At 35.9% G+C, this 115,343-nt stretch carries 97 protein-coding genes and 1 other annotated feature (1 of these 98 cut by a window edge); of the genes, 11 read left to right on the plus strand and 86 right to left on the minus strand.

Features of this window, described 5'->3' with window-relative positions:
* From rpsE to CC92_RS0110170, 23 genes are all read right to left on the minus strand, one after another.
* Positions 1–235, minus strand: the 5' portion of a protein-coding gene (gene rpsE / locus CC92_RS0110060) for a 30S ribosomal protein S5 (RefSeq protein WP_029503015.1). Its footprint begins 272 nt before the window's first position; only the first 235 of its 507 coding nucleotides appear in the window; its start codon is at positions 233–235; its stop codon lies beyond the left edge, outside the window.
* 16 nt (positions 236–251) lie between these two features.
* Entirely contained in the window at positions 252–620 is a 369-nt protein-coding gene (rplR, locus tag CC92_RS0110065; RefSeq protein WP_029503014.1) for a 50S ribosomal protein L18, read from the minus strand.
* A 17-nt stretch (positions 621–637) separates the two neighbouring features.
* The gene (gene rplF, locus CC92_RS0110070; protein WP_029503013.1) at positions 638–1,180 is read right to left on the minus strand and encodes a 50S ribosomal protein L6; all 543 of its coding nucleotides are present in this window, start codon (positions 1,178–1,180) and stop codon (positions 638–640) included.
* A 251-nt stretch (positions 1,181–1,431) separates the two neighbouring features.
* Positions 1,432–1,833: a 30S ribosomal protein S8 gene (gene rpsH / locus CC92_RS0110075; protein ID WP_029503012.1), complete on the minus strand. Its 402-nt coding sequence runs from the start codon at positions 1,831–1,833 to the stop codon at positions 1,432–1,434.
* A 23-nt stretch (positions 1,834–1,856) separates the two neighbouring features.
* The gene (locus CC92_RS0110080; RefSeq protein WP_029503011.1) at positions 1,857–2,042 is read right to left on the minus strand and encodes a type Z 30S ribosomal protein S14; all 186 of its coding nucleotides are present in this window, start codon (positions 2,040–2,042) and stop codon (positions 1,857–1,859) included.
* Between the two features lie 16 nt (positions 2,043–2,058).
* Positions 2,059–2,598, minus strand: a complete 540-nt coding sequence (gene rplE, locus CC92_RS0110085; RefSeq protein ID WP_029503010.1) for a 50S ribosomal protein L5 — start codon at positions 2,596–2,598, stop codon at positions 2,059–2,061.
* A gap of 24 nt (positions 2,599–2,622) precedes the next feature.
* Entirely contained in the window at positions 2,623–2,940 is a 318-nt protein-coding gene (gene rplX, locus CC92_RS0110090) for a 50S ribosomal protein L24 (protein WP_029503009.1), read from the minus strand.
* A 14-nt stretch (positions 2,941–2,954) separates the two neighbouring features.
* Entirely contained in the window at positions 2,955–3,323 is a 369-nt protein-coding gene (gene rplN / locus CC92_RS0110095) for a 50S ribosomal protein L14 (RefSeq protein ID WP_012201652.1), read from the minus strand.
* A 60-nt stretch (positions 3,324–3,383) separates the two neighbouring features.
* Positions 3,384–3,641: a 30S ribosomal protein S17 gene (gene rpsQ / locus CC92_RS0110100; protein ID WP_029503008.1), complete on the minus strand. Its 258-nt coding sequence runs from the start codon at positions 3,639–3,641 to the stop codon at positions 3,384–3,386.
* A 65-nt stretch (positions 3,642–3,706) separates the two neighbouring features.
* A complete protein-coding gene (rpmC, locus tag CC92_RS0110105; RefSeq protein WP_029503007.1) occupies positions 3,707–3,916 on the minus strand; it encodes a 50S ribosomal protein L29 in 210 nt (69 codons plus the stop codon).
* Entirely contained in the window at positions 3,906–4,343 is a 438-nt protein-coding gene (gene rplP, locus CC92_RS0110110; protein ID WP_029503006.1) for a 50S ribosomal protein L16, read from the minus strand. Before rplP ends, rpmC begins: the two co-directional genes overlap by 11 nt.
* The gene (gene rpsC / locus CC92_RS0110115) at positions 4,343–5,002 is read right to left on the minus strand and encodes a 30S ribosomal protein S3 (protein ID WP_029503005.1); all 660 of its coding nucleotides are present in this window, start codon (positions 5,000–5,002) and stop codon (positions 4,343–4,345) included. Before rpsC ends, rplP begins: the two co-directional genes overlap by 1 nt.
* An 11-nt stretch (positions 5,003–5,013) precedes the next feature.
* Entirely contained in the window at positions 5,014–5,400 is a 387-nt protein-coding gene (gene rplV / locus CC92_RS0110120; RefSeq protein ID WP_029503004.1) for a 50S ribosomal protein L22, read from the minus strand.
* 235 nt (positions 5,401–5,635) lie between these two features.
* Positions 5,636–5,914, minus strand: coding sequence for a 30S ribosomal protein S19 (gene rpsS / locus CC92_RS0110125; protein ID WP_029503003.1), 279 nt, complete (start codon positions 5,912–5,914; stop codon positions 5,636–5,638).
* Positions 5,915–5,932: 18 nt separating this feature from the next.
* A complete protein-coding gene (gene rplB, locus CC92_RS0110130) occupies positions 5,933–6,778 on the minus strand; it encodes a 50S ribosomal protein L2 (RefSeq protein WP_029503002.1) in 846 nt (281 codons plus the stop codon).
* Between the two features lie 209 nt (positions 6,779–6,987).
* Positions 6,988–7,287, minus strand: coding sequence for a 50S ribosomal protein L23 (gene rplW / locus CC92_RS0110135; protein WP_029503001.1), 300 nt, complete (start codon positions 7,285–7,287; stop codon positions 6,988–6,990).
* Positions 7,287–7,907 carry a 50S ribosomal protein L4 gene (gene rplD, locus CC92_RS0110140; protein WP_029503000.1) on the minus strand — a complete coding sequence of 207 codons (621 nt, stop codon included), beginning with the start codon at positions 7,905–7,907 and terminating at the stop codon, positions 7,287–7,289. Before rplD ends, rplW begins: the two co-directional genes overlap by 1 nt.
* 27 nt (positions 7,908–7,934) lie before the next feature.
* Positions 7,935–8,570, minus strand: a complete 636-nt coding sequence (gene rplC, locus CC92_RS0110145; RefSeq protein WP_029502999.1) for a 50S ribosomal protein L3 — start codon at positions 8,568–8,570, stop codon at positions 7,935–7,937.
* Between the two features lie 314 nt (positions 8,571–8,884).
* A complete protein-coding gene (gene rpsJ, locus CC92_RS0110150; RefSeq protein ID WP_029502998.1) occupies positions 8,885–9,202 on the minus strand; it encodes a 30S ribosomal protein S10 in 318 nt (105 codons plus the stop codon).
* Positions 9,203–9,844: 642 nt separating this feature from the next.
* Positions 9,845–12,139, minus strand: a complete 2,295-nt coding sequence (locus tag CC92_RS0110155) for a HAMP domain-containing methyl-accepting chemotaxis protein (RefSeq protein ID WP_029502997.1) — start codon at positions 12,137–12,139, stop codon at positions 9,845–9,847.
* A 495-nt stretch (positions 12,140–12,634) separates the two neighbouring features.
* Positions 12,635–14,818, minus strand: a complete 2,184-nt coding sequence (locus tag CC92_RS0110160) for a methyl-accepting chemotaxis protein (RefSeq protein WP_029502996.1) — start codon at positions 14,816–14,818, stop codon at positions 12,635–12,637.
* Between the two features lie 466 nt (positions 14,819–15,284).
* Entirely contained in the window at positions 15,285–15,608 is a 324-nt protein-coding gene (locus CC92_RS0110165; protein WP_029502995.1) for a cupin domain-containing protein, read from the minus strand.
* 180 nt (positions 15,609–15,788) lie between these two features.
* Positions 15,789–16,667, minus strand: coding sequence for a class I SAM-dependent methyltransferase (locus tag CC92_RS0110170; protein ID WP_029502994.1), 879 nt, complete (start codon positions 16,665–16,667; stop codon positions 15,789–15,791).
* 545 nt (positions 16,668–17,212) lie between these two features.
* On the opposite strand from CC92_RS0110170, the gene CC92_RS0110175 reads away from it, so the two are divergent.
* From CC92_RS0110175 to CC92_RS0110190, 4 genes are all read left to right on the plus strand, one after another.
* On the plus strand, positions 17,213–17,890 hold the full coding sequence (locus CC92_RS0110175) for a PspA/IM30 family protein (protein WP_029502993.1): 678 nt from the start codon (positions 17,213–17,215) through the stop codon (positions 17,888–17,890).
* 82 nt (positions 17,891–17,972) lie between these two features.
* Positions 17,973–19,106: a hypothetical protein gene (locus CC92_RS0110180; protein WP_029502992.1), complete on the plus strand. Its 1,134-nt coding sequence runs from the start codon at positions 17,973–17,975 to the stop codon at positions 19,104–19,106.
* Entirely contained in the window at positions 19,103–20,170 is a 1,068-nt protein-coding gene (locus tag CC92_RS0110185; protein ID WP_029502991.1) for a TPM domain-containing protein, read from the plus strand. The genes CC92_RS0110180 and CC92_RS0110185 overlap by 4 nt, the downstream gene beginning before the upstream one ends.
* Before the next feature lie 18 nt (positions 20,171–20,188).
* Positions 20,189–21,193, plus strand: coding sequence for an SPFH domain-containing protein (locus CC92_RS0110190; RefSeq protein WP_029502990.1), 1,005 nt, complete (start codon positions 20,189–20,191; stop codon positions 21,191–21,193).
* 204 nt (positions 21,194–21,397) lie between these two features.
* On the opposite strand, the gene CC92_RS21600 is transcribed toward CC92_RS0110190, so the two are convergent.
* From CC92_RS21600 to rfbA, 7 genes are all read right to left on the minus strand, one after another.
* Positions 21,398–22,525, minus strand: a complete 1,128-nt coding sequence (locus tag CC92_RS21600) for a GGDEF domain-containing protein (protein WP_051650721.1) — start codon at positions 22,523–22,525, stop codon at positions 21,398–21,400.
* A 619-nt stretch (positions 22,526–23,144) separates the two neighbouring features.
* Positions 23,145–23,729 (minus strand): biotin transporter BioY, encoded by a 585-nt coding sequence (locus CC92_RS0110200; RefSeq protein ID WP_242841344.1) that lies wholly within the window; start codon positions 23,727–23,729, stop codon positions 23,145–23,147.
* A 295-nt stretch (positions 23,730–24,024) separates the two neighbouring features.
* Positions 24,025–24,588, minus strand: coding sequence for a dTDP-4-dehydrorhamnose 3,5-epimerase (gene rfbC, locus CC92_RS0110205; protein WP_029502987.1), 564 nt, complete (start codon positions 24,586–24,588; stop codon positions 24,025–24,027).
* Between the two features lie 105 nt (positions 24,589–24,693).
* Positions 24,694–25,539: a dTDP-4-dehydrorhamnose reductase gene (gene rfbD, locus CC92_RS0110210; RefSeq protein WP_029502986.1), complete on the minus strand. Its 846-nt coding sequence runs from the start codon at positions 25,537–25,539 to the stop codon at positions 24,694–24,696.
* Positions 25,536–26,561 (minus strand): dTDP-glucose 4,6-dehydratase, encoded by a 1,026-nt coding sequence (gene rfbB, locus CC92_RS0110215; RefSeq protein ID WP_029502985.1) that lies wholly within the window; start codon positions 26,559–26,561, stop codon positions 25,536–25,538. The genes rfbD and rfbB overlap by 4 nt, the downstream gene beginning before the upstream one ends.
* A gap of 403 nt (positions 26,562–26,964) precedes the next feature.
* Positions 26,965–27,255, minus strand: a complete 291-nt coding sequence (locus CC92_RS0110220; RefSeq protein ID WP_029502984.1) for a PqqD family peptide modification chaperone — start codon at positions 27,253–27,255, stop codon at positions 26,965–26,967.
* Positions 27,256–27,429: 174 nt separating this feature from the next.
* Positions 27,430–28,311 carry a glucose-1-phosphate thymidylyltransferase RfbA gene (rfbA, locus tag CC92_RS0110225; protein WP_029502983.1) on the minus strand — a complete coding sequence of 294 codons (882 nt, stop codon included), beginning with the start codon at positions 28,309–28,311 and terminating at the stop codon, positions 27,430–27,432.
* Positions 28,312–28,831: 520 nt separating this feature from the next.
* Between rfbA and CC92_RS0110230 the strand changes: the two genes are divergently transcribed.
* Together CC92_RS0110230 and CC92_RS0110235 are read left to right on the plus strand one after the other, a co-directional pair.
* Positions 28,832–29,521 (plus strand): response regulator transcription factor, encoded by a 690-nt coding sequence (locus CC92_RS0110230; protein ID WP_029502982.1) that lies wholly within the window; start codon positions 28,832–28,834, stop codon positions 29,519–29,521.
* 5 nt (positions 29,522–29,526) lie between these two features.
* A complete protein-coding gene (locus CC92_RS0110235; protein WP_029502981.1) occupies positions 29,527–30,354 on the plus strand; it encodes a sensor histidine kinase in 828 nt (275 codons plus the stop codon).
* A gap of 134 nt (positions 30,355–30,488) precedes the next feature.
* Here the strand turns inward: CC92_RS0110235 and CC92_RS0110240 are convergent, their stop codons facing one another.
* The 5 genes from CC92_RS0110240 to CC92_RS0110260 form a co-directional block, all read right to left on the minus strand.
* Positions 30,489–32,159: an ABC transporter ATP-binding protein gene (locus tag CC92_RS0110240; RefSeq protein WP_029502980.1), complete on the minus strand. Its 1,671-nt coding sequence runs from the start codon at positions 32,157–32,159 to the stop codon at positions 30,489–30,491.
* A complete protein-coding gene (locus CC92_RS23225; protein WP_029502979.1) occupies positions 32,159–33,064 on the minus strand; it encodes a hypothetical protein in 906 nt (301 codons plus the stop codon). Before CC92_RS23225 ends, CC92_RS0110240 begins: the two co-directional genes overlap by 1 nt.
* Before the next feature lie 151 nt (positions 33,065–33,215).
* Positions 33,216–33,395 carry a hypothetical protein gene (locus tag CC92_RS0110250; protein ID WP_029502978.1) on the minus strand — a complete coding sequence of 60 codons (180 nt, stop codon included), beginning with the start codon at positions 33,393–33,395 and terminating at the stop codon, positions 33,216–33,218.
* 81 nt (positions 33,396–33,476) lie between these two features.
* Positions 33,477–35,378, minus strand: coding sequence for an asparagine synthetase B family protein (locus CC92_RS0110255; RefSeq protein ID WP_029502977.1), 1,902 nt, complete (start codon positions 35,376–35,378; stop codon positions 33,477–33,479).
* Between the two features lie 80 nt (positions 35,379–35,458).
* Positions 35,459–35,908 (minus strand): lasso peptide biosynthesis B2 protein, encoded by a 450-nt coding sequence (locus CC92_RS0110260; RefSeq protein ID WP_029502976.1) that lies wholly within the window; start codon positions 35,906–35,908, stop codon positions 35,459–35,461.
* Between the two features lie 200 nt (positions 35,909–36,108).
* On the opposite strand from CC92_RS0110260, the gene CC92_RS0110265 reads away from it, so the two are divergent.
* The gene (locus CC92_RS0110265; protein WP_029502975.1) at positions 36,109–36,909 is read left to right on the plus strand and encodes a metallophosphoesterase; all 801 of its coding nucleotides are present in this window, start codon (positions 36,109–36,111) and stop codon (positions 36,907–36,909) included.
* A gap of 92 nt (positions 36,910–37,001) precedes the next feature.
* Positions 37,002–38,684, plus strand: a complete 1,683-nt coding sequence (locus tag CC92_RS21605) for a glycoside hydrolase family 5 protein (RefSeq protein ID WP_051650720.1) — start codon at positions 37,002–37,004, stop codon at positions 38,682–38,684.
* Between the two features lie 26 nt (positions 38,685–38,710).
* Here CC92_RS21605 and CC92_RS0110275 read toward each other — a convergent pair whose 3' ends face one another.
* From CC92_RS0110275 to CC92_RS0110410, 28 genes are all read right to left on the minus strand, one after another.
* Positions 38,711–39,532 carry a glycosyltransferase family 32 protein gene (locus tag CC92_RS0110275; RefSeq protein WP_051650719.1) on the minus strand — a complete coding sequence of 274 codons (822 nt, stop codon included), beginning with the start codon at positions 39,530–39,532 and terminating at the stop codon, positions 38,711–38,713.
* Positions 39,533–40,732, minus strand: coding sequence for a Coenzyme F420 hydrogenase/dehydrogenase, beta subunit C-terminal domain (locus CC92_RS0110280; RefSeq protein WP_051650718.1), 1,200 nt, complete (start codon positions 40,730–40,732; stop codon positions 39,533–39,535).
* A gap of 59 nt (positions 40,733–40,791) precedes the next feature.
* A complete protein-coding gene (locus CC92_RS0110285; protein WP_029502971.1) occupies positions 40,792–42,144 on the minus strand; it encodes an oligosaccharide flippase family protein in 1,353 nt (450 codons plus the stop codon).
* Between the two features lie 79 nt (positions 42,145–42,223).
* Positions 42,224–43,324 carry a polysaccharide pyruvyl transferase family protein gene (locus CC92_RS0110290; protein WP_029502970.1) on the minus strand — a complete coding sequence of 367 codons (1,101 nt, stop codon included), beginning with the start codon at positions 43,322–43,324 and terminating at the stop codon, positions 42,224–42,226.
* A 120-nt stretch (positions 43,325–43,444) separates the two neighbouring features.
* Positions 43,445–44,719 carry an O-antigen ligase family protein gene (locus CC92_RS0110295; RefSeq protein WP_029502969.1) on the minus strand — a complete coding sequence of 425 codons (1,275 nt, stop codon included), beginning with the start codon at positions 44,717–44,719 and terminating at the stop codon, positions 43,445–43,447.
* Positions 44,720–44,817: 98 nt separating this feature from the next.
* Positions 44,818–45,789: a glycosyltransferase family 2 protein gene (locus tag CC92_RS0110300; protein ID WP_029502968.1), complete on the minus strand. Its 972-nt coding sequence runs from the start codon at positions 45,787–45,789 to the stop codon at positions 44,818–44,820.
* Between the two features lie 85 nt (positions 45,790–45,874).
* Positions 45,875–46,378: a PssE/Cps14G family polysaccharide biosynthesis glycosyltransferase gene (gene pssE / locus CC92_RS0110305; RefSeq protein ID WP_029502967.1), complete on the minus strand. Its 504-nt coding sequence runs from the start codon at positions 46,376–46,378 to the stop codon at positions 45,875–45,877.
* Positions 46,378–46,827 (minus strand): PssD/Cps14F family polysaccharide biosynthesis glycosyltransferase, encoded by a 450-nt coding sequence (gene pssD, locus CC92_RS0110310; protein ID WP_029502966.1) that lies wholly within the window; start codon positions 46,825–46,827, stop codon positions 46,378–46,380. The genes pssE and pssD overlap by 1 nt, the downstream gene beginning before the upstream one ends.
* Positions 46,828–46,925: 98 nt before the next feature.
* Positions 46,926–47,618 carry a YveK family protein gene (locus tag CC92_RS0110315; RefSeq protein ID WP_029502965.1) on the minus strand — a complete coding sequence of 231 codons (693 nt, stop codon included), beginning with the start codon at positions 47,616–47,618 and terminating at the stop codon, positions 46,926–46,928.
* A gap of 17 nt (positions 47,619–47,635) precedes the next feature.
* Positions 47,636–48,565, minus strand: coding sequence for a hypothetical protein (locus CC92_RS0110320; RefSeq protein ID WP_029502964.1), 930 nt, complete (start codon positions 48,563–48,565; stop codon positions 47,636–47,638).
* 1 nt (position 48,566) lies between these two features.
* The gene (locus CC92_RS21610; RefSeq protein ID WP_081841853.1) at positions 48,567–49,289 is read right to left on the minus strand and encodes a CpsD/CapB family tyrosine-protein kinase; all 723 of its coding nucleotides are present in this window, start codon (positions 49,287–49,289) and stop codon (positions 48,567–48,569) included.
* A 45-nt stretch (positions 49,290–49,334) separates the two neighbouring features.
* Complete coding sequence (locus CC92_RS0110330) at positions 49,335–50,576, minus strand: nucleotidyltransferase family protein (RefSeq protein WP_029502962.1); 1,242 nt, start codon at positions 50,574–50,576, stop codon at positions 49,335–49,337.
* Between the two features lie 57 nt (positions 50,577–50,633).
* The gene (locus CC92_RS0110335; protein WP_029502961.1) at positions 50,634–52,019 is read right to left on the minus strand and encodes a sugar transferase; all 1,386 of its coding nucleotides are present in this window, start codon (positions 52,017–52,019) and stop codon (positions 50,634–50,636) included.
* 509 nt (positions 52,020–52,528) lie between these two features.
* Positions 52,529–53,395 carry a class II fructose-1,6-bisphosphate aldolase gene (fba, locus tag CC92_RS0110345; RefSeq protein WP_029502959.1) on the minus strand — a complete coding sequence of 289 codons (867 nt, stop codon included), beginning with the start codon at positions 53,393–53,395 and terminating at the stop codon, positions 52,529–52,531.
* A 141-nt stretch (positions 53,396–53,536) separates the two neighbouring features.
* Positions 53,537–53,740: a hypothetical protein gene (locus CC92_RS0110350; protein WP_029502958.1), complete on the minus strand. Its 204-nt coding sequence runs from the start codon at positions 53,738–53,740 to the stop codon at positions 53,537–53,539.
* 101 nt (positions 53,741–53,841) lie between these two features.
* Entirely contained in the window at positions 53,842–54,735 is an 894-nt protein-coding gene (locus tag CC92_RS0110355) for a phosphatase PAP2 family protein (RefSeq protein WP_029502957.1), read from the minus strand.
* Positions 54,736–54,979: 244 nt separating this feature from the next.
* A complete protein-coding gene (gene rpoC, locus CC92_RS0110360) occupies positions 54,980–58,747 on the minus strand; it encodes a DNA-directed RNA polymerase subunit beta' (protein ID WP_029502956.1) in 3,768 nt (1,255 codons plus the stop codon).
* 21 nt (positions 58,748–58,768) lie between these two features.
* The gene (locus CC92_RS0110365) at positions 58,769–62,605 is read right to left on the minus strand and encodes a DNA-directed RNA polymerase subunit beta (protein ID WP_029502955.1); all 3,837 of its coding nucleotides are present in this window, start codon (positions 62,603–62,605) and stop codon (positions 58,769–58,771) included.
* A 979-nt stretch (positions 62,606–63,584) separates the two neighbouring features.
* Positions 63,585–66,218, minus strand: coding sequence for a calcium-translocating P-type ATPase, PMCA-type (locus CC92_RS0110370; RefSeq protein ID WP_029502954.1), 2,634 nt, complete (start codon positions 66,216–66,218; stop codon positions 63,585–63,587).
* Positions 66,219–66,517: 299 nt separating this feature from the next.
* Positions 66,518–67,705, minus strand: a complete 1,188-nt coding sequence (locus tag CC92_RS0110375) for an MFS transporter (RefSeq protein WP_029502953.1) — start codon at positions 67,703–67,705, stop codon at positions 66,518–66,520.
* Between the two features lie 609 nt (positions 67,706–68,314).
* On the minus strand, positions 68,315–68,680 hold the full coding sequence (rplL, locus tag CC92_RS0110380; RefSeq protein WP_029502952.1) for a 50S ribosomal protein L7/L12: 366 nt from the start codon (positions 68,678–68,680) through the stop codon (positions 68,315–68,317).
* Between the two features lie 75 nt (positions 68,681–68,755).
* Positions 68,756–69,250 carry a 50S ribosomal protein L10 gene (gene rplJ / locus CC92_RS0110385; RefSeq protein WP_029502951.1) on the minus strand — a complete coding sequence of 165 codons (495 nt, stop codon included), beginning with the start codon at positions 69,248–69,250 and terminating at the stop codon, positions 68,756–68,758.
* Positions 69,251–69,282: 32 nt separating this feature from the next.
* Positions 69,283–69,427: a sequence feature (ribosomal protein L10 leader region), on the minus strand.
* Positions 69,428–69,543: 116 nt separating this feature from the next.
* A complete protein-coding gene (gene rplA / locus CC92_RS0110390; RefSeq protein ID WP_029502950.1) occupies positions 69,544–70,236 on the minus strand; it encodes a 50S ribosomal protein L1 in 693 nt (230 codons plus the stop codon).
* A 58-nt stretch (positions 70,237–70,294) separates the two neighbouring features.
* Positions 70,295–70,723 (minus strand): 50S ribosomal protein L11, encoded by a 429-nt coding sequence (gene rplK, locus CC92_RS0110395; RefSeq protein ID WP_029502949.1) that lies wholly within the window; start codon positions 70,721–70,723, stop codon positions 70,295–70,297.
* Positions 70,724–70,851: 128 nt separating this feature from the next.
* A complete protein-coding gene (gene nusG / locus CC92_RS0110400; RefSeq protein WP_029502948.1) occupies positions 70,852–71,370 on the minus strand; it encodes a transcription termination/antitermination protein NusG in 519 nt (172 codons plus the stop codon).
* 19 nt (positions 71,371–71,389) lie between these two features.
* Entirely contained in the window at positions 71,390–71,596 is a 207-nt protein-coding gene (gene secE / locus CC92_RS0110405; RefSeq protein WP_029502947.1) for a preprotein translocase subunit SecE, read from the minus strand.
* Between the two features lie 77 nt (positions 71,597–71,673).
* On the minus strand, positions 71,674–71,823 hold the full coding sequence (gene rpmG / locus CC92_RS22170) for a 50S ribosomal protein L33 (protein ID WP_081841852.1): 150 nt from the start codon (positions 71,821–71,823) through the stop codon (positions 71,674–71,676).
* Between the two features lie 413 nt (positions 71,824–72,236).
* Positions 72,237–73,790 carry an AraC family transcriptional regulator gene (locus CC92_RS0110410; protein WP_029502946.1) on the minus strand — a complete coding sequence of 518 codons (1,554 nt, stop codon included), beginning with the start codon at positions 73,788–73,790 and terminating at the stop codon, positions 72,237–72,239.
* Between the two features lie 220 nt (positions 73,791–74,010).
* Between CC92_RS0110410 and CC92_RS21615 the strand changes: the two genes are divergently transcribed.
* On the plus strand, positions 74,011–76,236 hold the full coding sequence (locus CC92_RS21615; RefSeq protein WP_051650717.1) for a S8 family serine peptidase: 2,226 nt from the start codon (positions 74,011–74,013) through the stop codon (positions 76,234–76,236).
* Between the two features lie 234 nt (positions 76,237–76,470).
* On the opposite strand, the gene pepF is transcribed toward CC92_RS21615, so the two are convergent.
* The 11 genes from pepF to CC92_RS0110470 form a co-directional block, all read right to left on the minus strand.
* Positions 76,471–78,264 (minus strand): oligoendopeptidase F, encoded by a 1,794-nt coding sequence (gene pepF / locus CC92_RS0110420; protein ID WP_029502944.1) that lies wholly within the window; start codon positions 78,262–78,264, stop codon positions 76,471–76,473.
* A 17-nt stretch (positions 78,265–78,281) separates the two neighbouring features.
* Positions 78,282–79,292, minus strand: a complete 1,011-nt coding sequence (locus CC92_RS0110425; RefSeq protein ID WP_029502943.1) for a LacI family DNA-binding transcriptional regulator — start codon at positions 79,290–79,292, stop codon at positions 78,282–78,284.
* Between the two features lie 106 nt (positions 79,293–79,398).
* Positions 79,399–79,905 (minus strand): Gx transporter family protein, encoded by a 507-nt coding sequence (locus CC92_RS0110430; protein WP_029502942.1) that lies wholly within the window; start codon positions 79,903–79,905, stop codon positions 79,399–79,401.
* Positions 79,906–80,299: 394 nt separating this feature from the next.
* Positions 80,300–81,646 carry an ABC transporter permease gene (locus CC92_RS0110435; RefSeq protein ID WP_029502941.1) on the minus strand — a complete coding sequence of 449 codons (1,347 nt, stop codon included), beginning with the start codon at positions 81,644–81,646 and terminating at the stop codon, positions 80,300–80,302.
* Positions 81,636–82,244: a hypothetical protein gene (locus tag CC92_RS21620; protein ID WP_051650716.1), complete on the minus strand. Its 609-nt coding sequence runs from the start codon at positions 82,242–82,244 to the stop codon at positions 81,636–81,638. Before CC92_RS21620 ends, CC92_RS0110435 begins: the two co-directional genes overlap by 11 nt.
* Positions 82,245–82,261: 17 nt before the next feature.
* Positions 82,262–84,751, minus strand: coding sequence for a COG1361 S-layer family protein (locus tag CC92_RS0110445; protein WP_029502939.1), 2,490 nt, complete (start codon positions 84,749–84,751; stop codon positions 82,262–82,264).
* A 238-nt stretch (positions 84,752–84,989) separates the two neighbouring features.
* Positions 84,990–85,901, minus strand: coding sequence for an ABC transporter ATP-binding protein (locus tag CC92_RS20940; RefSeq protein ID WP_029502938.1), 912 nt, complete (start codon positions 85,899–85,901; stop codon positions 84,990–84,992).
* 335 nt (positions 85,902–86,236) lie between these two features.
* The gene (locus CC92_RS0110455) at positions 86,237–86,854 is read right to left on the minus strand and encodes an AAA family ATPase (RefSeq protein WP_029502937.1); all 618 of its coding nucleotides are present in this window, start codon (positions 86,852–86,854) and stop codon (positions 86,237–86,239) included.
* A gap of 104 nt (positions 86,855–86,958) precedes the next feature.
* Positions 86,959–89,589 carry a transglutaminase-like domain-containing protein gene (locus tag CC92_RS0110460; RefSeq protein WP_029502936.1) on the minus strand — a complete coding sequence of 877 codons (2,631 nt, stop codon included), beginning with the start codon at positions 89,587–89,589 and terminating at the stop codon, positions 86,959–86,961.
* Positions 89,590–90,801, minus strand: a complete 1,212-nt coding sequence (locus CC92_RS0110465) for a DUF58 domain-containing protein (RefSeq protein WP_029502935.1) — start codon at positions 90,799–90,801, stop codon at positions 89,590–89,592.
* A 12-nt stretch (positions 90,802–90,813) separates the two neighbouring features.
* Positions 90,814–91,764 (minus strand): AAA family ATPase, encoded by a 951-nt coding sequence (locus CC92_RS0110470; protein WP_029502934.1) that lies wholly within the window; start codon positions 91,762–91,764, stop codon positions 90,814–90,816.
* A gap of 271 nt (positions 91,765–92,035) precedes the next feature.
* Here CC92_RS0110470 and CC92_RS0110475 point away from each other — a divergent pair, with 271 nt between their 5' ends.
* The gene (locus CC92_RS0110475) at positions 92,036–93,646 is read left to right on the plus strand and encodes an amidohydrolase (protein WP_029502933.1); all 1,611 of its coding nucleotides are present in this window, start codon (positions 92,036–92,038) and stop codon (positions 93,644–93,646) included.
* 79 nt (positions 93,647–93,725) lie between these two features.
* On the opposite strand, the gene CC92_RS0110480 is transcribed toward CC92_RS0110475, so the two are convergent.
* From CC92_RS0110480 to CC92_RS0110525, 10 genes are all read right to left on the minus strand, one after another.
* The gene (locus CC92_RS0110480) at positions 93,726–94,580 is read right to left on the minus strand and encodes a PfkB family carbohydrate kinase (RefSeq protein WP_034218408.1); all 855 of its coding nucleotides are present in this window, start codon (positions 94,578–94,580) and stop codon (positions 93,726–93,728) included.
* Between the two features lie 129 nt (positions 94,581–94,709).
* Entirely contained in the window at positions 94,710–97,685 is a 2,976-nt protein-coding gene (locus CC92_RS0110485; RefSeq protein ID WP_029502931.1) for a polysaccharide lyase family 8 super-sandwich domain-containing protein, read from the minus strand.
* A gap of 54 nt (positions 97,686–97,739) precedes the next feature.
* Entirely contained in the window at positions 97,740–99,749 is a 2,010-nt protein-coding gene (locus CC92_RS20945; RefSeq protein ID WP_155998351.1) for a heparinase II/III domain-containing protein, read from the minus strand.
* A 179-nt stretch (positions 99,750–99,928) separates the two neighbouring features.
* Positions 99,929–102,049 carry a methyl-accepting chemotaxis protein gene (locus tag CC92_RS0110495; RefSeq protein WP_029502929.1) on the minus strand — a complete coding sequence of 707 codons (2,121 nt, stop codon included), beginning with the start codon at positions 102,047–102,049 and terminating at the stop codon, positions 99,929–99,931.
* 52 nt (positions 102,050–102,101) lie between these two features.
* Positions 102,102–103,742 (minus strand): response regulator, encoded by a 1,641-nt coding sequence (locus CC92_RS0110500; protein ID WP_029502928.1) that lies wholly within the window; start codon positions 103,740–103,742, stop codon positions 102,102–102,104.
* A complete protein-coding gene (locus CC92_RS21625; RefSeq protein WP_051650714.1) occupies positions 103,742–105,565 on the minus strand; it encodes a sensor histidine kinase in 1,824 nt (607 codons plus the stop codon). Before CC92_RS21625 ends, CC92_RS0110500 begins: the two co-directional genes overlap by 1 nt.
* Positions 105,566–105,661: 96 nt before the next feature.
* Positions 105,662–106,507: a carbohydrate ABC transporter permease gene (locus CC92_RS0110510; RefSeq protein WP_029502926.1), complete on the minus strand. Its 846-nt coding sequence runs from the start codon at positions 106,505–106,507 to the stop codon at positions 105,662–105,664.
* Positions 106,508–106,521: 14 nt separating this feature from the next.
* Positions 106,522–107,466: a carbohydrate ABC transporter permease gene (locus CC92_RS0110515; protein WP_242841343.1), complete on the minus strand. Its 945-nt coding sequence runs from the start codon at positions 107,464–107,466 to the stop codon at positions 106,522–106,524.
* A gap of 138 nt (positions 107,467–107,604) precedes the next feature.
* Positions 107,605–109,059: an ABC transporter substrate-binding protein gene (locus CC92_RS0110520; protein WP_051650712.1), complete on the minus strand. Its 1,455-nt coding sequence runs from the start codon at positions 109,057–109,059 to the stop codon at positions 107,605–107,607.
* Positions 109,060–109,311: 252 nt separating this feature from the next.
* Complete coding sequence (locus tag CC92_RS0110525) at positions 109,312–110,433, minus strand: glycoside hydrolase family 88 protein (protein WP_029502923.1); 1,122 nt, start codon at positions 110,431–110,433, stop codon at positions 109,312–109,314.
* Between the two features lie 157 nt (positions 110,434–110,590).
* On the opposite strand from CC92_RS0110525, the gene CC92_RS0110530 reads away from it, so the two are divergent.
* Complete coding sequence (locus tag CC92_RS0110530) at positions 110,591–111,400, plus strand: helix-turn-helix transcriptional regulator (protein WP_029502922.1); 810 nt, start codon at positions 110,591–110,593, stop codon at positions 111,398–111,400.
* A gap of 152 nt (positions 111,401–111,552) precedes the next feature.
* Here the strand turns inward: CC92_RS0110530 and CC92_RS0110535 are convergent, their stop codons facing one another.
* Both CC92_RS0110535 and CC92_RS0110545 read right to left on the minus strand, forming a co-directional pair.
* Positions 111,553–113,241 (minus strand): methyl-accepting chemotaxis protein, encoded by a 1,689-nt coding sequence (locus CC92_RS0110535; RefSeq protein ID WP_029502921.1) that lies wholly within the window; start codon positions 113,239–113,241, stop codon positions 111,553–111,555.
* Positions 113,242–114,191: 950 nt separating this feature from the next.
* The gene (locus CC92_RS0110545; RefSeq protein WP_029502920.1) at positions 114,192–115,022 is read right to left on the minus strand and encodes a class I SAM-dependent methyltransferase; all 831 of its coding nucleotides are present in this window, start codon (positions 115,020–115,022) and stop codon (positions 114,192–114,194) included.
* Positions 115,023–115,343: the final 321 nt, after the last annotated feature.

Raw genomic sequence — 115,343 nt, forward strand, 5'->3', positions numbered from 1 at the left:
CGATTGGTAATGAAATCATTTTCTTAATTGCATCTTCTTTTCCTTTACGGATAGCTTCAGGAATTTCAGCTGCCTTACCTAAGCCTGCACCGATATGACCGTTCTTGTCACCAACAACGACCAAGGCTGTAAAACGGAAGTTACGTCCACCTTTAACAACCTTTGTTACACGCTTAATGTTAACTACTTTATCTTCTAACTCTAACTGAGTAGCATCAACGATTGTGCGTTTCATGTGTTCTCCTCCTTACTTAGAAATTAAGACCAGCTTCTCTAGCTGCTTCTGCTAATGCCTGAATTTTACCCTGATATATGAATCCGCCTCTATCAAAAACAACAGATGTGATACCTTTTTCAAGAGCCTTCTTTGCAATTACAGTACCTAACTTTGCTGCAGCTGCAACATCGTTTGTCTTTTCAAGCTCTGCTTTCACATCTTTTTCAAGTGTGGAAGCTGCAACTAAGGTATTTCCTACTGTATCGTCAATGATCTGAGCGTACATATGGTTGTTACTTCTAAACACAGCTAAACGTGGTCTTGTAGGAGTACCGGAGAAACGATTACGCATTCTTTTGTGTTTTTTAATACGAACTTCTGATCTATTAATTTTGCTAACCATTATTATCTCTCCTCCTTTTACTTCTTACCAGTCTTACCAACTTTACGTCTGATCACTTCATCAGCATACTTAATACCCTTGCCCTTATATGGTTCAGGTCTTCTCTTGTCTCTGATTTCAGCAGCGTATTGGCCAACTTTTTCTTTATCGATACCTTTAACGGTGATTTTGTTCTGACCTTCAAGAACAGTTTCAACACCTTCTGGATCTTTCATAACTACTGGATGTGAATATCCAAGTGTTAAAGTAAGCTCCTTACCGTTCTTTGCAGCTCTGTAACCAACACCGTTGATTTCGAGAACTTTTTCATAACCAGCTGTTACACCAGTTACCATGTTAGCGATTAATGTTCTTGTAAGACCATGTAAAGATTTCATTCTCTTTAACTCGTTTGGTCTTGTTACAACAACTGCATCGCCTTCCACTTTAATATCCATCTCTGCAGGTAGCACTCTTACAAGTGTTCCCTTAGGACCTTTTACAGTCACTTTATTATTTTCTGCAACTTCAACAGTAACACCTGCTGGAATCGCGATTGGCATTCTTCCTATACGTGACATGCCCGTACCTCCTTAAATTATAGTGAAAAGTGAAGTTCATATTCACAATTCAGACTCGTTTGACAGTCTAATCACTGTCCCCATAGAAAAGAGTATCTAATGGGATCAGGAAACCCGAAAAGACTTCTTTTCCGTGAAAGAAAATTCTAAACTTACAAACAGGCTATTTATATTATTCTGTTCTTAGATTACTCTACAAACGTTGTAACGAATCTTCTCGTTATTACGATTTTACTACATTCAAATGATAATTACCAGATGAATGCTAAAACTTCTCCGCCTACGTTAGCATTTCTTGCTTCTTTATCAGTAAGCACACCTTTGTTAGTGGAGATAATTGCTACACCTAAACCACCAAGTACTCTTGGAAGTTCAGTGCTGTTAGCATAAACACGAAGTCCTGGCTTAGAAATTCTCTTAAGACCAGTTATAACCTTCTCATTCTTGTCTTTACCGTACTTTAATGTGATGTGGATTGTCTTGAAGCTTCCAACTTCTTCAATCTCAAAGCTCTTGATGTAACCTTCCTTTAAGAGGATTTCAGCAATAGCAATTTTCATCTTAGAAGCAGGTACATCTACTGTATCATGTTTCGCAGTATTTGCATTACGGATTCTTGTAAGCATATCTGCAATTGGATCGCTCATTGTCATTTAAATTTGCCTCCTTTCTTAAACTACCAGCTTGCTTTTTTAACACCTGGTATCTGTCCCTTGTATGCTAACTCACGGAAGCAAATTCTGCAGATTCCGTATTTTCTTAAGTAAGCATGAGGACGGCCACAGATTCTACAACGATTGTATTCTCTTGTTGAGAATTTCTGTGTCTTCTGCTGCTTTATTTTCATTGACGTTTTAGCCATGGAATTCCCTCCTTAACTATTTGCTAAATGGCATACCGAATAATGTTAGTAGTTCACGAGCTTCTTCATCGGTCTTGGCAGTTGTTACGAAAATAACATCCATACCACGAACCTTGTCTACCTTATCGTATTCGATTTCAGGGAAGATTAACTGCTCTTTTACACCTAGTGCATAATTACCTCTACCATCGAATGCATTTGGATTAACTCCTCTAAAGTCACGAACTCGAGGGAGTGCTAAGTTAATAAGACGATCTGCAAATTCATACATCTTTTCGCCTCTTAAAGTAACTTTACATCCAATAGCCACGCCTTCTCTAAGCTTAAAGTTAGCAACTGACTTTCTTGCTTTTGTTATAACAGCTTTTTGACCAGCGATGATCTCCATATCTTTGATTGCTGTTTCAAGAGCCTTCGCATTGTCTTTCGCTTCACCAACACCCATGTTGATTACGATTTTATCAAGCTTTGGAATCTGCATCTCGTTCTTATAACCGAACTTCTTCTGCATACCAGCCATAATTTCATTCTTGTAAATTTCTTTTAAACGAGTCAACTGAAATGACCTCCTCTCTTAGAATTAGTCAATAATATCTCCTGTTGCTTTAGCAACACGTACCTTCTTCTGGCCATTCTTACCATCAACGGTAGTAAAGCCGATTCTGGTTGTTTTACCTTTGTGTACGTACATTACGTTAGATGCATCGATAGGTGCTTCCTGATGGATGATTCCACCCTTTGGATTAGCCTGAGATGCCTTGCTATGCTTTGTAATTGTATTTACACCTTCAACTAAAACTTTGCCATTGGAAACGGAAATTACTTTTCCTTCTTTTCCCTTGTCTTTACCAGCGATAACCTTAACGCTATCGCCCTTTTTAATCTTTGTAGTTGCCATGCGTCGACACCTCCCTATAATACTTCTGGTGCTAATGAAACGATTTTCATGAATTGTTTTTCTCTCAATTCTCTAGCTACTGGTCCAAAGATACGAGTTCCCTTAGGGTTCTTGTCGTCTTTGATGATTACGGCAGCGTTCTCGTCGAATCTGATATAGGAACCATCCTTACGGCGAGCTCCCTTTACAGTACGAACAACAACAGCCTTAACAACATCACCTTTCTTAACAACTCCGCCTGGTGTTGCATCTTTAACGGAAGCAACGATGATGTCACCGATATTCGCATATCTTCTGGTTGAACCGCCCATAACACGGATGCATAATAATTCTTTTGCACCGCTATTGTCGGCAACCTTAAGTCTGGATTCTGATTGTATCATGTCCGATACTCCTTTCTCAATATAAGAGTAACAATTTTACAAGTCGATCTTGTAAACGAATTATTTTGCCTTCTCAATAACTTCAACAAGTCTCCATCTCTTATCTTTAGATAATGGTCTTGTCTCCATAACTTTAACTCTATCACCAATCTGGCATTCGTTGTTCTCATCATGAGCCTTTAACTTATAAGTTCTCTTTACGATTTTTCCATAAAGAGGATGCTTTACGTTATCTACTACTGCAACAACGATTGTCTTATCCATCTTATCACTTACTACCTTACCGGTACGTGTTTTTCTTAGATTTCTTTCTACCACAGCAATACTCCTTTCTATAACCCTTACCTAATTTCTAGTTAAGGTTTATTCGTCACTGTCTATAATTAGTTAGCAGCCTTTGCTTTCTGTGAGATCACAGTTTGAATTCTAGCGATGTTCTTTCTAACATCCTTAATTCTGCTTGTGTTATCTAACTGATTTGTTGCGTTCTGGAATCTTAAGTTGAAAAGTTCCTTCTTAGCAGCTACTAATGTCTCGCTAAGCTCTGCAGTTGACTTAGCCTGTAATTCTTCTACATACTTATTAGTTTTCACTGCCCGCACCTCCTTCTAAATCTGCGCGAGAAACGATCTTGCACTTAACCGGTAATTTGTGAGTAGCAAGACGAAGAGCTTCTCTTGCAGTTTCTTCTGCTACGCCAGCGATTTCGAACATTACACGACCTGGCTTAACTACAGCTACCCAATACTCTAAAGAACCTTTACCGGAACCCATACGAGTTTCTGCTGGTTTTGTTGTTACAGGTTTATCAGGGAATATTTTAATCCAAACTTTACCACCACGTTTGATGTAACGTGTCATCGCGATACGGGCAGCTTCAATTTGGTTAGACTTAATCCATGCTGGTTCCATTGCTACGATACCATATTCACCGTGGGAGATAGTGTTACCTCTCATAGCCTTTCCTGTCATACTGCCACGGAATTGCTTACGGCGCTTTACTCTCTTTGGCATTAACATTATTTATCGCTCCCTTCCTTTTTGTTTCCCTTTGTTGGAAGAACTTCACCGTGGTAGATCCAAGCTTTAACGCCTAATTTACCAAAAGTTGTATCTGCTTCTGCGAAACCGTAATCGATGTCTGCACGAAGTGTCTGTAGTGGAATTGTACCATCACTATAGAACTCAGTACGAGCCATATCTGCTCCGCCAAGACGACCGGAAACTGCTGTCTTAATACCCTTTGCACCAGACTTCATTGTTCTGGACATTGTTGACTTCATTGCTCTTCTGAAAGAAATACGGTTCTCAAGCTGAGCTGCGATGTTTTCTGCTACTAACTGAGCATTAACATCTGGCTTTTTGATTTCCTTGATTTCAAGGTTTAACTTCTTTGTTGTATACTTCGCAAGTTCAACCTTTAATTTCTCGATTTCAGCACCTGCTTTACCAATTACTACACCTGGCTTCGCTGTGTGGATAATCACCTTTAATTTATCGGAAGCGCGCTCAATTTCGATCTTAGCAACGCCTGCGCTGTATAACTTTTTCTTCAAGTAGGTTCTGATGTTGTAATCTTCTACTAAGTTATCTGCAAAATCTGCTTCCGCATACCATCTTGAGTCCCAGTCATTGATAACTCCGACTCTTAAGCCATGAGGATTAACTTTTTGTCCCATGATTGCCCTCCTTATCTTTCATTAAGCACGATTGTGATGTGGCTTAATCTCTTTAAGATTCTGTAAGCTCTACCCTGTGCTCTTGGTTTGATTCTCTTCATTGTTGGTGCACTACCTGCATAGCACTCCTCAATGTAAAGTTTGGATACGTCCATACCATTGTTATTCTCAGCATTTGCGATCGCTGATTTTAATAATTTCTCTATTAAAGTTGAAGCATATCTTGGGTTGTATGCTAAAATACCAAGTGCTGTCTGTACATCCTTGCCTCTGATTGCATCAAGAACGAAACATGCTTTTTGAACGGAAACTCTAGCGTAAGATAACTTTGCGCTTGGTCTTGTGTCCTTATTCGCATTTCTTTCTCTCTTAATCTGGGATCTATGTCCTTTTGCCATGGATGATACCTCCTTTCAAATTTTAACGGCTCTCCGTTACTTCTCTTCCTGCAGAAGTGTTACTTTGACACTCTGCTTCTACTTATTCCAGTGATTCACAAAAAGTTAGGGGGAAGACATCTTCTTGACCCTACACTCTTCGTTCTTCACTTTTCTATACCTACAAAGTCTGTAAGATAATCGCCATTGCGAATAACTTACCAGAAACTATCTTCTAGGAATTAATTTCTAGAAATTACTTTCTTGACTTCTTCTCATCCTTACCATGTCCACGGAAAGTTCTTGTTGCAACAAACTCACCAAGTTTGTGTCCAACCATATCCTCAGTAACATATACTGGAACATGTCTTCTTCCATCATGAACAGCGATTGTATGAGAAACCATCTGTGGGAAGATTGTGGAACGACGTGACCAAGTCTTGATAACAGTTTTGTTACCAGCCTTATTCATGTCATCTACCTTCTTAAGTAAATGGTCATCTGCAAATGGTCCCTTCTTTAATGAACGTGCCATATAGGTTCAACCTCCTTTTTACTTCGATAATGCCTTACCGTCTCTTCTTCTCATGATCAACTTGTTAGACTGCTTATTCTTCTTACGAGTCTTAAGACCAAGTGCTGGTTTACCCCAAGGAGTAACAGGGCCCGGACGACCGATACCTGTCTTACCTTCACCACCACCATGTGGATGGTCGTTAGGGTTCATTACAGAACCACGTACGGTAGGTCTAATACCCATATGACGCACACGTCCAGCTTTACCGATAGTTACTAACTCATGATCAATATTACCAACCTGACCGATTGTTGCACGACAGCCAATTGGTACCATTCTCATTTCGCCGGATGGTAATCTAAGAGTTGCATACTTACCTTCCTTAGCCATTAACTGAGCAGAGTTACCTGCAGAACGAACTAACTGTCCACCCTTACCAGGATATAACTCAATGTTGTGAATCTGAGAACCTACTGGAATATTTGCAAGTGGTAAGCAGTTACCAACCTTGATTTCAGCAGTTGCTCCATTCATAACTGTCTGGCCAACCTGTAAGCCGTTTGGTGCTAAGATATATGCTTTCTCACCGTCTGCATAGCAGATAAGTGCGATATTTGCTGTTCTGTTTGGATCGTATTCGATTGTCTTAACAACAGCTGGAATACCATCTTTCTTTCTCTTAAAGTCGATGATTCTGTACTTTCTTCTAGAACCACCACCCTGGTGTCTTACTGTAATCTTTCCTTGATTGTTACGACCAGCATTCTTTTTTAAAGAAACCACTAAGGATTTCTCAGGTGTAGAGGTTGTAATCTCTGCAAAATCGGAGCCGGTCATATGTCTTCTGGAAGGTGTATATGGGTTATAGGTTTTAATTCCCATGGTACTATCTCCTTTCGTTTCGCTCCATACGCAATAGTTATTTTCAACAAGCAACGACTTCTTGTTGAAGTTATCAGCAGTATTTTCACTGCTATAGGTTGCAAAAACATTCCAAATACAATGCCTTTGCTTATCTGCGCTTGTCTTCACGTGGCAACTTAAGCAATTTGCTTTCGCTATTTTACAACTTTATGCTGCCTGCTGTATTCCTACAGACCTGTGAAGATTTCAATTTCAGCACTGTCAGCTGTTAACTGAACAATTGCCTTCTTAGTCTTAGAAGTTTTACCAACTGTGTTTCCACGTCTACGGTTCTTACCTTCTAAATTCATTGTGTTTACGCTTGCTACCTTAGTGCCGGCAAACATTTTCTCTACAGCCTCTTTAATCTGAGTCTTTGTAGCTTCTGGATGAACGGAGAAGGAATACTTCTTTTCGCTCATAGAATTCATGCTCTTCTCAGTTACGATTGGCTTGAGTATAACATCATAATATTTTAAATTTGCCATTATGCGTACACCTCCTCAATCTGTGCCACTGCATCCTTGGTAATTACTAAGGTATCATACTTTACAATGTCATATACATTGATAGCGTTTGATGTTGCTGTTCTTACCGTTGGAATGTTTCTTGCAGAAAGGATTACGTTATCATCCTTCTTATCAAGAACTACTAATGCTTTGTTAACTTTTAAGTTTTCAAGGACAGCCTTGAACTTCTTTGTCTTAATCTCATCCATTGTCATGGAATCTAATACGATTAACTTCTGAGCTTCAACTCTGGATGTTAATGCAGATTTGATAGCTAAAGCTTTCTCTTTTCTATTCATCTTGAAAGAGTAATCTCTTGGCTTTGGAGCAAATACAACACCGCCGCCTTTCCACTGTGGAGATCTTGTTGAACCCTGTCTTGCATGGCCAGTTCCCTTCTGTCTCCAAGGCTTTCTTCCGCCACCGCTCACTTCTGCGCGAGTTTTTGCGCTCTGTGTGCCCTGACGCTTGTTAGCAAGCTGGCTAACTACAGCCATGTGCATTAAATGCTCATTTACTTCTACTCCAAAGATAGCATCGTTAAGTTCTAATGAACCAACTTCTTTACCTTCTATATTATAAACCTTTACATTTGCCATTCTAGTGTTCCTCCTTTCTTAAAGCTTCTACTTACTGCGTTTTACTGTTTCCTTTAACATTATCATAGCTTTCTTTGGTCCTGGAACAGCACCTTTAACTAAGATAAGGTTATTGTCAACATCAACTTTAACTACTTCAAGGTTCTGTACAGTTACCTTTACGTTACCCATATGACCAGGCATGTGCTTGCCTTTGAATACACGACCAGGTGTTGTAGCAGCACCGTTAGAACCAGCATGTCTGTGGTACTTGGAACCGTGAGCCATAGGTCCTCTGGATAATCCGTGACGCTTGATAGCACCCTGGAATCCTTTACCTTTGGAAGTACCTGTTGCATCAATCTTATCTCCTGCGGAGAAGATGTCAGCTTTGATTTCCTGACCTACAGTGTAGTCTGCAGCGTTTTCGAATTTGAACTCTTTAAGAAATCTCTTATTTGCAACACCTGCTTTTGCAAAGTGTCCCTTTCGTGGCTTGTTAACAAGTGTTTCTCTGATGTCACCAAAGCCAACCTGTACTGCTGTGTATCCATCGTTCTCTACAGTTTTAATCTGAGTAACGGCACATGGACCAGCCTGCAATACTGTAACTGGAGTTAATACTCCGTTTTCATTGAAGATCTGAGTCATACCAATCTTCGTAGCTAATATTGCTTTCTTCATAACTTTTTACCTCCTGTTAATCTACAGCGGATTATGCTGCTTGCATAATCATCCTAGATGGTCTTATACCGGAAGTTTCCTAATATATAAACCCTAAGGATTATTACCTGAATAATTGTTTGAAGCACAACTTATGTTGCCACTTCTTAACATTAAGAATTTGCTAAGTGAATTATTATTTTGCTTTTATCGAGATGAAACTTCTCATCTATTAGCGAATTATTATTTCGCTTTCATCGAGATGAAACTTCTCATCCATCGGCGAATATTATTTCGCTTTCATCGAGATGAAACTTCTCATCCATCGGCGAATATTATTTCGCTTTCATCTTAATGTCAATGTACACACCTGCTGGCATCTCTAATCTTGATAATGCATCAACAGTCTTCTGTGTAGGAGCAATGATATCGATTAATCTCTTATGTGTTCTCTGCTCGAACTGTTCTCTAGAATCCTTGTACTTGTGTACCGCTCTAAGAATTGTAACAACTTCCTTCTTAGTAGGCAATGGAACTGGTCCACTCACCTTTGATCCTGTCTTCTTAACGGTCTCGATAATTTTTCCTGCAGATGCATCGATTAAATGATGATCATACGCCTTGAGAGTAATTCTCATAACTTGACTTGCCATAAAAAAAGCCGCCTCCTTTTCGCACTTCATTTCAGTACGACAAGTGGTGACTGTACACTCACCCGTGTGTTTCATACTTGTCGGAAATATATAACCTAAGACACAACCCGTCCTAGGTGTCAATAAAAATTGCTTCATCCCGAAAAGCCTTCGTTTCAACACGGTTTATCTGCCCGTAGCAGAATTATATTCTTGTACAGTGACTTGTCGCCAGTTTCATAACATGACATTCGCTCCACGGAAAACCTGCATCTTTTGACACAGCAACCTCACGTTTCTACGCTATCAACGTCACAACAGTAGTTATTATATAATAGAACAAAAATATTTGCAAGTATTTTTTTATTTTTTTATTTACCACTAAATATTTGCATATTTTTATGAGAATTATACTTTAACTTTCTTATATATAATAGGAAAGAATTATTTATCTTTTCCTCATATTATAACTATTTACAAACTGAGATACCTTAGTAATAATGTGCAATTAATTAATATTCATTCATCGCTATTTTAGAAACTAAATCATTTATACTCTGTCATACAAAACGTTATTGATTAATATCAAAAAATGAAAGGATGATTCCTAATTAAATTAGAAATCATCCCTCCAGCTAATTACCTCTAACCAGACTCCCGTCCTTATATAGTAAATTTACGCATCGCGCCTTTTAATTCTTCTGTACGCTGCTCTAATTCTTTGGTACCTTCCATAAGAGCTTTGGATAAATCTAACTGCATCTGCGCAGTATTGTTTACAATAGAAGAGGAAGCTGCGGTTTCCTCATAAACAGCAGAAATACTTTCAATGGAGTCTAAAGTCTTTTGTCTGTCTTCATTCATATTTTCAACATTCTCAATAACTTCCTTTAGATTCGTTAACAATCGATCAACACATTCACTCATGCTATGGAATGCTTCTCTGGTTGTCTCGACTGTGCTCACCTGAGAGGTAACTTCAGTTTCAGCTTTTTGTGCTGTCTGTACTGTTGCTTCTGTTTTTGTCTTAATATCAACAACTACCTTTTGAATCTCTTGAGCAGCATTTACAGAACCTTCTGCTAATTTACGAATTTCTTCGGCAACTACTGCAAATCCTCTTCCTGCATCACCAGCTCTTGCAGCTTCAATCGAAGCATTTAAAGATAAAAGATTTGTTTGACTTGCAATATCATTGATTATGCCAATAAATTGTTCAATTGAGGCAGACTGTTTTTGAAGAGCTTTTATGTCAGTCATAACCTGTTGAGTTATTTCATTTGTTGTCTGAGATTGTTCTGTTAGTAAAGTCATTGTTTCAATACCACTTTGTATCATTACTTGTGTCTGATCAGCAAGGGTTTGAATCTCATTAACATTACTATTTACAATGCCCATCTTGTTAGATAGTTCATCCATCTGATTACAACATAACTGTGCTTCTTCTGCCTGTTGTGTTATTCCGATATCTATCTCGTTGATTGCACTGGTGATGTGCTCACTAGAATCAGTCATATCCTTTGAAGTTGCTGAAAGACTCTCAGTGGCTTCAGTAACTAAATTTGTAACCTCAACTACTTTATGAATAAGATCTCTTGTGTTATTTACCATTCCCTTAACATTACCCGCTAGCATACCAAACTCATTACTTGTGTGGATATCCATGTCAATGGTTAAATCACCCTCAGATACTTTAATTAACTTTTTTGAAATACGACGAATACTCTTACCTATGATAACAGAAATCAATCCACCTACGAATACAGCAACAACAATAGCAATAACAACGATTCCGACTGTAACCGTTTTAATTTCAATAGCACTCTTCATAACAGATGCTTCCGGTACAAGTGCACAAATAGAAAAGCCCTTGGTACTACTCTTTGCCATCATAAAGAGATAATTCTCATCGCCAACTTTTACATAGGTGTTGTAACTTCCTTCCTTGGAATCCATGCCTTCTTTATAATAATCTGTTGTACTAAATGTTATGGCATCGCTTATCGTTGATATTTCTCTACCATCATCCATAACAAAGGAGATGTAACTACCATCTGCTAACACAATTTCCTGCAGGAGTTGAACTACTTTTTTCTTACTTAAGTCTATTACAATATAGCCATTTTTTGATTTAAACTGTCTAATAAAAGAACACGCATAATTGTTATGGGATGTCTTTAATTGCTCATCAATTGTAGCATGACTACCAATCCATGAAGTCTGAGATTTGCTTCCTGCTAGCACCGAAGCATCTGTTTCCGTCACAGTATCACTAAATCCTACCACACCCCTAGTCTTTGTTGATAACACTTTCGCATGATCTTTTGGTATGATATGTACATCTTGAATAAAATCATTTGCCACTTGAGCCGCTGTTAACTGTGCATAAATAGCTTGTGTTAATTCATATATCTTTATTTGTTCTTCATTTTTACTGCTAAACATATAATCTGAAACATTCTCATTTTGAGACTGTACGAACGCTTCGGATTCTAGAGTGCCCATTCCAACATCAATATAGTTTACTGCCATATTTATCGTATTCGTTGCTGAATCTTCAAAGCTAGTAATTAACCCATTCGATGCTTTAACATAAGATATGATACCCACTAGTATAACAAAGAGAATCGGTACAGTAAAACCGATGATCATTTGAGTTCTGATACTAGAAAAAAACTTAAAAATTTTACCGTTTCTTACCTTGGTAGGAACAATATCCAAATCATTTTCCATACCTTCTTCTAATAACATCTTAAGCTGCTTTTTCTTTTGTTTTTGATTCTTTTTAATTTCGTCTTTACGATCTTCCCCATCGTTTTTACGTTTTAATACTTCTTTTAATTTCTGTTTTTTCTTTGCTTCTTGTTTCATTTGTTCCACCATAGCCTCATCAAACTCAACATTTCCTTTTCTTGTTTTTCTGAGATTACCAAATAACTTTTTTTTCTTTACTTCCACTGTTATTCGCACCCCCGTTGCTTTTGTCTATATTATCGAAACTAAGGATTATTCGACAATAAAATTTCAAATGTTTTATAATTATACCACATACTACCAATATATACAATATTCTTAATGACTTATATTTAAAAACTTCACAATTTGCGTGCATGTTTTCTATACATACAGCAAATAAACCGTAAATTACATTATTCAATACAGTTTTTTTGCTATTTGCTATTTAAAAAGCAATTTTTTTACACGTACAATAACGATTCCATTGATTCCAGCAAAAGAAAGCAAGCTTTCATCCCATTAAAAACATCACAATCCAACAACTACTCATAATACAACATTCACAATCAACAACACTCAACAAACAAGAAAAAGCACGCTTTGCGAACTTTTCCTTGTCATGAATTAAAAATAGCTTTCCATAAAAACAATCAGTTTTTACAGAAAGCTATTCTTGTCATTCTTATTCGATGAAAGCATACAATCATCAAAATAATCTTATAGTTTGAATAAATTAATTGCTCCTTTTAACTCTTGTGTTTGTTGCGAAAGCTCACCAGTCGCATCAAATAATCCCTTCGACATACGAAGTTGCTGTTTTACCGTATCATTCACAAGTGAGGTTGAAGCTGCTGTTTCTTCATATACCGCAGAGATACTTTCAATAGCCTCCAAGGTCTTTAGACGGTCTTCATTCATATTGTCGACATTAACAACGACAGTATTTAAGTTCATTAATAATTGTTCCACGCAATCATTCATATTATTAAATGCTTCCATCGTAGTATTAACAGTCTTTACTTGCTCTGTAACTTCTACTTCTGCTTCCTTTGCTGTTATTACTGTACTCTCAGTCTTTTTCTTTATTTCAACCACGACTTTTTGAATTTCATTGGCTGCGCTCACGGAACCTTCGGCTAGTTTTCTAATTTCCTCCGCTACAACTGCAAAACCCCTACCAGCATCTCCTGCCCTAGCCGCTTCAATCGAAGCATTTAAAGAAAGCAAATTAGTTTGACTTGCTATTTCATTGATAATACCAATAAATTGTTCGATGGATAAAGATTCTTTTTGTAATCCTTTTACTTCCTCCATTACTCGTTTCGTCTTTTGATTCGTAGTCTCCGATTGATTTGACAGTTGATGCATGGAGTCCATACCTGCACCAATCATTCCTTTTGTTCGATCTGCTAAGGACTCAATTTCAGTAACATTTTTATTTACAACTTCCATCTTATGAGAAAGTTCATCCATCTGGTTATAGCATAACTGTGCTTCCTCCGCTTGTTGTCCCATGCCAGTATCTATTTCTGATACTGCATTCGCAATATGCTCACTGGATTCCGTCATTTCATAAGAGGTTTTCTTTAGTTGATTCGTAGAGTCTGATACATTCCCTGTAATATCAACCACCTTTGTAATTAAATTTCTCGTGTTTGATACCATCTCTTCTGCACTTCTAGCCAAAGTACCAAATTCATTCGAAGATTTTATATTCATATCTATTGATAAATCTCCCTTTGAAACCAGCTGCAGTTTATTCACTATTTTTTTAATATTATTTCCAATCACTACTGAGATATAACCACCTACTAAGAATGCAAGTATGGCCGCTACCGCTACCATAGGTGTAGTTATATTTTTAATGCTATTTGCGCCACTCATGACGGATGCCTTCGGAACTAATGCACATATCGAAAAGCTTCTATTAGAGCTACTGGACATCAGATACAGATAATCTTCTCCCTGATACGATATGTAGTCACTATACAGACCGTCTTCTTTATTTAAACCCTCCTGATAGTAATTTTGTGCAGAAATTAACATCTCTTCTTCCTTCGATGTAATTTCCCTACCATCGCTTAAAATAAATGAAACTCTACTACCTTCTGCTAATTCTAGTCCAGCTATTGTCTCCACAACCTTATCCATGCTAAGATCAAGCACAATATAACCTTTCTTCGAGCTCATCATTCGAAAATAGGAGCAAGCATAAGAAGAGTTATCAAACGAAAGCTTTGTATCTAATGTTTCATGACTTCCTACCCAACCGGCGGAATAAGTTTTATATTTTGTTATGTTCGCTGCATCGGTTGAATCAAGTTCTTCTGAAAAACCATTCACTCCCCGAATTTTAGTTGAGAGAACTTTACTTACCTCTCTTGGAACGATATGTATATTTTGAATAAATCCATTTCCTTGTCTAGCTGCTCCTAATTTCGGACTGATACTATTTGTCATCTCTAATACTCTAATTGGATCATCTGCTTCTGTGCCTAAAACATAATCAGAAACATCAGCGTCCTGTGATAAAACAAAAGCCTGTGTCTCTACTGAAGTCATCGCCATCTCCAAGTATTTTGCGGTCATTTGGATTGTTTGTAAAGCAGATGTTTCAAAACTGTTTGTTAGACTATATGCTGATTTAGTATAAGAAACTATACCGATCACAATTAAGAAAAGAATCGGTATCATAAACCCAATTACTAACTGCGTCCTTATCCTTCGAAAAAAGGCAAGAAACCCCGTAGTCTTTATTTGCCTATTTCCTTTTGATACCTTAGGCGATTTCATTTTCTTCTCTTTTCCTTTTTTTCTTTCGCTCTTTTTTACTTTTTCCTTTTTTACTTTTTCTTTTTTTGGCGCTAATTCATTCACTACTCCTTTTTCTCTTTTCCGCATCTTCTTGATCCCCCTATAGTCATCATTCTAGGTAACAGTAGCAATGGTCCAATTTATGTATTGTATTTAGGAAAATTATATCATTTTAGTTAATATTATGCAATATTGTGTGCTTGTTTCCTAAGTGTTTAGTAATATTTTCGTATTTTTCTATGTTTTCCTAGAATTAATTAAGCAAATATAGCATATTTTTATAATTTATCATTGTTTTTTATACATGTTGTACTTAACTTGTTTTTTTGAGAGGTAACGTTATAAACATCGTTCCATTCATTCAGCATATTGTCTCGTCAATTATTTTTCATCCTTTAATGGCTACAATTTATTTAAAAAAGCAAACAAAATATCCCTAGTTACAATTAACTTACTTCTAGGATTATTTCATTTGCCTTTAATAATTAATGAATTCTATATATCTCTGTATGCTACCTATTTTAAAATGTCAACTATTTTATTGCTATACTTATTATTTTAAAAAATCTTCTCTCATTGGGTTAAATACATCAACTAAAATGCCTTCTTCTAACGCAGTTACTCCATGAACAGCGTCACTAGGCATATAAACACTATCTCCTTGCTTTACAACTTTTGTTTCACCATCAATTGTAAATTCAAAACTTCCTTTTGCAATATATGTGATTTGAAGATGTTTATGGGAATGGAAATTACCCTTTGCACCTTTTTCAAATGTTATTTCACACATCATTAACTCATTAGAATAACTTAATATTTTTCTTGTTACTCCTGGCTCACAATTTGTTGCTTCGATTTCATTGTTAAATGTAAACATATCTCTCATCCTTTCGTATTCCCGTTTTATTTTGGGAAAGATTATCTTTTAGTATATCATTTCTCTTTTTATACTTACCACTAATATTTTGTGATTTCTCATAAAATTACTTCATTTTAAACAATATCATTTGTTATCCATATCTTCACATATTTATTGTATATGATAAAAAAGATTTTTTTAAGCTTCTTCCCATCGACCTGAAGCACCACATGGTAAGACCAAACCTGAAGAGGTTACTGGCAGACCAATCTCTTCTGCATTAACCCTACCACCATATTTTTTTTGCAACTCGATACCTAACATATATGCTAATACCGCTGGTTGAAGACCTGTTGTATAGGAATTAATCAAGTAAAACAATGGTTTCTCTGTCAAAACTTCTGTGCAGAGTTTTACAAATGGATGAACACTTTCTTCAATCTTCCATATCTCACCCTTTGGCCCTCTTCCATAAGAAGGAGGATCCATAATGATTGCATCATAATGATTCCCTCTGCGTATTTCTCTCTCCACAAACTTAACGCAATCGTCTACAATATATCTTATTGGAGCATCTTCTAATCCTGAGGATGCCGCATTTTCTTTCGCCCAGGTTACCATACCTTTGGATGCATCCACATGAGTAACATGTGCACCTGCTTTCGCTGCTGCTAAAGTTGCACCACCGGTATAAGCAAATAGATTTAATACTTTAATCTCTCGATTCGGATTTTTTTCCTTTGCTTTTCTTATTTTATCACTAAACCAGTCCCAGTTTGTTGCCTGCTCAGGAAATAATCCAGTATGTTTAAAACTAAACGGTTGTAAGTTAAAGGTCAACTCCTTATACTGAATCTGCCATTGTTTAGGCAGATCAATAAACTCCCACTCACCACCACCTTTACTACTTCTATGATAGTGTGCATTTTTATTTTTCCAACCACGTTGTTCTTTTTTCGTATCCCAAATTACTTGGGGATCGGGACGTACTAATATATACTTACCCCAGCGCTCCAACTTTTCACCGCCAGAGGCATCCATTACCTCATAATCTTTCCATCCGTCTGCAATCCACATAAATTCCTCCAACTCTAGGTATTTCCTATACGAATCATTTTTTCTATTAATAATAGTCTATAGAATACTTAATAATCAGCGTTGCCAATATCGTAATATCCTAATCATTATAGGTAAAACAAACATCCATTCTATACTGCATCTACATACAGATATATTACTGTCATAAAAAAGCACGCATATAATTTCTTATAAGCCACACAATTTCTAATAAGCTATACTATCTCTTATATCGTAAGATAATTAGGACTTAGAAATTCTTTTATAACATATAGATTATATAGTACTTTCCTATAAGGCGCAAGTTAAACAAGATTTTTTTGCCTTAATCAAATTTTAAATCTTCTGAACTTATTATAAGTATTCTTGCCTTATTTTAACTTGACGTTTTTTGGTAAAAATACTAAACTAATAATTAGCATGAGAAAGAGTACTACGCTTACTTTCCATCATTTTGCAAGAGAGCTGTAATAAGGTCTCACTTGTCATGGCAAGCATCCCACTTGTCATGAAGAAAATTATCATTATAAGTGGAGGTACATACTATGGGGATTTTAACACGTTTTAAGGATATCATGTCCGCAAACATTAACGCACTTTTAGACAAAGCAGAGAATCCTGAGAAAATGATAGATCAATGTCTACGCAATTTAAATGAGGATTTAGGTAAGGTAAAATCTGAAACCGCTGCTATTATGGCAGAAGAATCCAGAGCAAAAAGATCATTGGATGACTGTAATGAAGACATTGCAAAGATGCAAGCTTATGCAATCAAAGCTCTAGAATCAAACAACGAAGCGGACGCTAGAAAGTTCTTAGAACAAAAAGCTTCTTTAACAAATAAGTCAGCTGGATTACAACAGGCATATGACCTTGCTCACGCTAATGCAACTAACATGAAAACTATGCATGATAAGTTAGTAAGAGACATTAATGAGCTTGAGTCTCGCAAAGACATGATCAAAGGAAAGCTTGCCGTTGCTAAAACTCAGGAACGTATCAATAAGATGGGTTCTTCCGTGGAAAGTGCAAATAACTCCATGGCTAGCTTTGCAAAATACGAAGAGCTTGCAAATAAAAAATTGGATGAAGCAAATGCTATGGCAGAATTAAATAACTCCTCACCAGAGAATACCATGAAAGATTTAGCTGCAAAGTACGATTCCACTAATCCTGACATCGAGAACGAATTGGCAGCTTTAAAGCAGAGCCTAGGAAAATAATTCTAAGTAATTGCTGCCACAAAGACGCTTATCTGTGCCTTTGTGGCACTTTTTATGAAAGTATAGAAAGTGAGAACTGCTCATGGTGATTCAATATAAATGTCCTAGCTGTGGCGCTGATTTAACCTATGAAACAACGTCAAAAAAACTTCATTGCGCTAGTTGTGGAAGTTACTATTCTATAGATTCTATGCCTCCTCCCGATATTCCTCTTGGCGATTCAGAAGATGCCCCTAAGGTATCACCTTTCAATCCTCAGGATATTTTTGAGGAAGCTTCCTTTGGATATGATAAGCAGGAATCTGCATGGCAACATAAAAATTTTAGTAACAGTAAGGTCTCCGAATATCATTGTAAAAACTGCGGTGCGGTTGTTATTACTGATAAAGATACGATTGCGACTTCCTGTAGTTTTTGCGGAGCTGCTGTAGTTCTAAGCGATCGTGTAGAAGGTCAATTAGAGCCATCAAGAATCATACCTTTTAAAATAAACCGAGAGCAGGCAACAAAAGCATTTCAGAAATGGTGTAAAAAAGGTTTACTTACTCCAACAGAATTCAAACACGCTGACCGTGTAAAAAATATTACTGGTATTTACGTTCCTTTTTGGCTATACGACTTAAATGGGGTAGGGGATATTGATGCAACCTGTACGAAGGTAAGAACCTATACCCGTGGTGACTATATTTATACTGAGACTCAGTACTATCATGTCTATCGTAAGGTGAGTCTTAATTACTCCAATGTACCAACCGATGCTTCTGAAAAGATGAATGATAACTTAATGGATCGCTTGGAACCTTATCAAAGCCACGAGCTGACTACCTTCGAAATGCCCTATCTTGCCGGGTATCTTGCTGAAAAATATAACTTCAGTGCCGAGCAACTCTTCCCGCGTGTCCGAGATAAAGTAGGTGTTTTTGTAGACAATTATCTAAGAAATACGATTCATGGATACACTAGTGTCATAACAAATCGGAAAGATATTAATGTTTATAAAAAAAATACTTACTATACTCTACTACCCGTTTGGATGGTTTGTTATGACTTTAAGGATTCAGAACACATCTTTGCTATGAATGGGCAAACAGGAAAGATTGTTGGAAAACCTCCGCTTTCCAAAGCAAAAATGTTCGCATGGTTTACTGGCATAACTTCCATATCATTTCTGTTAATAAAACTACTTGTCGTTTTGAACGGAGGGCCATGGTTATGATAGTGAAAAGAAAGAATTTAGAAAACATACCATTTCAAAGAAATCTACGCTCTCCTAGAAACTTAATAGTTTTTAGTAATATCATTGCCATTCGCCTTATGCTTATGATAAGCTGTATTTATATTACTTCATCTATCTTAAGCAATTCTAATCTTATAATTGTTGCGAACGCTTCGGAACATACTGCACACCTTGAAGACAATGCGAATTTATTATCTGAAAGTGAGGAATCTAAGCTTCAGACGAAACTTGCAGCATATGCGGTAAAGTCAGATCTTGATTTAGTTATCTTAACAACGGATGATCTTGACACGAAGGTAGAAGATGATGACGATGCCATAATGAAATATGTAACAAGATATCTTGAAGACTATATAGATGAGCACTGCGATAATGGTACTTTTTCCGAAGATGTGGCCATCTTATATTTTGACTCAACCTATCGTTTCCTAAATATCCAAGGATACGGGAGTGCTGAAACTTTATTAAGTGATTACCGAATAGAAAATATCTTAGATGAAATCTCTAGTTATTTTCGTGAGGACGATTATTATAATGCATTTTTAAATTTCGGAATACAAGCGAAGTATTATGCTACATTACCCGATACGAATTCCAGTAACGGTAATAGCAGTAGTAATAGTGGTCAGAATAATACCTTACCAAATGGAAGTTACGGGAATGATTATTATCATGGTTCTGGTACTTCATCACAAAATAGCTCTGATTATGCGCAGAAGCAGTTTGTCGAAAATGTTGTCTATCATACAGGATTTCAGCTACTAGCAGCTGCAATTATCGGAGTAATAGCCGTGGCAATCATGGCATCACGTTCTGGCGGTGCCGTAACCACGAATAACCGTACCTACCTTAATGAAGGTAATTCCGGAATCACTGCCAGAAGAGACGATTACATCAGAACTAGTGTAACAAAAGTAAAACGTCCAGAACCTAACACCAATCACAATACAGGCGCAAATAGCAATCGGAGTTTTCGAAGTAGCGGTGGCGGTGGTATTAGTAGAGGCGGACGGTCTCACAGTGGCGGTGGACGCAGAGTATAACGAGAAAGGTGGATTCTTATGGGATTTTTTACAAGTCAATTATCTAATGTCGTAGAATGGAAAGAATTCCGCGATGATATGATTTTTTACAAATGGCACAACGATGAAATCAAGCGAGGTAGCCGCCTCATAATTCGTCCAGGCCAGGATGCAATTTTCTTATTCAATGGAGCGATTGAAGGTATCTTTAAAGATGATGGAGAATATGATATCGAATCCGATATTATTCCTTTCCTCTCCACTCTAAAAGGGTTTAAGTTCGGTTTTAATAGCGGCATGCGTGCAGAAGTCTTATTTATCAATACAAAAGAATTTTCGGTACGTTGGGGTACCTCAAATGCTATCAATATTCCTGCACCTCAATATAGCTTGCCTGGAGGACTTCCAATACGCTCTCATGGTACCTATACCTTTAAGGTAAAGGATTATGTGAAGTTAATCGATAATATAGCTGGAGTGAAAGATTCCTTCTTAGTAGAAGATGTAAAACTCCGTATCACTTCTGTACTCGACCAGTTATTAATGAAGTGGATTGTCCAGGAAGGGAAAGATATCTTTAATCTTTCCATAAATTCTTTAAACATTGCGAACGGTATTAAGCAGGATCTTGATATGCAGTTGTTTGATACTGGAATTAGCATTAGTTCCTTCCAGATTATGAGCTTTACCTACCCAGAAGAAGTTCAGGCTATGATTAATAAAAATGCCTCTCACAGTATGGTTGGCGATATGAGTCGTTATCAACAGATCAATTTCTCAGACGGACTTTCTTCTGGTAATATAAAAAGTGGTGGATTTGCTTCCGATATGGCAGGAATGATGATGGGTATGAAGTTTGCAAACCAGATGGTTCAAAATATGGATCAAGGGACGATGAATGCCGATTCACAGCAAAAAACCTATACTTATACAACAAGTAATGAAACTGGCACCACAGCTAACAAACCAAACTTCTGTCCTAACTGCGGACAGAAAACTGGGAATAGTAATTTCTGTCCGAATTGTGGTCAAAAATTAGTATAATACATTCAGAAACACCTGCAAAATAGAGTGACTTATATTTTTATCTTTATAAAGAGAGTAAGAGGGGATAAATCAAAGTATCTTAGGTAAGAAAACTTACTTAAGTTACACTGATTTATCCCCTTTTATAAAACCCATGAAATATCTCATCTTACCAAAGTATAAAGGATGGTATCTTACATAGATAGTATAGATGTCCTTTTTTTACTCCGCCATCTGATTTCTTTTTCCACATACCTGTTCTTTATATACAACCACATTTCGGCCACTTTTTTTGGCAGTATATAATGATTTATCTGCTGTTTTGTATAAATCTGACATACATTGCATCGTGGTTGGTACAACAGAAGATACTCCAATACTCACTGTAACAACAGGGGTACCTAGCATAGGGCTATGTTTTATATTAAGACTCTCTATATTGGTTCGTATTTTTTCTGCAAAAGCAATTAATTCTGATTCTTTCACATCATAGACTAGAATTATAAACTCTTCTCCACCGATTCGTGCAGTAAGATCACTGCTTCTTCTAGCCGTTTTCTTAATCTCTGCGGCAACCATCTTTAAACACTTATCCCCTTGTGGATGTCCGAAGCTATCGTTGTATCGTTTAAAATTATCCACATCGACGATCATAAGACCTATTCTGCAACCAATTCTAATACAGTAAGGCAACAAAATCCCCAGATTGCGATCTAATCCTCTACGATTCAATAAACCAGTAAGCGGGTCTTCTTCTGCATTTTTAGCCATAGACTGAAGTTTTTGCTGTATCTTTAGCATTTTTCTTTGTTGCAGATATAGAAATCGTGAAAATCCAAGTAATGCGCCACTATATAGTATCATACTTATCTTATTCGTAAGGGATAAGTCAAGTTGAAGGAATACTAGGCAGATAAAAAGGAATTGTGCAGCTAGAAAACATAAAAATTCCCGAATATTTAATAGTGGAACCAATGAGGCAACAGATATCAAAATGCAATATATTCCTATGTTTTTATTTTCAAACATTGAGATATAACTGGAAGCATAGATAAACAATAAAGAAAACACCCAGAAACTTCGATAAATCAGAGGTGCTATCACATAATCTTTCTTTCTCTTACTATAATATCCCAGCACAAGAAAAACAATCGTTATTACCTCAAAAGTTATTAAAAAGCTAAGATATGTTTTTTGAACTTCATTATACTCTCCTAAATTCCATAAAAACAAAGCCATGATCGGTAATAAAAAACCAAGAATGGTCAATAAAACTACAACTCGTTTTAGATTCTCACGCACGAGCCGAATTTTTAATTTTTCTGCATTTGATAACATAAAATTTCCCATATCCCGTCCCCTATACGTACGTAAACATCCGTTTTTTAACCTTCACGTATCTTTTTTTGAATGTATGCGATCATAAACAGAGTTCTATTGCATGGTATTTAAAAACAGATTACCGTTTATCCTTAACTAGACCAAGAATCAAGTAGGCTACCACAAAAAAATGTAATCATACATCCTGATTATGATACAGTAAGAAATCTTATATTTCTACATTAATCACGTGCCTTGTACGCTTTAATACAAGCATACTAACCTAACTTTGATTATAACATACTAAAATTGTAAAATCCAACCCTTTTTTTCTATGAGTAACTTGAACTTGAATCACTTATACACTTTAAAAGCATGAAAACAAGAAAAAGCACGCTTCGCGAACTTTTCCTTGTCATGAATAAAAAACGCCAAAATCAGCCTATAACTCTATAGTTACTAATCTCGACGTAATGTATCTATAAATCTTTTCTAAATTTATATTCAACCCTTCTTAGGCTTCACTACCTAAGTGACTTCTTTCTATCGTTTTTACTGTCTTTTCTTTTATCTTTTCTTCTATCTTATCTTCAATCTTTTCTTCTGTCTTTTCTTCTGTCTGATCTTTTTTCTTTTCTACTATAGTTTCTTAATTCATCGTTGCATCTAGATACACTTTTATCTGCTTCCTTACTGGTAAAGCGATTACTGTACAGGCAACCATTTTAATAATATCTCCAGGTATAAATGGAATAACTCCTGCCATTAATGCTTCCCATACTGAAAGATCAAGCTGGATCCCAATCCATATTGTTCCTATAAGATAGCAACCTATTGTACCAATCACCATTCCGAAAAATACGACTACAGGATTCTTTCCCCATTTTTTTGCAAAGATACCCGTGAAAAAAGCTATAGCAAAGTAACCAATGAGGTAACCACCTGTTGGACCCGCTAACACACCAAATCCAGCCATTCCCTCCGCAAAAACTGGTATTCCAACCAAACCAAGTAACAGATACAAGAGAACACATATTACTCCCTTATAAGGGCCTAGAATAACTGCACATAGATAAACAGCGAAGGTACCTAAGGAGATTGGAACTGTAGATAGTGGAATAGAAAAAGGAGCCAAAATACATAGAATCGCAGTCATAAGTGCAATCATTGTGATTGACATAGTTTTTGTACTTTTCATAGTCTTTGTACTTTTCATAGTCTTTGTACTTTTCATAGTTTACCTCTGTACTTTTTTGTCCATTATATTCCATACCTTTTGATATGTCAACCTAATTTATTTTTTAGTTTACATTATGCATAAACTTTTGCTTGCATTGCACTTTGGGTTTTCATCTTAATACCACATTATTTTATGCAAACCAATAAAATGTCTTATTGCTCCTTTGGGTTATTTTTGCTGCACTTCACTTATCTTTTAAATATAAATATTATGAAGATGCAAAATCCTTGAACCTAATGATAGAATCATAAAAATGCTGAGATTTAAAATCCCAGCATTTTTACTATTTTTAAACATCCTTAAGTTTTTTCATTTCTGCTAAAGTACCCCATTCTTGATCCCTTTGTGCAATAATTAAATCTGTTCCTTCTATCATTGGCCACTCAATTCCAATCTCAGGATCATCCCATCGTATTCCACCTTCATCACCCGGATGATAAAAATCAGTACACTTATAGGCAAATACAGCAGTATCAGATAACACTAAAAATCCATGTGCAAATCCTTCTGGAACAAAAAATTGTTTTTGATTCTCTTCACTAAGCTCCACACCGAACCATTTTCCAAAAGTCTTAGATCCCTTTCGTAAATCTACAGCCACATCAAAAACCTTGCCGCTTAATACACGAACCAACTTGGCCTGGGGATGATTAATCTGAAAATGCAATCCTCTCAGGACACCTTTGCTTGACATGGATTGGTTATCCTGCACAAAATCCGCTTTAATGCCTGCTGCCTCATATGCTTCTTTATGATAAGTCTCAATAAAATATCCACGGTTATCTTTAAATATCGTAGGTTCAATCACAACTAACCCATCAATACCGCATTCAGTAACTGTTATTTTTCCCATTCTATAATTCTCCATCTATGGTAAATCTATTGACGTTTAAATCAAACTATATACATTCTTTTATTCTCTGATTCACGACAATAAAAAGTTCGCTATGCGTACTTTTTATTGTTTTAATTCTTCCAAATAACGTGCTAACGCATCTTGCCAGCTAGGTAATCGTTCGAATCCCTCTTCTGTTAATTTTTGTTTACTAAGCCTACAATTCTTCGGTCGTTTTGCTTTGGACGGGAACTGTTCGGATGTTAAGGGATGAACTACTACGTTTCTACCCGACATACGAAAGATTTCCATTGCAAAATCATACCAACTGCAAAATCCCTCATTCGTAACATGATAAATCCCGTACTTATCGGTTTTTACTATCTCCGCCAGACATTTCGCCAAATCTACAGTGTAAGTTGGTGAGCCAATCTGATCAGCGACAACAGACAGTGACTCTCTTTCTTGACTAAGGCGTAACATGGTCTTAACAAAGTTATTTCCATTCTTACCAAATACCCAGGTAACTCTTACAATAAAATAGTGATTCAGCTCTCGAAGAACTGCTTGTTCCCCTTCATATTTCGTCTGTCCATACCAGTTGATAGGGTCAACCTTATCCTTCACTTCGTAAGGCTTATCGCCCTCCCCTGGAAAAACGTAATCTGTACTAATGTAAATCATTTTAGCTTGAATCTCTGCACAAACTTTTGCTAGGTAGGAGGTAGCAAGAGTGTTCACATTTAATGCCTTATCTTTTTCCTCTTCCGCTAGATCTACTGCGGTATAGGCTGCACAGTGAATCACTGCCTCCGGCTTTATCTCTCTTATCGTTTTCGTTACCTGATCTTCTTCGGTTAAGTCAAGAGTTTCTCTGGTTAAGCCAATTACTTCGTCCCCTTGCTTTCTTAATTCCTTAACCACATCATACCCTAGTTGTCCATTCACACCAGTTACAACTACTCTCATATTAGGCGGTCTCCATACATCTCATTAAAATAAGAGCGGTATTCACCATTTATAATGCGTTCCCACCAGTCTTTATTCGCCAGATACCAATCAATGGTTTGCTTTAGACCGGTTTCAAAACGAAACTCTGGTTTCCATCCCAGTTCTTCTTCTATTTTTCTTGGATCAATTGCATAACGGAGATCATGCCCAGGACGATCGGTTACATATTCTATTAAGCTTTCTGGTTTACCAAGTGTTTGCAGAATTGCTTTTACTACTTCGAGGTTAGTTTTCTCATTGTGTCCACCAATATTATATACTTCCCCAGGTTTTCCATTGCGAATAATTAAGTTTATAGCAGAGCAGTGGTCTTTGACATGAAGCCAGTCCCTAACATTACTACCATTTCCGTAAACTGGTAATTTCTCATTATTTAAAGCACGAATAATCATAAGAGGGATTAGTTTCTCTGGAAAATGGTATGGCCCATAGTTATTCGAGCAACGAGATATCGTTACTGGGAGTCCATACGTACGATAATAAGAAAGAACAAATAAATCTGCACTTGCCTTGCTAGAAGAGTATGGGCTTGAAGTGTGAAGTGGTGTCTCTTCCGTGAAAAATAAATCGGTACGATCAATCGGAAGATCCCCATAAACCTCGTCAGTCGATACTTGATGAAATCTCTTTACCTGAAACTTCTTTGACGCGTCTAATAACACTAAGGTACCTAACACATTAGTTTTTACAAATACCTCGGGATCTAGAATAGATCGATCCACATGGCTTTCCGCAGCAAAATTAATCACAACATCAAAAGATTCTTTTTCAAACAATTCCATGATAAATGCTCTATCTGAAATATCTCCCTTAATAAAGCGATAATTCGTTTTATCCTCTACTGGCTTTAAACTCTCCAGATTTCCAGCGTAGGTTAAAGCATCTAAATTAACAATCGTGTCCTCTGGATAATTGTTTACCATATACTGTACAAAGTTGCTGCCTATAAAACCAGCACCTCCGGTAACTAATAATTTCATAGTGGTATACCTTCGTCCTTTCCTTTTACTATAACTTTAATATCTTCGTTTTAGGCTAATTTATTATTACTTTTACATCTTCGTTTTAGGCTTATTTAAAATAATTTTTATTTCTTCGTTCTCGGCTAATTTATTATTACTTTTATTTCTTTGCTTAGGCTAAATTACTATAACTTTTATTTTTTCATTTTAGGTTAACATAATAACTATAGTTATTATACCTCCATCCATTTTGCAATACAAGCAATTAGCAAAAAAGAGACTACTACAAAATATAAATACAAAAAAAAGAGGGCAGTAATAGAATATCCTTAACAAAGCATTATGCTTCTTCATGAAAATTCCGCTTCTTCCCTCTTTCAAAATTAGTAGTTATCGTTATATGTTTCTACTTTTCTAGGTCCTATATTAATTCCTCGGTCCTTTTGATAAATTTATACTCTTGTAATTTATCCATGAAGCTATGAACAGAATCTCTGCAAATAGCCTCCTCCACATCATAACTTTTTATTAGGCTTTGTACCATATCTTCCTCTAAAACAGAGGAAGAATCACAGAGCATATCCCATATTTCATTCGCTATTCCTTTTAGTAGAAAATACCTTCCTGTTTCAAAATCAATCATAACCTTCTCCCCAGCTAAGTCCGTTACTTCTAACTTACGAAGAAGGCTTATTCTTGTATTGTTCTTCATACGCTCCCCCTATATATTTAAAAATCTTTTTTCTTTCTATTGCAGTAAAATCCACTGTAATTACATTTATTTTACCATTTTTTGTAATTCCATTCAATGATAGAAGCACTATAATTTACCGCAAAAAAAAACAAAAAGTATTCTTATTAGAAGGAGATTTGTCAATATTTAGTCCTATTTATCTAAATATTTTCCATCCATTATATCTTTTAAATAAGCTCCATATTGATTATTTCTAAACTGATGGTAGATACTCTCTAGCTTATCTTTATCAATCCAGCCCATCAGATATCCGATTTCCTCAAGACATCCAATTTTCCGGTGTTGATGGGTTTCAACCGTTTTTACAAAATTGGTCGCCTCTACTAACGATTCATGGGTTCCTGTATCAAGCCAAGTATATCCTTGTCCTAATAGTGAGACTTCCAACTCCTCATTCTCTAAATAAATTCGGTTCAAATCCGTGATTTCAAGTTCCCCTCGTTTCGAAGGCTTCAATTGCTTTGTATACTCAACCACTCTATTATCATAAAAATAAAGACCTGTAACACAATAATTTGATTTTGGATTTTCAGGCTTTTCTTCAATTGAAATTGCCTTTCCTTTTGAATCAAATTCAACAATACCAAAACGTTCAGGATCATCTACATAATACCCGAACACAGTTGCCCCCACTTCTTTAGAGGCTGCTTTCCTCAATCGCATATCTAATCCATACCCATGAAAGATGTTGTCCCCAAGTATCATTGCCACATTATCTTTTCCGATAAACTCCTCACCAATTAAAAACGCTTGAGCTAATCCATCTGGGCTATTCTGTACCGCATAAGATAACTCAATTCCAAATTGACTTCCGTCTCCGAGTAGTTCCTTAAATCTTGGTGTATCTTCTGGTGTCGATATAATTAATATGTCTCGAATACCAGCTGACATTAAAACAGACAACGGATAATATACCATTGGTTTATCATAAACAGGTAATAATTGCTTTGATGTAACTCGAGTTAAAGGATAAAGCCTTGTACCACTACCACCAGCTAACACGATTCCCTTCATAATTTCCTCCATCATAACTTTTATTCTAGCTCTTTAGCGCCTCTTCTTACCTATACTGTAAGAACTTAGTTTTCAACCAATTGCCTCATGCAATTCAAGCTACTTAGCCTACTACTAACTTTATAGATTTATTATAAAACATCTTATAATAAATACCATATCAAGTCAATCAAGTTTCTTTCACAGGTACTCTACACCAGCTTTATCATTGTCTTATATTTTATTCTATATCATTATCTTAAAAATTACTTTTTCTTATACTATAAAAGGACATATCTATTTGCTTTCAATCCAAATTCTGTTCCAGAATCTAAAATAGAATTGATTACTTTAAAAATCAATTGTTAATTATTTACATTTTATGATAAAATGGTCATGAATGCATATCTTCGGTTTGTTTTTCTCTGCATTCTTATCAATATGGTACTTTATTCGGAGGTAGTGTGAAAAAATAGATTTTTCACACACGAATTTGTGCTGTCGCCCAAATTCGCAAGATTTTAACAGAATGGAGGGTTTTATGTCCAAGCTTTTATTTGTTGATGACGATACAGAATTATTAAGTACAAACAAAAAATTTTTTACAAAAGAGGGCTATGAGGTATTAACTGCTGCCAATGCAAAATCCTGCATCCAGCTTGTAACTCTTTATAAGCCAGACTGTATCATACTAGATATTATGATGCCTAAAATTAATGGTTTCACGACTTTTCAATATCTAAAGAAAATTTGCTCTACACCGATTATCTTTCTATCTGCTAAAGATGAAGAAGAGGATAAGATAAAAGGCTTGCTTTTGGGTGCAGATGATTATATAAGTAAGCCCTATAGTCTTCGAGAATTATCTGCTCGAATAAAAGTACAAATACGCCGTACTCTAAGACAGCCAATGAAGGAGGCTACGATATCATATCCTCCATTGACCCTAAATCTTCTTACCCATAAAGCTTATTTTTATGATGAGGAAATTCTTCTCTCAAACAGAGAGTATGAACTGCTCTATCTCCTTGTCTCTAAACCCAATCTGGTTATCACATACGAGCAGATAGCAAACGCCATGTGGGGTAACTACACTAGTGATGACAGACGCGCAATTATGGTAACAGCCAGTAGGCTTAGAAAAAAATTTGAGACCTATGATGGTATGCCAGAATTTATTGAAACTGTTTGGTCAAAGGGTTATTTATTTCGTACTAGAAACGGAGGTTAGAATCATTGACAAGTCAGAAAAAACTTACCTTCCAAACTCCAGATGTTACGGTTGAAGAATTAACAAATGCCTTATATCGTTCAAATCTTGCATTGGATCGAACAAATAAAGAACTCCTACGTCTTCAGAAAGAACAATCTGATTTATTTACAAACCTTACACATGATTTACGCTCCCCTATATCAGCAATTCGGGTAGCAATTGAATATATGTTATCAGACTCCTCGCTTACCTTAGCGGAAATTAGAGACTCCCTTGGAATGTTACTAACAAGAACCGAATTTTTAGAACAACTTATCCACGATATTCTCCTTCTTTCCACAGTCGAATCTATGGGGCATCCTCTGCATCTGGAATGCATTGATATTGGCATCTTTTTGGAGGAGCTATTTTATAATTATCGGGAAGATTCGAACTATGCAAACCGTAAGTTAATCTTGGAGGTACCTTCCAATTTTCCTTATCAAGTAATGATTGATACTAAATTGTTACATCGAGTTTTTGACAACTTATTTTCCAATGCACTGAAATTTTCTACTTCAGGAGCAAGCATCACCCTAATAGCAAGCATTAGTGAATCCTATGTTATTATTACTGTGAAGGATACCGGTATTGGCATATCCAAAGAGCATCTCCCCCATATCTTTGATCGTTCCTTTATGGTCTCTGATTCAAGAACACCAACAGCCACCACAGGATATGGTTTGGGTCTTTCCATTGTGAAAGCCATTGTTTCAAGGCTTGGTGGAACAATATCGTGCAACAGTACCCTACATGTTGGAAGTAGCTTTTCCTTAACACTTCCAGTCTTTATGAACACAGAGAAAGCTTAACTAAAACATAATAACTTCTTATTAAAGTACGGAAACCTTGATAATGGATTATATTCCATATACGATTTATTTTTTTATACTATGGTGTAAGAATAAAGGATGTGAATAAATTAATTCACATCCTTTATTCTTACCTATCCAATTGGAATTTCCATAAGTTCTTTATCCTTAATGCAAACTTCTCTGTCACAATATGGTAAGATAGAACGCCGATGCGTGATAATAAGGCAGGTTGGTCTAGGAGACAATTGTTTAATTCCTTCTAGCACGTGAAGTTCTGTATCGGAATCCAAAGAAGAGGTCGCTTCATCTAAGATAAGAAGTGGTGCTTTACGTACAAGTGCTCTTGCAATTGCAATCCTTTGTGCTTGTCCCTCAGATAAACCATGACCGTGTTCTCCAATGATGGTATCCAACCCGTCAGGGAGCTCAGAGACAAACTCCTTCGCAGCAGATAAGATTAATGCATATTCTATTTCTTCATCCGTAGCTTCAAGCCTCCCCATGCGAATGTTTTCTCTTATTTTCCCGCTAAATAATGTATTTCCTTGCGGTACATAGGAGATATAATTTCTAACCCCTGCATTTGAAGTTTCCACCTCTCCATTTTGATGAAAAAATGAAATTTCTCCAGACTTTTCCTTCATAAAACTCATAATTAGACGTACCAAGGTAGTTTTGCCAATTCCAGATTCTCCAATCACCGCTACAAACTCACCAGGTGAAATATCCAAAGTTATATTGTGCAAAACCTCATCCTCAGAATAACCAAAAGAAACATTCTTTAATCGAAGGCTAATCTCTTGTGGTATTAGACGTGCCTTATGTTTTTCTTCAAGTGGAATTGATTGAAGTTCCATTATCCTCCCTGTAGAAGCAATGACAGAAACTATTTTAGGTATATTTTGTGCTAGTCCTATAATAGGCGCTTGAATTCGGTTCACTAAGGTAAGAAACACAGACATAGTACCATAAGTGATTACCGTTTTGGATAACTGTAATGCACCAAATGCGAATGCGGCCACATAACCTATCTGAAAAGTTAGTGACATTACGGTAGAACTTAATACACTAAGCCTGTTTTTCTTTTTGATCCAGTAAAGTCTTTCGTTTCTTAACTCCGTTAATCGTTCGGATGCAAAGTCTTCGTTTGCAAATGATTTTACAATTAACAGATTGCTAAGGCTCTCCTGGAGATAGGAGCGGTAAGCAGATTCCGTTTCTTGAACTTTAATCTGCAATCTCTTTAACCGTCTGCCAAGCCATAAGCTTGTCAATGCTGCAACTGGTGCCAACATGGCGGCAAATAAAGCTAATCTTGGCTCATAGAAAAACAAGGTAAGGAACGTCAATAAAAGTTCTAAAAATAAGCGTACCATCGTTGGTAGGACAAATACCATACCATCTGCTATATTACCACTATCACTGGTTAACCTCGTCATCAAATCTCCAGTATGATATTTTTTCACATCCATCCAATGGGAGTGGATGATTTTATCATAGACTTGCTTTCGAATCCCAAAGGAATACTTTTCATTCACTAACACAGAAACCATACCATTCACAGCATAAAGTGCTTGGGTTATAAATACTACTCCGATATACAACATAATAGCGAATAGTATACTTTCTCCTGAAGTTGCAGAATCGATAATATATTTACTTACTACTGCAAGCCCAACTGTTAAAAAGGTATTGCTAAAATCAACTCCCATTAACAACAGAAGTTTCGGCAGATAATCCTTGGTATAGAAAAATAACCATTTAATATACTGCATATTCCCATACTTTGTCTTCGTTTGCATTATACCACCTCATTTTCGATGAACTTAACAATATCTTGCTCTGTACTTAATCCACATGGTCTCTCTATTTCATAGATAGGTATCATATTAGCAAATTCCAAACACTTTTTAAAAAACAAAGGAGATAATCCCAACACTTTGTAAATATCCGTCAAATATAGATTATTTATAATAATTGCCAACTTCTTATGCCCCACTACTTCTTTTATCGTAAGTCTATCTGTATCTGATAGAGATATGTAAAATAAACCTCCAATCGGATGTTCCTTTTCTGCAAATATATCTCGCCTTGATATCGCATACTTTTGTCGTTCTTCGTTTAATATCGTTAGAGTATTGGTATCATAATTTTCTCGTGTCACGGTATCAACACAAAGCTTTTGCTGTGGATAAGCAGGTGCTGCTACCAATTGTTTGGTTCCATGGATAGCTACCGTATCATCTGCCAGGAAAAGGTGTCCCCTTTTCACCAGTTCATGAATTATTGTCGATTTGCCTGCACCGCTGTTTCCACATACAAGAACAGCTTTATTATGAATAACAACGGCACCAGAATGTATTGCAATAATTTCCCTTTGAATCAAAACTATTCCAAGAGCAGATCCAAGTAACATTGCTTTTGTTAACTCGTAATCAGCATCTTGTTGTAGTTCTAAAGTGATTCTTTCCCCTTTCTCAACTAAAATATCCCCTACTCCATCATAAGAAAACCACACATATCCTTGCTTTGAAATGGTATTCTTATTTCCTTCTTGCTTGTCTACTTTTATGTACTCAGGCATCGAGCCAAACCTAATAATGACATCTTGCGAAACTTCTTCACTCTTACGACAATTAGCCTCTAGAAAAGGAATCTCTGACTCAACTGTTAGCCCATAGATACTATAATAATAAACCTGTCCCATATATCCTCCCATATCATGTTTCAAATCCATTTTTTATGCGCTTAATTCTATTATAGAAAAGAGAAAGCACGTTACGCGAATTCTTCCTTGTCATGAATAAAAAATGGCTATGGAGTTTTATCACCATAACCAATTTTTTATATACAATCGTTTAATTAACACCAACAGATGGCTCTCCACTATTTCCTGAAGATGGTCCCCAAGTAGTTATATGATACTTGCCATCAGAAGATACATATTCGCCATCTTTTTCCCATCCACCTCTTGGACTGTACTGGGTCTTGTTAATTTCTAATTCGATAACTTCTGGGTTAGCCCATACCTTTTTCATAAACATGCCTCCATTCTTTTTGACATCCCATAACGGGTGACAATTGGATTATAAATTCTTCTGCTGGCATATTCAACAATTCTAACAGTTTTGTAAGAAACGAAGCATTAACCCGGTATATAATAGTTTGGTTACTTCAGAACTTTGATTTTCCTCAAGAGATTTTAACAGAATCGATATATCTTTTTCATAAAGAGAGGTATCAATATAATGCTTTACCTCCTCATTTAATATAAGTTTTATTTCTTCGTATATCGATTTTCTCACACGGTCTATCTTAAAAATAAAATCTGCACTTTGAACCCCTTTTTTTCGCAAAGTCTCACTAAGAATCTTAGAAGGAATCTTATCCTTCATATATTCCCTAATCAGCCTTCTCTCCACACCATGGTATACAAATTGATCTTCTGGAAGGTTATAACAAAACTGAATCATCTCTCTGCTTCTTGTTGGGTCCTTAATCAAAACCCCCGTAGCAAGAGATAGTTTCGTTTCTATCTCACCTATTTGTGAAAGAGCACGTTTTAAATACATATCTTCCTTTACTTCCTTCATCGTAGGGGTATGTAGATTAGCATTAATCTTGGCTTTTTTAAATCTTTTCTTCGTGTGATAACATTTCGCTAGTGTCTTATTTTCATAAGTGTGTCCATCATAAGCTCTTCTTTCCACGCTTTCCTTCGAAAAGATAGGGAATAACAAGGTTACTGTGTTTTTAAACATTCGGCGCTTTGATAACTTGTGGCGTTTCGATAGTTCATTTAATTCTTTACATAAGGACAATATCTTTCCTCTACGTAATAAACTTTTAAAGTAAATATCAAAATTACCAAAAGATACTGTGGCATTACCATATTGGCCGTTCAATAAAATCTTGCATCCTTTCTTTGATGCACGTATCATACATTCATAAATCCAATCAATATTTTGAAGTGCTTTATATGGCATCTCTAAGATATTCATCAGTTCTTTAGCATTATCCCATGAGTTCTGCCCCTGTAAATCACAAAAATTGCTATCAATATTTCCTATTTCTTTTACGAATTTCTCCACAAGCTCTCGTTCATTTGTTAAATAAACACTCTCACGCTGTGTAAGGAATCCCTCCTCTGGAATCGATGTATAGGAGTGTAATACTTTCCCTTTCTCCCTTAGATACTCAGAAGCAATACATGCAACTGAAGTAGAGTCTAAGCCCCCACTCAACAGAATAGAAACTTCTCCTCGCGTTTGAATGGATTCTTTGATGATTGTTTCATACAGGTCTATAAAATCTTGCTTGTACTCACCACTCTCCTTCTTTCTTTTATTCTTACTTGGAGACCAGTAGTAGCTTCTAGTTATCTTTCCATCTAAAAATGTTAGTAGCTCTCCAGGTTCCAGCTTATAAATCCCCTGATAAGGTGTTTCTCTGCATTCTGATGTCATTGCTAAATTATCGATTGCAAGAAAATCTGTAATCCATCGTTTGTTATATTCAAATGGTAATCCTACTGCATTTAAGATTCCTTGAAATAGGGTAGAGAAATAAAATTTTTCTCCATCAAAGTGGTAATAAAGACATCTTGCACTGGTTGGATCAACTGCACATAGTAGCTCCTTGCTTATCGTATTATAGATACAGAAAGAAAAAGATCCATTTAATCTAGATATAAAATTTTTCTTATCCCTCTTATAGATTTCAAGTACGATCTCAGTATCAAATATGGTTTTGCTAAGATTAAGTTCTTTTATTAATTCTTCGCAATTATCAAGATATACATCACCAGCAATCATCAGATGAGTATCCACCTCATAAATTGGAAGCAAAACTTCCTCATCTCTTCTAATATATGACATGCCACAACCCATCATAATATTTAAATCACTTACCGTATGTACCTCATCAAATACACAATTGTGAAATGCTTTTTTCATGCTTTCTGAGGTCTCTTCTACTATCTTATTCCCCTTATCATCTAAGACTCCCCATATTGCTGACATAGATAGCCTCCAATCAATTGTAATTTATTTCCATTTTATAACAAGAAACAATCCTTGTCCATCCCTTTTTAACACTTCTATCACATCTCATATTGCGTACCATAAGTTGCTACTTTTGCATATCCTTCTCCATCTCCTCCCGATAAATAAAAAGAACCACAGCGAATCCATGCATGAGCCCTTAGTTCCTCCTCTTGCTTCATGACACCAAGGTAGAGAGTTGTTGGTATTTTGTGACGGCTGAGAATCCTTCGAATTGTTAATGCTCGTACTAAACATTTACTCTCCCAAGGAGTTTTGCTACTTACTCGATTTACCACTTGAGCAACATTTCGTACATAACTACTCTGCATGATATCTTCTTTAAAATCTGTCTCCAATCCAGCTATTCCAAAAAAACGTTCCAACTTTTTCATAGGTATTAATAAAATACACAATCGATACATTCCACAATAGTATAGTGCTTGGATGGTAAGACATTTATGATGATTGTATTTTAAAAAATATTGTAACCTTTTAAACACTTTCATTTGGCACTCCCTTTCACTTTTCTATTCCATAAGGTTTCAAAATACGTTTCCTTAGTCTTGGATGTTCCAGATTCCCACACCGTTATGGCTATTTTTCAGAAGAATTCAGAAGAATTATTCTATGCCTTCATTGTATTTTGATACCTCTTATGATATAATATAATATATTTACATATTTTTACAGTATTAAAGGAGAAACTATGAAAAAAAAATTTATAATTATTCTCTTTATGATACTGCTACTGTTTTATACATTGCGTGGCTTTATAGGAAACTTAAAAATTACTTACTATCAGTACTATAAGAATACTCTACCAGAGGATTTGAACCATTTTCGTATTGTTCAGCTGTCCGACTTTCATTTAAAAGAATTTGGAAAACAACAGAGTAAACTAATTTCTATGATAGCGCAATGTGAACCAAATCTCATTGTTCTGACAGGAGATATGATCAATAAGGATGCTACCCACTTTGAAGAACTTAAATTTTTATTGGAAGGAATTCATAAGCTTGCACCGATCTATGCGGTAACTGGAAATCATGAAGAAGAATCACCATACAAAAATAAATTGCGGAATCTATATCTTGAATACGATGTCATGATGTTAGAAAATACTACAAAAACGATAACCTTTGGTAATGCAACACTCTATCTGCATGGCTTTCACTATTCTTGGAACTTAACAAAACCGAAACGTATCGAGAAGAAGGCCAATGAATTTCATCTCTTATTATTTCATGATGCACAAAGAATTGAAGTTTTAAGTAATTTTAATTATGATATGATTCTCTGTGGACATACTCATGGAGGGATTGTACGCCTCCCATTCCTTGGAGGAATCATTGGAAATCACGGAGATATATTACCAAAATACGATTATGGAGAATACCAAATTGGAAACACAGTTAGTATCGTAAGCAGTGGTTTGGGGAATTCCAATGTTCCACGCTTTTATAATCCACCAGAAATTGTTTGTATTGAACTTAATAAAACAAAATGATACCATTAAAATCCCACACCACTTCTTAAAGTTATGTATTATCAAATTTAATTTTCTTTTATTAAAGTTACTACAAAAGGAGTGGATATCCTATGAAAGAAAAAAAAGAACAATCTATTATTATAATCCTTTCCTGCATATTAGTACTTCTCCTTGTGACCTACCTCATACCACAAAAAGAAGGTAGCAAAGATCAAGAAATCACCCCTGTACCAGATGAGCAGAAGAAAACTCTGATTGAAGATGAGACTTCTTTTAACTACTCAATCATGAAAGACATCAATGCAGCCGATTTAGTCCGTGCGATGAAGGTTGGTTGGAATCTTGGAAACACTTTTGATTCTTATAGTATCGAAGGTTATCCAGAGGAAATCAAAGCCAAATATCATTACCAACTAATTTCTACATACTCCTCCTCTCCATATACTAACTGGAATTCCTCTGATAAGGTAACATTTGATTCGAATGGTTATGCCGAGCTGACATGGGACCTCTCTAAGATTATATCTTCCGATTCCACACAATATGGTTCCATTGGATTACAGATATTCAATTTTCGTATAGGACCTACGGGGGAAAGCCGACTTATTATAGAGATTAAAGATGCTATCCTTACATTTTCAGACGGAACTTCAATTACCCTTGAAGAGTTCCTTGGTACTCATGAATTAATGATGAATCTTGGTGTTGCAAAATTCTATCCAGAAATTTTTGCCCTTTCTAACTTTTCGACAGCTACACTAAAGACGGCAGTCCTTTCTCTAAAGGTTCAGATTACTAATTATCTCTCACCAGAATTCATAAAATCAAAATCCTCTTACTATGAAACTCTATGGTATAACCCGATAACAACTAACGAGATGATATCCTTTATCAAACAAAGTGGTTTTGGTGCTATTCGAATTCCGATTACCTATCGCAATCATATTGATTCCTCTACGAATACCATTGATTCTGACTGGCTAGATCGCATTGAAGAAGTGATTCAATATGCCCTCCGAAATGACCTATACTGTATTATTAATCTTCATCATGATGTCGGTTCCAATGGTTGGTTAAGAGCAGATCTTAAGAATTATGAGCTTAATTCAAAAAAATTTGCTTCTCTGTGGAATCAGATTGCCACTAGATTTCAAAAATATAATGAACATCTAATATTCGAGGGATTTAATGAGATATTAAACGAAACAAATGAATGGGATAATCCAACGAAAGAGGATTTATCGGTTGTAAACAAGTTAAATCAACTCTTTGTCGATACCGTTAGACTAACAGGTGGTAATAATACTTCTCGTTGTCTCATTGTAAGTACTTATGGTGCCACTTGGAACAAAAAAGTCTTGAGTGCATTTGAACTCCCCACGGATAACATTGCCAACCGCCTGATTGTTTCAGTTCATGCCTATGAACCGAAGCAATTTTGTTTACAGGAATCTTTGCTAAGTAATAAGAAAGAATCATCAATCTTTCGAGATAACGAAGATAACCTCCTAATAGAACAGCTTTTTATCTCCTTAGAACAAACCTTTGTTTCCAATCATATTCCCGTCATCATTGGAGAGTTTGCCTCCTTCCATAAAAATAACTGTGCTGACCGAGCTAAACATGCAAAAAGCTATATTTCTTATGGCAAACAATATCATATTACTTGCTTTTGGTGGGATAGCGGAGGTCAGTGTAACATTATTAATTCAATCGAAAATAGCTGTCTCTTAGATCGTTATAATCTCACTTGGAACTTTCCTGAAATAGTGAATGCCCTTTGTACAAAATAAGCTACCGTACAAGGGCATTTTCTTGATTAGCTTTCTCTATATTCTTTTAAATGCTTTTGGTGTATCGAATAATTCGGAATATGATACAATAACTTCTTATAGGTTCTATGCTTAATTACGGAATCCATATGTATCAGTGGAACAATCGATGCCAATCCTTTGATTCCTCTTTTTATCCTTTTCTTTATACTACTGGCATCCTTTTTCCAGCTCCCCTCACAGTGGTGAATACTATATCCCTTTCCAATGATAGGACCAATCTCAAATATATCTTTTGGAAAAATACGAATATTTTTAAATACCTGATATTTACCGTGAATACGAAACTCCGGAAAATATTCTTGCATCGCTCGTGTCATTAATCCATTGTTATTAACGAATACCTCATCAGGCAATAATTTCGCTGTAAATCCTTGATAAAACAATTTATTATCGAGCACTTTAAACTCTATTCCAGTATAAACATCTAGGAGATATTTTAGAAATGGATGGTTTTCTTTACATCCAATCACTGCAGTACCAATGATAGAATCGTAAATAAAGCCAAGAAACATATCGCTATCCAAGAGATCATCCAAAGATTTTTTTAGTTCAACATCAGTATCTAGGTAGATTCCTCCTTCCAGGTATAACGCTTTCAAACGAAAGTAATCACTGACAAAAGCCCAATTCCCCAGCTCGTAAGCTTTTTTTACAAACTCATTTTCCTGAAAGTCACAATTTGTTTCGTTCCATTCTTTTATTTGGTATCCAACACACTTTTTCCAAGAATCTATGCAACGAACGAGTCTTTTCGGTTTTTTAGCAGACCCAAACCAACAGTAATGTATAATTTTTGATATCGCCATCTAGCCCATCTCCTTTCTAACTTTCTTTAGCGTTTGACTCAATCCACCCACACATTTCTTAAGTCTACCAACGATAAGCTTAGTATAAACTCTATACTTTGCCCCTAAAACTCCACCAGGCATTATCTTTACTATCCCAGATACCCCGACTTCCTTATACAGCCTCCAAAAATCCTCTCGATTACTTGGCTTAATACAAGGATGTTTTAACTGCGGCTGTAAATAGTCTTCCTTAGAACAGTCAAGAAACTCTACATCCGAGAGAATCTGGTGAAACAAATTAAGCCCCTTCTTCGTATGTATCAGCACTATAGACATCCCCTTGTTATCCATGTTTTTTTTCATAATGGAGTCAATTCCCCAAAAATCACCGATTGTGATATCGGAACGCCTTTCAATGGAAGCGTACTGACATTCGTAGCAATAAGGACGTTGAATGCAATCTGTTTGATATATTTTTGAAAAAAGATTGGAATATTTCTTTTTATTCTTTATTTGAAAAGATTCGATATTAGCTTTCCAGCCAAAAGCCTCCTTATCTCGAAATTGATAACGCTTGATTTTTTCCTCAAACAAATCAACTAGAAAATTTTGATACTCCTCAAATACCAAAGAACTAGGTACTCCATGGCAGATTATGTCACAGAGGTAAAGATTTTCATAATCTTTCCCTAAAAAACTATCTACCGCGGCTATTTGACAACCGGTCCCCGTAAAAAGCACTTTTCTTCCCTCTTCTAGATCAGTTCGAATCCAATGATAACAACCTGATATGTCACTTTGAAGATACTTTGATCCCCTTAGCTGGTCGCGTTCTTCTTTGGATACAACACGACGATGAATTACCTTTCCTAACTCCTGCTCCCAGCAAGCCCCATAGATAACCCCTCCCATTGCCAGGATAACATCAGAAAAAGCAGTGAAAGCTCCGCCAGAACGACTTAAAATACGTACTTTATTTTGTTTGTGTTTTACTCCATATGCTAAGGTTTGTGTAATATCTTTTTTTATCTTATTCTCCTTAAGAGGGCAAATACTGATGCAGCGTTTACAACCGATACAATCATCCAGTGAAATCTTAGGATATAAAAATCCCTCTTCATCCATCTTCATTGTAATCGCTTTGGTAGGACAACAAACGGCACATGCTGCACAACCACAGCATGGATCAAGTTCTATTCCCATTTTATTTTCCTGCATATACTACCTCCTAATGAGAATTGTCTTCCATAGTTCCTAAGTATGCTTCACATCGCATTTTACAATTTAATTTCGAATATACCTGTTGGTTCTATCAACTTTCGTAATAACCCTGATGCTACCCAAAGGATGACAAGTGTTATCGTCATTCTTAAGAAAAACTTAGTCCAAGCAATTCCAATCGCTTCATAAATAATGCAATAATAAATCAAATAAGAGATACAGGTTACGATTGTCATTAAAGTTAGCGCAGTATATATATTCTTAAAAATACCCGCGCCAATCACAAACCCTAATACACTGAATACTGTTTGTAATAAAAGCCATACCATTGCGTATTTCTGTTTATTAATAAGGGTTGTAATCCCTTGTACCGTAAGGGATAAAAAGGTAATAAACCCCTGCACTGCAACGATACGTAGGATAACTCCTGCCATTTCATAGCCTTCTCCATACATTAAGTTTATAGCAACATCACCCAAGGATACTAGTAATATCGTTGGAATCACTGCTACATTCATAGCCTTATTTATATTACGATAGGTAAACGTACCAATTTTTTTGATATCATCTCGAAACTCTGCTCCCACCTGAAAGAAAACTCTTCCCATTGCATTTGCTAATAAATTAATAGGTATATTAATTAATTTGTTAGCAAGCGAATAATATCCTAGAATTTCATTACCAAAAAATCCTTTGATTAATAAAGTTGGCATCTGGTTCTTAAATTGAGATAATAAATTGGTTGGGAGCTCAAAGAGAAAGAAAGGTTTATGTTCTTTGTATAATTTCTCTATAGATTCGAATCGAAACTTAAAAGATGTCTTTGGTAGAAAACGTTTCATATGTATTACGGTAATTAGCTGTCCAACCATATAACCGATATAGTAACCGTATTGCTTATACCCAAGAATTCCAAGTAAAAATGCTATCATTGAATAAGAACCATAATTGATAATCGGATTTAACATTAAAACTTCATAAAACCCTTTTTTATTCAGCCATGTGTAGCAAATCATAATTTGTTTTGAGGTAAAAAAGAGTATAAAAGTATAGAGAAAGATAAACCAACTATTTTGATAGAGCTGCAATGAAAAAAATATGTCATAAATAGTAATCCCAATTGCTGCAATTCCACTAATAATGAATGATATCGTTGTTATCGTTTGATATACCATTTTTGATGTCTTCTCATTATCCTCAATCATTAATACATTGGTAAATCCACCATCGGATACCGAATTGATTAAAGAGGCTAAGGCAAGTAGAAATGAGGATACACCTATTGTAGATGCACCATATATTCTGGTTAGGATAGGAAGACTAATGAACATAATGATCTGTCCTAACATAGTACCTGCAGATATTCTTATCACATTTTTCATTCTGTTTGAGCAAAACATAAACTTCATCTATCTATCTCCATTTGTACTTTGTTTAGTTTTAGTTTCTTTTTATTTCTCCCGAACAAACAATCATTATGAACACTTGCTATATCATTGTTCTTACGATATCCTCCATATACTCTTTCGCATCCTCCCTTAGGTGGTTCAGTCTTCCTTCCACCTCATTCCAAGAAATCGACTTACAAGTAAGAGAAGTATTAGTTTCTTTGTTAATCTCACGCTCCTCGATATGAAGGAGCTGTAATAATGCCTCTACCCGAACATTTCTATTTTTCTTATTTTCTAATTCTACAAAGAACTCTTTATGAAAAAGTATCGATATCGCAGTACCATGAAATGAATTTGTCACAATATAGGCCGCTTCCCGAAACCAAGCTAGGAATTCTTCCACTTTAGGTGCTACTACATATTTGATATTCATATCACGTATTACTGTCCGGTCATTGATATAGATGATCTCCAGACCTTTTTGTTTTGCCAACTCTTTGGCAAACTGTATGGAGACAATCGGTTTTTCTACATGGAACATAAGAACATAAGATTTTTTAAGTCCTGTTTTATGACTAATCTGGTTCCATACCCTACTAGTTACTAATAAGGTTGGGTCTATATGAACTTTTATTTTAGAGGATATATAATCTTGTAATAAGGATGCTGCATCTGCTTCTCGAACTGAAATACATTGAAACCCTCTTAATCGCTCTCGATAAACTTCATCCAAAGCCTTCGGAATTTTTTTAATCCCTAAACTTGCCGCATAAGAATACTTCTTCTCATCCTCTACAAAGGTTAAAAAGTAAGCCTCATCAAAGCCTGCACTAATCGGACTAAATACCTGATCGCTACCAGTAAGAAGAAACGTATAATCCTTACTTAATTCCTTCAAATCCAGATCATTATAACAGGGTTTACTTAAAGTAAGATATTCATTACAAAACTGTTCGAAGCGCTTCCTCTTTTTTTGTATCACCCTAAAAAAAAGAAGTCCTCGAGCGATTCCTCGTACCACCTTACCTTTACAGATTTTAAATGGTGCATAACAACTAGTTATACTTTTCGAATAATAATCAATAATCTCATTCTCTATCCCCAAACCAAATAAAAACTGTTGTAGAGCATACGCTTGTAATACTGCACCATAATTTAATGCTCTATGGAATGTTATAATACCAACTTTTTTGTTCATACTAACCTCCATTCTGTCACAATCCTGCGAATTTGGGCGACACAAATTCACGCGTGAAAACTCTTGATTTGTCACACTAACTCCCAATTCTACCGCTTTAGCGCTCTTACATAACAAAAGCTATCGTTTTACTTCCCTTCGATATTGTCGCTCTAAATAGATAACAATCCCAAACGTGAATAAAAACAAGCACATTTGATTCGTTCCATATAAGATATTTCCCGTAACCCCATAGACTAGAAAACACAACTGCATAAAGAGAGCAAACGCCATAAGTTCTCTTTGAGAATCCGTTAAGAATTTACGTCTAAAATATAAGAGAACAAGCTGCACCAAGGAAAATAACATTCCACTAAATAAAATTAATCCACCAATCAAACCAGTTTCTGCAAGGACTTGTAGATAGATATTGTGTGCGTGAAATGCCCAATCCCCGGTTGAAGATGTACGTACTCCGTAAATGCTTGCAAAGGTATTATAGCTTCCGTAACCATATCCTATGAACGGTTTTGACTCTATCATCTGTATCGCTCTTTCCCACAGATAAGACCTTCCGTTTAAAGAGCTATCCTCCGAATTTTCTGTAAACCTTACTAACAAATTATTTATTCCAGGTATCTTCTCCGCAAATATAATAACTACCAATAACAATATTAGTCCCATTCCAATTGCGATAATTTTCTTCTTTCTCTCCGTAAAGAAAAGCATATAAACAATACAGAGAGCAATTCCTATTGCAAATAAGGTTCTTTTAGCTGGTAACGTGAGAGCAAACATATAAACAAGTAAAAAAATAAAATCCCTTGTAGTTACTCTATTCTTTCCAACAAACTTCGATAGAGTAAGAGCCACTCCAAGAACCATAAGTATAGCAGCTTCTCCCTTTTCCCCAGCAATACCGGAATAAAATTTGCTCATAATTTCTCCATACAACCATGGTTGCATTCCTGGACGAATCAAAAAATTCAATGTTGTAAGAAATAAGCTCGGGAGAAGCGAATTTAGAATAATGGAAACTGCTACTACTAAGGTTGCGATCTGAAAACCCTTGCACACACTATGAAAGAATTTTTCAGTATATGTAAAAATAAAAATCGGAAACATACAAAGATAAACTAAGGAATATTTGATTGTTTCGCTTCGGTTCATAGAATAAAAGATTCCCATTATACAGATGATAATAAATCCAAGTTGTAATAAACCGATTGGTGATATGTAGATATTCTCTCTCGTTAATAACTCACGAAAGTACATACATAACCCAAATATTCCAATCATATAAATCCGAAACTCCATCAATCGAGACATACCACTGCAACAAATTAAGATCAGTAGTAGTGAACCTATCTGAAGCAATATCTCTGTCAATTGTTTATCTTTTATCTTCTCCCACATGACTGTAACTCCCAAATAGCTAATCTCTTGCTATGATGATAATTTGAATAACGAATGATATTATTTCATTCATTTCGGTGATTTCATACGATTCCTTGCTACGATATCTTTAACAGTTTCACTGCCTTGATATAGCAAAACGGGGAAAATTTCATTAATGCTATTCCCAGATATTGCTTTCTGCTTAATTCTTTTTTAGCACAACTTAAAGGGTAAGCCTTAAGCTCTTTTCTTAATTCTCTTTCTCGCTCTTTATAAAGAATATAATTCTTACTTAGGTACATTCTCTCCAATGTCTTGCAGTTTTCGTGCATATAATGAGCTTTTGCTTTCTCTACTAACTGCGGATAAGAAATATTTATCTTTTTTAGAATCTCCTCGGAAAGATATAAGGTATCAAAATACTTTTCTGAAAAGGAAGAAAGCATTGCAGAGCCTTTTCTTTTCACATAGATATACTTACTGACCATATGCCCACATACTAAATCACATCGAAAAAGTGATTCAAATATATAATACATGTCCTCTCCAATCGCTCTTCCAACTGGGAAATACAAATCCTTAACCTTTTCTCGTAGAAACAATTTATCAAAAATATTAATTCCTATTTCTCCACCAGAAAGAAAGGCTTCCAGTGCTTCGAATCGATTCCACCTTAAAGAATTTTCTGTACTTCTCTTTTTATAAAGTTTACCGTTTGTATCTAAAATAGAAAAATCAACAATCGAAAGATCCGCCCTGTTCCTTGTTGCTACATGATAAAGAATCTCATACAAGTCCGTTTCGGCATAGTCATCTGCATCCATAAAAGCTATATAAATTCCAGTCGCGGCATCGATACCACGATTTCTGGCTGCTGATACCCCACTATTCTTTTGGTGAAGCACTTTAATGTTAGAATATTTATTAGCATAGCCCATACAGATTTCTTTACTATGATCTCTCGAACCATCGTCTACCAGGATTAGTTCCATCTGCTCCCATATGGTCTGCTTAACCAAAGAATCTAAACATTTTTCTATGTAAGCTTCCACATTATATACCGGAATGATAACACTGATATCTACCATCCTAACCTCTATTCTGGCAATTGAATGCCTTTTCATAAATGAAACTTTGTACGTTACCACGTAGTTTCATGTCGTTCTAACTCTTTTATGTATTCCTCGCTATGAGATTTAAGCAGATATGTTCCAGTCGTTTCACAAACTGCTTTGTATTTGCCTTATAATCCATGGATAGCCTTGCAACATACTCTTCATAGTTTAAGATTTTATCCTCTAATAATTCAATCTCATAGACCGCAAGAATCTTCCCTTGCTCCTCCAGTTTTTTTGTAAACTTTACTTGGTGGTTGTCCACATGTTCTAAAAACTCACTTTGTCTTGGTACCACAATCGGAATCTTTCCATACGTAAATGGAAGCATAATGCTACCAGGTCCACCATGGGTGATTACAATCGAAGCATTCTTAGAATACTCATTCATCTCATCATTCGTTAGCATATCCTGATACTTACAAAATTTCGGTTTATACTTGGTATATCCTATCTGTAGAAACACCTCTTCTTTTATACTTTCGCTTCCTTTTAACAGATCTATATGACGCACTAGGCGATCAAAACCTTGTTCATGAGTACCAACTGTAACAAATATCATTATATGATCCCCCCCAAATTAATTCCTTTCTTATATATGTTCTTTTGCTCCTCCCATTGAAGAACAAAGCAGTCTGTTACTGGATACACCATTTTCCCGGTCACTGTTGGCAGTTCTATTCGATCATAAACTTCGATATAAACTGTTTTTGCCTTAAACAATTTTCCTAGATAAAAAAAAGGTACTGCAGAACCTGCTCCTGAAGAAATTATTAAATCTGGTTTTTCTCTTCTCAAGACTTTTAATGCTAAAAACGTATTTTTAATTAAGTTTTTTAGATTCCGATTTGTCGGAAAGTAACACCAATAGCACTTTTCTTTTTCTAAAAGCGATCTAGAATCCACCTTGTCAAAGGTAACCCAAAAGCGTTCATGCTTTTCCCAAAATTCCTTTAGTAGATATAAATGGGTTAAGTGCCCCCCGCTAGAACCTACCAGACATATTTTCATACTAACCTCCACTCTGTCGTAATGCTACGAATTCGGCGACAGCACAAATTCGTGTGTGAATAATCTTGTTTATTCACACTAACTCCTATTTATAGGCCTTAGTTTGTTTTCCCTCGGCCTTTCTCTATATATGGAATCATTCCTAATAATTTACCATCACTTAAAGAAATACACTGTTCTATCGTTTTTAGCTTTCCTGATAATAGTTGACTGATTACGATGAAAGCAACGGATACAATAAAACCAAAAAAGCCAAACAGTAATCTTTTAATAATTAATTTTTTTGTCCCATTATAGGAGAGATAATAATGCTCCGCCTCATCAAGTAACTGAATTGACTCTCCTCCTGTAATACCATTCATCTCAATAACAAAGGCTTGTGCTACTGCATTGGCTACCTTCTGCGCTAGAATCGGATCCGTGGAATTAGCATAGATATTCATAATATAAGAATTACTATTAAAATCAGCGGATATCATAGCCTGTATCTCATCGCCCGTAAGCTCGACAGCATCTAAAATGGATGCAGCCCTCTGACAAACTTTTTTACTTGAAACGATATCTGCGTAATCAATCATTGCATTCGTACCAGCTAAGGATTGTTGGTAAGAACCATAGGTTGCACTATAGACTGTAGTTCTAGCACTATACACATTCTTAACCGGATGATTCAAGGTGAGAAATACACCGATTAAAAAACAAAAGATCGAGATGACAAAGATTAACACTCTTTTTTTCCAAGCCACCTTTAGAGCATGTAAAAGATCTACGAAACGTAATTCACCATACACGATGTTTCCTCCACTTTCTACAATCGTCTATCCTTTCTAATTAATACAAGAATCACTGCAAAAAGCACAACAATACAGCTACCTAGTAAATATGGCAAACTATTATTCCAGTTACTCTTTGTTTCTTGTACTTGAATAACTTCCACTTCTCCCTGCAATACTTTTTGCTGTACCTTAACTTCAAGTAACTGACTTGGGATATCGTAAACATTACCCTCGGAGTTAGCATATTCAAAACTGACATCTAATTTATGAGCACCAATCTCTTCAAACTCTATGTACTGCTCATGATATTTTTTTTCCCCAGCTGCAAGATTACCTAGATACACTTCTTGCTCCGTCTTTAGACCGCCCCCTGAGATTTTCATAATTATATTTGTCAGGAGCTCTTTTCCGATATTTCCATAGGTAAAGTCAATTCGTGCCTTAGAACCAATCGAAACCATGTCTGGAATTGATAACCCTTGTACTTCCAGCTGATTTGATAATTTTACAGGTAAATGAATCGATACAAAGTTTTGATTACTTCCCGAGAGAGAATCCACAAAAGATATCTCAAATATCATCTTTAAACTGGATTCATTTATTTTATTTGATACATCAAGCTGTATGCTCATGTCCCTTTCTTCTTGTGGCTTTAGCTCATCAATATAGTATTGATTCGAATCGCCAAAAACAGGATAAATGTAATCCTCTGCATTGTTATAGGTAATTAGCACACTGGTAACACTATATACGGAACTCATGTTTTTGATTTTGTAATTTAACGTAATGGACTTCCCAGGGATAATAGTTTCTCCATCCATTTCAAATGAAGTGATTACTACTCTTGGTTTATCCTCAGGTAGTGCTGCAATACATCTAACACACGGTATATATAGCAAAATTACAAGAAAAATTCCGAGGGTTGTTATTATTTTCATTCCTTTGATTTTCAATTTTTTCACCTTAACATTTCCTCTTTTTCAAATGCATTATGTAACGATGTATCATCTTGGGCTGCTTATAATAATCATAGTCTCTCATTTGACCTTTTAAATCTGAAAGGCTAATCTTATTTACAATTAAACCGTAATATTTCTCTTGATAACTTATAAGCTGATCTTTTGCATATAAAAGCTCCTTTTCCGTTGTTTCATTTAAGGAAGCAATTAATATAATTCCATCAACGAGATGAAAAAGAAGTGTTGCTTCTGGAGATATACGAATGGAAGGAAAATCTAATAAGATTATTTCATAGGATTCTTTCGCTTCCTTTAAAAACTTAACAATTCGGCTGTTTCGAAATAAATATATTGGATTTTGTTTAACTCCTCCGATGGGTATATACGTTAAATTAGGAATAATCGTAGAATAAGCAATCTCCTTAAATTCCAGATCTTCAAGCAGAAAATGTGAGAGCCCTTTTTCTTTTTCATTACATAATCGCTTGTATTTACTGTCTTTCCTAGAATCACAATCAACTAATAATGTCCGATAACCAGCTTCAGCGAATGCAATTGCCATCTGTATCGTACACATAGTAGTGCCACTTCCCGTACTACAACCAGATAGAAGGAATAATTGATCTCCTGTTGTTATTCTACGATTTTCTATAGAAGTTAAGATCCTCTCCATGGAATCTCCTAATATCCAATCAGTTTGCCTGTAAAGTTCAACTCGTTTATTCATGCGTATACCCCTATCCTAAAGTTTGCGATATAATCTCACAACTTCCTAGCTTATAATACCTGCCTTTTTCATTAATGAGATACGATACTCCGCTTTTGAAATTTTTTTAATCAGCCCATATTTCAACTTATTTCTTTTCTTTTTTTGGTGAAAATTACATCCTCTTGCAACCCATGCAATCGGCAGTAAGATTGGATTTTTTTTGGCATAATCAAATTCCTCCGACAGATAAGCTTTCGGTGGGCAGATCATCTTTACAATCCTTAGTAACTTCCCGTTTCTTCCTTCCATAGGATTACAAAAATATGGAGCAATGATATTAAGAGCTTCCCAATCTTTATTATCCATCTCATCCATCGACCCTAAGCTAAGAAAGTCCGTTACTAACATCTCTTCTTCCTCAGAAGACATTGAAACTTTATTCGGATTGCAACCAGGATTCATATTAAATTTAGAAATGCAGATAGAAAAAATTTTCATACAAAATCTATCGTAATCGACCTCTTTCATCTGGTTCCAAAACTGCTTAAAATCAATATGAAAAAAATAGTAATTTACATATAGGGTAATATCAACTAAGTAACGTATTCCAATACCCTCAAGACAGAAATGTTTAATGATATGATAAATTTGATAAACTAAGTGTTCCGTATACCCAAGTGTAGTTACCTGATAGTCATCCACCTGAAGCTTTATTAGCCTATCCTCTCTCGTGAGATTTAATCGTTCTAACTGTTCTATTTTAACCCCTGTAAACCCTTCCCATAAACTTGTATGAAGTTCAATCATATGGCAGTCACCAAGCGCAAACTCATCTACATTGTCTTTTTGTCTCTTGTATTGATAACCAAGCAACATAAATAGTTCCTTCGCCTCTTCTCTTGATTCTTTGCTCACTAAGAGATCAGTATCTGAGGAAAATCGATATTCCGATTGTGGATACAAATGCCCAAGCGTTATTCCCTTCATGATTATCAGTTCAAGATTTTCCTCTTTGGCACTTTTGCATACCGTAGCAAGTGCTTTTTCTAAACGAAGTTGACGTATTGCTTTTAATAAAACTCCTTGTTTCCATAAATCCATTAACTTTTCCGGTGGCCCAAATTCCTTTGCTAACTTAGAGACATAAGGATAAGTAACCCCATCCAAACTATTTTTGCACAATAGTTTATATACTAAATCCCAGGAGAACTCTCCATCCCCTTCATTCTCAAGCAATTGCTCGGTTTCTTCTTTCGTTATTGCACTCTGAATTATTCTTAAGACTATACGGTGTTCCTTCTGCATCACTTTAAAACTATCCCCCAAATCAATATGCTCTAATTTCTTATCTTAAAACAACACTCAGCATGCATCCTTAGGGACAATTAGCCTTATGATTGTTTTTAACATAATCCGAAAATCGGTAATAACACTCCATTGATCTATATATTCCGTATCCAATTCAACAATATCTTTAAAATCGGTAATTGTACTCCTACCACTTACTTGCCACATCCCTGTAATACCAGGTTTAATACTCATTCTTCTCCAATGATTTCTTTCATAATGCTTTACTTCATCAAGCGTAGGTGGCCTAGTTCCTACTAAACTCATATCTCCTTTTAATACATTAAAAAATTGAGGTAGTTCATCGATGCTTGTTTTTCGAATGAACTTACCTACTTTGGTAATACGAGGGTCATCATGCATCTTAAACATGAACTTTCCCTCCATCTCATTTCTCCCCATTAGTTCTTTCTTTTTTCTCTCTGCATCAATACACATACTGCGGAACTTATACATTTCAAATTTTCTTCCATTTTGCCCAACTCTAATTTGTTTAAAGAGAATTGGACCTTTGGAATCAATCTTTATTGCAACCGCAGCGATAACCATAAAGGGTGAAGATAAGATAATTCCACTGATACTCCCTATTACATCAATCATCCTTTTTAAGAACTTCGAAGAGTTATTTAGCGATACACGATGGTAAGTTAATACTGGATATGTGCCAACACAGCTCACATAGCTCTGAGCAGAGTCATTCTGATACGTATCAAGTATAATTCGAACTGTTACCCCAATGTCCATGCATAAGTTAATATAGCGCTGAATATCAAAATTCTCGTAATTTCGATTCATAATATAAACCTGATCAATCCCCATGTAATGAATTACTTTTTCAAGATTTTCAACATTACTTAGGTACCTTTCATCCACATCGATGGAATGAATACTTACATATCCCATGATCTTCATTAAAAAATTGGATTTTCCAAGATATCTTTCAAACGTTTGATAGTCTTCTATCACACCAATTAATAACGTTCTTGGTCCCGATATCCCCATTTTTCGGACTAAAAATCGAGCCAAGAAGGTGCTAAAAATCATGGAAAAATAAAAAATAATAAGAAATGTTGTGTAAAAAAAGATATTAATGTTTGCACGCCCTACATAAAACAATAAGGAAGTGGTTACTCCTGTTGTAATTAGAAAAGATTTTGTTATAAATCTTATGATACGATCCACATAAAAAAAAGTGGTTACATTATACATACGTGATTCTTTGTTCGATAAGATAAACACTAGTAAAATCATGATACACGTAACAATGTAGGAGTTGCTAATCATAAAACCTTTCTTTAAATAATAGATGATAGAAGCAACTAAAACTGCTACACAACCAAATAGAATATCCGCAATGATATGTAGCACGTTAGTACTTGCACCCTTATTAAAAGTCCCCATAGATATTCACCTACTTAATTCACAAGTTATCTCTATATGAAGCATATATTTTTATCCGGATTCATACATATACTATAAGAGTATTAAAAGTATAACATTTCCATTTTTGCTTGTAAATATAAATTGTATTAATTGCGCAATAAATAGACTACGCTATTCGACAATTTAAATTATAAATAACTATTTATCTATCTCATGTCTTATTTTTTATATATATTATGACAAATAATATCGAAATATAATTGTTTAAGGATGTTTTTCTCTCTTCTCATAAGACAAGCTTTTATATAAAGCAATTCTTACAGAAGCAAAGGGATGCGAATACAATTCATGCTGCTTTTCTTTGACAGAAACAAGAAAAGCCCGCTACGCGAGCTTTTCCTGCCATAAATAAAAAAGCTGAAGAATCGGAAATCCTAAACCGATTCTTCAGCTTTTCAATTTGTAATAATAAAAACGAACGTATTTGCGATTTATAACTTGCAAATGTCATTTGTTGTTTATACCAATTATTCTGCTTTACCAACAGATCCAAACAACTCCATCTTTTCTTTCACAGTTGCTTTAATTGCGTCAACACCAGGAGCTAACAATTTACGTGGGTCAAATCCTTTGCCCTGTAAATCCTTACCTTCCTCAATGTACTTACGAGTTGCTTCTGCAAAGCTTAACTGGCATTCTGTATTTACATTAATCTTAGCTACTCCAAGAGAAATTGCCTTTTTAATCATATCTTCTGGAATACCAGTACCTCCATGAAGTACTAATGGCATATCACCTGTTAACTTTTGAACTGCATCTAAAGTCTCAAAGCTAAGACCAGCCCAGTTCTCTGGATATTTTCCATGAATATTTCCAATACCAGCTGCTAACATAGTAACACCAAGATCAGAAATCATCTTGCATTCTTCTGGGTCTGCACATTCTCCTGCGCCTACCACTCCATCTTCTTCTCCACCAATAGATCCAACTTCTGCTTCTAAGGACATATTCTTTTCAGCACAAATCTTTACTAACTCTTTTGTCTTCTCAATGTTCTCTTCAATTGGGTAGTGTGAACCATCGAACATAATTGAGGAGAAACCTGCATCGATACATTTTAAACAGCCTTCAAATGTACCATGATCTAAGTGAAGTGCTACTGGTACTGTAATTTTCAACTCATCTATCATAGCAGATACCATAGCGGAAACAGTTTTGTATCCTGTCATATATTTACCTGCGCCTTCAGAAACACCTAAAATTACTGGAGATTTAAGTTCCTGTGCAGTTAATAAAATTGCCTTTGTCCACTCGAGGTTATTAATATTGAATTGGCCCACTGCATATTTGCCTGCTTTTGCTTTTGTAAGCATGTCTTTTGCTGAAACTAACATATCTTATCCTCCTTAAACTCGTTAATTTTTTAACAACTGGTAATTCTATTTAATCAAATTAACTTTCATAGTCCTTAGCTATTATACATGATATTGCCAAAAAAGGAAACCCAAATTTAAAATTAAACCAAGCAAACTGATTTAATTTAAACTTTTTCTCATTTTCTTCATGCGAATAATTTTTAAGAATTGATGAACATTTTCAATCGAATATTCCTTTAAAAAGTTTTCAAACTCTTCCGTTAATTCAAAATCTTCTTGCTGCATATATTCCCATATTCTTAAATCAAATTCATCTTCATCAAAGGAACGATCATATCCTTCCATATATTCATTGATATCCATTGTTACCTCCATTCCTGCGCAAGTTTCGCGCATGTAAAAAGAAATGTAATATTTCTTTCATTTTTATAGTAAAACGTTCATTGGTAGTATGATGATTCACCTTACTCTAATTTATTACTCATAAATCTTTTAATAATACATGGATAACCTATCATAATCCATAATACCAATAAAAAGTATTTTAAACCTTTACCTGCTATAGATGACCTAAGGATTACCCCAAGACCAACTTTTAGTAATACTGTAATTACGAGCCCAAGTAGTAATTTTACTACTTGCATTCGGTTGCTACATGCACGTTCCTTAAACTTCAGATACGTACTTTCAACATACCAGCCAATGGCTAAGCCTACACCAGCAGCTGCTGCACTACAACTATCTGCTGCATAAGCTAACTCTATTGTACCATTAGTATACAAGGTTACGCAATATACTAATAAAGCAATTGAGATTAAACCTATACCAAGCATTAAGTATACTTTTTTATTTTGATTTAGCTCATATTTTGAAAAATAATAAATGAGTAAAATAGTAACTAACGTAATACAAAAAGAAGTTAACACATCTGCAGGAGTATGTACTCCAAGATACATTCTAGATAAACCAACCAAAGCTATCACAAGAAAAAGAAATATTTTTGAAACATTTTTCTTGGTTGAAAGTGCTAATGTACCATACAATGCAGTCGCTGCTTGAGTATGTCCACTAGGAAAGGAATATCCAGTTGCTGCTTTAATCGCATCTTCCACCGGTTGAAATAATGGATCTTTTACCCATGGTCGTGGAATACGAAAAGTTATCTTTAATCCCTGTACCAAAATAGCAGAAAGAAAGAATCCAAAACTAATTCGATATGCCAATTTTTTATTATAACACCAATAAAAAAAACATAAAATCGCTAATACAACGACCTCTTGTCCAAGCAATGTAAACAGACGAAATATCCCATTAAAAAATGGGTTTCTAATATTCTCTAACTGATATAAAAATTCCATAGAATCCCCTTTAACATCCAACTATTTTTTCTCTACCTACTACCTACTACCTACTACCTACTACCTACTACCTACTACCTACTACCTACTACCTACTACCTAGATGTTATTGTATTCCCATGTCCTTCTTTCGTCAAGGGTACATGTATTACAAAAAAGCTGTTGCAAAATAACCTATTTTGCAACAGCCCTATCTTCTAGTGTTCTATCGAATCATTTACCGATTCAATCAAACCTTCTTACATTATTTATCTTCTTCAGAAAATCTAAGATCATCAAAATTCTCAGTTGAAAGATCACTTTCTTCGTCTTCGAAATATTCATCCTCAGAGAAGCTTACTTCTTCCTCGGAATTGAAACTTTCATTTTCGTAGAAGTTTTGTTTAAAGTCATTACCGGAGAAATTACCTTCGTAACTTCCATTGTCAAATTCATCCTCAGAGAATGTAATTTCTTGATTCTGATCGGTATCTAACTTAACATTACGGTAATGTTTCATACCGGTTCCAGCTGGGATTAACTTACCGATGATTACATTTTCTTTCAGACCAATCAATGGATCAATCTTACCTTTAATTGCTGCTTCGGTAAGTACTTTCGTTGTCTCCTGGAAGGATGCTGCGGAAAGGAAAGAATTCGTAGCAAGTGATGCTTTGGTAATACCAAGCATTGTCTGCTTTCCTTCAGCAAGTTCTAATCCTTGCGCTGCTAAGCTTTCATTCACATCGTTAAACTCTAAGATATCTACCATAGTCCCTGGTAAGAACTCAGCATCACCGTTATTCTCAACACGAACCTTCTTTAACATCTGGCGTACAATTACTTCGATATGCTTATCGTTAATTTCTACACCCTGTAAGCGGTATACTCTTTGAACTTCCTGAATCATGTAATCTTGAACTGCACGAACACCCTTTATCTTTAAGATATCGTGTGGGTTTACAGAACCTTCTGTTAACTCATCACCAGCTTCGATTTCTTGACCATCCATAACCTTAATTCTGGAACCATAAGGAATGAGATATGCTTTTGATTCTAATGATTCATTGTTCGTTCTAGTTACAATAACTTCACGCTTCTTCTTGGTATCTTTGATTGTGACAATACCACCGAATTCTGCGATAATTGCAAGTCCCTTTGGCTTTCTAGCCTCGAAAAGTTCTTCGACACGAGGAAGACCCTGGGTAATATCATCACCCGCTACACCACCAGTATGGAATGTACGCATGGTAAGCTGTGTACCTGGCTCACCGATTGACTGAGCTGCAATAATACCAACTGCTTCACCAACCTGTACTGCTTCACCGGTAGCCATGTTTGCACCATAACACTTAGCACAAACACCAATGTGTGATTTACAGGAAAGAACGGTACGAATCTTAATCGTTGCATTTGGATCTTCGTATGCTTTGCTTGCGACAATGCGTGCAGCACGCTTTGGAGTAATAATGTGGTTTTTCTTTACAATTAACTCTCCGTTGTCATCGTAGATTGTCTCACATGCATAACGACCAATAATTCTGTCTTCTAAGCCTTCAATTACTTCTTTACCATCCATGAAAGCTTTAATCTCCATACCTGGAATTTCATCGGTACCTTCACAACAGTCTACCTCACGAATAATTAAATCCTGAGATACGTCTACAAGACGACGAGTTAAGTAACCAGAGTCGGCGGTACGAAGAGCAGTATCGGAAAGTCCCTTACGAGCACCATGTGCGGAGATGAAGTACTCAAGTACGTCAAGACCTTCACGGAAGTTCGCCTTGATAGGCAACTCGATTGTCTTACCTGAAGTATCTGCCATAAGACCACGCATACCAGCTAACTGCTTGATCTGTTTCTCGGAACCACGGGCACCAGAATCAGCCATCATGTAGATGTTATTATATTTATCAAGTCCGGCAAGAAGTTCCTTGGTAATTTCATCATCGGCTTCTTTCCAAGTTTCGATAACTGCTTTATAACGCTCTTCTTCCGTCATTAAACCACGACGATGATTCTTAGCAATATCTTCTACCTGCTTTTCTGCACGCTCAATGATATCTTTCTTTGCTTCTGGTACTGTCATATCAGAAATGGATACTGTCATCGCTGCACGAGTAGAGTATTTATAACCTAAAGACTTAATCGCATCTAGGGTTTCTGCAGTTTGGGTAGCACCATGAGTATTGATACATTTCTCAAGAATTTTCTTTAACTGCTTCTTACCAACGTGGAAGTCAATTTCAAGTGCAAGGAAATTCTCTGGCTTGCTACGGTCAACAAAACCAAGATCCTGTTTGATAATTTCATTGAAGATGAAACGTCCTACTGTAGATTCTATGATTCTGGATTCCTCTACACCTTCTGCATTTAGACCAGTTCTGCGAACTTTGATCATTGCATGAAGAGAGATTGCACTATTTTCATAAGCAAGAATTGCTTCATTTACACTCTTAAAATACTTACCTTCGCCATGATCACCTGGTTTATGAAGTGTAAGATAGTAAATACCAAGTACCATATCCTGAGATGGAACCGCTACAGGACCACCATCGGATGGTTTTAGTAAGTTATTTGGCGATAATAAAAGGAAACGACACTCTGCCTGAGCTTCTACACTAAGTGGTAGATGCACCGCCATCTGATCACCGTCAAAGTCGGCGTTAAACGCTGTACATACAAGTGGATGAAGCTTAATTGCTTTACCTTCGACAAGTACTGGCTCGAACGCCTGAATACCAAGTCTATGAAGGGTAGGAGCACGGTTAAGCATTACCGGATGCTCTCTGATTACCTCTTCTAAGATATCCCATACCTCAGGTTGTAATCTTTCTACCATCTTCTTTGCAGATTTAATATTATGAGCAGTTCCTTTCGCAACTAACTCTTTCATAACAAATGGCTTAAATAATTCAATCGCCATCTCTTTTGGAAGACCACACTGATATAGTTTCAGTTCAGGACCTACGACGATAACAGAACGACCGGAGTAGTCAACACGCTTACCAAGTAAGTTCTGACGGAAACGTCCTTGCTTACCCTTTAACATATCGGATAAAGACTTTAATGGTCTGTTACCAGGACCAGTAACTGGACGTCCTCTTCTACCATTATCGATTAAGGCATCCACCGCCTCCTGTAACATTCTCTTCTCGTTACGAACGATAATGTCAGGAGCACCTAGCTCAAGAAGTCTCTTAAGACGATTATTACGGTTGATAATTCTACGATATAAGTCATTCATATCAGAAGTAGCAAAACGGCCACCGTCTAACTGAACCATTGGACGTAAATCTGGTGGAATAACAGGAACAACTGTCATAATCATCCACTCAGGTTTATTTCCGGATTCACGGAACGCTTCTACAACCTCAAGTCTCTTAATAATACGTGCTCTTTTTTGTCCTGTAGATTCTTTTAAGCCTCTCTTTAGATCTTTTGATTCCTTCTCTAAATCAATAGCCTCTAAAAGCTCCATAATAGCTTCAGCGCCCATTCCTACACGGAATCTGTCGCCATATTTATCATAAGCTTCTCTGAATTCTTTTTCATTTAACACCTGTTTGTACTGTAAATCGGTAGTTCCCTTATCAAGTACAATATAAGATGCAAAATATAACACTTTTTCAAGAGTTCTTGGAGAAAGGTCTAAGATAAGACCCATTCTACTTGGGATACCCTTGAAGTACCAAATATGAGACACTGGAGCTGCAAGTTCGATGTGACCCATTCTTTCACGACGAACACTTGCCTTAGTTACTTCAACTCCACAGCGGTCACATACTACGCCCTTATAGCGAATCTTTTTGTATTTACCACAATGACATTCCCAGTCTTTGTTTGGTCCAAAAATCTTCTCACAGAATAAACCGTCTTTTTCCGGCTTGAGCGTTCTGTAATTGATTGTTTCTGGCTTTCTAACTTCACCTCTAGACCACTCTCTGATCTTTTCTGGTGAAGCCAACCCTATCTTAATCGCGTCATAGGTGATATCCTTGACACTTTCATTTATCATCTCTGTTGGCATTGTCTGGCTCTCCCTTCAGTATTATTCTCCGAAATCATCCGACTCACTAAAATCCATTACGCTTTCACTCTCGTCGAAGCTTTCGAATGTGTCGCTTTCTTCCTCCGGATTTACTTCACTGTATCCAGCTTCTTCAAAGCCCTCATCATATCTGAAGTTATCTTCCTCGATATACTGTGTAAACTCTGTTTCACCGTAATCGATGTTTTCTGACATCTTCACTTCATCACCGTTCTCATCAAGAACTGTAACATCAAGTGCAAGTGACTGAAGCTCCTTAAGGAGTACCTTAAAGGATTCCGGAATACCAGGTTCTGATATATTATCGCCCTTAATAATTGCTTCATAAGTCTTAACACGTCCTGTAACATCATCGGACTTCACAGTTAAGATTTCCTGTAAGATATGAGCTGCACCATATGCCTCAAGTGCCCAAACTTCCATCTCACCGAATCTCTGTCCACCGAACTGAGCTTTACCACCAAGAGGCTGCTGAGTTACTAAGGAATAAGGACCAGTCGAACGAGCATGGATCTTATCATCTACTAAGTGGTGAAGTTTTAGGTAGTGCATGAATCCAACGGTTACCGCACTATCAAAGTACTCTCCCGTTCTACCATCACGAAGACGTACCTTACCATCACGGTTAATTGGAACACCTTCCCACTCTTTTCTGTAATCCTCATTTGTTACAAGGTAATCCATAACTTCTGGATCTAATATATCTTTATATTTTGCTTGGAACTCATCTAATGGAGTATTTACATAATCGTTCGCAAGCTCTAAAGTATCCATAATATCGTACTCGTTTGCACCATCAAATACTGGTGTTGAAACATTAAATCCAAGTACTTTGGAAGCAAGACTTAAGTGAATCTCAAGTACCTGACCGATGTTCATACGAGATGGTACGCCCAGAGGATTTAACACGATATCAAGAGGTCTACCATTTGGTAAGAAAGGCATATCTTCAGCAGGTAATACACGAGAAACAACACCCTTGTTACCATGACGACCAGCCATCTTATCACCAACTTGAATCTTTCTCTTTTGAGCAATATAGACACGTACTGTCTGATTAACACCTGGAGATAACTCATCACCGTTTTCTCTTGTAAATACTTTAGCATCAACAATGATACCGTATTCACCATGAGGTACACGCAGGGAAGTATCACGTACTTCTCTTGCTTTCTCACCAAAAATCGCACGAAGAAGTCTTTCTTCTGCAGTAAGTTCTGTTTCACCCTTTGGTGTTACCTTACCAACCAAAATATCTCCGGCACGAACTTCAGCTCCAATACGGATAATACCTCTTTCATCAAGATCCTTAAGTGCATCGTCACCAACACCTGGAACATCTCTTGTAATTTCTTCTGGTCCAAGCTTTGTATCACGAGCTTCTGCTTCATATTCTTCAATATGAACAGATGTATAAACATCTTCTTGAACAAGTCTTTCACTTAATAATACCGCATCCTCGTAGTTATAACCTTCCCAGGTCATAAATCCGATTAATGGGCTCTTACCAAGTGCTAATTCACCTTTCGAAGTAGATGGACCATCGGCAATTACTTCACCAGCTTCTACCCTATCACCCTTCACCACGATTGGTCTTTGGTTAATACAAGTACCCTGATTACTTCTTGCAAACTTCACAAGGCGATAGCTTGACTTAGTTCCATCATCATTCTTTATCACAACTTCACGGGAGGTTGACTTCTCAACAGTACCCGCTTTCTTTGATACCACACATACACCGGAGTCTACTGCTGTCTTTAATTCCATACCAGTACCAACTACTGGTGCTTCTGTAAATAACAATGGCACTGCCTGACGCTGCATGTTAGATCCCATGAGCGCACGGTTCGCATCGTCATTTTGAAGGAATGGAATCATCGCTGTAGCTACAGAGAATACCATCTTAGGAGAAACGTCCATTAAATCCACTTTTCTCTTCTGATAGGATGATGTTTCTTCTCTGTAACGACCAGATACACTCTGGTTTACAAAATGTCCAGTTGCATCCAATGGCTCATTTGCCTGTGCAACAACATATTTATCTTCTTCATCAGCTGTTAAATAAACAACTTCATCCGTAACACGTGGATTATCAGCTTCTGTCTTATCCACCTTACGGTAAGGTGCTTCAATAAAACCGTACTGATTAATTCTAGCGTAAGATGCTAAGGAGTTAATCAGACCGATGTTAGGACCTTCTGGTGTCTCAATTGGACACATTCTACCATAGTGAGAATAGTGAACGTCTCGAACCTCGAAACCTGCACGATCACGGCTAAGACCACCAGGACCAAGTGCAGAAAGACGTCTCTTATGAGTAAGCTCACTAAGTGGATTGTTCTGATCCATAAACTGAGACAACTGAGAACTTCCGAAGAATTCCTTCACTGCTGCAGTTACTGGTTTAATATTAATTAAGGACTGAGGGCTAATTCCTTCTAAGTCTTGAGTTGTCATTCTTTCACGAACAACACGTTCCATTCTGGAAAGACCAATTCTGTACTGGTTCTGTAATAATTCACCTACCGCACGAATACGACGATTTCCTAAATGGTCAATATCATCTTGATTACCGATTCCATACTCTAAGTGCATATTGTAATTGATAGAGGTAAAGATATCATCCTTTGTAATATGCTTTGGAATTAAATCAGTAATGTGCTTTGCTACCGCATCTTTAATTTCATCTAGACTGTTGCAAGAATCTAAAATCATACGAAGTGCTGGATAGTAAACTTCTTCTGTGATCCCTAATTCTTCTTTGTCACAGTCAAGTTCAACATACTCATCAAAATCAACCATCATGTTAGAGAGAACAACGACATTGCGTTCCTCTGCCTGAACTAAGATGGATCTAACAGCTCTATTCTGAATACGAATTGCAAGAGCTTCTGTAATAATTGTTCCAGCTTCTGCTAAGATTTCACCTGTCTCAGTATCAACAACATCCTCTGCTAAAGGGAAACCTACCACTCTATTTTTCAAAGCTAACTTCTTATTAAACTTAAAACGTCCAACTTTAGCAAGGTCATATCTTCTAGGATCGAAGAACATACTATTGATTAAGGACTCTGCACTTTCAACGGAAAGTGGCTCACCTGGACGAAGTTTTTTGTATAATTCAAGAAGACCATCTTGATAATTATCCGATGGATCTTTGCTAAAGCTTGCTAAAATCTTTGGTTCTTCACCAAACATTTCAACAATTTCAGCGTTAGAACCGATACCCATAGCACGAAGCAATACGGTGATCGGAACCTTTCTATTTCTATCTACACGAACATAAAATACATCGTTGGAATCTGTTTCATACTCTAACCAAGCACCTCTGTTAGGAATTACTGTGCTAGAATGAAGAGTCTTACCAACTTTATCATGTTGAATTGCATAATAAATTCCAGGGGAACGTACTAACTGGCTAACGATGACACGTTCAGCACCATTGATAACAAAGGTACCTGTCTCAGTCATTAAAGGTAAGTCACCCATGAAGATGTCATGTTCATTGATTTCTTCCGTCTCTTTGTTACGAAGTCTAACTTTTACTTTCAACGGAGCCGCATAGGTAGCATCTCTTTCCTTGCATTCTTCAATCGAATACTTAACATCATCCTCGCAGAGCTGAAAGCTTACAAACTCAAGGCTAAGATGGTCGCTGTAATCTTCGATCGGCGAAATATCATCGAATACTTCATTTAGGCCTTCCTCTAAGAACCACTTATAGGAATCCTTCTGAACTTCAATGAGATTTGGCATTTCAAGTACTTCTTTTTGCTTTGAATAGCTCATTCTTACGCCTTTTCCAACCTTAATCGGACGTATTCTGTTTTTATCCATTGACGTTTTCACCCCTTGAAATTTTTCTAGTTTTTTTTATATAATCGAGTAATCAGAGATATTCTATAACGCTTCAGTTACATCATCATTAAATTGAATCTAATGTTTCACAACTAAATTAAGATACCGTTTAAAAGAACTGAATCGTAAAATGTCGTTTACCTTGATACTCGTAGCCTCGCAAGCAAGGCAGTACACTTGTTTCACCCTGCATAAAACGTAAGAAAACCCACAAAATATTGAGTTTTCCATGATTTCCAAAAGCACATTTTGTGTTTTTTATGAATTATGCAATAAATTTTCTTAAAAACACTTTGCATTTTGAACTTTATGTGTTATAATATATACAAATGGGCATATAAAACCACAATAGTGCACATTTCATATTATCACAGTATAGTCAAGCTGTCAATAGTAAATTGTACAGCTTTTTTATATTTTTCATAAAATATCTGTAAAGTCCGATATTTACAATTTTTCCCTACTATTTAGGGGGATCCCCTTAGTTTTCACTGACTATGATCAAAACCGAAACAGATTTCCAAGAAGGTATCAACTTATAGAAAACGGACAAAAACTAGTATTTTTTCTAGTATAACCATTTATTGGTTCTTCATTCATTCTTGTCATAAAGCTAAGTTCCCATTAATTATGTAATTTATATCAATATATCAATATAAAAAGCAGGATGAAATCATCGTACCTCTATTATCTTACAAATAGGGGTATTTTAATTTTCGTCCTGCTTTACTATATTAACCTTTTCTAAACTAACTTCTTTTACTATCTTTCTTTTATAACCTTTCCTTTATAACCTTTCCTTTATGACCTTCCCTTTATGACCTTCCCTTTATAACTTTTCCTTTAACGACTTTCCTTTATAATTTTATTTTTATTAGCTTCTATATAAAACTAATAACTTTTTGCATCTTCTTACGAATAATTCAACCACAATTCTAGTCATTCTAAATATACGATACTATTTTCTTTCTTTGACTCTTCGTATCGCTTTCACTATCTCGACTACCGGAATTATGGTAATTGCAAATAGAATTGCAACTCCAAATTCTTCTATCCTAATTTTAGTGAAGCCAAATGCATCCCTTAGGAAAGGCACATAAATTACTGCAGTAGTTAAAACAAAGGATAGCGCAATTGCACCTAGAAGATAAAAATTTTGATAAGTCATCTTAAATATTGACTTATTCCTTGATCGTAAGTTGTACGAGTGTATTACTTCTGCTAAAGACATGGTGAGAAAAGCCATTGTCATTCCGTCACTGCTGCTTGCTATCTCCCATTTTCCACTTTCCATATAGTGACCAACAAAATAGGATAATAATGTTATTATAGTAACATAACATCCCTGATAGATAACATCAAAGCCAAGCCCTCCAGCAAAAATTCCTTCCTTCGCATCTCGCGGTTTTCTTTTCATTACATCTTTCTCGCCGTGCTCCATACCTAAAGCTAGAGCAGGAAAGCTATCTGTAATCAAATTAATCCAAAGTAGATGCACTGGTTTTAAGATTGTAAATCCAAAGATTGTAGCTACAAAGATAGCCAATACCTCACTTAAATTAGAAGATAATAGAAACTGGATGGACTTTCGAATATTATCATAGATTCTTCTACCTTCTTCTACTGCAGCAACAATCGTAGCAAAATTGTCATCTGCTAACACCATATCAGCAACATTTTTAGTTACATCGGTACCTGTTATCCCCATACCGACACCAATGTCAGCACTTTTAATAGAAGGAGCATCATTTACACCGTCTCCCGTCATAGCAACTACCTTTCCTTTTTCTTTCCAGGTCGTTACGATTCGAACTTTATGTTCTGGCTGTACGCGGGCATAGACGGAATAAGTTTCAATCGCTTGAGAGAATGTCTCATCGTCCATTTCAGATAGCATAGCACCTGTGATAGCCTCAGAAGCATCCTTTATAATACCAAGCTCTTTTGCAATAGCAACTGCAGTATCTCTATGGTCGCCTGTGATCATAATAGGGCGTATTCCTGCTTCCTTACATTCTTTTACGGCAACTAATACCTCTGGTCGAACCGGATCAATCATACCGGTTAATCCAATAAACACAAGTTCTTTTTCTAATTCTTTTTCCTCAAACTGCGTTAGCTTCTCAGAATAGGTGCGAAAAGCAGCTGCCAGAACACGCAAAGCCCCATCTGCCATTTCTTTATTTACCTTTAATATTTCACATTTTATCTCTTCTGTCATCTCGGTCACACCATCAGCAGATAAATAATGATTACAGCATTTTAGCACTTCATCAGGAGCACCCTTTGTATATTGGATATATTCCTTCTCTTTTTGATGCACTGTTGTCATCATCTTACGAACTGAGTCAAATGGAGCTTCACCAATTCTTGGCTGATCCTTTTTTAGCTCACCTTTAGGCAACTGATTTGTGTAAGCGTAGTTGACTAAGGCACATTCTGTTGGCTCTCCGATTGCCTGATTATTTTCATCCAGTTCAGCATCGCTGCACAAAGCCATTGCTGTTGCTAAAAACGCACGATCATTGGTATATTCTTTCACAACGGTCATTTTATTTTGAGTAAGTGTTCCTGTTTTATCAGAACATATAATCTGTGTACTACCGAGGGTTTCCACTGCTGTTAACTTACGTATCACGGCATTTCTTTTTGACATATTGGTTACCCCAATAGATAACACAATTGTAACGACCGTTGCAAGCCCTTCCGGTATTGCTGCTACAGCCAAACTAACCGCTACCATAAAGGTATTGATTAGATTTTCACCTTTTAGGCTACCACTACGAATTAAGCTGAATGCAAAGATGAAGATACAAATACCAATCACAAGAAAACTTAGAATTTTACTTAACTGGGATAGTTTCAGTTGAAGCGGGGTTTTCCCTTCCTTTGCATTTGCTAAAGCGTCTGCGATTTTCCCCATTTCTGTATTCATCCCGGTACTAGTAACAACAGCCTTGCCTCTTCCGTACACCACAGTACTTCCCATGTAGACCATATTTTTACGATCACCAAGTGGAATGTCTTTCTCCCCATTTAGAGACAACGTTTGTTCTATTTTATTAACCGGGACACTTTCACCCGTTAGAGCCGCTTCCTCTACCTTCATTGATGCGTTTTCTATGATACGCGCATCTGCCGGAACCGCGTCACCTGCTTCAAGAAGGATAATATCACCTACGACTAGCTCCTCGCTTTTTACAGAATATTGAACTCCTTGGCGTATTACTTTTGACATAGCTGCTGCCATTTCTTTTAGGGCTTCAATTGCTTTCTCCGCCTTATTTTCCTGATAAACTCCTAAAATAGCATTAATGATAACTACTGCCATGATAATAATTACATCCGCAAATGACTCACCTGAATAAGCAGCCGTAATACCAGAGACAATTGCAGCTACTATCAATATGATTGTCATCGGTTCAAGTAATTGTTTTAGGAAATGAACAAGCAAAGATTCCTTTTTCGCTTCTTTTAGTACGTTTTTTCCATTCTGTTTCAGCCTATTTTCAGCTTCCTCCTTCGTTAGACCTGTAGCATTACTTGAGACTTCTTTCATAACCTCATTGGTATCACTCAAATAGAAGTTCATTCCACTTAGCTCCATTCTCTTATATTCTTTATTACTCTTTCATATTATAATCCTATTTTTACCATATCATAGCAGAAAGATTCTGTAAATATAATTTATCTCTGTTTTCTCTTTTTATGATAAGAAGATATTTTTCATAAAATACTCCTCCCTATTATTATCAAATCATCCTACTCAATAACTTGTTTAACATAGAAAAAAGAGCTTCTTTGACTAATGATATCTGCTCACAGTCAAAAAAGCTCTTTCTCATTGGAACACAACCCTTATCTATACTAATATTCCAAATATTTTATTTTCTATTCTACTACACTACGTCGATAATTTATAATCGCAAAAAGTACCATGAAAACAGTACTAAACAACAATACCCCAATCGCTCCAGTTAAACCAATGGCATCTGCCACAAACCCAACAATTTGAGGAGCTATAATTCCACCAAGTGCAGCAATCGCAAGGAGCATTGACATTCCAGAAGGACTTCCCTTTATAATTGCACCGGCATTAGCAATACAGGTTGGATAGATGCCCGCAAAGAAAAATCCCAACAAGACTATAGACAAAGTGATTACATTAACATTCGTTGTTGAAATTAACAAACCAAAAAAGCCAGTTGTTAATATACAGTAAGTTAATATTAATGTCTTCTTTCTTACCTTAGAAGATAAGAAAGCGGTCATAAGGCGTCCCATCATGACTGCCAACCATGTATATGATACTAGATTAGTTGCCAACTCATCACTCATAATACCAGTATCCTTAAAATAAGTGATAAACCATCCATTCACGCAGTTCTCAAGTCCTAGATAGAAAAATAAAATCAAACCTATTACATAAAAATCCAAACTTTTGGAGTAAGACCGATTCGCACTTGACTGATCTTTCTTTATTGCTTCACTCTTTCCCTCTTCCCATGGTATTGGAATAAAGAACAAAAGAATAATGGTAAGTGCAAATAACGCTACAATAGTATACCCCAAATGTCTCCATGTTAGTTGGTGGCTAATGTAAAGAGAACTAAGGAAAGGAGCTAAGAAAGCACCAAAGGCAAATGCCATATGCAAAATATTTAACATTGAGCTTTTTCCCTCGGCACGTTCATTCACTACTGTATTATTAAAAATACTTACAGATCCGCGGCCTATCCCAAGAAGTATAAAACTTAGATATAACACCGGTATAGCAGGTATCCCCATAATAACAATTAAGCAAATCGGTATAAAAAAAGACATAACAATAATTGTCTTTTTCCTACCAAACTTAGCGATAATTGGCGGATTAACAAAACTTGCGAGAAGATTACCAATCGCAAATGCAGATAATAAACCACCAGCAATACTAAAACTTAAATTTGCCTCTTTAATCAGATAAGGTAAAATCGTACCCACCATTAAAACCATCATACCATTTACAAAAAAAGTATAATAGCAAGTTAGGAATACAAAAAAACGTTCGAATCTACTATTTTTTTTAACTAAATCAAACATAATATCCTCCATAGCATATTCAATTTAAAATGCAATCATTTCAGAGTTGAATATGGTATTTATCTATAGTTGAAAACTCCATCTTTCAACTTAATTATTCTTCCTACGTATGTTCAACACGCAATTAACATATCTGTGCAATCTTTCTACACAATGATAATGTTTCGAATTATGTAACATATTCGAGTACAAAATTCAAGTATCTCAATAAGTGCCCGGTAGGGTTACATGTATGATTATTATTCTATCAAAACACTATAAATATTTCTCTCCATGTAAAAAAACCACTCCAATCTGTTTGCTACTCATCGTAACCCACACACGGAGTGGTTTCATTATTTTTAAGTGATAGAAAACCGAAAGCGAGATTCATCCTAGGATGCGTCGCCACCTGTTCTCTAACAGAAAGGATTTAAACAGTAAACTGTCGCTTCCAATATATCAAGAGATGCCAGAGGATACTCGTAATTCACTTGTCAGCTACGCTGACAAAACGCTATTTACTCGTAACCCATTAGCAATTCGTTGCTATTTCAGTGGGAGTGTTCCCACTGAAACATGCAAGTCTAACCCCCGCTTAATAGCGGGAAACTTCCTCGATGGTTTAAATTACTTAAGAGTAACTTTTGCACCTTCAGCTTCAAGCTTAGTCTTGATATCTTCAGCTTCTTCCTTAGAAGCAGCCTCTTTAAGAACCTTAGGAGCGCCATCAACAACGTCCTTAGCTTCTTTTAAGCCTAAACCAGTTACTTCACGAACAACCTTGATAACCTTAACCTTGTTTGCTCCAACGTCTGTTAACTCAACGTCGAATTCTGTCTTCTCCTCAGCTGCTTCTGCTGCTGGGCCAGCTGCTGCTACAACAACACCTGCTGCTGCGCTTACACCGAATTCTTCTTCACAAGCTTTTACTAAATCATTTAACTCTAATACTGTCATGCCCTTAATAGCATCGATAAATTCTTGAGTTGTCATTATTAAATACCTCCATTTAATTATTGTTTTTACGTTCTATTAACTCTAAACCGCAAGGGATATAAAGTTATTATACTAAGCAACTTCTCCATTCTTCTCTGCGATCTGCTTAAGCACACGAGCGAAGTTTGTAATTGGAGATTGAAGACTTCCAAGTAACTTGGAAATAAGAACTTCTCTTGATGGGATAGTAGCGATCTTTTGAACGCCTGCTGCATCGTAATAAGTTCCTTCTACTACACCAGCTTTTAATTCAAGCTTGTCTGCTGTCTTTGCAAACTCTGCTAAAACTCTAGCTGCGGATGTTGCATCCTCAGTACTAAAAGCTACTGCTGTAGGTCCTTCTAAATGTTTGTCTAACTGAGAGAAATCAGTTCCTTCGAAAGCCATCTTAAGATATGTGTTCTTGTATACTTTGTATACAACACCAGCTTCTCTTAATTTCTTACGAAGAGCTGTATCCTGCTCTACAGTAAGACCACGGTAATCTACGATAACCGCTGCCTTAGCATCTGCAGCATAAGCTTTGATTTCATCAATGATTGGTTTCTTTAATTCAACCTTTGCCATTCTATTACACCTCCTTATAGATTCTGTATAGAAGACGGAATAAAAAACTGCCTCCTGCGAAAACAGGAGGCAGATTATTAGTCTAGCATATTAGCTTGATTAATCTATTCCTCGGTAGGCGGTCACACCTTATGCCATCGCGGCACCTACTGTCTTCGGCAGTTTGTGAGAATTAAGCTTCTCACGAGCTTTTTGAGTATAACATAAATCTATTCGTGTGTCAATTACCAATTTTATTTTGCCTAAGCTGTAATATTTGGGAGTTATCCCACTTTACAGTATGAACGAATAAATTATGCTAATTTACCTGTGTTAAGCTTGATTCCAGGGCCCATTGTGGAAGCGACTGTTACGCTTCTTAAGTACTGTCCCTTAGCTGCAGCAGGTTTAGCCTTGATAATTGCACCCATAAGCGCTTGGAAGTTGTCTGCGAGTTGTTCTTCGGTAAAGGAAGCTTTACCAACTGGCACGTGGATAATGTTTGTCTTATCCAATCTATATTCGATTTTACCGGCTTTGATATCATTAACAGCCTTAGTAACATCCATAGTAACTGTTCCTGCCTTAGGGTTTGGCATTAAGCCCTTAGGTCCAAGTACACGACCAAGACGACCAACTACACCCATCATATCTGGTGTTGCAACTACAACGTCAAATTCAAACCATCCATCGTTCTGGATCTTTGGAATTAACTCATCGCCACCTACGAAGTCAGCTCCTGCTGCTAAAGCTTCATTTACTTTATCGCCTTTAGCAAATACAAGAACTCTAACTGTCTTACCTGTTCCGTGTGGTAATACTACCGCACCACGAACCTGCTGGTCAGCGTGACGTCCGTCTACACCAAGTCTGATGTGTGCTTCGATTGTCTCATCGAATTTAGCTACTGCTGATTTTTTTACTAAACTGATTGCTTCCTCAACATCATATTGAACATTTCTGTCGATAAGCTTTGCTGAATCAGTATATTTCTTTCCTCTTTTCATGATTTACCTCCTAGTGGTATTATCGGGATTGCCCTCCCACATCTATATAAACATCGTGTTAGTCTTCAACTACTGTGATACCCATACTTCTTGCAGTACCAGAGATCATGCTGATTGCTGTCTCAATGTTTGCTGCATTTAAATCTGGCATCTTTAATTCTGCGATCTTCTGAACTTCAGACTTCTTGATTGTAGCAACCTTAGTCTTGTTTGGAACTGCAGAACCGGACTTTAAATTACAAGCCTTCTTAAGCAATACTGCTGCTGGAGGAGTCTTTGTAATGAAGCTAAAGCTTCTGTCCTGATATACAGTGATAACAACAGGAATGATCATACCTTCCTGATTTGCTGTTCTAGCATTGAATTCCTTTGTGAACTGTACAATGTTTACACCGTGCTGACCAAGTGCAGGACCAACAGGTGGTGCTGGTGTTGCCTTTGCAGCAGGAATCTGTAATTTAATATAACCTGTAACTTTCTTTGCCATGATAGCATACCTCCTAAAATTGTGGTTTTACCGGGAGTAATAGACTTATTGTCAGGACTACCTGCTTGCTACTTACCCTCCCACTGTCCGCGTCTTACGCGAACTTGTTAACATTACCTTAAAGTTTTTTACTTTTCAACCTTTACATCCGTAAAACTGATCTCAACAGGTGTCTCTCGACCAAACATGTCAATGTTAATGGTAACGATTTGTTTATGCTCGTTAATTGCTTTGATCACACCCTGTGTATTTTCCCATACACCAGATACTACTGTTACGGTATCGCCTACCGCAAAATCAATTACCATTTCATCTTTCTTAATTCCCATGCTCTTCATTTCGAAGTCAGTGAGTGGTACCGGTTTTGATCCCGGACCTACAAATCCAGTTACTCCTCTGGTATTACGAACAACATACCAAGTGTCATCATTCATAATCATGTTTAATAACACATATCCAGGGAACATCTTCTTCTGAACTTTTTTCTTTACACCGTTCTTCACTTCGATAACATCCTGCAAAGGAACCGAAACTTCCAGTATCTGATCTTGAAGCTTTCTGTTTTCGATAGTTTTCTCAATGTTGGCTTTTACCTTATTCTCGTATCCCGAGTAGGTATGAACTACGTACCAATTAGCATCTGACATATCATCACCCTTATCCTAGTTAAAGTATTATCTTGATTCCAAATTTTATAATCTGGTCAACAACTCCAATAACTATCGCTAAAATAGTGGATATGACAACAACAGCTACGGTTTGCTTCGCAAGTGATTCTTTGTCCGGCCAAATGATCTTTTTAAATTCTGACTTAAGACCCTTGAACCAGCTCTTTTTTGGAGCCTTTTCTAAAGTATTTGCAGTATCTCCCATAACTTCACTTTCCTTCCTTGTAAAAGGTTTGTCATCTCATAGGACGAATAAAGCTTTCCATCCATCATTAGACATTATTACTTAGTTTCTTTGTGTAATGTGTGTGATTTGCAGAATTTACAATACTTCTTGGTTTCCATTCTGTCAGGATGATTTTTCTTTTCCTTTGTAGTGTTGTAATTACGCTGTTTACATTCTGTACATGCCAATGTAATTTTTACTCGCACAACTTCCACCTCCGTTAATTTTCTGTGGTGAATAAAGCATCTTTGGATCTTGAATATGCCGATTCAAAAACCTTGCCCTATTCTTGCGTTAACATGTAACTGCCCTAGCCAAAAGCCAGAACCGATACAGGTCTTCACTGTTTTTAGGCATAAAAAAAAGACCTCTTCCATAGCCAGTTTACTATATCATACTCTGGAGTTCTCGTCAATGATCTTTTTTTGATTTTATCATATTTCTACTTGCTTTATTAAGAAAAAATTATTACTTTCTATCATTTTGTACCATTTTTTATAGTTTATACCTTTATCATAACCTAATATTTAACTTACGTCAAGTAGAGACTCTTTTTCTGCTATGGCAGAAACCCTCACATTTCTACCATAGCAATCTATCTTGAATTACTTTTTATAAACTACCGTTTCCCTTTATTTTCAACAAACTGTTTTGGAGTAACTCCTACATTTTTTTTAAACACTCTAGAAAAATAGTTTGGATCTTTATAACCTACCATATAACATATTTCTTGTATATTTTTGTCCGAATAAATTAACCACTCTTGTGCTTTTTTGATTCGAATATTAGTTAGATAATCTACGTAGGTAACTCCCATCTTTTCTTTAAAGATACGACTAAAATACTGAGGACTTATATTTAAAATACTAGCTACCTCTTCTAATGTAATATCCTCATCATAATGAGTGTCAACATAGCGCAGAACTTTTCGTATCGCCGCAAAGGAATTCTCATTTTGATTATCTCTTACTGACTTTAAAACGTAATTAACGCTCCGAAATGCCCAAGCGTTGATTTCTCCTTCAGATAACGAATCTAATTCCCGTAAGAGTTCCATATAATTGGTATACTCAGACTCGCTTCCACCGTCTCTTCTAGTCTTGTTTGATGCCATTACAATTAGTTCTAACAGCTTATTTTTTTTATCTAATATATTATAATTGGAGAGCAAATCAAGTAATGTTACCAAATTATTCAATGCTTCTTTATTTCCATCTCGTACATTTAATAAGAACTTCTCTTCCATCTCTGTGTAAAATTGCTTCTTTTCTTTTCGTTCTTCTGCTACATCTTGCACATGGGAGATACTTCCCATGCGATCATATCTTAAGCTTCGAAGAGCTTCTTCATAGGAGACTACAAGTTTATCAATCGGCTTTAAACTTCCAATACCAACCTTTGCTTCAATTTGGAACATGTCACGGAATACTTTTCGTATGTACTCACCATAACGGATTTGTTCTACTTTTGAGGTATTGCACTCCAATCCGTACTTTTCCATGACAAAGATGACAATGCTACGTGACATCTCCCTTCCAACAATACAGCGATAACCAGGGGTAACATTTTTCTTGATTAGCTTGCTAAACCGCTCATATGATATCCTTTCTTTATAGTTTCCTTTTTCTAATGATACATAGATGACATATCCACTACCACTTAGATTGAGCATATACTGATAATTTTTCCACTCCCATTGGAAGTCTTCATCATATAATACGGAATACACAAAACTAAATTCAATTAATTCCATAGCCTGTGCAGCTAAGATTTCGCGGTCCGCCACTAGTTGATATCTTCTACGCTCAGAAGTCTCACAAATTCCTTCCATCGCCTGTCGAAGCTTCTCTTTTGTGATTGGTTTCATAAGATAGGAATGGGCTCTAACTTCTAACGCTTTTTTTAGACTCGTAACAGACTCGTCTTCTCCATATACTATTATGCCGACTTCATTATCTAGTTTACGTATCTCAGAAGCTACAGCGAATCCATCTGTACTTTTTAATTCTTTGGATATCAGAATGATATCTGGATGGTGTTCCAAAAAAACATGACAAGCACTTTGACCATCACTTGCCATACCAATGATTTCGGCACCTTTTATCAACTGCTGAACAACTCCGGTGATACTTTTCATCTGATTTAAACTGATATCGACTAATAGTACTTTCATTGTTTTCCTCCTCTTTTGGTTATGTACATTCCTAATATTCTGATTTTAATCTATTTTGACATATAATTGCCACTAAAAAACCATAATTTTTGTCTAAAAATAAGATTGTAAATAAAAATAAATATGATATTATTGAGTTGCTTTTGAAAGAGTATATATTTTTAACATTAATATAGATACCCAGTAACCAGTTAATTTTCATTCAAAGAAGGAGCTTTCTATGGTACATATTCGAAAACATATAAACTTCATATTAATCTCGCTGCTTCTTTGTCTTTGTTTTCCAATAAATAGCGAAGGACAAGAGCCTAGCTTGTTTGACACAAACAAAGAAAAAGGTGAGGTTGTCTCTGATAAAGCAGCAGATTCCTCCTTAACTGAACTCGTTCTCCTTTGGGATGCTAAGGTATCAAGGGAAGAAAAAGAAAAGGTCTTATCTACTTATAATACATCGTTACAAATCCTTGAGGAATTTGACAACTACATGCTTTGTACAACAAATATCTCCGATACCGATTCCTTAATACATACGCTTCGAGGATTCAAGGAAATTAGTGCTGTTGATTATAACGGGGAGATTGCACTACTATCCACCGATGATCCGTACTATTACTCCCAATGGCCGGTCGAAAACAATGGCAACTATTTACAACATACTCTAAACAGTCAAGTTCTTCAGTCTAGTACGTATGACATTGACTTAGAGCTATCTGAAGCTTGGACTGCTTATAATAAAGATAATCATCAAACTCGTCAAGTAATCGTAGCCATAGTGGATACCGGAATAGATTATGAACATCCCGATCTAAAAGACCAGATGTGGATCAATCAAAACGAAATCCCAGGAGATGGTATCGATAATGATAACAATGGGTATATTGATGATATCTATGGGTGGGATTACTATAATAATGATAATACAATCTGTCATTATGATACTAAAACTATGGCCGCTAGTAAAGAGGATAATGATGACCATGGTACACACTGTGCTGGAATTATTGCAGCCTCTGCAAACAACCAGATTGGAATTGCAGGAGTAGCCTCTAATATTGACGTAAAAATAATGTCTTTAAAGATTCATGGAGGAGTGAATGGTAAAGGAACTATCGGGAATGCAATAAAAGCAATTAAATATGCTACCATGATGGGAGCTGATGTATGTAACCTAAGTTGGGGTTCTACTACCTATAATCAAGCTCTTGATCAAACAATCAGGGAATCCTCTATGTTATTTGTTGCAGCTGCTGGAAACAGCGGTGCAGATAACGATGCAATACCGATGTATCCGGCCAGTTTACCTTTAGATAATATTATTTCTGTTACTTTTATTAATCCAAATGGTGCTTTAACAGTAAAGTCTAATTACGGTGCAACCTCAGTAGATATAGCAGCTCCTGGCGTAGATATTCTAAGTACTGTTGTAGGCGGATACCGTGCTTCCTCTGGCTCTTCCATGGCTGCACCTCATGTAGCAGGGATAGCTGCAATCTTATACTCCAGCGCCTCACAGTTATACCCCTCTAATGTCAAAGAGGTATTACTGATGAATTACAAGCCTTTAACGAATTTAAGCTCATTTACTTACTATCCTGGAATACCAAATGCCTACGCATGCATTGAGGCCATGGACTTATTACAAAGCGATACAAAAAAACCGTCTATTTCGATCAATACAGGATATGAGAATGGTAGCCTCATTGCTTTTATTGAAGCGATTGACAAGGGTAATTCAGGAATTCGCGTTATTTCCTATCAACCTGGAAAGAAGACCTTAGACGATTTTAAACATGGTACAATTGGCACATCGATTAACGAAGGAAAAATAGATGTAGCGAAGGCTGGTTGGTATACCTTTTACGTTAGTGACTATGCCGGAAATGAGGTTATTTTACCATATGAAATAATAGATGATAACAAAGCCCCAACTATTACTGCAAGCTATAGTACCTCGCTAATCGATAATACAATCACTATCTCTACCACCATTAAAGATTCAAAAAGCGGTATTAAAACTGCAAAATACCTACCTGGCAAAAAGACAGTCAAAGATTTTCTTAGTGGTAAAGAGGGAACCCCTCTTAATCTTAGTAACCATAACGCTTCGATACAAGTGACAAAACCCGGTACTTATACCATATACGCCTCGGATTACCGCGGGAACAAGACTGTTTATGTGATTGATTGCGAATTAATTCCTATCACTGATGTTGAACTATCAGAGGAAACAAAAACTTTGTCCATAGGTTCTGTAAGCCGCTTAGATGCAGATGTCACACCTCGCATTAACACAGATCGACTTTACTATTATTCTTCTAATCCTTCCGTTGCAAGTGTAAGTCAATGGGGATTAATACATGCCAAATCAAAAGGGCATGCTACGATTTATGTGCAAACTTCAAGTGGGATTACTCAAAAATGCAGAATTGTCGTTTTTAAGGAATAAGAGTAGTTTATGTATCTGTAATCTTTCAACCAACAAAATGGAGCTCTTCGTAAGTTTTCTTTGATAACAACAAGAAAAAGCACGCTTCGCGAACTTTTCCTTGTCATGAATAAAAAGAGGGTTGTTGCAAAATAAGAATTCTTTCATTATTTTGCAACAGCCCTCCTTTCTCTATCTATTGATAACTTTAATATTTCTAGAAAATTCTAGCACAGAAGCAATAGTGTTTCTTAACTATACTAAGCTTTCAAACTCATCTATTAAATCTCCAAGCTTCTTAAGGGCTTCTTCTACTGGTTCTGAGGTACTCATATCAATTCCTGCAATCTTTAATAAGGAAATTGGATCTGCTGATCTTCCGCCACTTAAGAATTGCAAATAATCCTTCACTGCCGGCTCCCCTTCTGTTAAGATACGGTTTGATAATGCTACTGCAGCAGAGTATCCTGTTGCGTACTGGAATACATAATAATTGTAATAGAAATGAGGGATTCTAGCCCATTCAATCGCAATCTTATCATCAATTACAACATCTTTTCCATAGTATTTCTCGTTTAATCCACGATAAGCTTCACAAAGCATATCAGCAGTCAGTGTTTCCCCCTGTTCTGACTTTGTATTAATGAGTAGTTCAAACTCAGCAAACATTGTCTGACGGTATAATGTAGTACGATAATTTTCAAGAAGATGATTGATTAAATACGCCCTCTTTTTCTTATCTGTTGTATTCTTTAACAAATATTGCATTAACAGATTTTCATTGCAGGTAGATGCTACTTCAGCAACAAAGATAACATATTCACTATAAATTGTTGGCTGAGTATGATTAGACAAATAAGAGTGTAATGCATGACCCATTTCATGAGCTAACGTAAACATACTATCAAGAGTATCCGAATAATTCATCAATACATAAGGATGAACTCTTGCACCAGCGGAGTATGCACCACTACGCTTTCCTTCATTTTCATAAACATCAATCCAACGACTATTAAAACCTTCTTCTAGGATACGGATATAATCCTCTCCTAATGGTCTTAACGCTTCTATGATTGTCTTCTTTGCTTCCTCAAAACTTACTTTACTGTCTGCTTCTTCTATAATTGGGGTATAGAGGTCATACATATGAAGCTCTTCTAAGCCAAGAACTTTCTTTCTTATCTCCATGTAACGATGAAGATAATGTAGGTTCTTATTTACTGCTTCGATTAAGCTATGATATACCGATACTGGTACTTCTGTTACATCAAGAGCTGCTTCAATCGTAGTGTTGTATTTTTTAGCCTTTGCAAAGAATTGTAATTGCTTCACCTGCGAATTTAAGATAGATGCTGACGTATTCTTAAATTGCTCATATACACTATAGAGTGCATCAAAAGCTTCTTTTCGTACTCTTCTGTCTTTGCTTTCCATGAATGGAATAAAGTTACCATGAGTAACACGAACCTTATCACCATCCTCATCTGTAATCTCAGGGAATACTAAATCAGCATTATTCAGTGCTGAATTAATGCTGCCTGGTGTAGATGCCATCTCTCCTGCAGCAGCAAGCAACCTCTCTTCTGCATCTGAAAGTACGTGTTCCTTCATTCTTCTTTGTGAATCTATATGACGACGGTATAATTCTAAGCCTTTTTCTTCTTGATAAAATTCTTCTAACTTATCGTCTGGTATCGATATAATTTCAGGAGTCTCAAAAGAAAGAGCTTCTGATACTTCTACATAAGCAGTCATCATCGCGCCATCCATCGCTTGATAAGTGGAATTTTTGGTGTCCTGATCATGTTTTCTTGAAGAATAATTTAACAAGTCATCTAATAATCTTAATAATTCCTCTACTTGTTGATAAAACTCTAGTAATGTCTTAGCACTGCTACCAAGTGTTCCTTTAAACGTTAATAATTTTTCCTTATATTCTTTTAATACTTCGAGATTTTTGTACCATAGTTCATCGCTTGCAAATAAATCTTCCATAGCCCATGTATTTTCTATAGCGACTTCACTACGTTTTTTTAATTCTTTTGCCATGGTGGCTCCTTTCTATATTATCTAAGTTTTTTAACAGAATCGCCTATCATTAATTCTGCCCTTAACACAATATTCTCCAAAGGGGTAGACATAGGACTTTCCATTAAACAAATTAATTTTTTTGCTGCATGTTCCCCTAATTTTTCTGTATCCTGCTTCACTGTGGTTAACTTTGGTTCTAGAGCTTGAGAGATAGAGATGCCATCAAATCCTGCTACCGATATATCCTCTGGAAACCTTAGTCCAGCTCGCTTAATAGCTTTAATAACTCCAAGCGCCGCGTAGTCATCAGAAGCTATAATGCAGGTTGGCCTATCCGAAAGGTTTAATAATTCATACGTAAATTCCTCAGCCGACTCAGCAAGACGATATTCGCCTTCTTTCATATAACTTTCTGGTATCTGAATTTCATGTTCCGCCAATACTTGGTGAAATGCAACCAAACGATTATGAGTTACAGAACTCTTATTTCCATGGATATAGGCTATTTTCTTATGCCCCATCGAAACAATATATTCCACCAGTTCTCTCATACCACCGGTGTTATCCGACAAGATACTGATTGCTTCATTGAACGAATGATCAATTGTAACAACTGGAAAATCACTATTCACTACATCTAATACCTCAGGGTTGGTAAAGTCAGCACATACAATACAAATTCCATCAAAGTTACGATATTTACAATGCTCAAGATAAGTCATTCTACGATTTCCTATATTGTTCTCAATAAACGTAATATCATAACCACCACGACTCGCATTCTCTCTAAGTGCGGCTAAAATGTGTGCAAAGTATTCATTTTTTAATCCATAAACAGATAGGGTATCAAATAATACACCAATATTATATGATTTTTTAAGTTTCAGTTGTCTGGCATAAGAGTTTGGTACATACCCAAGCTCCTCTGCTGCTTTCATAACCGCTTTAGAGGTCTCTTCTCCTATTTCTCGATATCCATTTAATACTTTACTTACCGTTGAGACTGATACCCCACATTTTAACGAAATATCTCGAATCGTAGCCATCTTCTTATTCTCCTGTACTGATATATTTTTCTGACTAATGTTTATAGGAAACCACTTTGCAATTCCCTGTAAATTACCAATACCTCTTAACCTTATCTCAGTGTCTTTACCATTGATTTATTGCTCTCGATAACTTCTTCCAAACAATTGCTCCTACAATTCCAATCACTGTTCCCATACCAATTCCCCCTAAAATCAGATATGGAAGTTGAAATATAATAAGTCTTCCTAGCACACACATAGCTACTATAATCTGACCCACATTATGGGCAACACCGCCAGCAATAGAAACACCTATCATACTAAAACCTTTTATCTTCTTTAGGCAAATCATGGTGAATAGACTTAAGAAAGCTCCTGCCATGCTAAACCAAAACATTGACATATTACCAAAGGTCAAACTTACTAAAAGTACTCTCACTACAGATAAGCTAAATGCTGCATTTGCTCCAAGTGCATACAATCCTATTAACACAACAATGTTAGCTAAACCAAGCTTAATTCCGGGAATAGGAATTGGTATTGGAATCAGAGTTTCAATGTAACTTAGAATAAAGGCAAGTGCAATCAACATCCCATAGAGTGCTATTTTTCTTGTATTACTTTTGTGCATAGATTCTTTTGCCTTTCTATTTCTTAAAGAAGCAGTACATTTATATAAATCATGGTCTTAAGCTTCTCTCATTATACTAAATTATCCCTAGAGAAGTTATATCTGCCATGCTTCCATGTCATGAATTATATACCATTTAAATAAGTGAAACAAGGGTATATTATTTTATTTCTATGTATTATCCTATAAATTGCTGTTTCTACACAAGTTATCTTAGTATAAAAGCAACCAAAAGCGTAGCAATAGTACAACAGCCATTGCTACGCTTTTTGGGTAATCCATTTTACTTTAAATCATCAGTTTAATTTTAACTTATTGGTTCGTTATCTCTTAACAAATTACAAATTATTTAGCCCTCAGGCTATCAATTCCTATTAATAAACTTAATAACCTTTTAGCCTTCTGTTTTCATTGCTTCAATAGCACTAATTTTTGTAGCACGTCTTGCAGGAATATAACCCGCTATAACACCTACTAAAATAGCAAATGAAGTTGCTAAGATAGGAAGCCACCATGGAATTTGCGAAAAATCTGTTCCGGTTCCGTCAACATACCAGCCATTTCCTGGGATGATACTGGAGATTAATTTCCCACCATATTTATTTACCGCCCATGAAGCCACGTAACTAAATGCAATACCAATACCCCCACCAATCAGACCAATCATACCTGCTTCAAATAAAAACAGTTTTTTAATATCACGGACTACGCAACCTAGTACTTTCATGACACCAATTTCTTTTGTTCGCTCATAGATGGACATAATCATTGTATTTGCAATATTGATTGCAGAGACAAGCATTGCAATTAAACCGATACCAGCAAATACATTCTTTAACATATCCGCAGTTTCAATCATTGGACCAAGTTCCTGCATAGCACTATAAGCCTGTAAGCCTAATGCCTGAATTTCTTCTACGACTTTATTAACATCACGAATATTATCTGCATTTACCCAAGCTTGAGAATAAGTCTCGATTGACTTCATTGCTTTTTTTCTATCCTCAACTTTTAAGGTATTCGCATACTTTGTATAGATTTCCTTAAAATAGTCAATATCCATGAAACCACTGTAGGAATACATCGTATTTTCATCGTTTGTAAAATAAGCATAATTATCATTTATTGTAACTTTATATGGTCGTTTCTTATCATTTTGTGCATAGTCTTGGAACGTGAAGGTTACCTTATCTTTTGATAGGTCAATTGTCTTCGTCTTTCCATATCTAGAAGAATAATCATAAAAATCCCTTAGACAATTAGAACCTAATAAGATTTTTGTTTTAACCTCCTTCGATGGATAGGATCCATCTTCTAACATGGGAATACCAAATTCTTTCAGTACAGAGAAATCCACTACCATCAAATCGAGCCAAGACTGATATTTCCCACTCATTGGAGTCACATATTTATTGATAATCGGTGATACAAATTTTACATTCTCAATCTGTCTTATCTGCTCAATGATATCATCATCAAGTTGAACTTGCTTTTGTTGACCACCATCCGATGAGGAAATATAAAAGCCACCATTTCCGCCAGTAGGATACACATTGATTAAGGACAGACTACCATTTGACATGACAGCTTCCTCGTATACACTATCAATCCCAATACCAATGGATATCATGACCACGATTGAGATTGTGCCGATTACCATACCAACGACTGTTAATGCAGTTCTTGCTTTTCTACGAAATAGGTTTCTTAAACCCATTTTTAACAAATCACTAATCTTCATACAGATCAAGTCCTTTTTTGATTCTCTTCTTTGCCAACAAGATACCGATTACAATACTAAGTACTAACGTAACAGATGTGATTCCTATTACAAAAGGCCAACTTGACATTACAGTTCCTTTTGCACTAGTTACTGGAACTTCTCCAATCATATCTCCACCCATGGAACCCTCTAAGGATCCATCCATCATACCATCAATACTTCCATCGACTACTCCGTCTACTGCTCCATCAACTGCTCCATCGACTGCTCCGTCTACCACTCCATCAACTGCTCCGTCTACTGCTCCATCGGTAGTTCCGTCTACTGCTCCATCGACTGCTCCATCGACTGCTCCGTCCACTGCTCCATCAGCTGCTCCATCAGCAGCTCCATCAACTGCTCCGTCTACTGCTCCATCGACTGCTCCGTCTACTGCTCCATCAGCTGCTCCGTCTACTGCTCCATCAGCTGCTCCGTCTCCTGTCAAATCAACCGTATCGGAAGCTCCCTGGTTTTGTATTGTCACATTGGCATCTGGGGAACTGTTTGTAGTAGAGGAACTATTCGCTGAACTATTACCTGTTACTGTTTGTTGCAAAAATTCTATATTAACCATTTTTTCTCATCCCCTTCTTAGAAATTACTGTCTTGTTTATGAAGTTTTCTTTTCTGAATCTTTATTACTATTAAGCGTACAACTGGTATGAATATCGCCAAGATTGCAAGCTGAATCACAACAAATAGCCATGGAGCCATGATATCCTTAGGTGCCTCTGGGATTGGATTCTCATTGAAACCTGGAATATCGTCAATCGGAGGTGTCTCTGGGGTATAGCTACTATTTACAAAAATATCACTAAATTCATATGGATGAGAAACTTCCTCTCCAGTACTATCTTCAAATAAAATGTATAAGGTACCAGAAGCCGTTCCTTCTACCTGAGGCATAACTGGTATTTCTACATACTCTGGGCTACCTGGTTGTATTGTACCAAGATAGAAAGTTGTTCCTCCATTATCTAGTGTAAAATCTCCATCTAATGAAAACCTTACGTTATTTAATGGAGATTTACCCATGTTAATGAATTCAAATGTCATCGTACTTGAAATACCTATAGATGGCATCTCACCATACATACCGACAGCAAAATTCTGAATGGAAGGTCTAAGGTTCTCTACCGCTTGTAGTTTTAATTTATCTGTAGTTTTAACACCACCTGTTTCTAGATCTACCTTGCTCATTCCATCGTACTCATATTCGAAAGTAAGCTCAATTTCGTAAGCCCCTGTCGTAACATCTGACTTCACTTTCATATTCATTGTTTGCTCATACTCTGTTCCTGGTTCAATACTTGGAATATAAAAACTATTACTACCTTGAGTAGCTGAGAATATATTATCTGCTTGTGTTACAGTAACTTTAATATTCTTTGCAGACTTTGACATATGAGTGTTTTTAATATTAAAGGTAAAGTTAAAAGTAGAGCCTGCTTTTAATTCTTCCTGATCTACAGTGTATCCACTTATAATAAGCTTTGGTTTACTGTTAGAATCATTTATTACATTTAAGATGTAAATCGGTGTCTTCATGGATTGTTTTGATCCACTTCCATCCACATAGTCACAACCGATAGTTAAGGTATTTAAACCTTCTACAATGTTTGCTCCTACTTTAAAATCTAACGTAACTGTTCTTGTTTCACCTGCTTTTAATGAACCAATATTTCTAACAGCCTGAGAATCAAGTGGCTCAAATCCTGCACTACTTAATTCCTGACCAGATAATGTTACGTCTGTGATTGTTGAATTTCCTTTGTTTTGTACATTAAATGTCACAGAAAGTTTTTGACCAACCACTGGAGAAGATGGATTTTGAACTGCTCCACTAATGATAACCTCTCCAGTCTGTTCTGGAGTCTCTGGTTTTACTACAGTAAGATATGCTTTGGTGACTGCAGAACGAGTTTCCCCTTCACTATCTGTATAGCTTACTTGAACTGAGATTTCTTGTAATCCTGCTGTAGCGGAATCTGTTACTAATAGTGGTATAGTAAAATTGTGTTTGCCACCTGCTGTAATATCGTCAACCTTAATTCCTTCGGATTCATAATTTGGAATAATGCCGTTTGTCACACCTACTCCACCAGCAATTGAAATCACTACATTAGTAGCTTTTTTCTTACCGATATTTTCAATGGATCCTTTTAATTGATAGGAGGAACCTGCTAACACTTTATCGTTCACTGAATTGCTTTCAATGGTAAGTTTTGCATCATCAGAAGTTCCTGTGCTGATTTTTTTAAGAGTAATGTAGATACTCTTACTTACATTGCCGTCTTTTCTTTCAATATCCTTATACGTAAAATTAGCAGATATTGTTTGAAGTCCTTCTTTGGCAGTTGGTAATACTTTAACTGGTACCTTAATTGTTTTACTCTCACCAGCCTTTAAATCACCAACCTTAATACTCTCTATCGTATAACCTGGAATCATTCCACTTTCTTTATAATCTAAAGTTACATAAGTATTATATGCTGCAATCTCACCTTCATTTTTTACTACAAAGGATAAATCAAAACTATTCCCTATGGCTGCTGCATCTTCATCATAGGAAATTTTATCAATAGTAATTTGTGTCGGTGCTTTTTCCTTCGTAACTCTAACGGTTAAAGGTAAGGAAGTATTAATGGTTGGATATTGTCCATTAATTTCGTCAAATTCAATACTAGTGTATTCTAAATTGATATTAAGATCGTATATGCCAATACCAGCACTATCTTTCATCGTAATGTCAAACTCTAAGAATCCACCATCCATGGTACTAATGCCTTGAACTTCACCAGTTACATTTTGGTTTGTAATAGTAACATCTCCGACTGTAAACGGCGCATCATCAGCTGGCCTTGCCACAATTTGAGGTTTTTGTATGTAAGTTCTTGTTGCTACAACTGGAATCTTAACATGCGTTACTTCACCAGGGTTCGCATCAATTACTTTTTTCTTACTATCGCTTAACTTAATATAAACCTTATCTGCTTCCGCTTTTGCGGTGACTGCATTTCCGAATCCCGCAAAAACCATGGAGAATATCAGAAACAATGCCATTAACTTCTTCACTTTCATTTCTCATCCCTCTTCTTTCCTATTCTTTCAAATTTAATAATCAAGCTATACGTTCTTTTTACCTGCATTCTTACGCAAACTTTTTACATTTCAAAGTTTTATAGTACAAGAATAATACCATTTGGTCAGTTACATATTTCCCAAGCCAACAACATCTCTACTCATATCATATAAGCTCATTGTTGTTAATTTCTATATGCCTTACTCAATAAACCTTTCATACTAACTTTCCGATTACTTAATTCTCCTCTTTATCTTCCGTTGTAGCACTAACAAGTTGTTGTGCGTCCTCCATTTTTGTCTCGTCAATTTTTGCGTCCTCGATTTTTGTGTCCTCTGTGACGCTCTCTTCCTCTTCAGAGAAAAACTTCAAATTCTGCTCGCTAGATTCGCCAGATTCCTCCGGCTTTGTTATATCACGAAGTATCTCAACCTCCTGAATTTTCCCGTCCAAAATATGTATAATTTTGTCCGCATACCCCGCGAGACGTTTATCATGTGTAACCATAACAATCGTTTGCTTATTATCTCTGGCAATTTGTTTAATTAGATCCATAACCTCCATTGTGGTTTTGGTATCTAAGTTACCTGTAGGCTCATCCGCAAAGACAATCTCAGGTTTTGCCACAAACGCTCTTGCAATACCAACTCTCTGCTGCTGACCACCACTCATTTGCTTTGGTTTATGCTTTAATCTTGTACCCAGACCAACCTTAGTGAGCATTTCCTTTGCGGCTTTTTTACGTTTCCTAAGTGGAACTTTTTTAAATACCAGAGGGAATTCAACATTCTCTAATGCGGTCATAGAATTTAAGAGATTGTAGGATTGAAACACAAACCCAAGAAAGTTTTGACGAAATCTTGCAAGATTATTTTCATTCATCTTATGAATGTTCTTGCCTTTTATAATAATTTGTCCGCTCGTAACTTTTTCTATTCCAGCCATCAAATTTAGTAACGTCGACTTTCCAGAACCAGAAGTACCAAGCAGACAACAAAATTCACCTTTTAATATATCAAAGCTAACATCATCCACCGCACAAATTCGTTCTGAACCCATACGATAGACCTTTTTCACATGTTTCACTTCAATAACCTTCTCAGGTTCCTTATTTTGCTCCTGTTTCTCAATAACTTTATTATCTCCCATTCTCCCACCTTCTTTCTTTCAATTTTTCGTCATTATATTGTACGGAGCATACATATCACACTTAATAGTAACGGATAAATCTTACTAACATTCCATCAGAAATCTTACATTTTTCTTAAATCCTATAAATTAAATGTTACATTTGATGTTAGCAGTTTAAAAAAGTAACAATTCTCTATTCATCCTAACTAGAAAAAGAGCAAAAACTCCTCCTTATCATGAATAACCGGATGATGATATAGAATACTAATCACCATCCGGAGTGCTGAACTACTTATTTACATATTCTCTAGGTTAGTCCTATAATAATATGCTAATTATCACTAATATTTCTCTTATTGCTGTGCATGTTTTAAAAATTCGATAATGCAGTCCACGCAATTATCAATACCAATATAGCTGCTCTTTAACGATAAATGATAATTTTCTGCTCTACCCCATTTTTCAGAAGCATGATAGTTATAATAATTTGCCCTACGTTTATCAATCTTTAAGATGTTTTCCTGCGCTCTGTTCGATGATAAGTTATCCACCTCAATTGCTCGCTTAATACGAAATGGTAAATCCGCCCACACAAAGACATTCACCACATTCTTCATATCCTTTAAAATATAGTCAGCACAACGTCCTACTATAACACAAGGACCTTCTGCAGCAACCTTTCTTATCACATCCGACTGTGCAAGGTAGATTCGATCATCTAAGGACAAGTGAGAAAATCCTAATTCTTGATTTCCATACGTATTCATCCCCATTGCAATCGAATATAACAAACTGTTCGTTGCTTTACTTTCTGCATTCTCAAATGCTGCTTCAGCGAATCCACTTTCCTTGGCTGCTCTAGTAATAATTTCATTGTCGTAGAACGGTATCGAAAGCTTTGCGGCCAGCTTAGCTCCTATTTCTCTACCACCACTGCCGTATTGCCTGCTAATTGTTATCACCTTGTTCATACTATCACTCCATTCTATTAAATTGCGAGTCCAGTGTAGTGTTTCAACTTGACTATTTCGTCACCTTCATTATAACATAAATATATCAAAAATTATACCTATTTTTATAAACATTTCCAGTATTTTAAGAAAAAACGGTTTATATTATTTTTTTCTTTAAATATTCTGACTCTAATATCCCGGTAGAATAACAAAACAAAAGAAAGGTCCTTTTCTGTTATCTCTAGTTTCGAGAACCTCGCACGTAATGCAATTAATACCACACGCTGATACCCTTTTGGTAGTAGTGGGCATAATTTTTCTACTTCGATTGCATAATCTTGATAAGATGTTACATTTCGTTTTTCATAACCGAGATAATCAAGAATTTCTTCTAGTTCTCGATAACATGCTAATACTCGCTTTTGATTTGTGCCCTTTTTAAGCTTCATGGTTCTTTGATACCATATCAATCGATACCTAATATAAATCAATATACCAATAACTACGACTAAGGTTACTAACCATAAGAGAATTGAAATATACCATGGTATTATCTTTGATTTCACTGTTTCTATTGGTTTTCCTACATCGTTTTGTTTTGGCGGAATACTGACTGAAATGGTAGGTTGTGGAGCAATCGTCTCCGTTGGTGATATTGTGCTTGTTGGGGTATTGGTTGGGGCTTTTGTTGGGGCTTTAGTCGCTGTAGGAGAAAGTTTATCTTCATTTACTTCTGGTAATATTTCTGATATTCCTGAGTTACTATACCCTTTGGTAACTTCAATAGGTAACCATCCTATACCGTCAAAATACACCTCCACCCAGGCATGTGCATTCGTATCCTTAATGTCAACAATCTTATATCCATCTATCTGCGTACCGTATGTTTCTTTATACCCCCCATTATTAACATCTTCCCCCGTTACAATATAGCCTTCCACATAACGTGCTGGAACTCCATTATTACGTAACATGAGCACTGCAGAGGATGCATAATGAGCACAATACCCTATCTGGTTATCAAATAAAAAATATTCTACATAATCTTTTCCTTTTGGTACCAATCCAGGGGACAAAGAATAATCCGTATTTAAATTCAAATAAGAAATAACACTGCTTATCATTTCTAATTTTCTCGTGTTTCCAGTGGCATCCGATTCAAATACTAGCTCTTTGAGACGTGATAACCCTTCACTAGGTAACTTCGTATAAACATCATAAACAAACTCACGATATTCTTTTTCATAAGACCATATCGAGTTTACACTATTCACAGGATAATCATGTAATCCCTCTGCCTTATAACTTAAATCTAAGGCAATACTATTCAAATCATAGTACTCAAGTAGATGATAGATGTTTGAAACCTCATAATTATTCTGTGGCTTTACCGGGCGAAAGTATTGATCCCCCACCATAGATACCTCATCGAGTGAGAAATGCTGTGTAAAATACGGCGCATAAAGAAATTTATCATTCGCATTTACATGTTCAATACTCATGCTTTGTAAATCTGCCTGTAGATTTATTGCGTTACTCGTAAGGTGTATTGATTGATCTCTGTAGTATTTCGTATCCAATACCGCTTCCAAAAACTGTGAAGCCAGATCATCCCCATTATAATACCCTTGATATTTTTCCTGTATTTTGTTATAACGTTCCTGCTCTTTTTTTGTTAAATCACCCCAATGATCTTCCCCATAGGAAACACCAGCATACCCCTTTAGATAACACCAATTAAAATCCTTACTAAGTGTTAGACGGAGTGCTGTTTCCTTTGAGAATACGACTTCAGCAACCTGATTAATCTTGCCACTATTAAGCCCTCCAGAAGCTTTGTCTTTATCGTTGAATAAAGGAATCTCGCCAAATTTCTCCTTTAACATATTCATGGTATTTTCATACGAAAAGTCATTTAAGAAGTTTTGAATCTTATGCTTCTGTTCTTTAAAATTTATTTTTTTTTCATAATTATAGGGTGTTAAGATACTATAAACAAGAAGCATGGAAAGCAGCGTTACCGCACTAATTGTTAGGGCAGATTTTATACGCACAACTTGCTTTTTTCCTTCAAATCCGATTCTCGCTTGCTTGTTCTTTCGATTAAATCTATGCATAGAGACCGGAATATAGTCCATCGATTCCACTGCATAGACCACTAATAACGTGAGTAGAAATGGTTTCCAAGGTGGTACAATCCCTAGCAATAAAATGGAACCATAGACTACAATTACAAGTAAAAGGTATGCCATACGTGTGCAGCGTTTCCATACAATAAGTGATAATATTAGCGAAAAAATTGCAAAGACAACCAAAAAAAAGGTTGTAACACATAGACTTTGATCCCCTTTTGCTACGTAAAGATATAGCCGTAAACCAAAATACTGATTTATTTGTCTAAGAATTGCATTCTCTACATAAAAGAACCCATTTACTATAATATCGATAAGTTTCCATATCACATAAGTAGCAAAAGCAAAACTAATCGGCCATGCGTAACGAGTTATTTTACCTCCTTCACACAATCCCATTAGAATAAAGGTTATCACAAGACCAATAAAAACAAATAACTTGTGATTTAGTGGTAAGGAAAAGGCCAATGCAAAGCCATATAGAACAGAGGCAGCTCCGGTGAATACGATCATGTATTCTAACATCCAGTTCCACCATAACTTCTTTCCAGAACGATTTGACGAAACACGAATGCTATCATTGATACGGATACTTGTTGATTTGTTTTTCTTATGACTCAACTATTTTCCCCTCCATTCCCCTGGTAGCATTCTAAGTTCCATATAAAGATTATCTGCGGAAAGAAAAGACGCTGTCATTCCTTGTTCAAGCGCCACGGATTCTGTGTGATTATTTTGCATATAGATAAAGTGAGTCCAAGCATTTTTCCTACTCCTGACCATTGCTTGGGTAGCATCCCTTATCTCCATGCCGGCTAAATAAAATATGTTAGTGTACTGCTCTTTACTATATTGAGCCTCATGATAAACCGCTAAACTTTTCTCTTGAGGGAGACGACTATTGGAAAATAAAATAGCCAGAATCTCATACAAATCCTCTTCATTTTCAATACGGAATCGTTTACAAATATCCTTAACAGGGTCCTGCCAAACAAGAAAATGTATTTGCTTTTGCGTAATCATAGAAAAGGATAACGAAACCATTGTTTCCATCATCCTATCTAGGTATTCTATCGGTAAAATCGAAGGAATTCCATTTATATTAAAATGAGTATCAAAAAATATGGCAACCGAACAATTGATAGGCAAACCATACTGCTTCACCATCAACTTATCTTCTTTTAAACTTAACTTCCAATGAATACGATTCATTTTATCACCATATTCATAGTCTTTTAAGCCAAATATTTCTGATACGTCATCTCCACTTTGTGTTGCTGAAAATAATTCACTTTCTATTAGCACACTTGGATTATCCAGCACGAGAGATTCCTCTATAACATGGATATTCGGAAGTACTGTAACAGTTAACTCCTCTTTGTTTTTTTTCCTAACACACCAGAGACCCAAAAAATCATAAAACTTCACATGTTTTAATGAAAACTGTAAAATCCCACAATAATCCGATGTCATGGTAAATGTATGACTTTGCTCACAGGAAGAATCTACGATAGCAATCATCTTCTCCTCTTGCTGTATTCCTTCAAATTGATTTTGATACGATAAATTCATCCTGATTAGGGATACTGGAAAGATTGATCGATTCGTGATTCGTACCACCATTTGATATGGTGTTCCTTTTTGTACGATAGAACTATCGCAAGTTAAAGAAATATCCACGAACTTTCGCACATAAAGCATTATTATCCATAGTAAAACAGATATCATAAACACTGTGAGGAAAACAAACATCATAATATATTCATCATAAAGAATGGATAAAAGCCCTAAAAAAAATACAACTAGGAAATATCCGATTTTTGCTCGAACCATGCTTGTCCTCCATTAACGTTTCACAACTAACCTAGGAGCAGACACTATATTTAATATCTGATCGATTACCGCTTCCATTGTTACATTACTGACCCTAGCTTTCGGTTTCAATAACATTCGATGCATCGTCACATCACGGAATATGGCTATAACATCATCAGGAATCACATAGGTTCTCCCTCTTAAGAAGGCATAAGCTTTCGACATTGAGGTTAATGCCAACGTTCCTCTTGGGCTGACACCAAGTGCAATCAAATCATGCTCTCTCGTCTTAAGTACAAGTTTCGCTATATACTCATACACCGCATCATGGACAAAAATCTGGTCTACAACACGTTGCATGGATATTAATTCTCCTTCATCAATCACACAGTCTACTAAATTAAGTGGATCACTTGTATTTCTTCCTTTTAATATTTCAACTTCACTGCGGATATCTGGATATCCCATAGACAAACGTACCATAAAACGATCCATTTGTGATTCTGGTAACATCTGTGTTCCGACAGACCCAATTGGATTTTGAGTAGCTATCACAACAAATGGTTTGGGAATTTCTCTTGTAATACTATCCACTGTAACTCTACCCTCTTCCATAACCTCTAATAAGGCAGACTGAGTCTTTGAAGATGTTCGATTGATTTCGTCCGCCAAAAATAGGTTGCAAAATACACTTCCCTCTTTAAAATGTGGTTCTAGATTGTTTTTTTCATAAATATGAAAACCAAGGACATCGGAGGGCAGAACATCCGGTGTAAACTGCATGCGATGATATTTTAGATCCATAGCTTTAGAGAATGCTAATGCGAGTGTTGTTTTTCCAACCCCAGGGATATCCTCGATTAGAATATGCCCCTTTGCTAAAATTGCAGTTAGAACTTTTCGAATGATTTCATCTTTTCCAATCACTACTTTACGTATTTCATCTATTATTTGTTGCGATTTATTCACATATTGTTCCATTTGTCCCTCCTAATTTTCGTTTCCGAAGTTTTACAAAACGCATAAAACAAATTTACCATATTATGCCCATTTTATCAAATAAATCTTTGGTAAATTGTTCTTTGTAATGTTTTTCTTAACAAAAGGAAATAATATTTAGAAAGAATTTAGATATCAAAATACTTAGCTCATGTATAATTAAAACATGTAATATGGATCCTTAACTTGTTTATATACTGCACCATTAAAGGATGAAATTTAGAAAATTTTATACGTAATCACGGAGGTAACAATGATAAAAAAACTCTATAGGAACGGTACAATAATCACAATGGAGGAAAGTCTTTATGCGAAAGCCATTCTTACATGTGATGGTATCATTAAGAAAGTTTATTATGAAGAAGATCCCCTGCCAATGAAGGAGGACGGTATTGAAATTATTGACTTACATGGACACACTTTGCTTCCAGCCTTTATTGATTGCCATAGCCATTTTTCAGGGTATGCAAGTTCCTTATTACAGGTTGATTTAACTGAAGCAGTCTCTTTTTCAGATATCACCCAGATGATTACTAGATTTATGAAACGTAATCATGTTTCTCCTGGTGAATGGGTATTATGTAGAGGGTATGATCATAATAATTTGAAAGAAAGAATTCATCCAACCCTTGCTCTACTTGATAAAGTCGCTCCTAAGAATCCTATTCTTTTGCAACATCAATCCGGTCATATGGGTGTACTAAATTCACTCGCTCTTAAACAATTAGACATTACAACAGAAACAAAATCACCAGAGGGCGGTGTAATCGGTGTGAAAGATGGTAAGCTTACCGGTTATCTTGAGGAGAATGCCTTCGTAAGTTATTCTAAAAAAGTACCGTTTGGCTCCAAAGAAGACATCTTTTACGCCTTAAAAGAAGCACAAAACATTTATGCCTCTCATGGGATCACGACCGCACAGGAAGGTTTTGTCGTAGAAGAACTCGCAGGAATTTTAGAGTATCTAATGCAATCTAATACTCTAACCATTGATTTAATCGGATACTTGGATATTAAGGAACGTGATGCCTTATGGAATCGATTTAGCCCCTATATAAAAAAATATCATAACCATCTAAAAATTGGTGGATACAAAACTTTTCTTGATGGTTCAGCACAAGGACGTACTGCGTGGATGCTAACACCATATGAAGGTACTCCAGAATATCTAGGATATCCTATCTTATCCGATGAAGAGCTAAAACAGCTAATTCAAATAGCTCTTAAAGACGATATGCAACTGCTTGTCCATTGCAATGGTGATGCAGCGACAAACCAATATATCAATCAGTATAGAAGTGCAAAAGAAGAGCTTAATAGCACTAATGACATTCGGCCTGTTATGATTCATGCACAACTACTTAGGAGAGATCAGCTAGAGGAAGTAAAACGCCTTTCTATGATTCCTTCCTTCTTTGTAGCCCATGTTTATTACTGGGGAGATACTCATATTGAAAACTTCGGATATGAACGAGCTAGTCAGATTAGTCCAGCGAATTCTGCCTTACAAAAAGGCATTTTATTTACTTTTCATCAAGATGCTCCCGTCATCGAACCAAATATGTTAGAAACAATTTGGTGTGCAGTCAATCGTATTACGAAAAAAGATGTTCTTATTGGTGAAGACGAAAGAATCTCTCCACTTGAAGCATTAAAAGCAGTTACCATTCACGGTGCATATCAGTATTTTGAAGAAGATAGGAAAGGGAGTTTAAAAGAGGGTAAACTTGCAGACTTGGTTGTTCTTTCTAGGAATCCTTTGGCAGTACCAGTAGAAGAAATAAAAGATATTAAGGTTTTAGAAACGATAAAAGAAGGAAAAACAATCTATCGAAATACAGATGATAAGATATCCACCGATTAATTTCATAACTAAAAAGCTCTTAGAGATTAGATATTCGCAATATTATATTGCCTATCATATCCTTAAGAGCTTATTTAAATTATAAATCTTTAAGACATAACTCAAAACATACACCATTTCTTGAAGGAACATCATATTCCTCTGTTGCTGTGAGAGCTTTTGATAAAAACTCTACTGCCTTCCTTACTGCTTCCTTAAAAGTTGCACCACGTACCATATTCCCAGCTAACACAGACATAAAAACATCACCAGTCCCACAACGCTCTTTTCCAATACGAGGTGTCCTAATTAGTTCTATGCTTTCTCCATCAGAAACCATATTTCCAATAGTTTCACCATAATCCAATCCAGTAATTACGATATATTTTGGTCCACGTTCATGTAATTTCTGAAGCATCATCTCTAACTCTTGGTACGTTGGCGTTTCATTAGGATATGGTAACTCTAACAATCTGCAACATTCCGTAAGATTTGGCGTAACCACATCTGCATAGGTTAAAAGTCGCTGATATCCTAAGCAGACCTCTTCGGTAGATACCGAATATAACTTTCCATGATCCCCCATAATAGGGTCAACGAATATCAGTGTCTCCTTTCCAGATCTTCGTAACCTTTGAAAAAATCCTTCTGTAGCTTGTAACTGTTTGATATTGTTATGAAAACCACTACTTGCACCATCAAAATTAATCTCTAAGTTGTCAAAATGCTGAAATGCTTCCAACTGAAACGTAGCCATATCCCTTGCTACTACTCCTTCAAATGCTCCATTGGCAGATAATACTACTGTTGGTATCGGGCAACATTCAACACCCATCGCTGAAATAATTGGGATAGAAACAGCAAGCGCACAACGACCATAGCATGCCAAGTCATTGATAACCGCCATCCTTTTTTGTCTTTTCCTTATGTTTTCTTGTCCTAAGTTTTCTGTCATAGATATTCCTCACGAATTCCTTTGGTTTCTATTGTGCAAACTAAATCAAAATCTATCCAAATATTATATCACTTTTCACATCGATGTAACAAGCTTTCAATGAAAATGGCTGTCCAAAACATTTCGTTTTTATCGTGGATATTCTAATTCCAACTTAGGGGCATATCCTGAATATTCCCTAGAAGCGAAGCTCATATTATTTTTATCAGAACCTGTCCCTTCGTTTACTAAAAGGAAGGTAACTTTTTTATCACTCAGATGATTTTTTACATAGTTTGTAACATCCACCGTGATCCATTTCCCTTTATCTGTATTTGCTACATTCAAACTTGTGATATAAGAATTCCCCGCAGGAGCATTATTCCACGTTATACCTGTCTCAGTAGATGTTTCATCGGATGCTCCGTATATTTTAACAGTTCTAGAGAGATCCTCATTTACATCCGTAATATAAAGCTTCAATAAAGCGGATGGTATAGATGCTTTCGTATAGCTGCTAAAATCAAATGTAACATAAGATTTACGATTATAACCATTGTTGTCGTAAAGATTTTTCTTTATAACAAGATCAGTTGTTGTTCCATAATTTGTATTTGCATATGCTCCATCGCGTACATATGCATCGTTATTAGTTTCGCAGGATAATGAGTTTAACTTGAATTTTGCTCTTATTGTAGCGCCTTTCATATTACTTACACTAATACTTAACTTGATTGTGGGAGACAACTGTATCACTGTTACGTTCGGATCTTTTGATATTACACTTGCTGCCTTTCTATCTATTTCAAGAACTATCGGTGAATTTGTAGCCTGCGTTGGGTCACTTACTGCCAGCTCGTATTCATCCCCTGACTCTTTTACCATAAGGGAAGCTTTTCTTGTACTTGTAATATTGGCAACAGTTTTGGTACTGTCATTCCAGAAGTTTATCGCGGTAATACCAAGAGTCTTTTCTTTTACAGCCTGTGCATCCGGTGAATTTTCTATTATTTCAATATTAGGATTTGAGGCATATGCTGATATTTGTGTTACTGTTTTGTTTGGTAGCAACACATAGGAATACTTACTGTCAACAGGATTTGTTCCATGATTCTGCCATATAGTAAGAAAGTTTCTAGACTGTATGGCAGTACGGTTACTATCAATTATTCCATTTTTGTGTATATCATACCAAGTACCTGTTCTTGTCTCACGCCTAGCCCATACGGATGATCCTTCTGGGAAGTAGTAGCCAAGATCAGAATTCGGTGTACTCCCTGCCAAATGAGCCCATTTTACATTCGTCATTAACTCACTATCTCCCATGGCAGGAAGTTTAGTGGTTCCATTCACTGTAAATGTATTGTTTCCAGCAGTGCTTATTGCACGGTTTTCAATAATAGTTTCGATAGTTTTAGTGTCAGTGCTATTTATACCAGCTCCGAGGCATACAATTTCATCATCAAACATGAAGTATGACTTTTTAGCTTCCAGTGAATAGCCTATATCTTGTAGTTGCATACCGGATACACCGTAGAGTCCTGAAATATCTGCACCACCAACCCATGCTCTGCCGCTCGGAGTTGACTGTTTGTAACCCTTTTTACCTGTCGTATCGTTAGGATCAAAATCAGGTCTTGTTATCCTGCTAACAGTAGTACCAGGTATCCGATAAGGGTCTATTGTACACCAGTAATTACCGTTATATTGTCCCTGATCACCATTATATAGATAGGTAGCACCATAATTTGTAAACCAACCATGAAGATTTTCTTTATTTATTGATTCATAGTTGTATATTCTCTTAGAAAACATACTTAATGCAAAGGTAAAATTCGGGCGTCCATGTACAACTTTATCCATATTATAATACCTTTTATGTGCTATATATTCACTGGCCGGTATGACTGATGGATCATTCACTATTTGCTTTGCAATAAGCATTTCATACATAGACATGTTTTGTAAAATAGGCTGATATGTATTGTTTATTACCCACTTTTTAAGTAATCTCTTGAAATATACTCTGTCACTAGCATTCGGAGCACTTTGTGAGGCTAAAACTACAGCTTTAACAGCGTCCATACCAAAAGAGAAGTCGTTTACCTCTGTGGCCCCTGTATTGGATTTAGAAGATGCTATTTGCCTCCCACGTACCATAGACATAAAGCCGCCCTCATACATCACTGGCTCATATACAGTATATATCCATTTATACACATTACTTACATTGGGATTAGTAACTGCAAATGATGTTCCAAGCAAGGAATCCACAATTGTCAGCAAACCATAAGCATAAAATGAGCCATAACCTCCGTTATACCCATTCGCAATATGCTGTATAAAGGAACCGTCAGAATATATACCTTCGCCGTTTGTTACTTCAGTATACAAATAATCCAATGCATCTCTACCTTGTTTAATTAAATCAGAGCGTTTAGTTACTATACCTGCCTTTATAAACTCCTCTGCAAAGTGCAGTCTATTAGCCCCTGTAAATTTACCTGTATAATCACCAATACTTGGTGTATAGCGAAGTACCGCATTAACATAGTTTGTTATCTGTTCAGAAGTTAAGTGATCATACATCAGTAATGTACAATTTAACAGACTCAATGCTCCACCGATCTGATAACTATACCAGTTATAGTATGAACTTGCAGTGGGTACTGTCGTATTGTATCTGTTCTGATTCATCCACTCAAGTGCATTCACAATATCAGTAGCGAGTGCGGAATTCTGATAGAGACTGCCTCCATACTGATTATAAGCCTTTGCCATAGCAAGAAGCCTACTGTACTGTGCAGAAATATAATTTGAATCGCTATTATCCGGTGCATCCGACCACAAATAAGTTCTATTTGGTGACTTATCCATACTGTTCCAGAAAATACTAGCATCAGCTCCAGAAAGCTTACTGCTCACATCTGGATCATTAAGGTCATATGAGGTACCGCCAGTCATATAGCGTACCCATTTGGCCCTCATTACATCATATTCATCTGCAGCTTTTGCAATTTGAGGTCTAGGTGTAATACCTATCATACTTAACGTCATAATAAAAGCCAAACACATACTGATTATTTTTTTAACTTTGGAACCAAGCTTGAAAGATTTATTATTCAATTTAAGATTCTCCTTTAATATAATTTTAGTGTATCTTACTTTTGTATCTTAACATTACAAATCAATACCAATAGAAAATTCATGATTTATCGTTCCAGTTTCACTAAAAATTATTACTTTTATTTTATTATGGTCGTCTACTTCTATCTTAACATCTTTAATGAATGGATTTTCAGAATGAAAAGCTTCAAATACATTCACATATAGAGCATTATCTACATCCTTTACTCGATTAATAAAATAAGAAAGTTCTTTTATAGATGGATTATCTGGTCCTTTCGCATAATAAACCTTACTATCCGTACTACAATAACTAAATAGATTAAGTTTACATAGCTCGTATTGCCAAGTTGTTTTTACAATCCCATCCGGTTCATAGGACTTAATGTCATATAAATATTTCAATGGTTTTTTATCACTTATTGAACTAAGTTGCTCAAATCCTTCGTTAGCTAACTCGCACATTCCTCGACTATGTACTGTCCAATCAACTTGTTTTCCTCCTATATTATGAACAAGGAATGCCTCAACAAAATACTGGTCGCACCAGAGAATCACTCTTCGCATCACAACTTTAGAATATGAGATATCATCCCATTCCACTCTGGTTAATGAATCAATTCCAGGGAATGAACCATCCCACTTAGCCTCAGCTTCTACAAGAATATGGCCATCCATTTCTTCATATCTCACTGTTCTACTATTGGTAGGAGGTTGGTTTTCCTCATTTATGGATACAGTATTATGCGTCGCCGTATTCTTAAAATAGTCATAATGCAATATTGCACCATAACCTGTAGTGCCTACATCAGGTAATAGATATTCATCAAATGCCATGAAGTGTATTCCTAGTTTATCATAATGATCATGTTCTCCGCCGTAACAACCATGCCTGAATAATAAGTATTTCTGATTAGTTCCTCTAAATAATGTAAATCCAGAAGCATCATTATCATGGTAATTATCAAACCTATATTCTTTGGTATCCGGGATTTGATCTACTCCATATAGAAAAGCCTCCAGATTATTCCTCTCATACTTTTCGTATACCTTGTTCAAAATCCAAGCATATTCCCATTCTCCATAAATTCGATAGGCAAACTCATAAAAGTCTGGGAACATGCTAAAAAGTTTATCCCCTACACCGTCCCCTACCTTTGGAGCTTTATAATCGCTTTGAAGAAGCTTTAGTGGCATCTTAAGCATGTCACGATACTCCTGTCTGCTTAGCTGACTATATGGTGTGAGTCTAGCAAATTTTTCATAATCAAAGAATGCTTCCAGAGCGAAATAGTGATAATGGAACGTTCCCTCAAACCAAAAACTATCTTTTAGCACTGCATGTTCCAATTGATATATAATTCCATATTTGGAGTGTACCGCAAAGTCAATAATATCCTCATCGTTTAATAGTATGCCAATAATACCGATTGCACTGTTGACGATTACCTCATGATTGTGAATCTGATTCATACGATATTTCATAAGAAAATTAGCACATTCCGAAAAAAGGTTTTTCTCAATGAACGAAATTTCATCTGCTTCTAATGAATCTTTTATAATATCATACCCCTTGGCAAGTCCCTTGATCCATATAGCCTCACATAATGTTTGTGCATTGGCCTTACCTGGATTATTATAAGGAATATCACCATGAACTTCATAATCCGGATAGTATGATGCATATTTCATCAGGATTTCTTTCGAAAGTTCCCTATATTGTTCCTTACCAGTAAGTAACCATAACAAAGCTAAATAAAAACATGACTCAGAGTTTATTCCATTCGTAAAGCGCCACCAAGCACCATCATATGGCTCACCTGTGTAAACTGTTTGGCATACAGGGCAAATATGATGATGTTCATCATCATATTTATAGGAAAGCTCAACAGAGTGAATTGGACAATAATAATATAATGTCCAAGTAGCAAACCCCTTTTCCTGAATCCTAGCACCATGCTTTAAGATATCCTCTGCCTTTTTCTCAAGTTCTAATATAATCTCAGTATTATTCTCTGCTTGGTTTCTAAACCTAGCTACCTCATCAATTGTAAATTGCACCATAAGTATACTTTCATCCAATTTGAGAAATTGAATTTATACCTCCTTCATTATACAAAGTCTTTGCGAATCGGTTGGAATATTTCTCATGGCATCTCCACTTTAATACTATGCACATGGTGTATAGCACCAGATAGGATCCAATGAAGCCATAAAAAAGCAACCGTTCTTTATTAAATATTTTATACCTTAAATATTTTAATAGCATCGGTTAACTGTGTGACATTTTCTTTCAATACCGTTGCCACTTGATTTAAAGAATCAGCAGAATGTAGCTGTTCTTCAGCGGTTGCATCCATTTCTTGAGCTGCAGCAGCTGTCTCCTCTGATACGGCTGAAATATTACTAATAGCATTAAGAGTATTGATTTTTACTATTTCAATATCCTTTATCTCTTCATTAATTCTATCAGCCTTATCTACGAGTCCTTCCACATGTTTGTTGATATCCTCAAATACCTGAACCGTGTTTTGAAGCGACCTTTCTTGTGATTTAATGATATCTGCAGTCTCTTTTACAGAAACTACGGTATCCGTTGTCTTATTTTGAATCTGATTAATTATACTCGATATCTTACCTGCTGCTTCATTAGATTGTTCTGCTAATTTACGTATTTCATCTGCAACAACAGCAAAGCCCCTTCCTAAAGCTCCTGCTCTGGCCGCTTCAATGTTAGCATTCAGCGATAATAAACTGGTTTGCTCTGAAACTTCGGTGATTACTTTTATAATGGTATGGATGGATTGGATCTGAATCTCTAGTTCATCCATTTTATGTATGGTACTTTCGCTACTATAAACAGTTGAGCTTATTTTATTATCTAAATCTTGTACAATTTTAATACCATTTTGTATCATATCCTTCGTCGATGAGGTAATGACCTCCATCTCACTTGCATTCTCATTTACCTTGCTAATTCTTTTGGACAAATCATTTGTTTCCTTAAGACATTCTTCTGCATCTTCTGCTTGACTTACAACTCCTTGCTGAATATCGTGAATTGCTGTACTGATATCTTTTACTGAACGAAGCATGTTTTCTGAGTTGGTTGCAACCAGGTTTGAAGAACTTAATACATGCTTATTTATTTCTGTTGCTTTCTCCAGTAAATTCTTCATATTAAAAATCATGTGATTCACGCTGTCCACTAAAACTCCGAATTCATCTTTCCGTTTTGTCTCTATTACGACCGTTAAGTCACCTTTTCCCGCTAAGATTAATTTATGGATGATATCCTGTATTGAAATACATATTCTTCCAGAGAAGAGAACTCCAGTAAGAATTGCAATAAACGCTGCCAAACCAGCAATTATCAAGGTTACGAGCTTTATAATACTTGCTTGTTCTATCAGATAAGAAGTAGGGATAGTAGCACATACCATTACATCTGTTTCTCCTACCTTTGTATATACATAAAGATAATTAATCCCTTTGATATCAACATACTGATATCCATCTTTATCATCACTTGCTGCTGTTCTTTTAAAAAACTCTTTGTCCGTAAAAATAGGTGCCTGTTCCTGGTGTAACCCTGTAATTTCCCTCCCGTCGGGGGATATCAATGCAAAAGAACTGCCTTGGGGTAAATCCAGTTTATGTATCACATCCTCTAGTATACTTTTATTTACATCAACAACAATAACTCCAGAAGCATTCGATGCGGAGTTAAAATACTGGCGGTTTAAGGTAATCCCATATTGATTTGTATTTATTCCGAGTTCTTTATCAAAAAAATTGTGATAACCGTTCCATATGCATGTATTTCCTAAAGCTGCAACTTGTTTACCTTCTTCTGTTTCTAAATATGCCTCATAGGGGGTTTTTGTTTGATTTTGAATAAAAGACCCATAAGAAACTATCTCTTTTCCATAATCAGTAATTATTACAATGTTTTCAATTATGGTATTTGCAGTCGCCATCGCTACTATATTCGATCTCAAATTTTGTAAGATTTCATTTTCTTCTGACTTATTACCTTTATAGTATCGATTATAATATTGCTTCATAGAAGTATCATTTAATATTTGAAGAGAAGAGTCCTCAATATTTTTAAGTATAAGACCATAATATTTTGCCGTGGTGTTAATAGTTGCAACCGTTGAAGCTTCGTAGTTTTTTATAATCTTCTCAGATGCAAATCTATAAGACACCAATCCTAAGACTATAATACATAAAACAGGTATGAAAAAACATAAGATCAGATTAACTCTAAAACTTATTCCTTTTACTTTAATGCCTTCTTTTAACCCTTTGCTTCTATCGGAAAAATCTTTCTTCTGATTAATCATGTGAAATAATTTCATTAAATCATTATCCTTATCCTTTCATAAAATTTCTCCTTAGAAATCGTCTGAATTAATCTGATTGCGATTGCATTCTATCTCGATATTCTGTCGGTGTACAGCCATAAAATTTTTTAAAACAGCTTGAAAAATACTTTTGATTACTATATCCGCTTTCACTTGATACCTCTTGTATTTTATTTAGTGGATCCTTTAGTAAATCCCCTGCTCTCTCCAGCCTCCTACGGATTAAATATTCCATAAATCCTTCTCCTGTCTTTTGCTTAAAGAGCTGTCTGACATAATTAGGGCTAAAATAAAGTTGGGATGAAACATTTTCAAGATTAAAGTCTTCATTTGCTAGATTATGTTCAATTAATACTTTAATATCATATACAAGTTTATCTCCCTGATTTGCAATAATATTCATGAATTCATCACACCTCTTTAGAATATAGTTTTCCAATAATATTTTGGTATCAAGCAAAGTACCGCATAGAATCTGATCTTTTAGAAAATTTTTCATTTCCGAATCCTGCCATACTTGGTAGGCACTTCCCGATTCCAATAAAGCATTATCAATAGAAAAGACTAATTCAAAGATAGATAAACTGACAAACTCCTGCGAAGTTGCAAATAAACTTTCATAATACCCAAGGATGGTGTCTAGTAATTTAAGAGCTCTATCCTTCTTCGCAAGCCGTATATTTAAGATTAATTCCTCCCTTAACTCCACGAGGGTTTTATCATTCAAATCCACCTTTGTCTCTTTCATCTGTTTGGCTTCATCGTAATGAATTACACAGCTTTTCTCCGGCAATATGTATTTAATCACAGATAATGCTTCCTCATAAGAATTCGCTATCCGCTCCAATTTCGGATAAATTTTACCCAAAACACATACTAATCGCATGTTATAATACTTAATAAGGCTATTATTTATTTTCTCAATACTGTTTTTTATGCTAGTATTGAACTCAAAAATATCCCTATGTTTACTACAAAATATCATAACCAACTGGTTATCATGAAATCTTACGGCATATGTATTCACTGCTTCTTCCACGTATTCATCTTTCGTAACCATTAAAAATTCCATTACCATGCCGGGGTTATTAATGACATCCGGGAAACCTTCACCTTCCGATTGTAATTTTATAATCCCTATACAATAAAAATTTGCTGAGAGGTTCAACCGTAATGTTCTACCTTCCTCTACCAAATCTTTCTTTACTGTCTTGTTTTGAATGATATCTTTTAAAAACCGTTCCTGAATATACAAAACATTATCTTCGAAATGGTTCTGCAATTCTGACATATTTCGCAATAAAGAAGCATTGCTTTCAAGTTCTTCTTTAATCTTATTTAAAACTTCAAATAATTCATCGGGCAAAAAGGGCTTTAACAAATAGTTGGTGACACCTAACTGCATGGCTGTTTTAGCATAGGAAAAATCATCGTACCCACTGATTATAATGGTCTTTATATTAGTTCCTGTATCTTTTACCTCTTTAATCAGGTCTAATCCGCTTAGCATAGGCATGCATATATCCGTAATCAGAATATCTGGCTGCAGCTCCTTAATCATATTGATTGCTGAAGTTCCGTCTTCCGCGCATCCAACAACCTCCATCCCTAAGTCTGAATTGTTGATGCTTTTGGCAATCAAATTTCTAATATAGGCTTCGTCATCTGCAATAAGAATCCGGTACATTAATCCACCTCCATTATCTGAGTAGGAACTATAATCGTTGCTCTGGTCCATTCCTTTAATTTACTCTCTAACATTAATCCATAGGCATCCCCATAATATAATTTAATTCTCTCATTAATGTTATAAATACCATAGCCTTCATTATGATTTATTTTCCCCTCAACTAAGCAGCGATTTATGATTGCAAGTTTTTCCTCTGTGATACCAAATCCATTATCCTCTACGCACATCTTAATAACCGATATTCCATTGGTCTCGAGGTGGGTCTTAAAATAAATTTTTATCATGCCTTCTGTTTCTTTTAATTTAATACCATGATAGATAGCATTTTCAACTAACGGCTGTAGTATTAATTTTATAGTTGGTATTTGCAGTAAATCTTGATCAATATCAATTGTATAATTTAATTTTGTTTTATATCGTATTCGCTGTATATTAAGATAACTTCTTACATGTTCAATTTCATCTTTCAATGGAATGATTTCATTGCCCTTGCTTAAACTTAACCTGAAAAATTTACCAAGAGAATTTGCCATGATACTGATTTCTGATGCTCCCTGATCAGCTGCCTGCCAAGTAATAGCATTTAAGGTATTGTATAAAAAATGAGGATTTATCTGGGCCTGAAGGGCTTTTATTTCAGCTATACGCTTTTGTTTTTGAATGCTTTTAACATTTTCTTTCTCTTCTTTTAACTCTTCAATGCTTAAGTTTAGTTCTGTTATCAAACGTTGAATCTCATGAATCATGACATTAAAACTTGCTGCAAGATTACCAACTTCGTTATGATAAGGATAGGAAAATTCCACATGAAAATCCTGATGGATGGCTTTTCTCATGATTCTATCCAACCTGTTCATCGGTACTGTAATACTATAAGCTAGAACTATAATCGCTAATATGCTAATTACTATGCCAATCAGTATCATAATAATTATGAAGGTTCGCAGTGCTTCCAGATTATTTAAAAGTCCAGCTTTTGATTTCAAACTGTATAGTCTCCACTCATTTGCCTTTATTATGGTAAAAGCGCCTATGTAATCCTGATTATCATATTGGATGCTGTCACATAGAGCATTTTTATTTCCTAGATCAGTTTCGTTAAAATTGAATGCTACCTTTTTTTCAGCTTCCTTGCTATTAACAATATTATTTCCGTTCTTATCTATGATGAACATTTTGTCAGCTGAAGCGTAACTATTGTCAAAATACTTTATAAATTCCGATTGCTGGAGATTAACTACAATATAGATATTTTCCCTGCTGCCAACAACCCGAAATCGAAATACTACCGGTATAACTATTTCATCACTGGCAAATATCTGATCTTTCATTGCCGGGAACCAGGCCATTACTTTGTTGGGATCATTCTCATAGGATTGATAAAACTCGGATTCCTTGAAATTAAATTCGCGAAGTTTATTTCTTGAAAAATCATCAAAATCACTGTGTTTTGTGTATACATAAACAGAATGTATATATTTATCTCCCTGATATAACTCGGTAAGAGAATCAGCGACAACCCCCAAAAGACTGGTGTAGTACTCACCATATGGATTATTTAAGTATCTACTCATGGACTCGGCAAAGTATTGATTGTTACACATGGCGTAAACTCTACGAATAATCGCATTTATCCTATCATTGATATAGGTATTAGCTTGATAAATAATATCTTTCGAACTGCTGTATGTATTCTCTAATGTGTCTTTAAATGCATAATTATAATATATAACTCCGGTGACACTGCTATTCACTAATAAAATTGTCATGCATATGATAATTATTTTAGTTCTGATTTTCAAATTTTTTATTCTCTTCATCTTAATCTTCCTGCCTATCAGATATAATAAATTTCCTATTTTTCTACATTATTTTATCAAATTCATTATATCATATATTGGAAGCAATGGTTGATTTTAACCTTTTACCGCCCCTGCTGTAAGGCCTGCAATGAATTGCTTGTTTGCAAAAAAGTAAACAATTAATATTGGCATGATTGCTATCGATGCACCTGCTAACATAATGTGCCACTCAGCTGCTGCATTCATGGAATACTTCAGTTGAACTACTGCAACGGTTAAGGTTTTAAGTTTAGGGATGGAGATACTCATTACCATTGTAGTAACGTAATCATTCCATGAATTACGGAAGGTGAATAATGCAACTACTGCTAATATAGGTTTTATTAAAGGCATAATTACACGGAAGAAAATTCCATATACAGAACAACCATCGATAATTGCTGCTTCATCCAATTCTTTCGGCAAACTCTTTACAAACCCCATAACCAATAACACATTAGAAGCTTGCCCCCCTGTCAATGCAAGAATTAGGCCTATAATACTCTTGTTAAGTCCAAACTTGCTTAGCATATCATAAATCGGATAAAGTGTGACTGAACCTAATGCAATGAACATTAATCCGACATATAAACTCATGATAAACTTCTTACCTACAAATTCCCTTCTTGCAAAGACATATCCTGCCAAAGAGGAAGTAATAACTGCGATTAGCATACACGAAATACTTATTACAACGCTGTTTATGGCATACTTTGTGAAGTCTGCTTCAATAAATGCTTTATAGTAATTTTCAATATGCCAACCGTTTTGTGGTAAAAAATTACCTCCGGCTGTTAATTCACTATTGGTTTTAAAAGAGCCAATAACTGCATATAAGATCGGATAGATTGTGAAAATAATCATAACAGCTAAAAATATCCCTATACCTAAGCCCATTATTAGTTTTTTAGATTTTGCCATATTGTTCATCCTTTTTAATATACTTCATCAAGTTTTTTTGATACAAATAAGTAAATAATTGTAACCGCACCTGCAATTGCAGCTGAAACTGTACTGACTGCCGCACCATAGCCATATTGTGATGTCACTATGCTACCTGCTGATATAGGAAAGAAAAATTGATAGCCATAAAGTGACATTACCATAGTAGAATAATTTGGTCCACCCTCGGTCAATACCATTACATTACTCATATCATTAAACGCTGCCGTTATGGATAACATTAAAATAATTTTTAAAATAGGTCCTAGCATAGGTATTGTAATATACCACAAGGTCTGCATACCGTTAGCGCCATCAATTTTTGCACTCTCCAGAGCTTCCTCTGAAATCCTCTGTAAACCTGCAATAAAATATACCATATAATTACCTATACCACCCCAAACAGCAGTAATTATAACAGTTTTCATGGCATTATCTGTCCCTAACCAATTGATGGGTTGCTTAATTATGTTCCAGTCCATGAGATAATTATTAATCTGTCCGTTATAAACATTAAATAAGAGATAAAAAACCAATCCCATAACAGCAGAACTCATAATAGTGGGTACAAATATTACACTTTGCAGTAATCCATTGCCTCTACGTTTTTTATTCAGGAATAATGCAAGCAAAAAGGCCAATGGAATTACAAATAGTATCTTGGCTCCTGCATAAACAAAGGTGTTTTTCACTGTTTTCCAATAAACCTCATCACGAAAAACACGCATTATATTATCCATTCCTACAAATTTGGGTTCACCTGTTCCAATTCCACCATACCGATAAAATACATATTTTAGCGTCCAAATGCATGGATAAATGGAAAAAGCAATAAAAAGAATTAGGTTTGGCAAAAGCAAACTATAGGATTTTACATTTTCTTTAATACTTCTTTTCAATTTTTCTGAAGAAACCGGTGGTGTTATCTTTTTATGCAAAATACTCTTCCCTTCTGTCCTTAGACTATAACTGCTTCAAATAGCCTTTAAAACTTGAATTGTGCCATTTGAAGCAGTTCACTTTTCATTTTTTCTTTTGATTACAAAGCAGGTTTATTTCTGCTATTAAATCACTCTCTATTTTGAAGGATTTTTAGGATCAAAACCGTTGATTTTAATCTCTGTAATAGTTCCTTCCTTAATACCTGCCTTTAATGCAGCATTATAACGATCTGATAAGTCTTGCAATCCCTTATCAATGTCCACATCGCCTAAGACTAAGGCAGAAAAAGTTGTGTACATGTCAGTGCCTTCCACTATAAAGTTACTGCTATTCTTTTCCTGTGGTGTTAAAGGCCAAATAGAATCAGTAGAACCAATTAACAATGCTGGATTATCAATATATACCTGAGCAGGCTGTGATTGTTCGATTACATCTGCTACAATACTGATACCCAAACCACTTTCATAATAATCTGTTAAGAAATCTATATCTGCAAAAATTGCCTTGTAAGCTTTCCAAGAAGCATCCAAGTTCTTACTATCTGCGTTTAATAAATAGCTACCACTTGGTGTATAACCCTGTGCACCAACTACATTTCCATCGCTAACTGGAATCTGAGCAACACCCCAGGCATCTGTCATAGGGAACTGATTTGCATAAACACCAGGTTCCGCATGAGTATAAGAGATATACATACCAATTTTTCCTGCCGCAAATTGTGTTCTTAAAGGATCAATATCCAGAGATTCACAACCAGGGAAAGCGATATCGGCTGACATTAGCTCTTTCCACGCTTTGATAATAGGGGCATATTTCGCAAAATCATACTGTCCTGTAGAAAAATCATATCCTAGAGAAAGACCCAGTCCACGATGTGCTTGGAATGAAAGAGCACGGGCAAAAGCAGAGGTTGGGCTCTTTAAAGGAGCTGCAAAACCATAGATACCTTCACCAGATAATTTTTCAGTGATTAACCTTGCATCCTCAACCATCTCTTCTAATGTAGTCGGTGGATTCGTAATTCCAGCTTTTTCGAATATATTTTTATTGTAGAATAATCTACCTGTCGTTCCAGAAGTTGGTATAAAATATACTTTTCCATCAAATTCATTCATTCCCGGTACTATAACCGAACTAAAAGTCTTTTTGAAGTCATCATCCATGAATTGACTTAAATCAGCCCACTTTCCGCTATTTAAGTATTTCAAGAATGCCGGTGGTGTATGCGCGATAATATCTGGTGCTTCGCCTGATTGGAAAGCCATATCGATTGCTTGTTCATAATTTTCTGTATAGATTTGATACTCTACAACAATATTATCAGTATTGCTTGCATTATACTCTTCCACTTTTTTGTTAATTAGATCAGCATCATGTCTGTTTTTTGACCAAACAACAATCTTGGTCTTTTCTGTATTAGTTTCTGTTTCCGTGTTGCTAGTATTCTTCTCGTCCTCCTCCGGTAACTCTGTCACATTTGCTCCGTTAGAACCACCATTCGTTTGTTCTTTCTTAGTAGAGCAGCCATTCAATGATAGTACCATTACCATTACCAATAAGATTGCTATGTACTTTTTTGTAAACACCATTAGTTCCCTCTCTTTATTTATGTATTTTTATGTTACAAGCTAATATTATATCAATTCTCATTTTATGTACACCAAACATCTGACCCTTGTATGTCTAATATTTGACGTAAGATAAGTTATATAAAAAAATGCACTTATAATCGCCCATTTCTTCCTGTTTGTATCATGTCCTGGAAAAATGCTGATTTATAAGTGCATATATAATGTAGGAAAGAAGAAGCAACGAATTGCATCTATCGGAACCTTCTTAACTTACCAGAGGAACAGTTCCTCTCCTGTTAACTTCCAAATTGCCTCTATAAAATAATAATCGCCATAGATAATTGCAAACTCATGTTCTCTATCATGGAATGCCGCTGTACACTTCTCAAGAATATGATCACAGTCCTCATCCCAATTACATCTTTCCTGCTCTAGGACTTTCATTAACCGAAGAGCTGCATTTTGATAAACGTGTGATTCGGTCTGTGATACCTGTTTTGCTATTTCTAGCATACCACATGCAGCAATTGCAGATGCCGTGGAATCTTCCAGGTAGCAATCTTGTGGTTGTCTAAAGTCCACGGGAATTAATCCACTATTCGGAATATTCGCTATGAAATAATTCGCCACCCTTTTTGCTGCATTTAGATATGATTCTTTTTTCGTATGCATATAACTCAGTGCAAAGCCATAAATCGCCCAAGCTTGTCCCCTGGTCCAGGATGACCCTTCTTCGTACCCCTGACCTCCATATGTCTTTTGAAATTCTCCGTTCGCAGGATTGATCTCAATAATATGATTAACAGAACCATCCGCTCTGATAAAATATTTTTCTGCCATATCTGCATGTATCATAGCAATTTGGATAAAACGTGGATCCTTTGTCTCTTCATGTGCCCAATAGAGCAATGGCAAGTTCATCATACAATCAATGATTGCCCAACCAGCCTTGCTACCATCACCCTCATCATTCCATGCACGGATGAATTTTCCAACAGGATTATATCTACCAGCCAGATTGTTAGCTGCCAAAAGTCCTCTATTCCTAGATTCTTGATTGCCTGTAACTTTATAATTTGCAACCGCAGTAGGAAGCCATTTGAAACCATTATCATGATCTAGTCCACGTGCTTTCATTAAGTTTTGATCTAACTTAATCTCATTTTCCTCAGCAATCTGACGGTACATATCATTTTTCGTAGCATGATATAATTGCCACATTATGCCACCCCAGAATCCATTGGTCCACCAACATATGTTTTTTTCAGACATGTCATCAAAGATTTTATCCTGTGTGGTGTACGGGATTTTATGTTTATTCCGCTCTGCCACAACCGCAACTTTTTTCTTTATTTTCTCTGAGACATTCTTAGCCCATTTTAAATCGTCCATTCTTATTACCTCCGATCCTTATCGTTCTGCTTATTATGTAACTTAAATAAATATCCTAGGGTTATATCCCCATTACAAGTATATTAAATTGACACGTGCTTTTTAATATCCTATAATATTATTTACTAACTTTTTCTGCTAAGATATGGAGGTCAATATGTTTACTGTTACACTAGGCGGATGTAATTCGAGACATCCCGAAACCTTTTTTATGTCTAGGCCCAAAGGACTTAATCACTATCTTCTTCTAATTATCAAAAGTCATGCCAAGTTCAGAATTGCTGATATAGAATTCACTGTGCAACCTCACTGTGCCCTGCTCATAGACCGAAATACTCCCTACCAGTACCAAAGTCTTGGAGGTGAATATATAAATGACTGGATGCACTTTGACTGCTCAGATCACGATTTTTTACATAATGCTTCCCTTCCCTTCCATAAACCCATTCCTCTTGGAAATATGACTTCCTTTTCTTTCTACATACAACAAATCATATGGGAGAAAAACTATTCAACAGAACAGCATAGAAGCGATAATATCAATATGTTAATGCATGTTCTGATCAACAATATCATCTTTGCAGATCAGGAAAGCGAACGTTTCTGCCAATACAGTCCTTACTATTCTAAACTTCAACGTCTGCGCCTGGAAATACAATACGAACCATATAAAAAATTCACTCCCGAAGATATTTCCTCATCCATTGGTATCAGTTCTTCCTATTTTCAACATCTGTATACCTCCTTTTTTGGAGTCTCTTTCAAGTCAGATCTGATTAATATGAGAATAGAATATGCAAAAAGCATGATTTTGAATTCAAACCTTAAAATAGAACAAATAGCAGAAATCTGTGGTTATAATAGCCTAGTTCATTTTTACCGCCAATTTAATAAAAAGACTGGCATGACTCCAAGGGAATTTTGTTTAAAAGAGAGTGTTGACAATAAGTCAAACAATAGCGTTTAATTCTACCTTATGTTAGTGATCTATATTATAATATCTTCCTTTTCTTAATTTATATAATAGATATCCACCTATTTTGCTAGTTCCTTATTATGAAAATAGGGGATTGAATTCAACATTCAATCCCCTAACCCATATACCATATTGTAAATACTTTAGTTAAATTCCGCAATTTTAAATTTGCTAATAAGACTTTCCAGATTTTCAGCTTGCTCACTCATTTCGTTGCTTGCAGCCGCGCACTCTTCAGAAGTTGCAGCATTTGTTTGCACTACATCATTAATATGGTCAACTCCATTATTAATTTCAGTAAAAGATATCACTTGTTCTTCTAATTCTGTAGCAATTTTAATAATCTTCTCTGTTATGATTTTAGAATCAGCAACTGAATTTTCTAGTTGACTTGCTGTCGTATCTACTATTAACTTACCTCTTTGCACTGCCTTCACAGAAGACTCAATTAAGGAAGTAGACTCTTTTGCAGCCTCCGCACTTTGACTTGCTAGTAAACTAACTTGATCTGCAACAACAGCAAATCCCTTTCCTGCTTCTCCCGCGCGTGCAGCTTCAATAGAGGCATTCAATGCTAATAAGTTCGTTTGTGATGCAATATCATTAATGGCGACTATTATCTTGCTAATTTCTCTGGAAGATTCGTCAATTTTATTCATAGCTTCTACAAGTTCTTGCATCTTTTGGTTGCAGCCAATAATTTCCTCTCCAACATGTTCAACTTCTTTACTGATATTGCTTGCATTGTCTGCATTTTGAAATACTCGGTTAGATACAGTGTCAATAGTAGCTGTTAACTCCTCTGTTATACTCGCTTGCTCTACTGCTCCTCTCGCAAAATCATCTGAACCTTCAGCCACCTGTTTTGAAGCATGTTTTACTTGATCTGCAGTTGTGCAAATAACTTTTATTGTATCTGCCATATTTTTTTCGACTTCCATAATGGAATCGTGGATTCTTATAAAATCACCTTTCCATTCCACTTCAGCTTTAACAGTGAAGTTTCCATCCGAAAACTCTTGCATTGCTCTTGCAATATCATCAACATATGTACCAAGAATATGTATAGACTCTCGCAAACTGTGTGCTAAACTTCCGATCTCATCGTCTGAATGATACTCGATCTTACTATGGAGATTACCAGCTGACAACTCAGCGGCTGCCGCTTCTATCTCGCGAAGTGGTGTAATAATAGAGGTTGTAATACGTTTTCTAATTTTTGATGAAACGAGGGCTGCACAAATAATAAATAGAAGTATACTTACAATACCTGTAATAAATGAATTTGTACTTCTTTTAATTGCCTTATCTTTCATCTTGTCTGTCACTTGATCGATTTCGTTTACTAGCTCTGCAGCCTTTTTTAGTGCTGGTGCACATTCATTCACTAATTTATTTATAGCTACATCTCTATTTCCAGCCTCTATTTCATCCATGATCTCATATCCAAGATTACCCCAATCACTCAAAGCTGTCTCGTACTGCTGATAAAGAGCATCTTCAATCACTTCAGTATTCTTTAATATTTCTAAATTTTCCTCAAGTCCTTTTAATTTTTCTTGAATATTGGCTTTATAATTACTATATGCACTCTTATCCTCATTAAGTGCCATTTCTCGTAAATCTCTTGCGACTATATTAACATTAATTCTACAATTTTTAGTCGCTGTATCGGCTTTTTGTGAGCCTTGTATAAAGCGATTTAAATTTGCATCCAGAATCGACAAGGCTAATATACTGAAAACACCAGATAGAATCATCAATCCAATTATCACAGAATAGCCAAAATTCAGTTTGTTCTTAATATTCATGTTATCAATTTTTTTCAACATTTTAGCTTCTCCTTTGTCAATATAAAGTTAATGGTAATTTTAATCGCGTCTATTTAACTATAAAAACTTCTAAATGTCAATATATTTTTAAGAACTAAAAAAAATTTTTTTTGAGACTAAATTAAATTTTTTAATTACTATATGGTATCTTTTGTTACTATATGATTTTTTTTAAATGACGATATAAATATTTTTAATACAACATGATTTTTTTATTACTATATGAATTTTTTAATACTATATATTTTTTTTCAATACTAAATGATTTTTTTTAATGTCTATATATATTTTTTTATGATTGTATAATCTGACCTGAATTTTCAAAATAATCTATCTAATGGTGCTATCTTCTACGTGGATACTTTATTTTTTTCTCTTTATAGCCATCGCCTTTAAAATCAAAGACAATCCTAGAAATGGAATCAAAAAAAGGACCAAGTATCTCTACTTGATCCTAGTTTTGGTGAGTGACATTCTCACCATGATGCAGTCGACGGGACTTGAACAACTTCATATGTGCTTTAAACCCGCTTTACAAGCATTGCTTCTGGCGACGATTGACTTGCCAAGTGCCGCAAGAATAGTTCTATTATAGCTTTTGTGCTAGTTTGAAGTGTCGAAAAAGCGCCTGTAGTGACATCTTCATATTTAAATCATATCAACAATAGTATTTAAGTTTATCTAGCATAAAGTTTTGATTCTTGATCGCTTCCCCAATAATCCTAGCCATTTCTACTGGTAATCCATTAACTGATACTATAGTATTTGGCCGTATCGCTGGTAAAAGTGCAGCTGCATTCACAATATAGTTTTCATTTTTCTCCAATTAATATTTATATAGTTTTTACTATGATAGAAACTAAGACTATACAGCAATATGCTATTTTCTACCATTCTTTGAGAGACGGACACTAAGACAAAGTAATTAGTGCCCGCCTTTTATATACTTATTATTTTTCTAATAGGATTGCTATGGTTTCACTTTCTGGTTGATACATACTTCCTGTAACATCTCCAAAAATACCACGAACTTTAAATCCACTACGTTCCACCTCTTGAATCAATGATTCCTTCGTAAAACATGTATCCCAGATATAATATGGCGTTATGTCATTCTTTGATATCACTACTGTTAAATCCAAGATTACATGATCTAAATACTTATAAGACGCATTCATTTCAATATGTTCATCTGCTCGCCAGAATCCATTTTTATGACATACCCACCAAGTCTGCTGTTCCTTCACCTTTTCATACTTTTTCATAGTAAATACATCAAACAAAAGTTTTCCTCCCGGTCTTAGATGCTGATAAGCCCTATTTAGAATAATCCGTCTATCCTCTGTTGATAATGCCCCGTAATCACAATAGATCAATGTAGCAAAATCAAATGTTTCTCCCAAATTGATTTCTAAATAATTTTGATACTTATAAGAGATATCTAGTTGCTTGCTAGAAGCCGTTTGCTTTGCATAATCAATAGAACATTTTGAAAAATCAATTCCAGTAACACGATATCCCATCTTGGTAAATCTCTCAGCGTATAAACCTGGACCGCAACCTAAATCAATCAGAGTAGGATATTCAGATGGTGGAACCATTTGCCGAATCCATTCAACCGAATTATCGATAAACTCTAACCTCCTACTAGCTGCATCGATCTCTGGATTCAGATGCGCATCCAGCATCTGCTTTGATATGTACTCATCGTCCCAAAATGGGACCTCTGTTTTTGTGTAAATGGGTGGCTTACACAAAGCCGTAAATAAATTGCTATTCATTGTTCTTTCTCCTTTCATGGCAAAAAAATAGCCGTAGATTTTACTCTACGGCTAATCTTATAAGATGAAGATAGTTCAGAGTAAAATAAAATTAATCATTAGGTACACAAAATAAGCTGTCTAAACAGCCATTCTTACCTATTCAATTAATTTCATCTACTCTTTTTCAGTCATATCCATGTTACTGATTGTGCAACATCTGCTACGCCGAACTACATCACCCTTTGCGTTTTATTTATACGTTAATATTTTAATGCTCATTTATTACTATGTCAACATAAAATGGAAATTTCTCACTCTTATTTTATATATTTTAACTTC

The organism is Lachnoclostridium phytofermentans (genome assembly GCF_000733755.1).
Taxonomy (GTDB): Bacteria; Bacillota; Clostridia; order Lachnospirales; family Lachnospiraceae; genus Lachnoclostridium; species Lachnoclostridium phytofermentans_A.

Coding starts and splice junctions, on each gene's coding strand:
- rplR (WP_029503014.1), bottom strand. CDS start 620: ATGGTTAGCAAAATTAATAGATCAGAAGTTCGTATTAAAAAACACAAA.
- rplF (WP_029503013.1), bottom strand. CDS start 1,180: ATGTCACGTATAGGAAGAATGCCAATCGCGATTCCAGCAGGTGTTACT.
- rpsH (WP_029503012.1), bottom strand. CDS start 1,833: ATGACAATGAGCGATCCAATTGCAGATATGCTTACAAGAATCCGTAAT.
- CC92_RS0110080 (WP_029503011.1), bottom strand. CDS start 2,042: ATGGCTAAAACGTCAATGAAAATAAAGCAGCAGAAGACACAGAAATTC.
- rplX (WP_029503009.1), bottom strand. CDS start 2,940: ATGGCAACTACAAAGATTAAAAAGGGCGATAGCGTTAAGGTTATCGCT.
- rplN (WP_012201652.1), bottom strand. CDS start 3,323: ATGATACAATCAGAATCCAGACTTAAGGTTGCCGACAATAGCGGTGCA.
- rplP (WP_029503006.1), bottom strand. CDS start 4,343: ATGTTAATGCCAAAGAGAGTAAAGCGCCGTAAGCAATTCCGTGGCAGT.
- rpsC (WP_029503005.1), bottom strand. CDS start 5,002: ATGGGACAAAAAGTTAATCCTCATGGCTTAAGAGTCGGAGTTATCAAT.
- rplV (WP_029503004.1), bottom strand. CDS start 5,400: ATGGCAAAAGGACATAGATCCCAGATTAAGAGAGAAAGAAATGCGAAT.
- rpsS (WP_029503003.1), bottom strand. CDS start 5,914: ATGGCACGTTCATTAAAGAAGGGACCATTTGCAGATGACCATTTACTT.
- rplB (WP_029503002.1), bottom strand. CDS start 6,778: ATGGGAATTAAAACCTATAACCCATATACACCTTCCAGAAGACATATG.
- rplW (WP_029503001.1), bottom strand. CDS start 7,287: ATGGCAAATTTAAAATATTATGATGTTATACTCAAGCCAATCGTAACT.
- rplD (WP_029503000.1), bottom strand. CDS start 7,907: ATGGCAAATGTAAAGGTTTATAATATAGAAGGTAAAGAAGTTGGTTCA.
- rplC (WP_029502999.1), bottom strand. CDS start 8,570: ATGAAGAAAGCAATATTAGCTACGAAGATTGGTATGACTCAGATCTTC.
- rpsJ (WP_029502998.1), bottom strand. CDS start 9,202: ATGGCAAGTCAAGTTATGAGAATTACTCTCAAGGCGTATGATCATCAT.
- CC92_RS0110160 (WP_029502996.1), bottom strand. CDS start 14,818: ATGCGGAAAAGAGAAAAAGGAGTAGTGAATGAATTAGCGCCAAAAAAA.
- CC92_RS0110165 (WP_029502995.1), bottom strand. CDS start 15,608: ATGTTTACATTTAACAATGAAATCGAAGCAACAAATTGTGAGCCAGGA.
- CC92_RS0110170 (WP_029502994.1), bottom strand. CDS start 16,667: ATGTGGATTGCAGACGGATGGAAAGATTATGAGGTAATGGATGCCTCT.
- CC92_RS0110175 (WP_029502993.1), top strand. CDS start 17,213: ATGGGGATTTTAACACGTTTTAAGGATATCATGTCCGCAAACATTAAC.
- CC92_RS0110180 (WP_029502992.1), top strand. CDS start 17,973: ATGGTGATTCAATATAAATGTCCTAGCTGTGGCGCTGATTTAACCTAT.
- CC92_RS0110185 (WP_029502991.1), top strand. CDS start 19,103: ATGATAGTGAAAAGAAAGAATTTAGAAAACATACCATTTCAAAGAAAT.
- CC92_RS0110190 (WP_029502990.1), top strand. CDS start 20,189: ATGGGATTTTTTACAAGTCAATTATCTAATGTCGTAGAATGGAAAGAA.
- CC92_RS21600 (WP_051650721.1), bottom strand. CDS start 22,525: ATGGGAAATTTTATGTTATCAAATGCAGAAAAATTAAAAATTCGGCTC.
- CC92_RS0110200 (WP_242841344.1), bottom strand. CDS start 23,729: ATGAAAAGTACAAAGACTATGAAAAGTACAAAGACTATGAAAAGTACA.
- rfbC (WP_029502987.1), bottom strand. CDS start 24,588: ATGGGAAAAATAACAGTTACTGAATGCGGTATTGATGGGTTAGTTGTG.
- rfbD (WP_029502986.1), bottom strand. CDS start 25,539: ATGAGAGTAGTTGTAACTGGTGTGAATGGACAACTAGGGTATGATGTG.
- rfbB (WP_029502985.1), bottom strand. CDS start 26,561: ATGAAATTATTAGTTACCGGAGGTGCTGGTTTTATAGGCAGCAACTTT.
- CC92_RS0110220 (WP_029502984.1), bottom strand. CDS start 27,255: ATGAAGAACAATACAAGAATAAGCCTTCTTCGTAAGTTAGAAGTAACG.
- rfbA (WP_029502983.1), bottom strand. CDS start 28,311: ATGAAGGGAATCGTGTTAGCTGGTGGTAGTGGTACAAGGCTTTATCCT.
- CC92_RS0110230 (WP_029502982.1), top strand. CDS start 28,832: ATGTCCAAGCTTTTATTTGTTGATGACGATACAGAATTATTAAGTACA.
- CC92_RS0110240 (WP_029502980.1), bottom strand. CDS start 32,159: ATGCAAACGAAGACAAAGTATGGGAATATGCAGTATATTAAATGGTTA.
- CC92_RS23225 (WP_029502979.1), bottom strand. CDS start 33,064: ATGGGACAGGTTTATTATTATAGTATCTATGGGCTAACAGTTGAGTCA.
- CC92_RS0110250 (WP_029502978.1), bottom strand. CDS start 33,395: ATGAAAAAGGTATGGGCTAACCCAGAAGTTATCGAATTAGAAATTAAC.
- CC92_RS0110255 (WP_029502977.1), bottom strand. CDS start 35,378: ATGTCAGCAATATGGGGAGTCTTAGATGATAAGGGGAATAAGATAGTA.
- CC92_RS0110260 (WP_029502976.1), bottom strand. CDS start 35,908: ATGAAAGTGTTTAAAAGGTTACAATATTTTTTAAAATACAATCATCAT.
- CC92_RS0110265 (WP_029502975.1), top strand. CDS start 36,109: ATGAAAAAAAAATTTATAATTATTCTCTTTATGATACTGCTACTGTTT.
- CC92_RS21605 (WP_051650720.1), top strand. CDS start 37,002: ATGAAAGAAAAAAAAGAACAATCTATTATTATAATCCTTTCCTGCATA.
- CC92_RS0110275 (WP_051650719.1), bottom strand. CDS start 39,532: ATGGCGATATCAAAAATTATACATTACTGTTGGTTTGGGTCTGCTAAA.
- CC92_RS0110280 (WP_051650718.1), bottom strand. CDS start 40,732: ATGCAGGAAAATAAAATGGGAATAGAACTTGATCCATGCTGTGGTTGT.
- CC92_RS0110285 (WP_029502971.1), bottom strand. CDS start 42,144: ATGAAGTTTATGTTTTGCTCAAACAGAATGAAAAATGTGATAAGAATA.
- CC92_RS0110290 (WP_029502970.1), bottom strand. CDS start 43,324: ATGAACAAAAAAGTTGGTATTATAACATTCCATAGAGCATTAAATTAT.
- CC92_RS0110295 (WP_029502969.1), bottom strand. CDS start 44,719: ATGTGGGAGAAGATAAAAGATAAACAATTGACAGAGATATTGCTTCAG.
- CC92_RS0110300 (WP_029502968.1), bottom strand. CDS start 45,789: ATGGTAGATATCAGTGTTATCATTCCGGTATATAATGTGGAAGCTTAC.
- pssE (WP_029502967.1), bottom strand. CDS start 46,378: ATGATATTTGTTACAGTTGGTACTCATGAACAAGGTTTTGATCGCCTA.
- pssD (WP_029502966.1), bottom strand. CDS start 46,827: ATGAAAATATGTCTGGTAGGTTCTAGCGGGGGGCACTTAACCCATTTA.
- CC92_RS21610 (WP_081841853.1), bottom strand. CDS start 49,289: ATGAATAAACGAGTTGAACTTTACAGGCAAACTGATTGGATATTAGGA.
- CC92_RS0110330 (WP_029502962.1), bottom strand. CDS start 50,576: ATGCAGAAGGAACACCGTATAGTCTTAAGAATAATTCAGAGTGCAATA.
- CC92_RS0110335 (WP_029502961.1), bottom strand. CDS start 52,019: ATGGGGACTTTTAATAAGGGTGCAAGTACTAACGTGCTACATATCATT.
- fba (WP_029502959.1), bottom strand. CDS start 53,395: ATGTTAGTTTCAGCAAAAGACATGCTTACAAAAGCAAAAGCAGGCAAA.
- CC92_RS0110350 (WP_029502958.1), bottom strand. CDS start 53,740: ATGGATATCAATGAATATATGGAAGGATATGATCGTTCCTTTGATGAA.
- CC92_RS0110355 (WP_029502957.1), bottom strand. CDS start 54,735: ATGGAATTTTTATATCAGTTAGAGAATATTAGAAACCCATTTTTTAAT.
- rpoC (WP_029502956.1), bottom strand. CDS start 58,747: ATGCCAACAGAGATGATAAATGAAAGTGTCAAGGATATCACCTATGAC.
- CC92_RS0110365 (WP_029502955.1), bottom strand. CDS start 62,605: ATGGATAAAAACAGAATACGTCCGATTAAGGTTGGAAAAGGCGTAAGA.
- CC92_RS0110370 (WP_029502954.1), bottom strand. CDS start 66,218: ATGAACTTCTATTTGAGTGATACCAATGAGGTTATGAAAGAAGTCTCA.
- CC92_RS0110375 (WP_029502953.1), bottom strand. CDS start 67,705: ATGTTTGATTTAGTTAAAAAAAATAGTAGATTCGAACGTTTTTTTGTA.
- rplL (WP_029502952.1), bottom strand. CDS start 68,680: ATGACAACTCAAGAATTTATCGATGCTATTAAGGGCATGACAGTATTA.
- rplJ (WP_029502951.1), bottom strand. CDS start 69,250: ATGGCAAAGGTTGAATTAAAGAAACCAATCATTGATGAAATCAAAGCT.
- rplA (WP_029502950.1), bottom strand. CDS start 70,236: ATGAAAAGAGGAAAGAAATATACTGATTCAGCAAAGCTTATCGACAGA.
- rplK (WP_029502949.1), bottom strand. CDS start 70,723: ATGGCAAAGAAAGTTACAGGTTATATTAAATTACAGATTCCTGCTGCA.
- nusG (WP_029502948.1), bottom strand. CDS start 71,370: ATGTCAGATGCTAATTGGTACGTAGTTCATACCTACTCGGGATACGAG.
- secE (WP_029502947.1), bottom strand. CDS start 71,596: ATGGGAGATACTGCAAATACTTTAGAAAAGGCTCCAAAAAAGAGCTGG.
- CC92_RS0110410 (WP_029502946.1), bottom strand. CDS start 73,790: ATGAAAGTACTATTAGTCGATATCAGTTTAAATCAGATGAAAAGTATC.
- CC92_RS21615 (WP_051650717.1), top strand. CDS start 74,011: ATGGTACATATTCGAAAACATATAAACTTCATATTAATCTCGCTGCTT.
- pepF (WP_029502944.1), bottom strand. CDS start 78,264: ATGGCAAAAGAATTAAAAAAACGTAGTGAAGTCGCTATAGAAAATACA.
- CC92_RS0110425 (WP_029502943.1), bottom strand. CDS start 79,292: ATGGCTACGATTCGAGATATTTCGTTAAAATGTGGGGTATCAGTCTCA.
- CC92_RS0110430 (WP_029502942.1), bottom strand. CDS start 79,905: ATGCACAAAAGTAATACAAGAAAAATAGCACTCTATGGGATGTTGATT.
- CC92_RS0110435 (WP_029502941.1), bottom strand. CDS start 81,646: ATGAAGATTAGTGATTTGTTAAAAATGGGTTTAAGAAACCTATTTCGT.
- CC92_RS21620 (WP_051650716.1), bottom strand. CDS start 82,244: ATGGTTAATATAGAATTTTTGCAACAAACAGTAACAGGTAATAGTTCA.
- CC92_RS0110445 (WP_029502939.1), bottom strand. CDS start 84,751: ATGAAAGTGAAGAAGTTAATGGCATTGTTTCTGATATTCTCCATGGTT.
- CC92_RS20940 (WP_029502938.1), bottom strand. CDS start 85,901: ATGGGAGATAATAAAGTTATTGAGAAACAGGAGCAAAATAAGGAACCT.
- CC92_RS0110455 (WP_029502937.1), bottom strand. CDS start 86,854: ATGAACAAGGTGATAACAATTAGCAGGCAATACGGCAGTGGTGGTAGA.
- CC92_RS0110465 (WP_029502935.1), bottom strand. CDS start 90,801: ATGGTTCGAGCAAAAATCGGATATTTCCTAGTTGTATTTTTTTTAGGG.
- CC92_RS0110470 (WP_029502934.1), bottom strand. CDS start 91,764: ATGGAACAATATGTGAATAAATCGCAACAAATAATAGATGAAATACGT.
- CC92_RS0110475 (WP_029502933.1), top strand. CDS start 92,036: ATGATAAAAAAACTCTATAGGAACGGTACAATAATCACAATGGAGGAA.
- CC92_RS0110480 (WP_034218408.1), bottom strand. CDS start 94,580: ATGACAGAAAACTTAGGACAAGAAAACATAAGGAAAAGACAAAAAAGG.
- CC92_RS20945 (WP_155998351.1), bottom strand. CDS start 99,749: ATGGTGCAATTTACAATTGATGAGGTAGCTAGGTTTAGAAACCAAGCA.
- CC92_RS0110495 (WP_029502929.1), bottom strand. CDS start 102,049: ATGAAATTATTTCACATGATTAATCAGAAGAAAGATTTTTCCGATAGA.
- CC92_RS0110500 (WP_029502928.1), bottom strand. CDS start 103,742: ATGTACCGGATTCTTATTGCAGATGACGAAGCCTATATTAGAAATTTG.
- CC92_RS21625 (WP_051650714.1), bottom strand. CDS start 105,565: ATGAAGAGAATAAAAAATTTGAAAATCAGAACTAAAATAATTATCATA.
- CC92_RS0110510 (WP_029502926.1), bottom strand. CDS start 106,507: ATGGCAAAATCTAAAAAACTAATAATGGGCTTAGGTATAGGGATATTT.
- CC92_RS0110520 (WP_051650712.1), bottom strand. CDS start 109,059: ATGGTGTTTACAAAAAAGTACATAGCAATCTTATTGGTAATGGTAATG.
- CC92_RS0110525 (WP_029502923.1), bottom strand. CDS start 110,433: ATGGACGATTTAAAATGGGCTAAGAATGTCTCAGAGAAAATAAAGAAA.
- CC92_RS0110530 (WP_029502922.1), top strand. CDS start 110,591: ATGTTTACTGTTACACTAGGCGGATGTAATTCGAGACATCCCGAAACC.
- CC92_RS0110535 (WP_029502921.1), bottom strand. CDS start 113,241: ATGTTGAAAAAAATTGATAACATGAATATTAAGAACAAACTGAATTTT.
- CC92_RS0110545 (WP_029502920.1), bottom strand. CDS start 115,022: ATGAATAGCAATTTATTTACGGCTTTGTGTAAGCCACCCATTTACACA.